The sequence below is a fragment of the Halarchaeum nitratireducens genome, assembly GCF_017874695.1.
Taxonomy (GTDB): domain Archaea; phylum Halobacteriota; class Halobacteria; order Halobacteriales; family Halobacteriaceae; genus Halarchaeum; species Halarchaeum nitratireducens.
Genome location: NZ_JAGIKY010000002.1, coordinates 53,036 through 163,117 on the forward strand (window position 1 = coordinate 53,036; position 110,082 = coordinate 163,117).

The 110,082-nt window shown below is 69.8% G+C and carries 118 protein-coding genes and 3 tRNA genes (1 of these 121 running past the window's edge); 61 read left to right on the forward strand and 60 right to left on the reverse strand.

Annotation, left to right across the window (positions count from 1 at the left end; genetic code table 11):
* The first annotated feature begins 101 nt into the window (after window positions 1-101).
* From J2754_RS02295 to J2754_RS02305, 3 genes are all read left to right on the forward strand, one after another.
* Window positions 102-845 carry a DNA polymerase sliding clamp gene (locus J2754_RS02295; RefSeq protein WP_211086573.1) on the forward strand — a complete coding sequence of 248 codons (744 nt, stop codon included), beginning with the start codon at window positions 102-104 and terminating at the stop codon, window positions 843-845.
* A 73-nt stretch (window positions 846-918) separates the two neighbouring features.
* The gene (locus tag J2754_RS02300) at window positions 919-1,173 is read left to right on the forward strand and encodes a hypothetical protein (RefSeq protein WP_211086574.1); all 255 of its coding nucleotides are present in this window, start codon (window positions 919-921) and stop codon (window positions 1,171-1,173) included.
* Window positions 1,174-1,214: 41 nt separating this feature from the next.
* Window positions 1,215-1,844 (forward strand): uracil-DNA glycosylase, encoded by a 630-nt coding sequence (locus J2754_RS02305; RefSeq protein WP_211086575.1) that lies wholly within the window; start codon window positions 1,215-1,217, stop codon window positions 1,842-1,844.
* A 10-nt stretch (window positions 1,845-1,854) separates the two neighbouring features.
* Here the strand turns inward: J2754_RS02305 and J2754_RS02310 are convergent, their stop codons facing one another.
* A complete protein-coding gene (locus tag J2754_RS02310) occupies window positions 1,855-2,436 on the reverse strand; it encodes a protein sorting system archaetidylserine decarboxylase (RefSeq protein ID WP_211086576.1) in 582 nt (193 codons plus the stop codon).
* A gap of 87 nt (window positions 2,437-2,523) precedes the next feature.
* On the opposite strand from J2754_RS02310, the gene priL reads away from it, so the two are divergent.
* Window positions 2,524-3,576: a DNA primase regulatory subunit PriL gene (gene priL, locus J2754_RS02315; protein ID WP_211086577.1), complete on the forward strand. Its 1,053-nt coding sequence runs from the start codon at window positions 2,524-2,526 to the stop codon at window positions 3,574-3,576.
* Window positions 3,577-3,617: 41 nt separating this feature from the next.
* On the opposite strand, the gene J2754_RS02320 is transcribed toward priL, so the two are convergent.
* Complete coding sequence (locus J2754_RS02320) at window positions 3,618-3,821, reverse strand: DUF7472 family protein (protein WP_211086578.1); 204 nt, start codon at window positions 3,819-3,821, stop codon at window positions 3,618-3,620.
* A 119-nt stretch (window positions 3,822-3,940) separates the two neighbouring features.
* Between J2754_RS02320 and J2754_RS02325 the strand changes: the two genes are divergently transcribed.
* A complete protein-coding gene (locus J2754_RS02325; RefSeq protein WP_211086579.1) occupies window positions 3,941-4,573 on the forward strand; it encodes an SWIM zinc finger family protein in 633 nt (210 codons plus the stop codon).
* Window positions 4,574-4,605: 32 nt separating this feature from the next.
* Here the strand turns inward: J2754_RS02325 and hjc are convergent, their stop codons facing one another.
* Window positions 4,606-5,091 (reverse strand): Holliday junction resolvase Hjc, encoded by a 486-nt coding sequence (gene hjc / locus J2754_RS02330; RefSeq protein WP_211086580.1) that lies wholly within the window; start codon window positions 5,089-5,091, stop codon window positions 4,606-4,608.
* An 88-nt stretch (window positions 5,092-5,179) separates the two neighbouring features.
* Between hjc and J2754_RS02335 the strand changes: the two genes are divergently transcribed.
* Together J2754_RS02335 and J2754_RS02340 are read left to right on the forward strand one after the other, a co-directional pair.
* On the forward strand, window positions 5,180-6,010 hold the full coding sequence (locus J2754_RS02335; protein ID WP_211086581.1) for a formate/nitrite transporter family protein: 831 nt from the start codon (window positions 5,180-5,182) through the stop codon (window positions 6,008-6,010).
* Window positions 6,011-6,078: 68 nt separating this feature from the next.
* Window positions 6,079-6,585, forward strand: a complete 507-nt coding sequence (locus tag J2754_RS02340; RefSeq protein WP_211086582.1) for a universal stress protein — start codon at window positions 6,079-6,081, stop codon at window positions 6,583-6,585.
* Window positions 6,586-6,712: 127 nt separating this feature from the next.
* On the opposite strand, the gene J2754_RS02345 is transcribed toward J2754_RS02340, so the two are convergent.
* Window positions 6,713-7,996, reverse strand: a complete 1,284-nt coding sequence (locus J2754_RS02345; protein WP_211086583.1) for an adenosylhomocysteinase — start codon at window positions 7,994-7,996, stop codon at window positions 6,713-6,715.
* 111 nt (window positions 7,997-8,107) lie between these two features.
* Complete coding sequence (locus J2754_RS02350) at window positions 8,108-9,397, reverse strand: amidohydrolase (protein ID WP_188877446.1); 1,290 nt, start codon at window positions 9,395-9,397, stop codon at window positions 8,108-8,110.
* Between the two features lie 114 nt (window positions 9,398-9,511).
* On the opposite strand from J2754_RS02350, the gene hisG reads away from it, so the two are divergent.
* Entirely contained in the window at window positions 9,512-10,360 is an 849-nt protein-coding gene (gene hisG, locus J2754_RS02355) for an ATP phosphoribosyltransferase (protein ID WP_188877447.1), read from the forward strand.
* 197 nt (window positions 10,361-10,557) lie between these two features.
* On the opposite strand, the gene J2754_RS16815 is transcribed toward hisG, so the two are convergent.
* Complete coding sequence (locus tag J2754_RS16815; RefSeq protein WP_483420137.1) at window positions 10,558-10,707, reverse strand: DUF8144 family membrane protein; 150 nt, start codon at window positions 10,705-10,707, stop codon at window positions 10,558-10,560.
* A 79-nt stretch (window positions 10,708-10,786) separates the two neighbouring features.
* On the opposite strand from J2754_RS16815, the gene J2754_RS02360 reads away from it, so the two are divergent.
* The gene (locus tag J2754_RS02360; protein ID WP_211086584.1) at window positions 10,787-11,218 is read left to right on the forward strand and encodes a hypothetical protein; all 432 of its coding nucleotides are present in this window, start codon (window positions 10,787-10,789) and stop codon (window positions 11,216-11,218) included.
* A 351-nt stretch (window positions 11,219-11,569) separates the two neighbouring features.
* Here J2754_RS02360 and J2754_RS02365 read toward each other — a convergent pair whose 3' ends face one another.
* A complete protein-coding gene (locus tag J2754_RS02365; protein WP_021779984.1) occupies window positions 11,570-12,130 on the reverse strand; it encodes a TATA-box-binding protein in 561 nt (186 codons plus the stop codon).
* A gap of 114 nt (window positions 12,131-12,244) precedes the next feature.
* On the opposite strand from J2754_RS02365, the gene J2754_RS02370 reads away from it, so the two are divergent.
* Window positions 12,245-13,213 (forward strand): THUMP domain-containing protein, encoded by a 969-nt coding sequence (locus J2754_RS02370; protein WP_211086585.1) that lies wholly within the window; start codon window positions 12,245-12,247, stop codon window positions 13,211-13,213.
* On the opposite strand, the gene J2754_RS02375 is transcribed toward J2754_RS02370, so the two are convergent.
* The 3 genes from J2754_RS02375 to J2754_RS02385 all read right to left on the reverse strand — a co-directional run bounded on the left by J2754_RS02375 (window position 13,210) and on the right by J2754_RS02385 (window position 15,639).
* The gene (locus J2754_RS02375) at window positions 13,210-13,668 is read right to left on the reverse strand and encodes a hypothetical protein (RefSeq protein WP_188877451.1); all 459 of its coding nucleotides are present in this window, start codon (window positions 13,666-13,668) and stop codon (window positions 13,210-13,212) included. The two genes, J2754_RS02370 and J2754_RS02375, sit on opposite strands and share 4 nt — an antisense overlap.
* Before the next feature lie 61 nt (window positions 13,669-13,729).
* Entirely contained in the window at window positions 13,730-14,740 is a 1,011-nt protein-coding gene (locus J2754_RS02380) for an AAA family ATPase (RefSeq protein WP_211086586.1), read from the reverse strand.
* A 50-nt stretch (window positions 14,741-14,790) separates the two neighbouring features.
* A complete protein-coding gene (locus J2754_RS02385; RefSeq protein ID WP_188877454.1) occupies window positions 14,791-15,639 on the reverse strand; it encodes a DUF4382 domain-containing protein in 849 nt (282 codons plus the stop codon).
* A 112-nt stretch (window positions 15,640-15,751) separates the two neighbouring features.
* Between J2754_RS02385 and rnz the strand changes: the two genes are divergently transcribed.
* The 4 genes from rnz to J2754_RS02405 all read left to right on the forward strand — a co-directional run bounded on the left by rnz (window position 15,752) and on the right by J2754_RS02405 (window position 21,830).
* Window positions 15,752-16,672 (forward strand): ribonuclease Z, encoded by a 921-nt coding sequence (gene rnz, locus J2754_RS02390; RefSeq protein WP_211086587.1) that lies wholly within the window; start codon window positions 15,752-15,754, stop codon window positions 16,670-16,672.
* Window positions 16,673-16,762: 90 nt separating this feature from the next.
* Complete coding sequence (locus tag J2754_RS02395; RefSeq protein ID WP_211086588.1) at window positions 16,763-18,343, forward strand: hypothetical protein; 1,581 nt, start codon at window positions 16,763-16,765, stop codon at window positions 18,341-18,343.
* Window positions 18,344-18,403: 60 nt separating this feature from the next.
* The gene (locus tag J2754_RS02400; RefSeq protein ID WP_211086589.1) at window positions 18,404-19,837 is read left to right on the forward strand and encodes an MmgE/PrpD family protein; all 1,434 of its coding nucleotides are present in this window, start codon (window positions 18,404-18,406) and stop codon (window positions 19,835-19,837) included.
* A 28-nt stretch (window positions 19,838-19,865) separates the two neighbouring features.
* Window positions 19,866-21,830, forward strand: coding sequence for a DUF460 domain-containing protein (locus tag J2754_RS02405; RefSeq protein ID WP_188877461.1), 1,965 nt, complete (start codon window positions 19,866-19,868; stop codon window positions 21,828-21,830).
* Between the two features lie 141 nt (window positions 21,831-21,971).
* Here the strand turns inward: J2754_RS02405 and J2754_RS02410 are convergent, their stop codons facing one another.
* A complete protein-coding gene (locus J2754_RS02410) occupies window positions 21,972-22,421 on the reverse strand; it encodes a DUF5518 domain-containing protein (protein WP_211086590.1) in 450 nt (149 codons plus the stop codon).
* A gap of 110 nt (window positions 22,422-22,531) precedes the next feature.
* On the opposite strand from J2754_RS02410, the gene J2754_RS02415 reads away from it, so the two are divergent.
* The 6 genes from J2754_RS02415 (at window position 22,532) to J2754_RS02440 (ending at window position 28,839) form a co-directional block, all read left to right on the forward strand.
* Window positions 22,532-23,512 carry a tyrosine--tRNA ligase gene (locus tag J2754_RS02415; RefSeq protein ID WP_211086591.1) on the forward strand — a complete coding sequence of 327 codons (981 nt, stop codon included), beginning with the start codon at window positions 22,532-22,534 and terminating at the stop codon, window positions 23,510-23,512.
* 91 nt (window positions 23,513-23,603) lie between these two features.
* Window positions 23,604-23,885, forward strand: coding sequence for a translation initiation factor eIF-1A (eif1A, locus tag J2754_RS02420; protein WP_188877465.1), 282 nt, complete (start codon window positions 23,604-23,606; stop codon window positions 23,883-23,885).
* Window position 23,886: 1 nt separating this feature from the next.
* Window positions 23,887-24,753, forward strand: coding sequence for a serine/threonine-protein kinase Rio1 (rio1, locus tag J2754_RS02425; RefSeq protein WP_211086592.1), 867 nt, complete (start codon window positions 23,887-23,889; stop codon window positions 24,751-24,753).
* A gap of 611 nt (window positions 24,754-25,364) precedes the next feature.
* The gene (locus J2754_RS02430; protein ID WP_188877468.1) at window positions 25,365-25,919 is read left to right on the forward strand and encodes a KH domain-containing protein; all 555 of its coding nucleotides are present in this window, start codon (window positions 25,365-25,367) and stop codon (window positions 25,917-25,919) included.
* Window positions 25,920-26,150: 231 nt separating this feature from the next.
* Window positions 26,151-27,830, forward strand: coding sequence for a thermosome subunit alpha (gene thsA, locus J2754_RS02435; RefSeq protein ID WP_211086715.1), 1,680 nt, complete (start codon window positions 26,151-26,153; stop codon window positions 27,828-27,830).
* Window positions 27,831-28,164: 334 nt separating this feature from the next.
* Window positions 28,165-28,839: a hypothetical protein gene (locus J2754_RS02440; protein WP_211086593.1), complete on the forward strand. Its 675-nt coding sequence runs from the start codon at window positions 28,165-28,167 to the stop codon at window positions 28,837-28,839.
* 1 nt (window position 28,840) lies between these two features.
* On the opposite strand, the gene J2754_RS02445 is transcribed toward J2754_RS02440, so the two are convergent.
* Window positions 28,841-29,041, reverse strand: a complete 201-nt coding sequence (locus J2754_RS02445) for a hypothetical protein (RefSeq protein WP_188877474.1) — start codon at window positions 29,039-29,041, stop codon at window positions 28,841-28,843.
* A gap of 94 nt (window positions 29,042-29,135) precedes the next feature.
* Between J2754_RS02445 and J2754_RS02450 the strand changes: the two genes are divergently transcribed.
* Window positions 29,136-30,122, forward strand: a complete 987-nt coding sequence (locus J2754_RS02450; RefSeq protein WP_211086594.1) for an ornithine cyclodeaminase family protein — start codon at window positions 29,136-29,138, stop codon at window positions 30,120-30,122.
* Here the strand turns inward: J2754_RS02450 and J2754_RS02455 are convergent, their stop codons facing one another.
* Together J2754_RS02455 and leuS are read right to left on the reverse strand one after the other, a co-directional pair.
* Window positions 30,123-30,353, reverse strand: coding sequence for a DUF7535 family protein (locus J2754_RS02455; RefSeq protein ID WP_188877476.1), 231 nt, complete (start codon window positions 30,351-30,353; stop codon window positions 30,123-30,125).
* Between the two features lie 60 nt (window positions 30,354-30,413).
* Window positions 30,414-33,260 (reverse strand): leucine--tRNA ligase, encoded by a 2,847-nt coding sequence (gene leuS / locus J2754_RS02460; RefSeq protein WP_211086595.1) that lies wholly within the window; start codon window positions 33,258-33,260, stop codon window positions 30,414-30,416.
* An 82-nt stretch (window positions 33,261-33,342) separates the two neighbouring features.
* On the opposite strand from leuS, the gene J2754_RS02465 reads away from it, so the two are divergent.
* Window positions 33,343-33,819 carry a hypothetical protein gene (locus tag J2754_RS02465; RefSeq protein WP_188877478.1) on the forward strand — a complete coding sequence of 159 codons (477 nt, stop codon included), beginning with the start codon at window positions 33,343-33,345 and terminating at the stop codon, window positions 33,817-33,819.
* Here J2754_RS02465 and J2754_RS02470 read toward each other — a convergent pair.
* On the reverse strand, window positions 33,802-34,251 hold the full coding sequence (locus tag J2754_RS02470) for a peroxiredoxin (RefSeq protein WP_188877480.1): 450 nt from the start codon (window positions 34,249-34,251) through the stop codon (window positions 33,802-33,804). The two genes, J2754_RS02465 and J2754_RS02470, sit on opposite strands and share 18 nt — an antisense overlap.
* 280 nt (window positions 34,252-34,531) lie before the next feature.
* The gene (pheA, locus tag J2754_RS02475) at window positions 34,532-35,341 is read right to left on the reverse strand and encodes a prephenate dehydratase (protein ID WP_188877481.1); all 810 of its coding nucleotides are present in this window, start codon (window positions 35,339-35,341) and stop codon (window positions 34,532-34,534) included.
* A gap of 103 nt (window positions 35,342-35,444) precedes the next feature.
* Here pheA and J2754_RS02480 point away from each other — a divergent pair, with 103 nt between their 5' ends.
* The 4 genes from J2754_RS02480 to J2754_RS02495 all read left to right on the forward strand — a co-directional run bounded on the left by J2754_RS02480 (window position 35,445) and on the right by J2754_RS02495 (window position 41,287).
* Window positions 35,445-37,802, forward strand: a complete 2,358-nt coding sequence (locus J2754_RS02480) for a DEAD/DEAH box helicase (protein ID WP_211086596.1) — start codon at window positions 35,445-35,447, stop codon at window positions 37,800-37,802.
* Between the two features lie 35 nt (window positions 37,803-37,837).
* Window positions 37,838-38,566 (forward strand): endonuclease NucS domain-containing protein, encoded by a 729-nt coding sequence (locus J2754_RS02485; RefSeq protein ID WP_211086597.1) that lies wholly within the window; start codon window positions 37,838-37,840, stop codon window positions 38,564-38,566.
* A 102-nt stretch (window positions 38,567-38,668) separates the two neighbouring features.
* Window positions 38,669-39,700: a tRNA-intron lyase gene (endA, locus tag J2754_RS02490; protein ID WP_188877486.1), complete on the forward strand. Its 1,032-nt coding sequence runs from the start codon at window positions 38,669-38,671 to the stop codon at window positions 39,698-39,700.
* Window positions 39,701-39,703: 3 nt separating this feature from the next.
* Complete coding sequence (locus J2754_RS02495; RefSeq protein WP_188877488.1) at window positions 39,704-41,287, forward strand: tryptophan--tRNA ligase; 1,584 nt, start codon at window positions 39,704-39,706, stop codon at window positions 41,285-41,287.
* Window position 41,288: 1 nt separating this feature from the next.
* Here the strand turns inward: J2754_RS02495 and J2754_RS02500 are convergent, their stop codons facing one another.
* Window positions 41,289-41,978, reverse strand: a complete 690-nt coding sequence (locus tag J2754_RS02500; RefSeq protein WP_188877490.1) for a plastocyanin/azurin family copper-binding protein — start codon at window positions 41,976-41,978, stop codon at window positions 41,289-41,291.
* Window positions 41,979-42,149: 171 nt separating this feature from the next.
* On the opposite strand from J2754_RS02500, the gene J2754_RS02505 reads away from it, so the two are divergent.
* From J2754_RS02505 to J2754_RS02520, 4 genes are read left to right on the forward strand one after another with little or no spacing between them, the layout of a single operon-like run.
* Entirely contained in the window at window positions 42,150-42,731 is a 582-nt protein-coding gene (locus tag J2754_RS02505; RefSeq protein WP_188877492.1) for a hypothetical protein, read from the forward strand.
* Between the two features lie 2 nt (window positions 42,732-42,733).
* On the forward strand, window positions 42,734-43,405 hold the full coding sequence (locus J2754_RS02510; protein ID WP_188877494.1) for a QcrA and Rieske domain-containing protein: 672 nt from the start codon (window positions 42,734-42,736) through the stop codon (window positions 43,403-43,405).
* 3 nt (window positions 43,406-43,408) lie between these two features.
* Window positions 43,409-44,806, forward strand: coding sequence for a cytochrome b (locus J2754_RS02515; RefSeq protein ID WP_188877495.1), 1,398 nt, complete (start codon window positions 43,409-43,411; stop codon window positions 44,804-44,806).
* 17 nt (window positions 44,807-44,823) lie between these two features.
* Window positions 44,824-45,015, forward strand: coding sequence for a DUF8120 family protein (locus J2754_RS02520; RefSeq protein WP_211086598.1), 192 nt, complete (start codon window positions 44,824-44,826; stop codon window positions 45,013-45,015).
* On the opposite strand, the gene J2754_RS02525 is transcribed toward J2754_RS02520, so the two are convergent.
* The 5 genes from J2754_RS02525 to J2754_RS02545 form a co-directional block, all read right to left on the reverse strand.
* Window positions 45,016-45,267 carry a glutaredoxin family protein gene (locus J2754_RS02525; protein WP_211086599.1) on the reverse strand — a complete coding sequence of 84 codons (252 nt, stop codon included), beginning with the start codon at window positions 45,265-45,267 and terminating at the stop codon, window positions 45,016-45,018.
* On the reverse strand, window positions 45,264-45,476 hold the full coding sequence (locus J2754_RS02530) for a DUF8123 family protein (protein ID WP_211086600.1): 213 nt from the start codon (window positions 45,474-45,476) through the stop codon (window positions 45,264-45,266). Before J2754_RS02530 ends, J2754_RS02525 begins: the two co-directional genes overlap by 4 nt.
* 185 nt (window positions 45,477-45,661) lie before the next feature.
* Window positions 45,662-45,735, reverse strand: a tRNA-Lys gene (locus tag J2754_RS02535).
* 45 nt (window positions 45,736-45,780) lie between these two features.
* Complete coding sequence (locus J2754_RS02540) at window positions 45,781-46,440, reverse strand: DUF7119 family protein (RefSeq protein WP_188877499.1); 660 nt, start codon at window positions 46,438-46,440, stop codon at window positions 45,781-45,783.
* A gap of 401 nt (window positions 46,441-46,841) precedes the next feature.
* On the reverse strand, window positions 46,842-48,113 hold the full coding sequence (locus J2754_RS02545) for an MBL fold metallo-hydrolase (protein WP_211086601.1): 1,272 nt from the start codon (window positions 48,111-48,113) through the stop codon (window positions 46,842-46,844).
* Between the two features lie 125 nt (window positions 48,114-48,238).
* Here J2754_RS02545 and J2754_RS02550 point away from each other — a divergent pair, with 125 nt between their 5' ends.
* From J2754_RS02550 to J2754_RS02565, 4 genes are all read left to right on the forward strand, one after another.
* On the forward strand, window positions 48,239-50,173 hold the full coding sequence (locus tag J2754_RS02550) for an acetate--CoA ligase (RefSeq protein ID WP_211086602.1): 1,935 nt from the start codon (window positions 48,239-48,241) through the stop codon (window positions 50,171-50,173).
* 115 nt (window positions 50,174-50,288) lie between these two features.
* Window positions 50,289-52,001 carry a bacterio-opsin activator domain-containing protein gene (locus J2754_RS02555; RefSeq protein WP_211086603.1) on the forward strand — a complete coding sequence of 571 codons (1,713 nt, stop codon included), beginning with the start codon at window positions 50,289-50,291 and terminating at the stop codon, window positions 51,999-52,001.
* A gap of 71 nt (window positions 52,002-52,072) precedes the next feature.
* Window positions 52,073-54,064, forward strand: coding sequence for an acetate--CoA ligase (gene acs / locus J2754_RS02560; RefSeq protein WP_211086604.1), 1,992 nt, complete (start codon window positions 52,073-52,075; stop codon window positions 54,062-54,064).
* Window positions 54,065-54,066: 2 nt separating this feature from the next.
* Window positions 54,067-54,642 (forward strand): acetate uptake transporter, encoded by a 576-nt coding sequence (locus J2754_RS02565; RefSeq protein ID WP_211086605.1) that lies wholly within the window; start codon window positions 54,067-54,069, stop codon window positions 54,640-54,642.
* Window positions 54,643-54,669: 27 nt separating this feature from the next.
* Here J2754_RS02565 and J2754_RS02570 read toward each other — a convergent pair whose 3' ends face one another.
* Together J2754_RS02570 and J2754_RS02575 are read right to left on the reverse strand one after the other, a co-directional pair.
* A complete protein-coding gene (locus J2754_RS02570) occupies window positions 54,670-54,948 on the reverse strand; it encodes a WNWW family protein (protein WP_245332866.1) in 279 nt (92 codons plus the stop codon).
* A 207-nt stretch (window positions 54,949-55,155) separates the two neighbouring features.
* Window positions 55,156-56,040: an NAD(P)-dependent oxidoreductase gene (locus tag J2754_RS02575; protein ID WP_211086606.1), complete on the reverse strand. Its 885-nt coding sequence runs from the start codon at window positions 56,038-56,040 to the stop codon at window positions 55,156-55,158.
* Window positions 56,041-56,131: 91 nt separating this feature from the next.
* On the opposite strand from J2754_RS02575, the gene J2754_RS02580 reads away from it, so the two are divergent.
* Window positions 56,132-56,500, forward strand: coding sequence for a universal stress protein (locus J2754_RS02580; protein ID WP_188877507.1), 369 nt, complete (start codon window positions 56,132-56,134; stop codon window positions 56,498-56,500).
* A complete protein-coding gene (locus tag J2754_RS02585; protein ID WP_211086607.1) occupies window positions 56,497-57,054 on the forward strand; it encodes a GNAT family N-acetyltransferase in 558 nt (185 codons plus the stop codon). Before J2754_RS02580 ends, J2754_RS02585 begins: the two co-directional genes overlap by 4 nt.
* On the opposite strand, the gene J2754_RS02590 is transcribed toward J2754_RS02585, so the two are convergent.
* Window positions 57,033-57,485 carry a universal stress protein gene (locus tag J2754_RS02590; protein WP_211086608.1) on the reverse strand — a complete coding sequence of 151 codons (453 nt, stop codon included), beginning with the start codon at window positions 57,483-57,485 and terminating at the stop codon, window positions 57,033-57,035. The two genes, J2754_RS02585 and J2754_RS02590, sit on opposite strands and share 22 nt — an antisense overlap.
* Before the next feature lie 76 nt (window positions 57,486-57,561).
* On the opposite strand from J2754_RS02590, the gene J2754_RS02595 reads away from it, so the two are divergent.
* Together J2754_RS02595 and J2754_RS02600 are read left to right on the forward strand one after the other, a co-directional pair.
* Window positions 57,562-58,008 carry a universal stress protein gene (locus J2754_RS02595; protein WP_188877511.1) on the forward strand — a complete coding sequence of 149 codons (447 nt, stop codon included), beginning with the start codon at window positions 57,562-57,564 and terminating at the stop codon, window positions 58,006-58,008.
* Window positions 58,009-58,045: 37 nt separating this feature from the next.
* On the forward strand, window positions 58,046-59,146 hold the full coding sequence (locus J2754_RS02600; RefSeq protein ID WP_211086609.1) for a DHH family phosphoesterase: 1,101 nt from the start codon (window positions 58,046-58,048) through the stop codon (window positions 59,144-59,146).
* Window positions 59,147-59,205: 59 nt separating this feature from the next.
* Here the strand turns inward: J2754_RS02600 and J2754_RS02605 are convergent, their stop codons facing one another.
* Window positions 59,206-59,637: a DUF5807 family protein gene (locus tag J2754_RS02605; RefSeq protein WP_188877514.1), complete on the reverse strand. Its 432-nt coding sequence runs from the start codon at window positions 59,635-59,637 to the stop codon at window positions 59,206-59,208.
* A 52-nt stretch (window positions 59,638-59,689) separates the two neighbouring features.
* Window positions 59,690-60,100, reverse strand: coding sequence for a 30S ribosomal protein S6e (locus J2754_RS02610; RefSeq protein ID WP_211086610.1), 411 nt, complete (start codon window positions 60,098-60,100; stop codon window positions 59,690-59,692).
* Window positions 60,101-60,200: 100 nt separating this feature from the next.
* On the opposite strand from J2754_RS02610, the gene J2754_RS02615 reads away from it, so the two are divergent.
* Window positions 60,201-60,833 (forward strand): DUF5806 family protein, encoded by a 633-nt coding sequence (locus tag J2754_RS02615; protein ID WP_211086611.1) that lies wholly within the window; start codon window positions 60,201-60,203, stop codon window positions 60,831-60,833.
* Window positions 60,834-60,836: 3 nt separating this feature from the next.
* On the opposite strand, the gene J2754_RS02620 is transcribed toward J2754_RS02615, so the two are convergent.
* Entirely contained in the window at window positions 60,837-61,655 is an 819-nt protein-coding gene (locus J2754_RS02620; RefSeq protein ID WP_211086612.1) for a YihY/virulence factor BrkB family protein, read from the reverse strand.
* A gap of 79 nt (window positions 61,656-61,734) precedes the next feature.
* Window positions 61,735-63,069, reverse strand: coding sequence for a dihydroorotase (locus tag J2754_RS02625; protein ID WP_211086613.1), 1,335 nt, complete (start codon window positions 63,067-63,069; stop codon window positions 61,735-61,737).
* Window positions 63,070-63,176: 107 nt separating this feature from the next.
* Here J2754_RS02625 and J2754_RS02630 point away from each other — a divergent pair, with 107 nt between their 5' ends.
* Complete coding sequence (locus J2754_RS02630) at window positions 63,177-63,641, forward strand: phosphate-starvation-inducible PsiE family protein (protein ID WP_188877520.1); 465 nt, start codon at window positions 63,177-63,179, stop codon at window positions 63,639-63,641.
* Here J2754_RS02630 and J2754_RS02635 read toward each other — a convergent pair.
* Together J2754_RS02635 and J2754_RS02640 are read right to left on the reverse strand one after the other, a co-directional pair.
* Window positions 63,638-64,210, reverse strand: a complete 573-nt coding sequence (locus J2754_RS02635; protein ID WP_211086614.1) for a cysteine hydrolase family protein — start codon at window positions 64,208-64,210, stop codon at window positions 63,638-63,640. The genes J2754_RS02630 and J2754_RS02635 overlap by 4 nt on opposite strands.
* Window positions 64,211-64,235: 25 nt before the next feature.
* On the reverse strand, window positions 64,236-65,261 hold the full coding sequence (locus J2754_RS02640; RefSeq protein WP_211086615.1) for a zinc-binding dehydrogenase: 1,026 nt from the start codon (window positions 65,259-65,261) through the stop codon (window positions 64,236-64,238).
* Window positions 65,262-65,366: 105 nt separating this feature from the next.
* Between J2754_RS02640 and J2754_RS16390 the strand changes: the two genes are divergently transcribed.
* Complete coding sequence (locus J2754_RS16390) at window positions 65,367-66,002, forward strand: hypothetical protein (protein ID WP_188877523.1); 636 nt, start codon at window positions 65,367-65,369, stop codon at window positions 66,000-66,002.
* A gap of 1 nt (window position 66,003) precedes the next feature.
* Here J2754_RS16390 and hisB read toward each other — a convergent pair whose 3' ends face one another.
* From hisB to J2754_RS02680, 7 genes are all read right to left on the reverse strand, one after another.
* Window positions 66,004-66,591: an imidazoleglycerol-phosphate dehydratase HisB gene (gene hisB / locus J2754_RS02650; RefSeq protein ID WP_188877524.1), complete on the reverse strand. Its 588-nt coding sequence runs from the start codon at window positions 66,589-66,591 to the stop codon at window positions 66,004-66,006.
* 42 nt (window positions 66,592-66,633) lie between these two features.
* Window positions 66,634-67,641 (reverse strand): A24 family peptidase, encoded by a 1,008-nt coding sequence (locus J2754_RS02655; RefSeq protein WP_211086616.1) that lies wholly within the window; start codon window positions 67,639-67,641, stop codon window positions 66,634-66,636.
* A gap of 307 nt (window positions 67,642-67,948) precedes the next feature.
* On the reverse strand, window positions 67,949-68,569 hold the full coding sequence (locus J2754_RS16395) for a glycosyltransferase family 2 protein (RefSeq protein WP_211086717.1): 621 nt from the start codon (window positions 68,567-68,569) through the stop codon (window positions 67,949-67,951).
* On the reverse strand, window positions 68,476-69,183 hold the full coding sequence (locus J2754_RS16400; protein ID WP_211086617.1) for a glycosyltransferase family 2 protein: 708 nt from the start codon (window positions 69,181-69,183) through the stop codon (window positions 68,476-68,478). The genes J2754_RS16395 and J2754_RS16400 overlap by 94 nt, the downstream gene beginning before the upstream one ends.
* A 621-nt stretch (window positions 69,184-69,804) precedes the next feature.
* Complete coding sequence (locus tag J2754_RS02670; RefSeq protein ID WP_211086618.1) at window positions 69,805-70,059, reverse strand: hypothetical protein; 255 nt, start codon at window positions 70,057-70,059, stop codon at window positions 69,805-69,807.
* Between the two features lie 176 nt (window positions 70,060-70,235).
* Entirely contained in the window at window positions 70,236-70,625 is a 390-nt protein-coding gene (gene fer / locus J2754_RS02675; protein ID WP_188877526.1) for a ferredoxin Fer, read from the reverse strand.
* An 80-nt stretch (window positions 70,626-70,705) separates the two neighbouring features.
* A complete protein-coding gene (locus J2754_RS02680; RefSeq protein ID WP_211086619.1) occupies window positions 70,706-71,884 on the reverse strand; it encodes an inorganic phosphate transporter in 1,179 nt (392 codons plus the stop codon).
* A gap of 147 nt (window positions 71,885-72,031) precedes the next feature.
* Here J2754_RS02680 and hisA point away from each other — a divergent pair, with 147 nt between their 5' ends.
* Genes hisA through J2754_RS02695 form a run of 3 tightly spaced genes read left to right on the forward strand, consistent with a single transcriptional unit; the run spans window position 72,032 to window position 74,343 of the window.
* A complete protein-coding gene (hisA, locus tag J2754_RS02685; RefSeq protein ID WP_188877528.1) occupies window positions 72,032-72,760 on the forward strand; it encodes a 1-(5-phosphoribosyl)-5-[(5-phosphoribosylamino)methylideneamino]imidazole-4-carboxamide isomerase in 729 nt (242 codons plus the stop codon).
* A 60-nt stretch (window positions 72,761-72,820) separates the two neighbouring features.
* Complete coding sequence (hisI, locus tag J2754_RS02690) at window positions 72,821-73,204, forward strand: phosphoribosyl-AMP cyclohydrolase (RefSeq protein WP_188877529.1); 384 nt, start codon at window positions 72,821-72,823, stop codon at window positions 73,202-73,204.
* Between the two features lie 2 nt (window positions 73,205-73,206).
* Entirely contained in the window at window positions 73,207-74,343 is a 1,137-nt protein-coding gene (locus J2754_RS02695; RefSeq protein ID WP_211086620.1) for a DUF7118 family protein, read from the forward strand.
* A 13-nt stretch (window positions 74,344-74,356) separates the two neighbouring features.
* Here J2754_RS02695 and glmM read toward each other — a convergent pair whose 3' ends face one another.
* Window positions 74,357-75,730 (reverse strand): phosphoglucosamine mutase, encoded by a 1,374-nt coding sequence (gene glmM, locus J2754_RS02700; protein WP_211086621.1) that lies wholly within the window; start codon window positions 75,728-75,730, stop codon window positions 74,357-74,359.
* Between the two features lie 36 nt (window positions 75,731-75,766).
* On the reverse strand, window positions 75,767-76,168 hold the full coding sequence (locus tag J2754_RS02705; protein WP_211086622.1) for a hypothetical protein: 402 nt from the start codon (window positions 76,166-76,168) through the stop codon (window positions 75,767-75,769).
* Between the two features lie 172 nt (window positions 76,169-76,340).
* Here J2754_RS02705 and J2754_RS02710 point away from each other — a divergent pair, with 172 nt between their 5' ends.
* Genes J2754_RS02710 through J2754_RS02725 form a run of 4 tightly spaced genes read left to right on the forward strand, consistent with a single transcriptional unit; the run spans window position 76,341 to window position 78,892 of the window.
* Window positions 76,341-77,165, forward strand: coding sequence for an HVO_0234 family beta-propeller protein (locus tag J2754_RS02710; RefSeq protein ID WP_211086623.1), 825 nt, complete (start codon window positions 76,341-76,343; stop codon window positions 77,163-77,165).
* Between the two features lie 45 nt (window positions 77,166-77,210).
* Complete coding sequence (locus J2754_RS02715) at window positions 77,211-78,059, forward strand: ribose-phosphate diphosphokinase (RefSeq protein ID WP_188877534.1); 849 nt, start codon at window positions 77,211-77,213, stop codon at window positions 78,057-78,059.
* A 39-nt stretch (window positions 78,060-78,098) separates the two neighbouring features.
* A complete protein-coding gene (locus tag J2754_RS02720) occupies window positions 78,099-78,284 on the forward strand; it encodes a hypothetical protein (RefSeq protein ID WP_188877536.1) in 186 nt (61 codons plus the stop codon).
* A 56-nt stretch (window positions 78,285-78,340) separates the two neighbouring features.
* Complete coding sequence (locus J2754_RS02725; protein WP_211086624.1) at window positions 78,341-78,892, forward strand: hypothetical protein; 552 nt, start codon at window positions 78,341-78,343, stop codon at window positions 78,890-78,892.
* Here the strand turns inward: J2754_RS02725 and ileS are convergent.
* Entirely contained in the window at window positions 78,889-82,065 is a 3,177-nt protein-coding gene (ileS, locus tag J2754_RS02730) for an isoleucine--tRNA ligase (RefSeq protein ID WP_211086625.1), read from the reverse strand. The genes J2754_RS02725 and ileS overlap by 4 nt on opposite strands.
* 103 nt (window positions 82,066-82,168) lie before the next feature.
* On the opposite strand from ileS, the gene J2754_RS02735 reads away from it, so the two are divergent.
* The 4 genes from J2754_RS02735 to J2754_RS02750 all read left to right on the forward strand — a co-directional run bounded on the left by J2754_RS02735 (window position 82,169) and on the right by J2754_RS02750 (window position 84,338).
* On the forward strand, window positions 82,169-82,396 hold the full coding sequence (locus J2754_RS02735; protein WP_188877539.1) for a DUF7860 family protein: 228 nt from the start codon (window positions 82,169-82,171) through the stop codon (window positions 82,394-82,396).
* A gap of 30 nt (window positions 82,397-82,426) precedes the next feature.
* Complete coding sequence (locus J2754_RS02740; RefSeq protein WP_188877540.1) at window positions 82,427-82,846, forward strand: HIT family protein; 420 nt, start codon at window positions 82,427-82,429, stop codon at window positions 82,844-82,846.
* Between the two features lie 77 nt (window positions 82,847-82,923).
* Window positions 82,924-83,763, forward strand: a complete 840-nt coding sequence (locus J2754_RS02745) for an aldo/keto reductase (protein WP_188877542.1) — start codon at window positions 82,924-82,926, stop codon at window positions 83,761-83,763.
* Between the two features lie 41 nt (window positions 83,764-83,804).
* Window positions 83,805-84,338 carry a hypothetical protein gene (locus J2754_RS02750; RefSeq protein WP_211086626.1) on the forward strand — a complete coding sequence of 178 codons (534 nt, stop codon included), beginning with the start codon at window positions 83,805-83,807 and terminating at the stop codon, window positions 84,336-84,338.
* A gap of 1 nt (window position 84,339) precedes the next feature.
* On the opposite strand, the gene J2754_RS02755 is transcribed toward J2754_RS02750, so the two are convergent.
* A complete protein-coding gene (locus J2754_RS02755; protein WP_188877546.1) occupies window positions 84,340-84,858 on the reverse strand; it encodes a DUF7858 family protein in 519 nt (172 codons plus the stop codon).
* 174 nt (window positions 84,859-85,032) lie between these two features.
* On the opposite strand from J2754_RS02755, the gene J2754_RS02760 reads away from it, so the two are divergent.
* Window positions 85,033-85,893: a transcription initiation factor IIB gene (locus J2754_RS02760; protein WP_211086627.1), complete on the forward strand. Its 861-nt coding sequence runs from the start codon at window positions 85,033-85,035 to the stop codon at window positions 85,891-85,893.
* 43 nt (window positions 85,894-85,936) lie between these two features.
* Here the strand turns inward: J2754_RS02760 and J2754_RS02765 are convergent, their stop codons facing one another.
* The 7 genes from J2754_RS02765 to J2754_RS02795 all read right to left on the reverse strand — a co-directional run bounded on the left by J2754_RS02765 (window position 85,937) and on the right by J2754_RS02795 (window position 93,344).
* Window positions 85,937-86,593 carry a MinD/ParA family ATP-binding protein gene (locus J2754_RS02765; protein ID WP_211086628.1) on the reverse strand — a complete coding sequence of 219 codons (657 nt, stop codon included), beginning with the start codon at window positions 86,591-86,593 and terminating at the stop codon, window positions 85,937-85,939.
* A complete protein-coding gene (locus J2754_RS02770; protein ID WP_211086629.1) occupies window positions 86,590-87,108 on the reverse strand; it encodes a DUF7857 domain-containing protein in 519 nt (172 codons plus the stop codon). Before J2754_RS02770 ends, J2754_RS02765 begins: the two co-directional genes overlap by 4 nt.
* Window positions 87,109-87,134: 26 nt before the next feature.
* Window positions 87,135-87,899, reverse strand: coding sequence for a DUF7856 family protein (locus J2754_RS02775; protein WP_211086630.1), 765 nt, complete (start codon window positions 87,897-87,899; stop codon window positions 87,135-87,137).
* Window positions 87,900-87,925: 26 nt separating this feature from the next.
* Window positions 87,926-88,270 (reverse strand): DUF7855 family protein, encoded by a 345-nt coding sequence (locus J2754_RS02780; RefSeq protein ID WP_211086631.1) that lies wholly within the window; start codon window positions 88,268-88,270, stop codon window positions 87,926-87,928.
* Window positions 88,271-88,315: 45 nt separating this feature from the next.
* Window positions 88,316-88,591 carry a DUF7854 family protein gene (locus tag J2754_RS02785; RefSeq protein ID WP_211086632.1) on the reverse strand — a complete coding sequence of 92 codons (276 nt, stop codon included), beginning with the start codon at window positions 88,589-88,591 and terminating at the stop codon, window positions 88,316-88,318.
* Window positions 88,591-92,271, reverse strand: a complete 3,681-nt coding sequence (locus tag J2754_RS02790) for an LAGLIDADG family homing endonuclease (RefSeq protein ID WP_211086633.1) — start codon at window positions 92,269-92,271, stop codon at window positions 88,591-88,593. The genes J2754_RS02785 and J2754_RS02790 overlap by 1 nt, the downstream gene beginning before the upstream one ends.
* Before the next feature lie 248 nt (window positions 92,272-92,519).
* On the reverse strand, window positions 92,520-93,344 hold the full coding sequence (locus tag J2754_RS02795) for a group I intron-associated PD-(D/E)XK endonuclease (RefSeq protein ID WP_188877557.1): 825 nt from the start codon (window positions 93,342-93,344) through the stop codon (window positions 92,520-92,522).
* Window positions 93,345-93,429: 85 nt separating this feature from the next.
* Here J2754_RS02795 and J2754_RS02800 point away from each other — a divergent pair, with 85 nt between their 5' ends.
* Complete coding sequence (locus tag J2754_RS02800; protein WP_188877558.1) at window positions 93,430-93,636, forward strand: hypothetical protein; 207 nt, start codon at window positions 93,430-93,432, stop codon at window positions 93,634-93,636.
* A gap of 62 nt (window positions 93,637-93,698) precedes the next feature.
* Here the strand turns inward: J2754_RS02800 and J2754_RS02805 are convergent.
* Window positions 93,699-93,771 (reverse strand) — tRNA-Pro (locus J2754_RS02805).
* A 203-nt stretch (window positions 93,772-93,974) separates the two neighbouring features.
* Entirely contained in the window at window positions 93,975-96,035 is a 2,061-nt protein-coding gene (locus J2754_RS02810) for a DEAD/DEAH box helicase (RefSeq protein ID WP_211086634.1), read from the reverse strand.
* A 134-nt stretch (window positions 96,036-96,169) separates the two neighbouring features.
* Between J2754_RS02810 and J2754_RS02815 the strand changes: the two genes are divergently transcribed.
* Window positions 96,170-97,348, forward strand: coding sequence for a M50 family metallopeptidase (locus J2754_RS02815; protein WP_188877561.1), 1,179 nt, complete (start codon window positions 96,170-96,172; stop codon window positions 97,346-97,348).
* Window positions 97,349-97,464: 116 nt separating this feature from the next.
* Here the strand turns inward: J2754_RS02815 and J2754_RS02820 are convergent.
* Window positions 97,465-97,537, reverse strand: a tRNA-His gene (locus J2754_RS02820).
* Between the two features lie 98 nt (window positions 97,538-97,635).
* On the opposite strand from J2754_RS02820, the gene J2754_RS02825 reads away from it, so the two are divergent.
* A complete protein-coding gene (locus J2754_RS02825) occupies window positions 97,636-98,094 on the forward strand; it encodes a DUF5814 domain-containing protein (protein WP_188877562.1) in 459 nt (152 codons plus the stop codon).
* 63 nt (window positions 98,095-98,157) lie between these two features.
* Window positions 98,158-99,000, forward strand: coding sequence for a polyprenyl synthetase family protein (locus J2754_RS02830; protein ID WP_188877563.1), 843 nt, complete (start codon window positions 98,158-98,160; stop codon window positions 98,998-99,000).
* Window positions 99,001-99,004: 4 nt separating this feature from the next.
* Here the strand turns inward: J2754_RS02830 and J2754_RS02835 are convergent, their stop codons facing one another.
* On the reverse strand, window positions 99,005-100,087 hold the full coding sequence (locus J2754_RS02835) for a DUF373 family protein (protein ID WP_188877564.1): 1,083 nt from the start codon (window positions 100,085-100,087) through the stop codon (window positions 99,005-99,007).
* A 125-nt stretch (window positions 100,088-100,212) separates the two neighbouring features.
* Here J2754_RS02835 and J2754_RS02840 point away from each other — a divergent pair, with 125 nt between their 5' ends.
* The gene (locus J2754_RS02840) at window positions 100,213-101,208 is read left to right on the forward strand and encodes a radical SAM protein (RefSeq protein ID WP_188877565.1); all 996 of its coding nucleotides are present in this window, start codon (window positions 100,213-100,215) and stop codon (window positions 101,206-101,208) included.
* Between the two features lie 142 nt (window positions 101,209-101,350).
* On the opposite strand, the gene J2754_RS02845 is transcribed toward J2754_RS02840, so the two are convergent.
* Window positions 101,351-103,630: a DUF2298 domain-containing protein gene (locus J2754_RS02845; RefSeq protein ID WP_211086635.1), complete on the reverse strand. Its 2,280-nt coding sequence runs from the start codon at window positions 103,628-103,630 to the stop codon at window positions 101,351-101,353.
* 102 nt (window positions 103,631-103,732) lie between these two features.
* On the opposite strand from J2754_RS02845, the gene J2754_RS02850 reads away from it, so the two are divergent.
* A complete protein-coding gene (locus tag J2754_RS02850; RefSeq protein ID WP_211086636.1) occupies window positions 103,733-104,161 on the forward strand; it encodes a GtrA family protein in 429 nt (142 codons plus the stop codon).
* Here the strand turns inward: J2754_RS02850 and J2754_RS02855 are convergent.
* From J2754_RS02855 to J2754_RS02865, 3 genes are read right to left on the reverse strand one after another with little or no spacing between them, the layout of a single operon-like run.
* Window positions 104,158-104,559 (reverse strand): DUF8146 domain-containing protein, encoded by a 402-nt coding sequence (locus J2754_RS02855; RefSeq protein WP_188877568.1) that lies wholly within the window; start codon window positions 104,557-104,559, stop codon window positions 104,158-104,160. The genes J2754_RS02850 and J2754_RS02855 overlap by 4 nt on opposite strands.
* Before the next feature lie 47 nt (window positions 104,560-104,606).
* A complete protein-coding gene (locus J2754_RS02860) occupies window positions 104,607-105,233 on the reverse strand; it encodes an RPA family protein (protein WP_188877569.1) in 627 nt (208 codons plus the stop codon).
* Window position 105,234: 1 nt separating this feature from the next.
* Entirely contained in the window at window positions 105,235-106,164 is a 930-nt protein-coding gene (locus J2754_RS02865; RefSeq protein WP_188877570.1) for a replication factor A, read from the reverse strand.
* A 166-nt stretch (window positions 106,165-106,330) separates the two neighbouring features.
* On the opposite strand from J2754_RS02865, the gene J2754_RS02870 reads away from it, so the two are divergent.
* Window positions 106,331-106,597, forward strand: a complete 267-nt coding sequence (locus J2754_RS02870; protein ID WP_188877571.1) for a DUF7091 family protein — start codon at window positions 106,331-106,333, stop codon at window positions 106,595-106,597.
* A gap of 1 nt (window position 106,598) precedes the next feature.
* On the opposite strand, the gene J2754_RS02875 is transcribed toward J2754_RS02870, so the two are convergent.
* Window positions 106,599-107,384, reverse strand: coding sequence for an SDR family oxidoreductase (locus tag J2754_RS02875; protein ID WP_188877572.1), 786 nt, complete (start codon window positions 107,382-107,384; stop codon window positions 106,599-106,601).
* Window positions 107,385-107,509: 125 nt separating this feature from the next.
* Between J2754_RS02875 and J2754_RS02880 the strand changes: the two genes are divergently transcribed.
* Entirely contained in the window at window positions 107,510-109,675 is a 2,166-nt protein-coding gene (locus tag J2754_RS02880) for a hypothetical protein (protein WP_211086637.1), read from the forward strand.
* 72 nt (window positions 109,676-109,747) lie between these two features.
* Here J2754_RS02880 and J2754_RS16405 read toward each other — a convergent pair whose 3' ends face one another.
* Both J2754_RS16405 and J2754_RS02885 read right to left on the reverse strand, forming a co-directional pair.
* Window positions 109,748-109,882: a DUF7503 family protein gene (locus J2754_RS16405; RefSeq protein ID WP_268238667.1), complete on the reverse strand. Its 135-nt coding sequence runs from the start codon at window positions 109,880-109,882 to the stop codon at window positions 109,748-109,750.
* 153 nt (window positions 109,883-110,035) lie between these two features.
* Window positions 110,036-110,082, reverse strand: partial view of a TRAM domain-containing protein gene (locus tag J2754_RS02885; protein WP_188877574.1) — the 3' portion only. 409 nt of this gene lie beyond the right edge of the window; only the last 47 of its 456 coding nucleotides appear in the window; its start codon lies off the right edge, out of view; the stop codon is at window positions 110,036-110,038.

Consider the following 110,082-nt stretch of genomic DNA (forward strand, 5'->3'; position numbering starts at 1 on the left):
CCCGCACGTGCCGGGCCCCGTCGCGTCCCGCGGTCCGCACTCTCACGCGTGCGCGCGCATCCGGGGGTTTATTGTACGGGCCAGTCCTACCGACGTCCAAGATGTTCAAGGCGATCGTGAGCGCCGACACGCTCCGGGACACGCTCGACTCCGTGAGCGTGCTGGTGGACGAGTGCAAGATCCACCTCAACGACGACGGCCTCGAGATCCGCGCCGTCGATCCCGCGAACGTCGGGATGGTGGACCTGACCCTCTCCGCGGACGCCTTCGAGTCCTACGAGGCCGACGGCGGACTCATCGGCGTCGACCTCTCGCGGCTGGAGGACATCGCCGGGATGGCCGACGCCGGCCAGCTCGTCCAGCTCGAACTGGACGAGGAGACCCGCAAGCTCCACATCCAGATCGAGGGCCTCGAATACACTCTCGCGCTCATCGACCCCGACAGTATCCGTCAGGAGCCCGACCTCCCCGACCTCGACCTCCCCGCGCAGGTCGTCGTCGAGGGCGCGGACATCGACCGCGCCGTCCGGGCCGCCGACATGGTCTCCGACCACATCGCGCTCGGCGTCGACGCCGAGACGGAACTCTTCTACGTCGACGCCGAGGGCGACACCGACGACGTCCACCTCGAACTCGAACGCGAGGACCTCATCGACCTGGAGGCCGGCGACGCGCGCTCGCTCTTCAGTCTCGACTACCTCAAGGACATGAACAAGGCGCTCCCCAAGGACGCCGAAGTCACCCTCGAACTCGGCGAGGAGTTCCCTGTCAAGCTCCACTTCGACTTCGCCGAAGGTTTGGGATCTGTTACTTTCATGCTTGCACCCCGTATTCAGTCGGACTAGACGCTCCGGCGCTTTTCGACGAGACATCGGACGCTCGCGTAAGACCCACGTGCTCGCGTCGCCACGCACACGTATGCACCGTGCGCACGCGCTCGCCGGCGCGCTGTTCGTCGTCGCCGCGGCCTGCCTCGCCAATCCGCTCTACGTCGCGGCGGTTCCGGAGGCGAACGTCCTCGGCCACACCGCGTTGACCGGCGACGCGGCGGCGTTCGCGCCCGACCTCCGCTATCTCGCCCGCCTCGCGCTGAGCGCCTGTGGCGTCCTCGCGCTCGTCTTCGCGCTCGCGTCGCTCTTCGCCGGCGCCCTCCCCGCCGCGGACGAGCGCTGAGGACCGCACGGCTCTTTCGCCGCCGGCGCGTCTACTCGCCCATGAGCGATCCCGCCTTCCCCGACCCCGACGACGCCCATCCGATCGAGCCGGGCTGTGCGCGCTGTCCCGCCCTCGTCGAGGCCCGCGAGTGTATCGCGTGGGGCAACGGTCCCCTCGACGCGGACGTCGTCGCGGTCGGTGAAGCGCCGGGCGCGGGTACCCCGGACGAGGACCGGTGGCGGGGCGGCAACTGGACCGGGATGGCGTACACGGCGCGTCACTCCGGGCGGATCGTCCGCGAGCTGTTCGCGGATTCGGGACACACGGACGTCTTCTACACGAACGCGGTGAAGTGCTTCCCCCCCGACGGCGAGGGGTCGAACAGGGAACCGCGAGAGGCGGAGCTGTCGAACTGCTTCACGCACCTCGAAGCCGAGTTGGAGGCCGTCGATCCGTCGGTCGTCGTCACCACGGGGAAACACGCGACGCGGGTCATGTTCGACGCCGCGGGGCGCGACCTCGACTCGTTCCTCGACACCGTCCTCGATCCCGTCGCCTGTCCGTCGCTCGGCGCGACGGTGCTCCCGGTGCTCCACCCCGCCTACCAGCACATGTGGCTCTCGCGCCTCGGCTACGACTACGACGAGTACGCGGCGGAACTCGGATCGCTCCTCGACGACCACTGTTGATCGACTCCCGCTACGCGATGACCGTCTCGCCCGCCGTCACGCGATCGCCGACGGCGACGGCGACATCCGTCGCGTCGTACTCGGGCGGGAGGAGGACGTCGACGCGCGAGCCGAAGGAGATGTGGCCGACCCGCTCGCCCCGCGCGACGGTGTCGCCGGGTTCGACGGCGGGGTGGACGCGGCGGGCGAACGCGCCCGCGATGAGGTCGAGTTCGTAGCTGTCGGTGGTGATCCGGACGCGCTCGTTGCGCTCGGACTCCTTCGAGAACGCGGGGCGGTGTGCGCCGGGCCGGTGGTCGACGGACGCCACGACGCCGTCGAGCGGCGCGCGGTTCACGTGGACGTCGGTGACGTTCATGAAGACGCCGACGCGGACGCGGCCGTCCTCGACCTGGAGGACGCTGACGCGACCGTCGGCGGGTGCGACGACGCCCGACTCGGGGACGTCCCGGTCCGGATCGCGGTGGAACCAGAGCACGAAGCAACCGAGGGCGGCGCAGGCGAGGCCGGCGGGTGCGAAGACGAACAGCAGGGGGACGGCGAGGGCGAGCGGCGGGACGGCGTATCGCCGCGTGCCGGGCGCGAGGCGCATACCGGTGGTGCGGCCCGCCGCGCCAACCCTCTTGCGGTCCCGCCGGACCGGGCGCTTTATCGGCGTCCGCCCCCACCCACGTTTCGTATGGAACGCCGCCACGCCCGATACCCCTTCCTCGGTGACGCCCGTCGCGCCGTTCAGGAGGCGGGCGTGGACCTCGTCGAGGTCGTCCGCGAGGAGGACGCCGTCGTCGAGCGCGCGACCGAGCGCGTCACTGCGGCGATCACCGACCGGGACGTCGGCGAGTCGGTCGCGTCCGACCGCGTCGAACTCCTCTCTTACCCGGTCGCGCGCGTCATCGTCTCGCTCGTCGATCAGAACGTCTGCACGCGCTACTACGCGGAGGCCGAGGCCTCGCGGGCCGCCGAGCGCTTCCGCGAGGACTTCGGGCGCGAGGACGGGCGCGCCGCGATCACGCGGACCGCGCTCCTCCGAGAGTTCGACGTCGGGGACGCCGTCACCCCGCGACGCGACGGCGGCTTCCTGATCGGCGTCGCCGCCTACCTCCGCTACGCGTCGTCGCTGCGCGGCGACGAGTGGCGCCTCGTCAACCGCGCGCTCGATCGGGGCGACGTCCCCGTGAGCGAACCCGAACTCGACGACCTCCTCCGGGAGGCCGTCGAGGAGCGCGTGAAGGAGGGGCTCCCCCTGAACATCCCGGACGCCATCGGCGACGCGCTCGACGGGGCGGTCGCGTCGGTCACTGAGACCCTCGCGGACCTCGATCTCACCACGGAGATCGACACCGTCGTCCCCGACCTCTTCCCGCCCTGCATGCAACACCTCCTCGACGCCGTCCAGCGCGGCGACCACCTCGCGCACCACTCCCGGTTCGCGCTGACGGCCTTCCTCGGGAACATCGGGCTCTCGACGGACGAGATCGTGGAGCTCTACGAGGTAAACCCCGGGTTCGGCGAGGAGATGACGCGCTATCAGACCGACCACATCAAGGGCGAGTCGAGCCCGACGGAGTACACCGCGCCGTCGTGCGCGACGATGCAGGCCTACGGCGACTGCGTGAATCCGGACGCGCTCTGCGAGCACATCAGTCACCCGCTCGGCTACTACGAGGCGAAGATCGACGACGCCGACGAGGAGGAGTTGGAGGATTGGCGCGACGAACGCGAGGCCGAGTGACGCGGGGGCTCGACTCGACTCGACTCGACTCGTGCGGATTCTCAGTCCTGCTTCGTCGAGAGGTAGTAGCCCGCGCCGGCCATCACGAGGATGAAGGCGACGATGGCGCCGACGACGGCGTACGCCCCGCTCTCGGTGAGACCCGCGGCGCTCACCTCGCCGCCGAGGATGACGACGGCGACGAAGACCGCGACGGCGACGAGCGTGACCCCCGCCTCGACGGCGGTTTCGCGTTCCATGTACATACCCCCTGTTCCCGGAGTGCGCGCAAAAGCGTGGCGGTCCGGGCCGGACCGAACCGCCGTTCTCGGTCGGCACACGGGCCGGTGATGGCCTTTTAGCGCTCGATCGCCTACGTTCTCGTATGGTGTCCACGAAACCCACCAGCACCACACACTCGCGGCTCGCGCCCCTCTCGCCGGGCGGTCCGACGGACAGCCGAGCGGCCCGCGCGCGCAGCGAACCGATGGCGGTCGTCGCGCTCGGCGGCGCCCGCTACGACGTCGTCGTCCGCGGCGGTACGGCCTACACGGTCGACCTCGACGTCGGGACGTGCGACTGCCCCGATCACACGTATCGCGGCCGACGCTGCAAACACCTCCGCCGCGTCGCCATCGACGTCACCGCGGGCCGCGTCCCCGCGCCCGGCGAGCGCGACGCCGCCTGTGCCGACTGCGGCGCGCCGTGCTTCGTCGCCGCCGCCGCTCCCGATCCGGTCTACTGCGAGGACTGCACGCTCGACCCGGGCGACCTCGTCCGCGATCGCGAGCGCGGCGACGTCCTCGCCGTCGTCGAGACGCTGTCGGCGCGGGCACGCGACGTCGCCGTCGGCGACCACACCGTCGCCACCCATCCGACGAACGACGGCTACGACCCCGACGACGTCGTCGTCGAGGCCTGCTATCCGCTCCGGGATCCGACGCCCCAGCGCCTCCGCGAGCGCGGCGTCCGCTCGTACGCCTTCCCGCGCGGGCGTCTCACGCGCCTCCCGCGATAAGCCACGTACTCCGAGAGCGAGCGCATCTCATCTCAGAGCATCTCGGTCGCCTCCTCGACGCTCAGCACGCCCCGCGCGACGGCTTGGAGGACGCCCTCGACGTCCGCGTCGTCGTCGCCCTCGCCCGCGGCCCGCAGGTCGGGGATCGTGTCGCCCTCGTCGAGGGCCGTCTCCTTTTTCACGCGGTAGTTCCCGCCGTCCGTGACGTGGAGGTCGCTCGGGTGGAAGAAGTACCAGTCCTCCCGGTCGAAGCGAACGCCGATCTTCGGCCGCGCGCCGAAGCTCTGCGAGAAGTAGACGAGGGCCTCGACCTCCTCCCCGGTGAGGTAGATGGGATCGCCCGCGGAGGACTTCGCCTCGACGGCGTAGAAGACGTCGCCGTCGCCCGCGAGGACGTCGGGGAGTTCGCGCGTCGTCGCGGCCCCCGAAGCGGGGGCGCGCATCACCGCGAAGCCGGCCTCGTCGAGGCGGTTGACGAGCTCGCGCTCGCGGCGATCGCCCTTCTCGTTTCGCACCATACCGCTACTCCCCGCCCCGCGGAGATAAACCGGGCGATGCGGCCGGGAAGCCCGACGCTTAATCGACCGGCGGCCGAACGTCCGACCAGTGAGCGACGGTCACGACGGCGACCCGACAGTCCCGGCGAGCGAGGACGCAGCATCCGCCGGCGCGTCCAGCACGGACATCCTCGCCCGACAGATCCGCTCCGGACTGAACGAACTGGAGCGGCCGGCGGACGGGCTCTTGCTCTCCGGGCTCTCGGCGGGCCTCGACATCGGCTTCGGCCCGCTGTTCATGGGCGTCGTCCTCACCTTGACCGCCGGCCTCTACGATCACGCCGTGCGGACGTTTCTGATCGCCAACGCTTACGCGATCGGGTTCGTCTTCGTCATCCTCGGGCGCTCCGAACTCTTCACCGAGCACACGACGCTCGCCGTCCTCCCCGTTCTCGACCGACGCGCGTCGCTCGGTGCGCTCGCGCGGCTCTGGAGTCTCGTCTACGTCGGGAACGTCGTCGGCGCGAGCGTATTCGCCGTCGCGATGGTGTGGCTCGCGCCCGCCTACGGCATCGTCGAGCGGTCCGCGCTCGTCGAACTCGCCGCCCCGCTCCTCGCGCACGGCCCGCCGGAGGTGTTCGTGGGCGCCATCCTCGCCGGCTGGCTGATGGGCCTGCTCTCGTGGCTCGTCGCGGGCGCGGACAGCACCCTCTCGCGCTTCGCCGTCGTCTGGCTCGTCACCGCCGCGATCGGGCTCGCGCACCTCCCGCACTCCATCGCCGGGACCGCTGAAGTGCTCGGCGGCGTCCTCGTCTCCGACGCGTACCCCCTCACCGCCTTCCTCCGGTTCCTCGTCGTCGCCACCGCGGGGAACGTCCTCGGCGGCACCGTCTTCGTCGCCCTCCTCAAGTACGGCCACGTCGTCCGCGGCGGGGAGTGACGTCCGGGAAGCCGGCACCTAGCGACACAGCGAGAACATATTTGCCGCCGCCGGTCGATGTCCCGCCCGTGACGTTCTTCGTTCCGTTCGACGGGTCGGTGCTCTCGCGGACCGCGCTCGTCCGGGCCGTCGAGTTCGCCGACGCCTTCGAGGAGCGCGTCGTCGCGGCGGCGGTCATCCCGGCGGGAAACCGCGACTACGCCCGAGAGCGGGGATGGCTACACCCGGACGAGTCGTTCGACCGCTCGCGTATCGTCGCCAGACTCCACCAACAGGTCGCATCGATCGCCCCCGCGGCCGACTTCGAGCACGTCATCGTCGATCGCTTCGCTCCCTCCGGCACGATCGCCGGCGAACTGCGCGACCTCGCCCGCGACGAGGACGCCTCGATCGTGTTCATCGGAAGCGAGAACGCGGGCGGCATCTCGTCCACGCTCGGGAGCGTCGGCGCCTCCGTCGCCGCCGAGGACGCCTACGACATCCACATCGTCCAGAACGGGGACCCCTCTGACATCTCGATGCTCACCGACGAGTCCCCCGCGCACCACGAGAAGTCGGACTTCTACCTCCCGTAGTCGGGCGCCGCTCTCTATCGGCATTCGCGTATTAGCGGCGCCCTCGCTGTCGCTCGTCGTCGCAGACGGCGCTCACGGCTGGCGCCGTTCGCGTATCGGCGACGCCCTCACTCCGCTCGGTTGTCGCCTACGTCCCGTGACGCCACGACCCCATGTACTCCTCCTGTTCGGTCGAGAGCACGTCGTGCTCGATGTTCTCCGCGTCCAGTTTCGTCTCCGCGACCTCCCGATCGAGCTCGTCGGGGACGCCGTGGAGGCCGGCGTCGTACTCCCCCCCATTCTCGGCGAGCTCGCGGACGCAGACCGCCTGCACGCCGAAGGACTGGTCCATGACCTCGACGGGGTGACCGAGCGCCACCGGCGACGCGAGGTTGACGAGACGCCCCTCCGCGAGGACGTTCACGCGCGACCCGTCCTCGAGTTCGTACTCGCGGACGCCCTCGCGGGCTTCGCGCTCGCTCACGGCGAGCTCGGAGAGCTCCTCCAGATTTATCTCGACGTCGAAGTGTCCGGCGTTCGCGAGGACGACGCCGTCCTGCATGCTCGCGAAGTGCTTCTCCGTGATGACGTCGCGGTTGCCCGTCGTCGTGACGAAGACGTCGCCCACCTTCGCGGCCTCGTCCATCGGCATGACCTCGTAGCCCTCCATGTGGGCCTCCAAGGCGCGCCGCGAGTCGACCTCCGTGACGACGACGTTCGCGTTCTGACCGGCGGCCTTCTTCGCCACGCCGCGCCCGCAGTAGCCGTAACCGGAGACGACGACGGTCTTGCCCGCCCACGAGAGGTTCGTCGTCATGGCGATGTTCGCCAGCGCGGACTCCCCCGTCCCGTGGACGTTGTCGAAGAGGTGTTTCATCGGCGTGTCGTTCACGTTGAACATCGGGTACTCCAGCGCGCCCTCCTGATCCATCGCGCGGAGGCGATGCACGCCGGTCGTCGTCTCCTCCGTGCCGCCGACGATGTCCTCGATGAGCTCGGGGTACTCCTGGTGGATGCGGAAGACGAGGTCGCCGCCGTCGTCGACCGTGATCGTCGGCTCGTGGTCGATGACGGCGTCCATCGCCTCGTAGTACGCCTCGTCGTCCACGCCGCGCTTCGCGTACGACGTGATGTTCTCGTGGGCGTCGAGCGCCGCGCTCACGTCGTCGTGCGTCGAGAGGGGGTTACAGCCCGTGACGGCCACGTCGGCACCCGCCTCGGCGAGCGTCTCGACGAGGACCGCGGTCTTCGCCTCGACGTGGAGCGCCATCCCGATCCGGTGGTCGGCGAGGGGTTCGCCCGCCGCGAACCGCTCGCGCAGCGCGGTGAGGATGGGCATGTGTTCGAGCGCCCAGTCCATCTTCCGTCGCCCCTCCTCGACGTTCGCGTCCACGTCGTCGAGGCGGTCGCTGATAGGTGCGGCCGTGTCCATACCCCGGCAACGACGGGCCGGGGGGAAAGCGCTTCGATACCGCGCGTGGGCGCGCGTCACGCCGGCGTCGTCCGTCGATCCGCGGGCGCTCGCCGCCCCCGCGAGCACCGTCTACTCAGCCCGGGCGACGAGGTCCCGCGCGTGCTCGGCGGCGCGCTCGCGCACCGCGTCCTCGTCCAGCGTCTGCACCTCGCCGTCGCGCACGAGCACCTCGCCGTCGCACACTGTGTGTCGGACGTCGCTCCCGCGCGTCGCGTACGCGAGGTTCGACACCGCGTCGTGCGTCGGCGTCAGGTGCGCCGCCTCGAAGTCCACCACCGCGAGATCGGCCTTCCGTCCGACCGCGATCCGTCCCGCGTCGAAACCGAGCGCGTCCGCGCCGCCCGCGGTCGCCATCTCCACGACCGCCTCCGCGGGCACCGCGCTCGCGTCCCCGGCGGCGTGCTTCCCGAGCATCGCCGCGTCGCGCATCTCGTCGAAGAGGTCGAGGTCGTTGTTCGACGCCGCGCCGTCCGTCCCGAGCGCGACCGTCACGCCCGCCTCGCGGTAGGCCGGAATCGGCGCCGCGCCTGACGCGAGCTTCATGTTCGACGCCGGGCAGTGTACCACGGCCGTTCCGCGCTCGGCGAGCAGTTCGATCTCCGTCGCGTCGCTGTGCACGCCGTGCGCGATGAAGTCGGCGCCACCGAGCATCCCCGCGTCGTCCGCGTATTCGAGCGGGCGCTCGCCGCGCTCCGCGACGATCGGGTCGACCTCGTCGCGCGTCTCGTTCGCGTGGAAGTGCAACGGCACCCCGATCTCGCGGGCCTCGGGAACGTACTCCCGGAGCAGGGCCTCGTCGACCGTCGTGAGGCTGTGCGGACTGTACATCGTCCGGATCCGGCCGTCCGCGTAGCCGTCGTACTCGCGGGCGAACGCGAGGCTCTCCTCGTGGTCGGCGCGCGCCGCGTCCTCGCCCTTCCCGACGCCGACGACGCCGTGTCCGAGTCGGGCGCGCAGTCCCGCGTCGGCCACCGCCTCGGCCACCTCGTCCATCGAGAAGTACATGTCCGCGAACGCCGTCGTCCCCGCCTTCACGAGCTCGACGAGCGCGAGCTCCGTCCCCGCGCGGACGTCCGCGTCCGTCAGCTCCGCCTCGACCGGCCAGACGTCCTCGCGGAGCCACGCGTCGAGGGGCTTGTCGTCCGCGTACCCCCGTAGCAGGGTCATCGCTGCGTGGCAGTGCGCGTTCACGAGCCCGGGCATCACCAGACAGCCCGCCGCGTCCAGCGTCTCGTCGCCCGCCTCGACGTCGCCCACGGCGACGATCTCGCCCGACTCGTCGTCCACCAGCACGTCGCCCTCGCGCACCGAGAGGTCCGGGTGGAGGACGCGACCGTCCGCGATACGGAGCGTGGTCATGTCCGATAGTTCGGATGGTCTCGCCTCAATCCGTCGGTTTCGCGGGTCACCGATCACCGACGCGCCCCCGACGCTCACCGCTAACGCTTAGGTCTCCCCCTGCCACGTACCCGCATGAAGATCGCCGTCCCGAACAAGGGTCGCCTCCACGATCCGACGCTCGACTTGCTCGAGCGCGCGGGCCTCGCCGTCGAGGCCGGCGCCGATCGCCAACTCTACGCGGACACCGTCGACCCCGACGTGAGCGTGCTGTTCGCGCGCGCCGCCGACATCCCCGAGTACGTCGCGGACGGCGCGGCCGACCTCGGCATCACCGGCTACGATCAGCACCGCGAGTCCCGGGTCGACGACGTCAGCGATCTCCTCGACCTCGAATACGGCTCCTGTCGACTCGTCCTCGCCGCGCCCGAGGACGGCGGTATCGACGCCCCGGCGGACCTCGACGGCCTGACCGTCGCCACCGAGTTCCCGAACGTCACCGCGGACTACTTCGACGGGAAGGACATCGACGTCGACGTCGTCGAGGTGACGGGCGCGACCGAGCTCACCCCGCACGTCGAGATGGCCGACGCCATCGTCGACATCACCTCGACGGGGACGACCCTCCGCGTGAACCACCTCGCGGTCGTCGACGAGGTGCTCGACTCCTCCGTGCGCCTCTTCGCCCGCGACGACGTCGCCGACGACGCGGACGTCGATCGCGTCGTCACCGCCCTCCGTTCCGTCCTCGACGCCGCCGGCAAGCGCTACGTGATGTTGAACGTCCCGCAGGACCGACTCGACGCCGTTGAGGACGTCCTGCCGGGGATGGGCGGCCCGACCGTCATGGACGTCGAAGGGGACGACAGCGTCGCCGTCCACGCCGTCGTCGACGAACGCGACGTCTTCGCCACCGTCGCCGAACTGAAGGCGGTCGGCGCGCGCGACATCCTCGTCACAGAAATCGAACGCCTCGTCGAATAGAACGACCCTTTGCAGCGCTCGGCGCGCGTCGCCCGCCGTCGCTTCAAAAGCTCGACCAAAACTTCTCGCTCCTTACAGTCGCTCGTCGGCCCGCGAGCCGCCGGCTCGCGGCGAACTGGCGACCTACCGGGTCCTGACGGACCACTCGGTCGCCGGACGCTAATCCCGTGGAACGTTCGGTACAGCCGATCTACTTATCAGATGAATATTAGATGGTAGAGTAAGAGGAAGGCAAATAGCGCGCCCACAAAGAAATCCACCAGTCCAAGAATGTCAGACTCCGACCGACCTATTCTCTCGACTACAGCGCCAACGAGAGCAGACGCAAGGATGAAACGTGCCCCAATTTGCCACTACTCCACAAAACTATGGCCTTCCTTTCAACCTCAGAAATATTATACCTGATGTAGGACACATAGAATCACTATGAACCGTAGAGACGTAATTAGATTTGTAGGAACAGGGGCCATCGTCGGGCTTACTGGATGCTCAATGGTAAGTGATACTGGCGATGACACAAGCAGTTCTACAACAGCTGTCACTCTTTCGAACGACCGGACATCTCCATATGACCTTGGAGTAGCCAATTGGACTATGGAGAAACTCGAGTTTGATATCCAGATCGATGACCAAGGCGAACGTATAATCAAACGCACTATATCCGTCGATTCTGAAAATACAGCTTATCTATCTAACGCTATCCCCCAAAACCCAACAGATATGTCTTGCCTGATAACAGCCAATTCATCATATGGAAGAACCTCGCAAAAGATATCAGTTAATTATTCATTTGAGGGAGCGACAATACGGGCGGGTGATGGTAGTGTCGAAGTTATAGAATATACAGGGGCAGAGTAATTCTACCTCAGAATATAATCCACCGCATATATTCACATCCCACTACGACTTCCAGAGATTGACCTGAGGGTCTGGTTAAAAATCGATCAGGCCTTTACATAATGTTATTTTGGGTTATTCTGTTTACCATACAGTCTGTCGATCTCCTTAACAACCGTTCCATGAAGAGACCGGACGACGAAAGCTGTATGGGCTAGCGTCCGGTGACCGAGCGGCTCGTCAGAGCCCGGTAGGTCGCCGTTTCACTCGCCCGTTGGGCGAGGCCGAGGAACCCCCGTAGGGGGTGACGACGGCTTTTAGCGTACCTTTTGCCAGCGAGGCGCGCTCCGCGCGCCTCGCTGGCAAAAGGTACTATTCGAGCAGGCCGAGCTCTTCGAGCCGGGAGACGATCTTGTCGACGGCCTTCTCGGCGTCCTCGGGCTCCTTCCCGCCGGTGATGACGAGTTTGCCGGAGCCGAAGAGGAGCGCGACGACCTCGGGGCCGTCGAGCCGGTAGACGAGGCCGGGGAACTGCTCGGGCTCGTACTCGATGTTCTCGAGTCCGAGGCCGATGGCGATGGCGTTGAGGTTGAGCTGGTGGCCCAGATCCGCGGAGGTGACGATGTTCTGGACGACGATCTCGGGTTCGTCCTCGACTTTGATGTCGAGCTCGCGGAGCTTGTCGAAGACGATGCGGAGGGACTCGTGGACGTCTTCGGTGCTCTTCGCGCCGGTACAGACGATCTTGCCGGAACGGAAGATGAGCGCGGCGCTCTTGGGGTTCTGCGTGCGATAGACGAGACCGGGGAACTGCTCGGGATCGTAGTCCGCCCCTTCGAGGTCCATCGCCACGGACTGGAGGTCGAGCTCCTGTCCGATACCCGTCGACGCGACCACGTTTTCAATGTTGATGGTTTCCTTCGGGTCGGTCATCCTTCGTCTTTAAGTCGTATTTAACCTTTATAAATGTTGGCGATACCGACACCGACTGCCTTATATCGCCGCTCCGTTCGACAGAACGAGGGTCGTGGGCGACGCAGTGAGCGCGTGTACTGCCTCGAACTCGCGGGCGAGGACGACGCCTTCGCCGCCGCGGAGGCGGCCGCCGGGGCCGCCGCGGACGTCGAACGGGTCGCGCCCGGTCTCGCTGTCGCGGCCGACGTCGACCCGGCGGGCGTGCGGACGCTCGCCTACACCCGGCACGCCGACGCGCTCCTCGCGCGGACCGACGCGACGATCGACGCCGCCGTCGCCGCCCTGACGGCGGCCGACACCGATCGCGTCGGGAGCGTCGCCGTCCGCGCCCGCGACGTCCGCAACACGACGGGCGTCGACACTCAGCGCGCCGAGCGCGCCCTCGGGAGCGCGCTCGTCGATCGCGGCTTCTCGGTCGACCTCGACGATCCCGACCACGAACTCCGCGCGTGTTTCAGCGACGGCGTCTGCTGTCTCGGCTGGCACGCCGTCGCCTCCGTGCGCGACTACGGGTCGCGCCGACCGACCGACCGACCGTTCTTCCAACCAGGGAGCATGGACCCGCTCCTCGCGCGGGCCTGCGTGAACCTCGCGGGTGCCGACGCGGACGCCCGCCTGCTCGACCCGATGTGCGGGACGGGGGGCGTGCTCATCGAGGCCGGCCTCGTCGGCGCGGCCGTCGTCGGCAACGACGCCCAGAAGAAGATGGTCCGGGGCACCGACGAGAACCTCGCGCACTACCTCGACGACTACGACGTTCTGCGGGGGGACGCGACCCGCCTCGCGCTCCGCGACGACGCGCTCGACTGCGCGGTCTTCGACGCGCCGTACGGCCGCCAGTCGAAGATCGAGACGCACGACCTCGCCGATCTCGTCGCCGGCGCGCTCGCCGAGGTGCGCCGCGTCGCCGCGGACCGCTGCGTCCTCGTCGCCGATCGGGACTGGCGCGCGGAGGCCCGCGACGCCGGCTGGTCGGTCGAGGCGCGCTTCGAGCGCCGCGTGCACCGCTCGCTCACGCGGACGGTCCTCGTGCTCGCCTAGTCGAGGACGAGCACGCCCCAGATGCGCCGGTAGGTGGCGACGGGGACGGCGACGAGCGCGCCCGCGACCGCGTACGCGAACGCGACGCCCGCGTCGGCCGGCGGCACGTCGAGCGCGGCGAGCTGCCAGCCGGCGTAGCCGAGCACGCCCGTGGCGAGCGCCCACCGGAAGAACGCCCCGTAGGTGACGGGGAGCCGATCGGTCTCGACGAGCGCGACGGCCGCGGCCCCGGTGCCGAGCACGAGCGCGACGGCGGCCCAGCCGGGGACGATCGGGAGGAGCGCGACGGCGAACGGGAGCGCGGCGATACAGCCCGCGGTGGCCCTTTCGAGGCGCGCGCCCGTCCGGCGGAGCGACCCGCGCACGCCGCCCCTCGCCTCCCCGCTCGCGGCTCCGGCGTCCTCCGCGGTCGCGTCCCCGCGCGCGTCTCCGCCGTCTCCCGCTTCGCCGGTCATCGTCCCCCGTCTCCTCCGCGCGCACCGCGGTCGCGCCGTCCGCCCGCGTCGTCGGCTCGCCTCACGCCTCGCGCCCCAGTTCCGTGAGCAGCCGCGAGAGGTGGACGCGGTCGTTCGTCCCCTCGTTCAGCTCGAACTCGATCTCGCCGGCGAGCGCGTGGAGCTCCGCGAGCTCGTCGCCGCTGTACTTCGAGCGCCCGACGCGCAACAGCTCGCGGAGGAGCTCCGCCCCCTCGTACCCCTCGTCGACGAGGAGGTCGTCGAGCGTCGAGCGCGCGTCGGTGAACTCGCCGTTCGCCGCGTCGTCGAGCATCTCCCGGAGGGTGTCGTCGAGGCCGACGTCCTGGAGCGCTTCGTAGGCTGCGTCCATCGTCACCTCGTCCGCTTCTTCGGCGGTCGTCTGCGCGGCGAGGATCGCCTTGCGGAGGTTGCCGTCCGCGTAGCCCGCGACGAACTCCAGGCCGTCCGCGTCGTGGTCGACGCCCTCCGCAGCGAGGATCGACTCCAACACCGCGACCGTCTCCGCGTCCGTCGGCGCGCGCACGGAGACGGGGAAACAGCGCGAACGGATCGGCGGGATGAGCTTCGTGGGCTGGCGCGTCGTGATCACGAACTGCGTCGCCTCGTGGTACTGCTCCATCACGCGTCGCAGGGCCTGCTGGAAGTCCTCGCGGATCGCCTCCGCGTTGTCCAGCAGGACGGTGTTGTAGTCGCCCGTGACGGGCGCGTAGCTCGCCGACTCCTTCAGGACGTGATTGATGAGGTCGGCCTTCGACGAGTTCCGTCGGCGCTTCGCGGAGATGAACCGCGCGAAGCGCGGATCCTCGCTCACCTCCTTTTTCGTCATCCCGAAGAAGTCCGCGACGTTCACCTCCACGAGGTCGTTCTCGGCGTCCGCGTGCGCCTCCCGGGCGAGCGCGCGCACCGCCGCTGTCTTCCCCGCGCCGGCCGGCCCGTGGACGACGAGGTTCTGCGGCTCGTCGAGGGCGTTGCGGAGCCGATCCCGGACCGACGATTGGGGGAGATCGGCGATCGCGGGCGCGTGCGTGTCCGTCCAGAGCGGCGCGTCCATCACCCCGTCCTACCGCTCGCCCGGCAAAGAAAGGGGCGGTTGCGTACCGCTCAGGCGTCCCCGGCGGTCGCCGCCGCGGTCGCCTCGACGGTGGCGTTCGCGCCCGCGCCGGCGGTCGTCGTCTCGTTCCCGCTCGTCACGCTCTCGCCCTCAGCGCTCACGTTCTCCGCCACCGTGAGGTTGACGCTCTCGCTCGCGTTCGCGCCGTCGTTCTGCGTGACGGCGAGGTCGACGTCCGCCGAGGCCGAGGCGTTCGCGCTCGTCCCGCCGTCGCCGACGACTCGCAGCGGCTGGTCCGCACCGGACTCACCCGCGTTCGGGCGGACGATGTAGCGACCGTTGCCCGTCCCGTGGACGGCGAGGTCGTAGACGAAGTCCACCGTCCTGTTCGCCTCGACGGTGAACGTCGTGGCGAGATGGAGCTTTCCGGACGGCAGTTTCACCGCCGCGCTCGACCCGTCGGTCAGCGTGCCGTTCACGTCGCTGACGTAGACGAAGACGTTGTCGTACGTTCCGCTCGGCACGCTCTGGTTCACGATGTGCGTCGCGTTCTCGCCGCGGAGCTCGGTGAGATCGACCGTCTCGTTCACGTCGACGGTCTGCCAGCCGCCCGCGGTCGCGTTCGCCCCGTCGCTCTCGTTTCCGGCCGCGCTCACACGATGGAGGCCGACTCGCGTCACCGTCGCGTTCAGGTGCGCGAAGTCATCGATCGCCGCCGGCCGGTCGCTCAGGTACGTGACGACGGTCCCGGAACCGCTCGTCCCGCCGTCGCTCGTCGTACTCGTCGCCCCGCCGTCGTCGCTCGTCGTACTCGTCGTCCCGCCGCCCGGTCCGCCGGCACACCCGGCGAGCACGACGAGCGCGACCAGACAGACCGCGAGCAGTCCCTGTCGGTTCATCCATCCCGCCACTGGGAGCGCCCCCCGGATAAACGGAGTGTCCGTTTTCGCACGCCGAGAGTGCCCCCCGGCGTTCCGAAGGCGGTTTACGCCCTCCGACCCGACTCCCACCATGACTCTCTCCGCCACCTTCCTCGGCACCAGCGGGGCCGTCCCGACCGTCGAGCGCAACACGAGCGCGCTCCACGTCCGACGGGAGGGCGAGGCCTTCCTCTTCGATGTCGGCGAGGGCACCCAGCGTCAGATGATGCGCTACGGCACCGGCTTCGACGTCGACGCCGTCTTCGTCTCGCACGTCCACGGCGACCACGTCTTCGGGCTCCCCGGGCTCGTCCAGACGCTCGACTTCAACGACCGCGACCGCCCGCTCGACGTCTACACGCCCCGCGGAACGGGCGCCGAACTGCGCGACCTCGTCACCGCCATCGGCGCGACCCCCTCGTTTCGACTCGACGTCCACGAGGTCTCGGCGGGCGAGACGGTCCTCGAACGCGACGCGTACGGCATCGAGACGTTCCGGACCGACCACCGGACGAACTCGGTGGGGTACGCGCTCGTCGAGGACGATCGGAAGGGCCGCTTCGACCGCGAGCGCGCGGAGGAGCTCGGCGTCCCCGTCGGCCCGAAGTTCTCCGAACTCCACGCCGGTAACGCGGTCGAACTCGACGATGGCACGGTCGTCCGACCCGAGCAGGTCGTCGGCGATCCGCGCCCCGGCCGAACCCTCGTCTACACCGGCGACACCCGACCGACCGACGCGACCGTCGCCGCCGCCGAGGACGCAGACCTCCTCGTCCACGACGCGACGTTCACCGACGCGGACGCCGAGCGCGCCCGTCAGACCGCCCACTCGACGGGCGGCGAAGCCGGCCGGATCGCCCGCGAGGCCGGCGCGAAACGCCTCGCGCTCACTCACATCTCCTCGCGCTACGGCGGCGCGGTCGGCGCGCTGAAAGCCGACGCCGCGGACGAACACGACGGCGAGACGATCCTCGCCCACGACGGCCTGACGATCGACGTCCCCTACCGCTAGCCCGGCCCGCGACGTCGGTCCCGGCGGGCCCGCCGAGACACGTCGATCCCGGCCAAACCGTCAAGGGCGCACCGCGTGGACGTGCGAGCGATGCCCGCACCCCGTGACGCCCTCCGCGACGGCCCCCGCGTCGCGCTGAATCGCCCGCGCGTCTTCGGCTTCGCCGCCGGCGCGCTCCTCTGTGAGGTCCTCCTCCGCCTCGCGCTCGCCACCGTTCACCCCCTGCTCGGCGTCCTCTGCCCGCCGGTCGTCGCCCTCCCGCTCCTCGGCGCGGCCGCGCCCGCCGTCAACGTCTGCGTCGCCGTCCCGGACGCGACGTCCGCGTTCGCTCTCCGCGCGCGACTCCGCGAACGCGGCCCGGCGCTTTTCGTACTCGCCGTCGCCGGCCACCTCGTCGCGCTCGCCTGCGGCGCGGCCGTCTTCCTCCTGCTCGACACCCTGGTCCGCTGGGCGATCTACGCGACCGGCGGCACCGTCCCGACGGTCGCCGTCCACCTCACGCCGCTCCTCGGCGTCGCCGCCGGCGCGTTCGTCGCGTGGGGCCTCCTCGCGCCCGCCGTCGCGCGCGCCGCGAGCGGCGACGACCTTTCCGACTTCCGCAGCGTCGCCCGCGCGCCGCTTCGCTTCCGCGACCGCCGGCGGATCGCAGTCGTCCTCGTGCTCCACCTCGCCTGCGCGCTCGTCGCTCTCGGTCTCTTCGGCGTCTGCGTCGCCCTCGCCCGCGATACCTACCCGACGCGGACCGCGGCGCTGGTCTCGCTCGGCGTCGCGTTCGTCTCGGCGATCGGCGCGCTCGTGCTCCTCGGCACGCTCGCCTATCCGGTGCACGTCGCGCTCGCCCGCCGCGGCCGCGGCGGATCGCGCTCCCCGACGCCCGTGCCCGCGAGGCGCGTCGCTCTCGTCGCGCTCCTCCTCACCGCTCTCGTCGCCGGGGCGAGCGCGATCCGCGTGACGGAGACGCGCCCGACGCCCGACGTGGGGCCCGCGTCGCTCCCCGCCGAGGCGACCGACGCGTACGCCGCCGCGCTCGACCGGACGGCCGCGCGCGACCACCGCGTCACCGTCCGACACGCACGCGAGGGGGGCGCTCTCGTCTCGACCACGACCGTCGATCGCACCGATCGCCGGATCCGCCTCACGGTCGATCAGGGCGCACGCCGTCCCGCCGTCGGCTACGCGGACAGCGGCGTCGTCTACGGCGTTGCCGGGTTCTCCCCCGGCCTGTTCGCCCTCGGTGAGCGCGACGTCCACGACTCGCGGGGCGCGTACGCACTCCCGGGCTACTGGTCCCTCCGCGACGAGCGCGTGATCACCGACGGCTTCCCGTACGGTCTCCCGGATCCGCGCACGGGCGCGTGGACGACCGTCGACGAGACCGCCGACACCCGGACGGTCGCCCTCACCGACGGCCGCGCGGTGTTCGACGCGCTACAGGACGCCGACGCCGACGACGCGACCGTGCGCTCGGGACGCGTGCGGATGCGCCTCGACACCGAGCGCGGCGTCGTCCTCGGCGGCTCCGCGCGGCTGAACGCGACGATCGGCGAGCACGACCTCGTCCGGAACCTCACGTACGACGCCGCGAGCGGCCCCGCCGTCGACGCCCGCCGGCCCGACGCCCTCGGGGCGCGCTCGCTCGGCGAGTGGACGTGGGACGTCTTCGCGTACTGAGCCGCGTCCCGGACGACGCGATCCGGACTGGTTTTCCCGTCCCCGGCCCCACACCCGCGTATGACGACCGCCGCCGACATCGCCGCCTTCGTCGCCGACGTGACGTACGACGACCTCTCCGCGGCCGTCGCCGACGCGACCGAGCGCCGCCTCTTCGACGCGCTCGCGGTCGCGCACGTCGCTTCCGACGTCGCCGGCGCGGCCGCTGACGTCGCCGCGGGAGAGGGCGGCGACGCCTGCGCCTGCTGGGCCGCCTCGACGCGCGCCGGCCCGGCGGCCGCGGCGCTCCACAACGCCGCCCGCGTTCGCGGCTCCGCGGCCGCGGACGCCTTCCTCGCGCCCGACGGCCCGAGCCACCCGAGCGAGGCCGTGCCCGCCGTCGTCGCCGCCGCCGAGGCCGCCGACGTGGACGGCGAGACGCTCGTCGCCGCGCTCGCCGCGACGTACGAGGTCCACGGCGAACTCGCGTGGCACGTCCCGGTCCGCGAACACGGGTGGAGGCCCGCGATCCACACGCTCGTCGCCGCGGCCGCCGGGGCGGCGCGCGCCCGCTCGCTCGACGCGGCGGCGACCCGGGACGCCGTCTCGCTCGCCGTCGCCAACGGGGCGTCCTTCGGCGCCGGTCCCGACGAAACCGACCACGACCTCGCGGGACCGCTCGCCGCTCGCGCCGGCGTCACCGCCGCGTCGCTCGCCGCCGCGGGCGTCGCCGGCCCCGCCGACCCCTTCGTCGGCCACCCGGTCCTCGGCGTCCTCGCCGACGGCGCGGGCGACGCGGACGGCGCAGCTGCCGACGACGGGGTCGACGAGGCACGCGAAGGCGCGGCCTGCGAGTTCGGCGAGGACACGGACTCCATCGAGGCGCACGCCGAGGAGGACGGCTTCGCGCTCGATCCGGCGTGCGAGCGCGTCCACGACGTCGCCGCCAGACGCGTGCGCGGGCCGTTCGCCGTGCAGGCCGCGGTCGCGGCCGCCGCCGACCTCGGCGCGCGCGTCGCGCTCGACCCCGACGCCGTCGAGCGCGTCACCGTCCGGACGTTCGACTCGCTCACGCTCCCCGCGCCCGCGAACGATCCGACGCCCGACACGGTCACGGACGCCGCGCGCTCGCTCCCGTACTCCGTCGCCGCGGCGCTCGTCAGCGGGCCGACCGACCTCGCCGACATCCTCGGCGACGAGGCCGTGCGCCGCCTCGCCGCGACCGTCGCCGTCGAGGAGGCCCCCGGGCTCACCGCGCAGTTCGAGGCCGGCCTGCTCCCCGCCGTCGTCGACGTCGAACGCGACGACGGAAGCGTCCACCACGCCGAGGTCGGCGCCTACCCAGGTCACCCCACGCAGCCGATGGACTGGGCGACCCTCGAAGCGAAGGCCGGCCGACTCCTCCCCCCCGAGCGGGTCGAGGCGCTCCGCGCCGCCTGCCAACACGCCGACGAGGCGACGCGCGTCGCGGACGTCCTCGCCGCCCTCGAAGCGAGTGCGGAGCGGGACTTATAGGCCGCGAGCGCCTATCCGCCCCCGTCGAATGAGCACTCGCACGCGCGCCCTCGACACGCTCGTCTACGGCGTGGACGTCCAGAGCGGCGACGTCCGCGGTGACGCGCCCTCGTACGCCCTCGTCACCTACGACGGCGAGTCGATAGAGCGCGACGTCGTGACGCGCCGTAAACTCCTCCGCCTCGTCGACGCGGAGGAGCCGGACATCGTCGCGACGGACAACATGTACGAACTCGCCGCGGACAAGGACGCGCTCGTCCGGTTCCTCGGCGGGCTCCCCGACGCGACGAAACTCGTACAGGTGACGGGCGACGAACGCCCCGAGCCCCTCTCGCGGGTGGCGAAACGCCACGGCGTTCCGTACGGGAAGCCCGCCATCGAGGAGGCCGAGGCCGTCGCTCGCCTCGCCGCCCGCAACGTCGGATCCGAGGTCTCCGCGTTCACGGACGAGACGACCGTCAAGATCTCCCGTGGGCGCTCGACCGGGAAGGGCGGCTGGAGTCAGGACCGATACACCCGCCGGATCCACGGGAACGTCAAACGCGAGGCGCGGAACGTGGCCTCGAAGCTCGACGACGCCGGCCTCGACTACGAGCGCGAGGTCACGGAGAAGTACGGCGGTTTCTCGAACGCCGTCTTCACCGTCGAGGGCCGCCCGCAGGACATTCCCGTGTCGAGCATGCGCTCGGGCGACGTCCGCATCGAAGTCGAGCGCGTCCGCCGCGACGGCATCGAGTTCCGCCCGCTGGCGAAGCGACGCGACCGGGTCTTCGTCGGCGTCGATCCCGGCACCACGACCGCCGTCGCGCTCGTCGACCTGGACGGGCACCTGCTCGACGTCCTCTCCACCCGGACCGCGGACACCGCGGACGTCATCGAGTGGATCATCGAGCGCGGCCGGCCCGTGCTCGTCGCCGCGGACGTCGACCCGATGCCCGCGACCGTCGATCAGATCCGCCGGAGCTTCGACGCCGCCGGCTGGCACCCCGAGAGCGACATCCCCGTCGACGAGAAACAACACCGGACCCGCGAGGAGGGGTACGACAACGACCACGAGCGCGACGCGATGGCCGCCGCGCTCTACGCCCACGACGACCACGCCGATCAGATCCGGCGCATCACGCGCAAGATCCCGCCGCGCGTCGATCGCGGCGAGGTCGTAAAGCGCGTGCTCGCGGACGAGTCCACGGTCGAGGCCGCTGTCGACGACCTCACGGCGGACGACGGCGACGACGGCGACGACCACGAGCACGAGGCGCGCGAACTCACCGAGGAGGAGCGCACGATCAAGCGCCTCCGCGAGCGCGTTGCCCGCCTCGACGACCACGTCACGGACCTTGAAGCCGACCTCGACGCGAAGGACGAGCGCATCGCGGAGCTGGAGACCGAACTTGAGGAGGCCCGCCGCGAGGAGCGCAAGGAGGCCCGCGAGCGCCGCGAGGTCACCCGGCTGGAGTGGGAGAACGACCGACTCGAAGACGAACTCGACGAGGAGCGCGAGCGCGCCGACGAGCTGGCGAAGAAGCTCGAACGCCTCAAGGAGCTCTGGAAGCTCGACCACTCGAACTTCGCGGACGTCAACGGCTCGGGATCGCTGACCGCCGTGAAGCCGGTCGCGCAGTTCACCCTCGACGAGATCGAGGCGGCGGACGAGGCGTACGGCATCGCGCGCGGCGACGTCGTCTACTTCCGCGACGCCAGCGGCGCGGGCCGGCGCACCGCCGAGGCGCTCGTCGAACGCGAGCCCCGCGTCGTCCTCCTCGACGGGGAGACGAGCGACGTCGCCGAGGAGGTGCTCTACGAGGCGGACGTCGCCTTCGGCGACGCGAGCGACGTCTCGATCCGCGAGATCGACGAACTCGCCATCGCCCGCGAGGACGCCGTCGCGGCCGTCGAGGCCGACTACGCCGACCGCGCCGAGCGGCGCGCCCAGGCGGAGACGGAGAGCATGGTCGACTCGATCATCAGCGAGCACCGGGCGGATCGGGAGTAACGCGGTTCCGGCAGAATCGCGAATACGCGAGTAGCGTCGGACCGTCGGCCCGACTGACTCGCCCTCGCCGCGCGGCGGCACTCGCCGCGAGCGACGCGAGACACGCGAACGGGGAGTGCGACGACTCGTACGCGGCGCGGGTCAGGCTCGACTGACCCCGCTCCCGCGTTCGACGATCCACGCGCCGGCCCGTCCGAGCGCGTGCCCGACGACGAGCAGCACGGTGAGGAGTATCACGACCGTGAGCAGCGCCGCGCCGAGCGCGACGACCGCCGCGAGCGGAGCACCGAGGCGCGTCACCAGCGGCGCGTAGCCCGCCCACTCGGCGAACGTTCGCCACGCGTTCACCGCGAGCACCGGCGCGCTCCCCGCGAGCGCGGCCACCTCGCCCGCGCGGCGACCGCTCGCCGCCCGCCGCGCCGACAGTCCGCCCGCGCCGAGACACGCGACGGCGAGCGGCGTCGCCGAGACCGGCTCCGGCGCGTAGATCCAGTTGAGCGCGATCGTCACGGGGAGCGATGCAAGGCCGAGGAGGAGTGCGACGCGATAGCGTTCGTCGGCCAGCGCGCGGAGCCGGGAGCGGAGGGACATATGTCGATCCACCGTTACGGCGGTCAAGAGCGTTGCGCCGCCCCCCCCGGTGACCGGCCCTCGCGCCCGACACCGCAACCGCTAACCCCCTCGTCCCGTTTTGTCGCGCCATGGACGCCTACGAGCGCATCACTCGGAACGCGGCGGAAGTCGTGACCGAGGAGGAGGTAGAGACCCTGGCCGAGGACCCCGACGGGAAGCGGGCGTACGTCGGCTACGAGCCCTCCGGCGTGCTCCACATCGGGCACCTCCTCACGGCGAACAAGCTCATCGACCTCCAGCAGTGCGGCTTCGAGGTCGTCGTCCTCCTCGCCGACGTCCACGCCTCCCTCAACGACAAGGGCACCTTCGAGGAGATCCGCGACACCGCAGAACAGATGAAAGAGCAGTTCCTCGCGTACGGCCTCGAGGAGGCGAACACCGAGTTCGTCCTCGGGTCGTCCTACCAGCTCGACGAGGATTACGAGCTCGACCTCCACTCGCTGCAGGTGGGGACGACGCTGAAGCGCGCCCAGCGCGCGATGGCGGAACTGCAGGGCGACGACACCGCGAAGGTGAGCCACGTCGTCTACCCGCTGATGCAAGCGCTCGACATCGAGTACCTCGACGTCGACCTCGCGGTCGGCGGGATGGACCAGCGCAAGGTCCACATGCTCGCCCGCGAGGAGCTCCCCGAACTCGGCTACGACGCGCCGACCTGCCTCCACACGCCCATCGTCGGCGACCTAGAGACGGGCGAGGGCAAGATGTCCTCCAGCACCGGCACCACCATCTCGATGGAGGACTCCACCGCGGAACTCGAAGAGAAGGTCAACGCGGCCTTCTGCCCGCCGACGGCCGACCCCGAGGGCGACCTCGTGAACCCAGTCCTCGAGATCTTCCGGTACCACGTCTTCCCGCGCTTCGACGAGGTCGTCGTCGAGCGCCCCGACGAGTACGGCGGGGATCTCGTCTACGGGAGCTACGACGCCCTCGAAGCCGACCTCGAATCGGGCGAACTCCACCCGGCGGACGCGAAGTCGGCGCTCGCCGCCTCCCTCGACGAACTCATCGCGCCGGGGCGCGAGCGCCTGCGCGAACTGCGCGGCTGAACGCTCCCCCGACGGTCCGCCGGCGACCGCTCCCCCAGACTCTCGGTCGCGTGAGTTGGGTTTAACCGTCTGCCGGGGCTACACGGGCCCAATGAACGAGGAATCCGAGCGGCTCGACCTCCGGATGCCCGAGGGGAACGAGGTGTTCGCCGAGGTGACGGAGATGCTCGGCGCGAACCGGATCGCGGTCCGGTGCGCCGACGGCACCGAGCGGACGGCCCGCATCCCCGGTCGGATGCAAAAGCGCGTCTGGATCCGCGAGGGCGACATCGTCCTCGTCGACCCCTGGGACTGGCAGGACGAGAAGGCCGACGTCGAGTGGCGCTACGACAAGCAGGCGGCCGATCAACTCCGAGAGGAGGGGCACGTCTAGCGTGGCCGGCGAGTTCGTCGAGGAGACGGCGGGGCCGGCGGGCGACGAGTGGGAGGACCTCGACGTCTCCGACGACGAGGTCGATCGGATCACGAGACGCCAGGACCGCGAGTTCGAGTCGTTCCTGAAGCGCCTGAAGGACGCCGATCAGTTCAAGGTCCAGGAGGGCGCGTTCGACGACGCGACGTTCGCCGCACTCTACAAGCTCGTACAGGACGGCCATCTCGCGGCCTTCGGCGGCCCGATCTCCACCGGGAAGGAGGCGAACGTGTACGAAGCGGCCGCGGCGGACGGCGACGACGTCGCCGTCAAGGTCTACCGGATCAACGCCTCGAACTTCCAGCACATGCGCGACTACCTCGAAGGCGATCCGCGCTTCGAGGGCATCCGGGGTGACAAGAAGGCGATCGTGCTCGCGTGGACGCGTAAGGAGTTCGCGAACCTCGCTCGCGCCCACGACGCCGGCGTCCGCGTCCCGAATCCCATCGTGGTCCAGCGCAACGTCCTCGTGATGGAGCTCATCGGTGAGGCCACAGATCCCGCACCGACGCTCCACGACGTCACCCTCGAGAACCCCGAGACCGCGTACGACGTCGTCCGCGAGTACATGCAGCGCCTCTTCGGCGCCGGGCTCGTCCACGGTGACCTCTCCGAGTACAACATCGTCGTCCACGACGGCGAACTCACGATCATCGACGTCGGACAGGCCGTCACCGTCCACCACGGGAACGCCGAGGAGTTCCTCCGGCGCGATTGCGAGAACGTCGCCGCGTTCTTCTCGCGCCAAGGCGTCGACGCCGACCCCGACGCCCTCTACGACCACGTCACGTCCGTCGACGCCGATCCGAGCGGCGACGCCGGCGACTAATCCTTTTCCCTCGTTATTCCTGCCGACAGGCCGATACGCGCCGTTTCAGCCTCCCGTAGGCGATGTCACCGATCACGATATAAATCTTATACCGCGATACGAAAACGGCGGAAACGGGTCGCTCACTCGGTGTGCCCGTCCGCGCCTCCGACGGGTGGATCGTCGCCTGTTGATCTCTCTGGGGTCGTCCGCCGGATCCGTCGGCCGCGTCCCCGAGCCGTTACGGGTCGTTCCCCGGTGGAACTAGTGCCAGCCTCGTTCGGCACGTGGCCGGCGGCGTGACCGCGGCCGCCTCGGCGTGCCGTCCCGATACGGTGCTGCTGGGCCGAACGCCGTGGTGCCGCCGGCGTCGCTCGGCCACGCGATCGACGCGCCACTCGGCCAACCGATCGAGCGATCGAACGCGATCCGGATACGCGTTCCCTCGCGCCGTACTTCTCGGCGCCAACGGGCCCGGTCCCGATTCCGAACTGGACGATCCGCGGTGTCGCACCGGGAACGAGATCATTTTGATATCACGTTATACGATTTAATCAGGCCCTGATCACCGCCCGGCGACGCGGCGCACGGCGTGTAAGTCTTAAACCGCTTCGTCCCGTAGCCGACTGCATATGACCCAACACGTCAAAATTCCGCAGGACCGCATCGGGGTCCTCATCGGGGAGGGCGGCGAGACCCTGCGCCGTATCGAGCGGTCGGCGGAGGTCAGCCTCGACGTGAACTCCGACGACGGCGCGGTCGCGGTCGAGAAGACCGGCGATCCGATCCGCGGCATGAAAGCACCCGACATCGTGCGGGCGATCGGTCGCGGTTTCGATCCCGACGCGGCGCTCACGCTCCTCGACGACGACATGCGCCTCTTCGAGACGATCGACATCGAGCGCGCGGCGCGTAACGACAACGACCTCCGACGAAAGAAAGGCCGGCTCATCGGCGAGAACGGCCGCACGCGTGAACTCATCGAAGAGCTCACCGGTGCGGACGTCGTCATCTACGGGTCGACGTTCGGGGTGATCGGCGGCCCGAACGAGGTGGACGTCGCTCGCTCGGCGGCAGAGATGCTCCTCGACGGCGCCCCCCACGGCTCGGTCTACTCCTTCCTCGAACGCAAACACGTCGAGGAGCTCAAGCACCAGGGAATGGAGTACCACGAGTTCTCGGGCTGAACGCCCAGCTCACGGCTCGGCACGACGGGTTCGGCGCGGACGACTTCGCCCTGTTCTCTCGTTCGTTGTCACGTCTCTCGGCGATCCGACGGCCGTGCCGGACGGTTGTTAAATACTCACGTTGTCATTGTCTCACACGGTATCTTCGAGCCGTCTGCGACCCGTTCAGACACGCTTCCCAAAGTTTTATATAGAACGGCAAACAATCAGCGAGTGATTATGGCGCAACAGATGGGCAATCAGCCGTTGATCGTACTCTCCGACGACTCGCAGCGAACGTCGGGAGAGGACGCGCAGTCGATGAACATCTCCGCCGGGAAGGCCGTTGCCGAGTCCGTTCGGACGACGCTCGGCCCGAAGGGGATGGACAAGATGCTCGTCGACTCCACCGGGTCCGTCGTCGTCACGAACGACGGCGTCACCATCCTCAAGGAGATGGACATCGAGCACCCGGCGGCCAACATGATCGTCGAGGTCGCCGAGACGCAGGAGAACGAGGTCGGTGACGGCACCACATCCGCCGTCATCGTCGCCGGCGAACTCCTCGACGAGGCCGAGGAGCTCCTCGATCAGGACATCCACGCCACGACGCTCGCGCAGGGGTACCGGGAGGCCGCCGAGGAGGCAAAGGAGATCCTCTCCGAGATCGCCATCGACATCGACGCCGACGACACCGACTACCTCGAACAGATCGCCGCCACGGCGATGACCGGCAAGGGCGCCGAGAACGCGAAGGACGCCCTCTCCGGCCTCGTCGTCCGCGCCGCGCAGGCCGTCGCCGACGACGGCATCGTCGACACCGACAACATCAAGGTCGAGAAGGTCACCGGCGGCTCCATCGACAACTCCGAGCTCGTCGAGGGCGTCATCGTCGACAAGGAGCGCGTCAACGAGAACATGCCCTACGCCGTCGAGGACGCGAAGATCGCCCTCGTCGACGGCGCGCTCGAAGTCCAGGAGACCGAGATCGACACCGAGGTCAACGTCACCGACCCCGACCAGCTCCAGGAGTTCCTCGACCAGGAAGAAGAGCAGCTCCGCGAGATGGTCGACGCCATCGCCGCGTCCGGTGCGAACGTCGTCTTCGTCGACGGCGGCATCGACGACATGGCTCAGCACTACCTCGCGCAGGAAGGCATCCTCGCCGTCCGCCGCGTGAAGGACTCCGACCTCAGCCGTCTCGCCCGCTCGACGGGCGCGACCCCGGTCTCCTCCGCGAAGGAGATCGAGGCCGAGGACCTCGGTGAAGCCGGCTCCGTCGCCCAGAAGGACATCGGCGGCGACGAGCGCATCTTCGTCGAGGACGTCGCGGACGCCAAGTCCGTCACGCTCATCCTCCGCGGCGGCACCGAACACGTCGTCGACGAGGTCGAGCGCGCCATCGAGGACTCGCTCGGCGTCGTTCGCGTCACCCTCGAAGACGGGCAGGTGCTCCCCGGCGGCGGCGCCCCGGAGACCGAGCTCGCCCTCGAACTCCGCGACTACGCCGACTCCGTCGGCGGGCGCGAGCAGCTCGCCGTCGAGGCGTTCGCCAACGCCCTCGAAGTCGGCCCGCGCACCCTCGCCGAGAACGCCGGCCTCGACCCGATCGACTCCCTCGTCGACCTCCGCGCGCAGCACGCGGACGGCGACACGAGCGCCGGCCTCGACGCCTACACGGGCGAGGTCATCGACATGGAGGAGGAGGGCGTCGTCGAGCCCCTCCGCGTGAAGACGCAGGCCATCGAGAGCGCGACAGAAGCGGCCGTCATGATCCTCCGCATCGACGACGTCATCGCTGCGGGCGACCTCGCCGGCGGGCAGGTCGACGCCGACGACGGCGGCGACGACGGCGGCGCGGGCGGTCCCGGCGGTGCGCCCGGCGGCATGGGCGGCATGGGCGGTATGGGCGGCATGGGCGGCGCCATGTGAAGTCAGGCTTCACCTGATTTCACGTAGGCAGCGAAGCTTCGCTTCGCCCGCCGATGTAAAACGAGGTTCCGACCGAACCTCGGGCAGTCGAACGGGACGCGATCCCGTGAGACAGGCCCGCCACACCACCCGAACCACGCCCCGCACCGCACGCTCGACTCCCGACGCTCCGCTTCTTTCGACGTTACCCGCGTAGCCACGGCTCTCGGTCGACGCGCTCGCGGTCGCGGCGGTCGCGTTCACGATCGGGCAGGCGCTCCGCCTCGTCGAGTGGGTCCGCACGCGCGAGTTCGAGACGACCGCGGCCACCGGTGGCCTCACGCGGCGCTATCTGGTGCTCCTCGTCGTCCTCGCGTTCGCGGTCCCGCCGGTCCTCGCCGCCGAGGCGAGCGGCGTCCCCGACCTCGTCCTCGGGGCGTGTCTCGTCGGTGCGCGCGTGACGTACGGCCTCGCGGAGGCGCGGCGTCCCGGGTTCGTTCGCTCACTCGTCTACGCGGACGAGACGGTCGGCGACGAGGACCCGCTCGAACCCCCCGACGCCGACCCGATAGCGACCCACCCGACGGACCGGTGGGGGACGACCGTGACGGTCGCCCTCCACGGCGCCCTCGTTTCCATCCTCGGGCCGACGGCGTTTCTCGTCCTCCTCGCCGGCCTCGTCGGGATGACTGTCGGCGGTGCGGGTTTCTCCCGTCCCGCTCTCGGTGCCGTCGCGGGCGCGCTCTGCATCGTCGCGTCCCGGAGCCTCGTCGCCGTCCTCATCGAGGCCCGCGTCGCGGAGGCACCGCTCGTCTATCGCGTCCACGCCGACGCGCTCGTCGCGCACAACGGGTTCACGGACGCCGCGCAGTGGGTCGCTCCCCGCGCGACGATCACCGACGCGACGGTCTCCCGAACTCGTCTCGTCCCCGGCGCCGACACCGTCCACGTCGAGTGTGCGGACGGCACCAGTCGGACGCTCCGCCACGTCTCGAACGCTGAGGCACTCGCCGCGCGCCTCGACTCGTGAGTTAGACCGGGTTCTCGGCCGCGAAGACGCCCTGCGTCATCCGGTAGGCGGTGAGGAAGAAGAGGACGACGGCGAGGCAGACGGTGATTCCCAGGAGGAAGAACACGGAGACTTTCGGGATCGGGAGCCACCCCCCGATGGTGCCGAGCGCGAGGACGAGCGACACCGTCGCTACCGACGACAGGACGCTGTGAGCTCTCATGCAGTCTATTTTGGCCGCGAACACCATAATCGATGCGGTGGCCCGGCCGTCCGCGCGTCGCGCGTTCTAAGTGTCCGCCGGCCGACCCCCCGGTATGGAGACGCTGCTCCTCGACACGGACGACGTGGACGCCAACGCCACGATGGCCGAACTCGTCCCGGCGGTCCGCGAGGCCTTCGCCGCCTACGAGCGCGGCGACGCGCAGATGCCCGCGAAGTCCTACATCGACCTCCCGCAGTACAACGGCGACTTCCGCTCGATGCCCGCGTACCTCGACGCGGGCGAGTGGGACGCCGCGGGGATCAAGTGGGTGAACGCCCACCCGGACAACCCCGATTCGTTCGACCTCCCGACCGTGATGGGGACGATGGTCTACTCCGACCCGCACAACGCCTACCCGCTCGCCATCATGGACGGCACGGTGCTCACGATGAAACGCACGGGCGCGGCGGCCGCCGTCGCCACCGACGCGCTCGCCGTTCCGGACGCCTCGTCCCTCGGCATCGTCGGCGCCGGCGTCCAATCCTACACCCAACTGGAGGCGATCAGCCAGGTACGCGACATCACGGAGGTCGTCGTGAGCGACCTCCGCGAGGAGCGAATCGAGCGCTTCATCGCCCGCTTCGGTGACGAGTTCGACGTCCGCGCGGGCTCGATCAGCGAGGCCGGTCACTGCGACGTGGTCTCGACCGTCACGCCCGTCTCGGAACCGATCGTCGACGCCGACGACCTCGGCGAGCACACGCACGTCAACGCGATGGGCGCGGACGCCGCCGGCAAGCACGAGCTCGCCGACGAGATCCTGCTCGCCGCGACGCTCGTCATCGACGACTACGCGCAGACGACCCACTCCGGCGAGATCAACGTCCCGTGGAGCGCCGGCGTTCTCGACGACGACGACCTCTACGCCGAACTCGGCGAGATCGTCGTTGGCGCGAAAGCGGGCCGCACCGACGCGGACGGCGTGACCGTCTTCGACTCCACCGGCCTCGCCATTCAGGACGTCGCGGCCGCACACGTCGTCTACGAGCACGCCCGCGAGAGGGGGAACGGAACGGCGTTCGACCTGCTCGGGGTCTGATCAGTTCCGCGGCCGCCGGAACGGATCGTAGAACGAGCGCACCATGGAGTTGAGGACGTGCGCGACGAGGAGGAAGGGGAGCAGCGGGATCACGAGCACGACGATGACGAGGAGGTACAGCAGGCCGAAGAAGTCCATCTCGGCCCGCCCCGTCAGCCCGCCCTCCTCGATGTGCGGCGAGAGCGTCCGCTTCAGTTTCTCGCGTAGCGTCCGCGGCGCTTCGGTGGTCATACGGGCGGCTTCGGCGGCCGGGGGATTAAGCCCCCCGGCTTCCGCTCGCCTCGCGCCCCGTCACTCCAGGCGGATCGCCGGGCGGAACGGCACCGCCTGCGACGCCTTCTCGTCCGTCGCGTCCGCCTCCGGGACGACGTCGACGCTCGCGTCGAACTCCCGGGCGAGGAACCCCGCGGCGTCCGCGTACAGTTCGGTCTCGTCGACGGCTTCGAGCGCCGCCAGTTCCTCGTCGTCGTACTCGCGCACGTCGGAAACGAGATCCTGCACGAGGTCGTTGACGGCGTCGCCCCGCTCGCGCAGCGACTCCTTTTGCATCACCGTCCCCATCACCGCGCCGACGTCCGGCCCGGTCTCCGCGACCGTCTCGAACACCGTCCCCTTCCACTCCGCGGGCGTGTACACGGTGATGGCGTCGGGGTCGGTCCCCGTGACGTCCACGATGTCGCGCACGTCGTCGACGAGCGACTCGATGAGGTCCTCCTCGACCTCGACGCGCGTGCTCTCCAAGTCGCGGTCGACGCTCGGCCACGCGGCGTCCTCGACCGGCACGCCGTCCAGGGCCTCGTGGAGCTCGTTGGCGAGGAACGGCACGACGGGCGCGAGCAGGCGAAGGCGCGTCCGCAGGACCTCCTGTCGCACCCACTTCGCGGCCGGCCGCTCGGTGTCCGTGCGCTTGCGGTACCAGCGCAGGTCCTCCTCGAAGCGGTAGAAGGCCTCCTGGGAGGCGCTGCGCGTCTCGAACTCGTCCATCGCCGCGGTCGTCCGTTCGATCGTCCGCTGGAGCTTCGAGAGGAGCCAGCGATCGATGCGCCGCAACTCGATGTCCTCGCGTTCGGGAGCCTCCAGCGAGACGACGTCCTCCGCGCGCTCGTAGAAGCGATCGAGGCCCTTTCGCGTCGAGGCGACCTCCTCGGCGCGCCAGTCGTAGTCCTGCCACGGCTGGGCGGAGTTCAGCAGGAAGAAGCGCACCGTGTCCGCGCCGTACTCCTCGATGGCCTCGGCGGGGAGGACGACGTGGCCCTTCGACGAGGACATCTTCTCGCCCTCCAAGAGGCCCATCCCCATGATGGCGACGCCCTCCGGCCAGCTCGCGCGCTCGAAGAGGTCCGCGTGGTGGAAGAGGAAGAACGTCAGGTGATTAGAGATGAGGTCGTTCCCCGAGACGCGATAGTCGACGGGGTACCAGTAGTCCCACTCCTCGCGGAGTTCGAGCGCCTTCTCGGGCGCCTCGCCCTCGACCGCCTCGGGGCCGTCGAAGAGCGCGTCGAAGAACTCCGTGGTGAGTTCCTCGGGGGGGACGTCCTCGATCCGGTGGGCGATCGTGTAGTACGCCATGTAGATCGTCGAGTCCGAGAGGGGTTCGATGACGAAGTCGTCGTCCCACGGCAGCTTCGTCCCCAGGCCGTAGTTCCGAATGCACGGCCACTCCTCCAGCCAGTCGATGGTGTGATCGAACTGGTCGCGCGAGGTCTCCGGGACGACGTCCATGTTCGACACCGCCTCGTGAGCGAGCGCCTTCCAGTCCTCGTCGTTGTACGTGAGGAACCACGTCTCTTGCTCGGCGACCTCGACTTTCCCGCCGCAGCGACAGACGACGGGCTCCGAGAAGTCGTACATCGCGTCGAACTGCCCCGAATCGCGGTAGCGCGCCGCGAGCTCGTCCCGGACGTCCTCGACGACCTTCCCCGCGTACTCCCCGTACATGTCCTTCAGCGTCCCGCTGTGGAACTCGCGGTTGTAGACCTCCTGGGTGGCCTTCTCCAGTTCGGGGTCGTCCGCGCTCGTGATGCCGTGTTCCTCGACGGCCGCCCGGGCGGGGAAGACGTCGTCGTACGCCTCGACGTCGATGATGGCCTTCGGTTCGATCTCCGCGACCTCGGCGGGGTCGATACCGTACTCGCGCAGCCGCTCGTCGTCCGCTTTCGCGGCCTGCAGGGCCATCCAGTCGTCCGGCGAGTGCGCCGGGACGGACATGACGACGCCCGTCGCGTTGTCCGGGTCGACGAAGTCGGCGGGCAGGATCAGGACGTCCTCGCCCGTCACGGGGTTCTCGACGCGCTCGCCGACGAGCGCCTCGCCGCGGAACTCGTCGACGATCTCGACGTCGCGCTGCTGGAGCGTGAGCTTCTGCGCGGCGTCGTGGCTGACGAGCCACGTCTCGCCGTCGACCTCGGCCTCGACGTACTTCCCGTCGGGCTTGATGTAGGCGTTCGTCACGCCGCGCACCGTCTCCGGGCGCAGCGTCGCCATCGGGACTTTGGTGTCGCCGAGCCCGAACTTCACGAGCGTGTACTCCTGTCGCTCGGCCTCTTCGCCCTCGAGCAGGTCGTGGGTCGTGACGGGGTTCTCCTCCTCCGTACAGTACTTCACGGGGTGGAAGCCCTTCTCCAGGCGGTCGTCCTCGCGGAGGGTCTCGTACTGCCACGTGACGAACTTCGAGTAGCGCTCGTCGTTCGTCGTGAACTCCCGGCGCCAGTCGATGCTGAGGCCGAGGGACTTCATGTTGCGCTTGTAGTGGTTCTCGATGAAGTAGCGCGCGAAGCCCATCGGCGTCTCCAACTCCTCCAGCTCGTCCTCGGGGACGTTGTACGTGTCGCGCAGGACGGAGAGCTGTTCCTCCTCGCCCTTCTGGAGGCGGTTGACGGCGCCGATGATCGGCGTGCCCGTGACGTGCCACGCGATCGGGAAGAGCACGTCGTCGCCCTGGAGGCGTCGATAGCGCGCGTAGACGTCCGGGACGGTGTACGTGCGGGCGTGGCCGATGTGCATCCCCCCGCTGGGGTAGGGGTACGGCACCGTGACGAACGTCGCGTCCTCGTCGTCGCCGGGGTCGGCCTCGTACCGGCCGCCGTCCTCCCAGCGCTCCTGCCATTTGCGCTCCAGTCGGCGCGGCTCGTAGGTCATGCCCCGTCGTTCACCGCCGCGGGCCAAAAGGCCTCCCATCGCGGGGGGAAGCCTTTCGGTGGCGCGCGCCCAGCTCCAGCTCGTGGCCGACTTCACCGACCGCGTCCACGCCCGCCTGCGCGACGGCCTCGCCGCGCGCCACCCCGCGCGCTCGTGGGAGACGGAGTGGTACGCGCGCCGAACGCCGGTCGACGTCGCGGGCGTCCCGGACAACGCGGCCGCGTCGCTCCTCCTCGTGGAGGTCGAGATGCGGCGTGCGGATCCCGTGAACAACCCCGTGAAGCTCGCGCGCTACGCCCACGAGGGCGACTTCGACCGCGACGTTCGCCTCGTTCACCTGTTCAGCGACTACTACGCGCTCGACTCGGGCGGCGTCTCCTCGAAGCGCGAGAACGCGGCGTTCGTCGGCGCCCTCGCGAGCGACCACCTCGACGGGTTCGCCTACGACGCCCTCACTCTCGACGTCGCGCCGCCGACGCACGGCGCGACCCCGGATGGTGCGTGGCTGACGGCCGTCGACGAGGCCGCGGCCGCTATCGGCTCACTCCTCGGGGAGTAGCCCGGAGCGTCGGACGTCCTCCAGCACTTCCTCCGCGTGTCCCTCGGGTGTCACGCCGCCGTACGCCGCCCGCACTTCGCCGTCCGCGAGGACGAACGTCACGCGCTCGGCCGCCCCGCGCGAGGTGTCGACGTCGAACGCCGCGGCGACGTCGCCGTCGGGGTCCGCGAGCAGGTCGAAATCGAGGCCGTACGCCTCGCGGAACTCCCGGTGCGAGTCCGCGTCGTCCGTCGAGACGCCGTACACCGAGACGCCCGCCTCGCGGTAGGCGTCCAACTCCTCGTTGAACCCCTTCGCTTCCACCGTACACCCCGGCGTGTCGTCGCGCGGGTAGAAGTAGAGTACCGTGGGTTCCGCGAAGTCGAGTTCGAGCGTCTCACCGTCCTGATTCGTCGCCGTGATCGGGGGCGCGTCGTCGCCTTCTTCGAGCATACTCGGGCTTCGCGGGCCCGCCACTTCGCCGTTGCGTCCCCGCCGAATCCATTTAAGTATCTCTCGGCACAAGTAGTAGATACGACGAGGCGTCGCCGACCGTTCTCGGCCGTGCGTACTGATCTCCCAGCGACGGCTCTCTCGACTACTCGACGGCGGTGTACCACCGTTGGTCGTTTTCCGGGACGCGGGGGACCGACGGCGGTCCTTCGGGAGAGGGACGATCGACGCCGCGGTCTCGCGTTCCGCTGACGCGCCGCCCGGTGAGACGCCGGTCCCGCTACACGACGTGTTCGACGTCGTAGCTCCCGAGTCGCCGCACCCAGCCGTTCTCGGCGATCTCCTCGACCTCTTCGAGCGCCGCCTGCGTCCGCTCCTCGAAGAGGCCGCCGTCGACGTCGAGGTGGAAGAGGTAGTCACCGAGGTGCTCGCCGCTCGGGCGCGACTCGACGCGCGTGAGGTTGACGCCCCGCTCCGCGAACGGTTCGAGAAGTTCGAGGAGGAGCCCGGGGTAGTTCGCGCCCGGGTAGACGACGAAGCTCGACTTCCCGCCCGCGTCGGTGCGCTCCTCGGGCGGGGCGAGCACGAAGAAGCGCGTCGCGTTCGAGCGTCGGTCTTGGATGTCCGCGGCGATCACCCGGAGGTCGCCCGTCGCGTTGTCCGGGTGACCGATTCCCGCGACGCTCGGGTCCTCCGCGGCGAGCTCGACGCCGCGGGCGGTGGACGCGACGGCCTCGATGGTCGCGTCCGGATAGTGCTCGTCGAGGTACTCGCGGCACTGCGCGAGCGCCTGCGGGTGACTCGCCACGGTGTCGAACGTCTCGGACTGCGCGAGGAGGCCGTGCTTGATCGGCGTGATGACCTCGCGGACGACCGCGACGTCGCGCTCCGCGAGGGCGTCCAGCGTCTCGGTGACGCTCCCCTCGATGCTGTTCTCGATGGGGACGACGCCGCGCGCGGCGTCGCCGTCGGCCACCGCGTTCACGATGTCGCGGATGGACTCGCGGAACTCGATCTCGTCGTCGGTGGCGACCGCGCCCGCGGCGCGGTGCGAGTACGTCCCCGCGGGGCCGAGCGTGACCGTGTGCATGTCACACGATAGGCCGCGTACGCGGGAAAAGGGCGTCGGCGCCACGCCGTGCGACGCGGGACGGAAACGCTTTCCCCGCCGCCCGCCCTTCGACTACCCGACAATGCAGGTCGCCGAGGCGGTCCCGGAGTTCGCGGACGCCTTCCCCTTCGAGGAGTTCAATCGGATGCAACGCGAGGCCGTCCCCGCCCTCACGGAACGCGACGGCAACGTCGTCGTCGCCGCTCCCACGGGCTCCGGCAAGACCGCGCTCGCCGAGCTGGCGATCTGTCGCGCGCTCGCCGCCGGCGGGACCGCGCTCTTCGTCGCGCCGCTGCGCGCGCTCACCAACGAGAAGGAAGAGGAGTGGGAGCGCTTCGAGGCCCTCGGCTACTCCGTCTACGTCGTCACGGGCGAACGCGACCTCGACCCGCGTCGCGCCGAGCGCGCCGACGTCCTCGTGATGACGCCGGAGAAGGCCGACTCCGCGACCCGCAAACACGACTCGCCGCGATACTCGTTCGTCACGGACGTCGATGTCGTCGTCATCGACGAGGTCCACCTCCTCGACAGCGACCACCGCGGGTCGGTGTTGGAGGTCGTCGTCTCGCGCTTCCGGCGGCTCTGTGACCCCCGGATCGTCGCGCTCTCCGCCACGATGCCGAACGTCGAGGACGTCGCCGCGTGGCTCGATGCACCTCCCGAGTGCACCTTCGAGTTCGGCGACGACTACCGACCGGTGGACCTCCACGCCGACGTCACGACGTACGTCCACGGCGACAACTCCTTCGCGGACAAGTACCGCCGGCTCTACAAGGCCTTAGACCGGGCCGAACCCCACCTCCGCGAGGACGGACAGGCCCTCGTCTTCGTCGCCTCCAGACAGGACACCGTTCGGGCCGCCGAGAAGGCCCGCGACGAGCTCGCGGAGCGCGACGTCCCGATGGGCGCGCGCGGCGATTACGACTTCCACACCGAGGCCGAGGAACTCGACAACGACACCCTCCGTAAGAGCGTGCTCGACGGCGTCGCGTTCCACCACGCCGGCCTCTCGAAGAACGACAAGGACCGCGTGGAGGCGTGGTTCCGTGAGGGGAAGATCGGCCTCCTCTTCTCGACGTCGACGCTCGCGTGGGGCGTCAACCTCCCCGCGCGCTGCGTCGTCATCCGCGACACGAAGTACCACGAACCCCTGGAAGGCGAAGTCGACATGAGCCCGCTCGACGTCCTCCAGATGCTCGGGCGCGCGGGCCGTCCGGGGTACGACGATGTCGGATACGGCTGGGTGGTCTGCGACAACGCGGAGGCGGACAAGTACCGGACGCTCCTCCGCGAGGGCAAGGAGATCGAGTCCGCGCTCGCCGACGACCTCCCGGAGCACCTGAACGCGGAGATCGCCATGGGGACGGTCGACGACCTCGACGACGTGATGGCGTGGCTGGAGACGACCTTCTACTACCGGCGCGCGCAGTCCGTCCCCGAGGCCTACGACTTCGCGAACGTCCGCGAGCGCGTGCGCGGCGTCCTCGACGACCTGATCGAGGAGGGGTTCGTCCGCGCGCACGACGACCTCGGCCTGACCGCCACCCAGCTGGGCATGCTCACCTCGACGTACTACCTCGACATGGACACCGCGGTCGGCTTTCGCGACCTCGCCGAGGGCGACGTCGACGAGGCGGCCGTCCTCCGCGCCGTCTCGCGCGCCTCTGAGTTCGAGAGCGTGAGCGCCCGCCGCGACGAGCGCGAGGCCGTCGCGTCCGTCCTCGGGGACCGCGGCGACGACCTCGAAGCGGGCCCGCGGAAGGTGCTCGGCGTCCTCTACGGTGCGATGCGGGGTTCGACGCCGCCCGAACTCCGCTCCGACGCGTGGGTCATCCGACAGAACGCCCTCCGCCTGCTCGCCGCCCTCGCGGAGTTCCTCGAACGCTTCGACGAACCGGACGGCGCGAACCTCGCCCACCGCCTCGAAGCCCGGATCGACACCGGCGTCCCCGCGGAGGCGGTCGAACTCACCGCCCTCGACGGCGTCGGGGCCGGGCGCGCCCACCGACTCGTCGACGAGGGGATCACGAGCGTCGCCGACGTGCGCGCCGCGGGCCGGGACGGCCTCGTGGAGGCGGGGCTGTCGGGCGGCGTCGCGGACGCCGTGATCGAGCAGGCCGCGGCGCTCCCCGACCTCTCCATCGACTGGGGCGACTTTCCCGACGCGGTCGCACGCGGCGAGAACGACATGCGGGAGGTGACGGTGCGAAACGACGGCGGGCCCGCGCGCGTCGTCTGTCGCGTCACCGCGACCCGAGACGGGGGGGCCGGCGAGACCGTCGAGATGACGTCCACGACGACGTACCTCGACGGCGCGACGACGCTCCCCGTCGGCGTCTTCGGCGCGGACGACGACGCGCTCGTCTACGCCGTCGAGGTCGTCTTCCCCGAGAGCGTCCTCGACACCGTCCGCGAGGAGCGCCTCGTCGACATCGCCTGAGGGTTCTTCTACGGTGACGGGGCCACGTCGCCCCGATGCAGGACGCGACCCGCGTGCTGGCCGGCGACTGTACCGTCTCATACGAGGACGCAGAACGCACCGAGAAACGCGGCGAGGTGATCGTGCTCGTCAAACCCGACAACACCGTCCTCGTCCACGACTCCGACGGGTATCAGCCCGCGTCGTGGCTGACGCGCGCCGACGTGGTCCGTTATGCGAGCGACGCGGACGGCGCCCGCATCGTCGCCGGCTCCGGGACCGAACGCCTCGACGTGCGGAGCCACGAGACGACGCTCGACACCTTCGCGCCCGTGACGCCCGCCGGTCCCGAGGTGGGGACGTGCCCGGACTGCGACGGTCCGCTCGTGCGTGCGCGCGGTGACGTCGTCTGTGTCGGCTGTCGAGCGCGCTACCCCGTGCCGCGGGACGCGACGGTGCTCGATGAGACGTGTGCGCGGTGCGGACTACCGCGGATCCGCGTCGAACGCGGCGCGGTCTTCGAGGTCTGTCTCGATCGCCACTGCGAGCCGATCGACGCGGCGGTGCGCGAGCGCTTCGACGGTGCGTGGAACTGCCCCGCCTGCGGTGGGGCCCTCCGCATCGAGCGGCGCAACGCCCTCCGCGCCCGCTGTGCGGCGTGCGAGAACGCGTACGCGGTCCCATCGGGCACCGTTGTCGGCGAGTGCGACTGTGGCGGGCCGCGCTTCGAGACGCCGAGCGGCGAGCGCTGTCTCGCCACGGCGTGTCCGGCGCGCGCGCCGTAGACCCCGCGTTTCGGGGTGCGTGACCCGAACGCGAACGACGGCCGGCGAGACGCGGGCGCCGCACCGTAGGCCCTTTGGTCGCCCACGTCGCACGGTGTCGGTATGAACGGTCACCTCCGGGGGGATCGGGTCGTCGTCGGCGACGACGCCCGTCAGCGGTTCCACGACGCCAGCGGCTACGGGGTGCCGCGAAGCGGGAACGAGATCGCCCTCTCGCGCGTCGAGGCGGCGCACCTCCTCTTCCGCGGCGAGCTCGACGCCGTCGAGGGAATGGGGTTCCGCGAGTTCCTCGCGGCCGGCGACAGCGGCTTCAGCACCCGCTTTCTCGTCTACACGGACCTCCGGGACCGGGGATTCTACCTCTCGCCCGCCCGCGAGGACTGGATCGACGAGCCGGGCGACGAGGACTTCGTCGTCTATCCGCGCGGGAAGGGGCCGCGCGACGACGAGATCGCGTACCGCGTCCGCGTCGTCGGCGAACGCACCGACGTCCCCGCGTCCGAACTCGGAGACACCGTGCTCGCCGTCGTCGACGAGGAGTCGGAGCTCACCTACCTCGAAACAGAACGCGTCACCCCCGAGGGCGCCACCGAGTACGACCTCGGCGAGCCGGCCGAGGGCGTCCTCCTTGACGACCGCGTCGTCGTCTGGGAGCCCCCGACGGCGCTCCACCGCTCGGCCTTCTACGGGCAGGAGCTCTCCAGTCGCGCCTCGGACGTCGGTGCCGTCCAGCTCTCGCTCGTCGAGGCCGCGTACCTCGCCGCCGAGGGCGATCTCGTCCTCCCCGAACGGGACGGCGACGTGAACGCGCTCGTCGAACGCGGTCGCGCGGTCGAACGCGGGCGCTTCGACAGACGGCTTCGGACGTATCGAGAGCTCCGGGATCGCGGCCTCGTCCCCAAGACCGGGTTCAAGTTCGGCGCGGACTTCCGCACGTACGCCGACGTCTCCGACGTCGAGGACCTCGGACACTCCGAGTGGCTCGTGCGCTGTCTCGAACCCGCCCACGTCTTCGACCCGCGCGACCTCGCGCTCGACGTCAGACTCGCCCACGGGGTGCGGAAGCGAATGGTTTTTGCGCTGGCACACAGAGACGACATCACCTGGCTCGCCGCGAGCCGACTCACGCCCTAATTTATGACTGCAGACCACACGGACACGGCCGCGACGGACGGCGGGACGGAGACCACGGACGGCGCCGACGAGCTCGCGCTCGATCCGTGGGGATCCTCGACCGTCTCCGACTACCGCAAACTCTTCGAGGAGTTCGGCATCGAGTCCTTCGAGGACGTCCTCGGCGACGTTCCGACCCCCCACTACCTGATGCGGCGGGCGATCATCTTCGGCCACCGCGACTACCGGCGCGTCCTTGACGCGATGCGCGCCGACGAACCGTTCGCCGCGCTCTCCGGGTTCATGCCGACGGGCGACCCCCACATCGGCCACAAGATGGTCTTCGACGAGATCATCTGGCACCAAGAGCAGGGCGGCGACGCGACCGCGCTCATCGCCGACCTCGAAGCGCACGCGGCGCGCGACCTCTCGTGGGCGGAGATCGACGAGCACACGCGGGATTACCTCCTCTCGCTTCTCGCGCTCGGCTTCGACCCCGACGAGGGGACGCTCTATCGGCAGTCGACGAACCGAGACGTCCAAGACCTCGCCTTCGAACTCGGGATCGAGGCCAACTTCTCCGAGTTCCAGTCCATTTACGGCTTCGACGGCGAGACCGACGTCTCGCACATGCAGTCCGTCGTCACGCAGATGGCGGACATCCTCTCGCCGCAATTAGACGAGCCGAAGCCGACCGTCGTGCCCGTCGGGCCGGATCAGGACCCGCACGTCCGATTCGCGCGCGACCTCGCCGCCCGAACGCGGTACTTCGGCGTCACGGAGGCGTACGCCTCCTTCGAGGTCGACGGCGACGCCGAACGCGCCCTGCTCGCGCGAGCCTACGACGCGCTCGCCGACCCCGACGCGCTCGCCGACCCCGACGCCGACGAGCCGGTGCGCTGCGTCGCCGCGGCCGACTGGCTCGCCGACGCCGATCTCGGCGACGACCGGGCCGCGGCCCGCGACGGCGCCGTCGAGAAACTCCGCGCTGCTGGCAAGGAGCCGCTCCGTCCGCGCGTGCGGTTCCTCGACCGGAACGCGACGGACGAGGCCTTCGAGGCCCTCATCGAGGCCGTCGAGGGCGAAAAGCGCGTCTTCGAGGGTCACGTCGACAGCTTCGAGATGGACCGCGGGGCCGCGGCGGATCTCGCCCGCGAAATCGAGGTCGATCACGGTGGCTACGGCTTCGTCCCGCCCTCCTCCATCTACCACCGCTTCATGACGGGGTTGACCGGCGGGAAGATGAGCTCCTCGATCCCGGCGAGCCACATCAGCCTCCTCGACGATCCCGCAGAGGGGTACGACAAGGTGAAGGCGGCGACTACCGGCGGCCGAACGAGCGCCGAGGAGCAGCGCGAACTCGGCGGCGAACCCGACGACTGCCCGGTGTACGAACTCTACGCCTACCTCCTCGCGTCCGACGACGACGAGTTCGCCGAACGCGTCTACGAGGAGTGCCGAGAGGGCGAGCGCCTCTGTGGCGACTGCAAGGAACAGGCGGCGACGCTCATGGAGGAGTTCCTCGCGGAGCACCAGGAGAAGCGCGCGGAAGTCGAGGAGCGACTCGACGCGGCGGACATCGAACTCGAATCGCCGCGACGGCGTTGATCTAGATCTCGGTGTCGTCGGGCGCGTCCTCGCTGTACCGCCCGGAGAAGCGGTCCGTCTGACTCAGCAGGTAGACGTTCCCGAGGCCGAACAGCGCGGCGCCGCCGAGGGCGAGCCCGGGCAGGGGACCGCCGCCGGTATCCGGGATGTACGGGTATTCGAGTGCGAGGTCCTCGACGATCGTCTCCGAGTCCGGGAGGACGCCGCTCCCGACCGCGTCCGGCGGTTCCTCGCCCGCCGCCGGACCGCCCGGTTCGCCGCAGACGATTCGCGCGACCATCCCGAGCGTCTTGTGCGGGATGCAGTAGTAGTCGTACGTCCCGGTCGCTTGGAACTGGTAAGTGAACGTCGCGTCCTGCTCTTGGAGCGTGCCGCTGTTCCACGGCTCGGCGTCCTCGGGGATGAGGTCGTTGCTCGCCTGCGGGTTCGACGAGGAGTACGACGTCGTCGAGTGGCTCCCGCTCGCGTTGACCCACTGGACGTAGTCGCCCGGCTCGACGTAGAGCCCGACCGGATCGAAGAGGTAATCCGATCCCTCCGTGTGCATCTCGACGACGTACGGATCGCTCTCCGTCCCCGATCCCGTCCGGGGATCGTCGCCCTCACTCTCCTGTGCGGCGGCGGAGCCGACGATACCGCTCGCGGCGAGCCCCGCGCCACCTGCCTTGGTGATGAACTGCCTCCGTTTCATAACAACGCCGTCCGTGGAGGAGTGTACTCAGCCCCGGATTGAGTGTGTTTCGATCGTCTACTCGCGCTCTCGCCAGCTCGTAACCGAAACAAGGATGTACGTAACCGGGTAACAGCCAAGTAGCGACGAGTACCGAGCGCCGCTGGCGCGTCGGGACTTCGAAACCAAACAATGAGACGCGAAACGGCCATCATACTGGTGCTCATCGGCATCGTGCTCATGCCGATGTGGGGCATCGCGATCGCGAGCGGAGGGAATAGCTTCGAGCAGATCCCCCTACAGTCAGGGGCGGACGTCTCACTCGCGCCGACGGGACAGTTCGTGACGATGCCCACGGAGATCTCGGTCTACGTGGCCGGCATCGTCTCGTGGATCGCACTCTTCGCGCTCGTCGGCGTTCTCTACGCGCAGGTGCGATACGCACACAACGTGGGGAGACGGACGGAGCCACTGTATCCCGACGAGGGCGACTCGCTCCCGTACATGCCGGACTTCCTCCACAACGCGCACAGGCGGATCATCGCGTATTATCCCGCGGACGCCAGTCTCAGAGCCGTCTGGCTCATGGGTCTGTTCACGTTCCTGAGCGCCGTCTTCGCCGTGCTGTTCGCCGGCGAGGTCATGGGGCTCTCTCGGAACCAGTTCCTCGGGTTCTACGGTGCGATCCTCGCGCTCTCCCTCTCTGAGACCGTCCTGATGTACTACACGCACTTCATGCCGACCATCGAGGTCGCGGAGGAACGCGATCACTGACCATGTCCACGAACGACGACACTGACGCCGACACCGACGCCCAGGCACAGTCCGAGGTCGACTACGAGGAGGACCGCCTCCAGTCGACCCGGCGGAACGCCGCCAAGTTCTTCGCGGCGCTCGGCGGCGCGGCCGCGATCGGGAGCTTCGCCGTCACCGGCCTCTACGGCCTTGACGAGTCCGCGCTCTCGGGCGGCCCCGACTACAACTACCAGACGCTCTACACGCAGGGCACGCGCATCGTCGACGGGGAGGGCAATCCCCTCTCCGTGGACGCGATCGAGGAGGGGAGCGGCGAGAGCATGACCGTCTTCCCCGAAAAGGAGGGCGGCGGCGCGCTCCAGGTCCCCGTCGCCACGACGCTCCTCGTCCGGTTCTCCGAGGACGACTACAGCGAGCCGACGATGCTCGACGGGACCGCACAGGGGTACTCGGCGTACTCCGCGGTCTGCACGCACGCCGGCTGTACGGTCTCCCAGCGGACCGGCCCGAACAACCGGGACTTCCTCTGTCCGTGCCACCAGAGCCAGTTCAATCCTCAACAGGGGGCCGAAGTCGTCAGCGGGCCCGCGCCCCGGCCGCTGCCCCAGCTCCCCGTCGGGATCGCCGAGGACGGAGACCAGCTGATAATCGCCACCGGCCCGTTCGAGGCCCACATTGGGGCCGGGGAGTAACCGATGAGCACGATCACCGACTCCGACGAGAGCGAGGAGGCCCAGCAGTACGACGGGAGCCGCGTCTACCGCTGGCTCGACGACCGCCTCGAACTCGGCGACGAGTTCCTCGGCAAGGCGTTCCCGGAGGACCGCTACGCGTCGTTCCTCCTCGGTGAGGTCACGCTGTTCAGCTTCGTCTTCCTCGTCCTCACCGGGACGTTCCTCGGCCTGCTCTACCGCCCGGGCGCCGCGGACACCACCTACCAGGGCATCGTGGCGAACTACGCCGGGACGGAGGTTCCGATGGCGTTCGCGTCCGTCCTGCGGATCACCTACGACGTCCCGATGGGGATGTTCATCCGGATGGTCCACCACTGGGGGGCGTACCTGTTCGTCGCCGCGATGGGGCTCCACATGCTCCGCGTCTTCTTCAGCGGTGCGTACCGGAACCCGCGCGAACTCAACTGGGTCGTCGGGTCGACGCTGTTGTTCCTCGGCCTCGTCGAGGGGTTCATGGGGTACGCGCTCCCCTTCGACGAGTACGGGTCGACGGCGACCGGGATCGGGTTCAACCTCGCGAGCTCCATTCCCGTCATCGGCGAGACGCTGACGAAGATCGTCTTCGGGGGGCTGTGGCCCGACAACGCCGGCACCATCCTCCCGCGGATGTTCTTCTACCACACGTTCCTCATCCCGCTGATCATCGGCGGCCTCATCGCCGTCCACATGTTCCTGCTCATCCGGCAGAAACACACCGACCAGCAGTCCGGGCGCGACGCCGAGGCCGATGTCGAGGTCTCCGATGAGTCCCTCGTCACCGGTGTTCCGCTCCTCCCGAACCAGGTCGCGGTGGTGCTCATCGTCTTCCTCTCGACGTTCGCCGTCCTCTCGCTGCTCGCGGGACTCTTCCCCGTCCAGCGCCTCCCCGTCTGGGGGCCCAACGACCCGTTCAGTACGCCGGGCGGGGTCGCACCGGACTGGTACTTCATGTGGGTGTTCGGCCTCCTGAAGATCATCCCCGACTTCGTGCCGCTCGCGGAGTTCGTCGGCGGCGTGCTCCTCCCGGGGGTCATCGCCGGCGTCCTCGTGCTCTGGCCGTTCGTCGACTACACGTCGGACGCGGTCCACTTCACGGCCGATCCGATCGAGCGGCCGGCTCAGACCGCCGTCGGCGTCGGAGCGATCGTCTTCGTCATCATGCTCTCCATCGCCGCGATGAACGGGACGGTCGCCGAGGTCACGGGCATACCGACCGGTGAGGTGACGGGCTACCTGCTCTACCTCAACATCATCGTTCCGCTCGTCTGGGGGGCCATCACCTACCTCGTGCTCAAGCGTGGCGTCGAACGCCGTGCCTCCGACGCCGTCCCGAGCGACGACGACTCGGACGTGGCGAACACCGCGGTCTCCGACGACTAACACTCACACACTCTTCGATGTCTTCGCTTTCGCCGCGGCGCTATCGTGCGATCGATCGCCTAACGAAGCTCCTCGGGCTCGTGCTGTTGACCGTCGCGCTCGTTCCCGGGACGCTTCACGGCCCGCTCAAAATCGCCTGCGGGCTTCTCGGACTCGCGCTCGGTGTCGCGACGGTGTTCGTCGAACCCGATACCGACGCCGAGGACTGATTACGCCGCGTCCGCGAGCGCGCTCCGCAGGCGCGCCTCGTCGACCCGGTGCTCGAACGTGACACTGCCCTCGACCTCGACGTACGGGACGCGCTCACCGTACTCGGCTTCGAGCTCGGGGTCGGCATCGACGTCGTGCGTCGTCACGGTCACCGAGACGTCGAGGTCGTCGACGACGTTCTCGATGGTTCGCTCGGCTTCGTCGCAGAGGTGACACTGCTCTCGTCTGTAGACGGTGATGGCGACGCTCATTGTCCGACCCGGTAGACGAGTGCGAGGAGCGCGGCACCGACGAAGAACGTGAGCACGCAACCGACGATCTGGACGATCATCACGCCCGCGCCGCCGGTGTACTGCCACGGTCTCCCGACGAGCGTCGCGATCGCGGCGAGCGCGAGATAGACGCCGAGGACGGTTCCGAGTGCGTCGAACGGATCGTAGCCGGCGAGAGTTCCTGCCATACCCGTACCTCTCTGCGTCGTCGCCCCTAACGCTACCGGATGCGTCCGCGCGACCGGTCGCACCGCTCGTCGATCGAGAGCGGGCCGAGCGCGATCTGAACACTGGCCGCCGCTCGTCGTCCTCGCGTCGTCGTGCGTTCGAATCTCGCCGCGGCCGGTTCACGCGTCGCTCCGCGAGCGGTGTACGGGCCGAGCGCGATTTGAACACGCGACCGTCTGGTTAAAAGCCAGACGCTCTGCCGGACTGAGCTATCGGCCCTCATCGGGTACGTGGTGGGGGCGGCGTTAAACGTTTACCATCCGCTCATTCGAGGTACTCTTCGAGGGCGTCGGTCACGACGGCCCCCGGAGTCACGTCCTCGACGGCCGCCCGTCGTCTGAGCTCCCGATAGGTGTCGAGCGGGAGCGAGACGGTGAGCTCGCCGGGCGTGACGCCGCGCTCGCGCAGCGCGTCCTCGATGGGCCGACCGTCGTTCACCTCGCTGGCGATCGCGCGCACCTCGCGGACGGTGAGGTCGTTGTCGATGGCGGCGAACGCGAGCTGATAGCGCGCTTCGCCCCCGACGCGCGCGATGTGCTTCGCCGCGGTCGGTGCGATATGGCCCGCGGCGACGTGCCGACGGACGGGACGCGGGAGGTCGTGGACGCGCGCCCACTTTCGGATGAACGAGACGGTGACGCCGTCGCCGGCGCGCTCGGCCGCGGCCTTATAAGACCCCTCGGCGCGGACGAGCGCCGCGCAGGCCGCCGCCCCGCGGAGCATGTAGAACCGATCGTCGCCGAGCTCGCCGCCCGCGAACGATGCGACGGTTTCGGCGGCGTCGGCGACGCTCTCGGGATCGGTCGGATCGAATTCGACGGCCTCCTGTGCGCGCTCCCCGGCGACGCGCTCGTCGCCGCGGATGACGGGTCGCCCCACCGGTGACTCGCGGTCTGTCGGCGGAATCTCTGACCCGTCACTCATATCTTTGCTAGAACGTCTCCGATATAAATCTCTACTCCTCGGCGCGCCGCTCGCTGAGGTGCTCCCAGATCTCGGTGCACCCCGCCCCCGGCTCGACGTCGTCGAGATGATCGTCCCCGTCGCGGCCGGCCTCGGTTTGTGTCTCTGCCATGTGCCCCTTCGTACGACCCCCATCGGTATAAGGACGCCCCAGAGCGCACTACCCGCCTTTGCTTCCGGGTAGTAGTGATTCCCGCCCCTTTCGACGACGCCGAGCGACCCGTCGAGATACGGGTACATCGTCGCCTCGAAAGCCCAGGACGCGGGGAGTCGGCGGACGCGACAGCTCGCGGTCGTGCCATCGGACCCAGTACCGGCAACAAGCTCTGCTTATCCGGTCCCGATTCCGACGCGGCGGTCGATCAGATCGTGTGTGTCTCGCCGGTGTCCGGCGCCGTCGCGTCGTAGCCGTCGGCGCGGAGGTCGGCGGCGAACCGACCGGTCGCGTCGCCGTGCACCGCGAAGACGCGCGCGTCGCGGTAGGCGTCGAGGAACGAGCGGAGACCGTCGCGGTCGGCGTGTGCGGAGAAGTCGAACGACGCCGTGCGCGCCGCGACCGGGAGGGTGCGGCCGTCGAACTCCGCTCGACCGCGTTCGAGCAGGTCGTAGCCCGGCGTTCCCGGGACCTGATGGCCGACGAACGCGACGAGGTTCGTCGGGTCGCCGCGAATCGCGGGGACGTACGTCATCGCCGGGCCACCGGTGAGCATCCCCGACGTCGTGATGACGACGGCGTTCTGCTCGGCGATGCGTTTCTTCTGACCGCGCCCGCCCGTGACGAAGCGGGCGTTTCCCATGGCCGCGCGGAACGCTTCGGGGTCGCGGAGGAACCCGTCGACGCCTCGCAGCCGTTTCGCCACGTCGACCCCCATCCCGTCGACGTAGCAGTCGATGTCGTGTGCCGCACAGACGAGCATCGCTTCCTGCGTGCGGCCGACCGCGAACGCAGGTACGACGACGGTCCCGCCTCGGTGAACCGTCTCCCTGAGCTCGCGCGCGAACCGCCGTTCCGTCTCGCGCCGCCGCCCCCGCCTCACGTCCGCGTACGTGCTCTCGCAGACGACGGCGTCGGCGTCGGGGCGCGCCGTCGAGCCCGAAAGCAGGCGTTGTCCCTCTGTGTGGAAGTCCCCGGTGTAGAGCAGGCGGGCGTCGTCGTCGCCGGACTGCGTTCTGCTTCCGTCGGGGCTCCGTCCCGATTCGTCGACGAGGACGTGTGCGCTCCCCGGGATGTGGCCGGCGTCGAAGAGCGTGACCGTGTGGCCCGCAGCCTCGAACGGTACGCCGTACGCGTGCGTCTGCGAGACTTCGCCGAGCGCGCCGATCTCCGCGCGGGTGAACGGCCGGTCGTAGCGATCGGCCTGTAGCTTCAGAGTGTCCCGGGCGAGGAGGTCGGCGAGCTCGCGCGTCGGCGGCGTCCAGTGAACCGACGGCCGGCGACCCCCCTTCAACAGGCTCGGCACCGCGCCGACGTGATCGAGGTGGGCGTGCGAGACGACGACGGCGTCCGGTTCGACGTCCGGCGGCGTTCTCGCCGGCGTCCCGCCTTCGAGTCCGTAGTCGATGAGGAGCGAGTCGTTCACCAGCAGGGCGCTGCGACCGATGCCGTTCGCCCCGCCGAGGAACCGTACGTCCATCGGTCCGACGCTACTCGCCCGCGGCGTTTGGGCCCGTCGGTCCCGCGACCGGACACCAGTCGAACCGTGTGACTCACCCTCGTGACTTTAGTCGTCGGGGGCCTCACGTCCGAGTACCACGCCATATGAACGAGGGTACGTCCTCTCCGGGCCGGCCGACCGCCGCGAACGCATCCCGGATCGATCCGCCGCCCGCGTTCGTCGAGCGGGCGAACGTCACCGATCGATCGATCCGGGAGGGCTTCGCGGATCGCTGGCCGGAGTGCTGGGATCGGGCCGCGGCCTTCCTCGACTGGTCGTCGTCGTACGATCGAGTACTGGACGCCGCGAACGGATACGACTGGTTCGCCGGCGGCGCGTTGAACGCGTCGTACAACTGCGTCGACAGGCACGTCGAGGCCGGCCGGAAGAGCCACGCGGCCCTCAAGTGGGAGGGTCGCCTCGGCGAGACGCGGACGTACACGTACCACGACCTCTACCGCGAGGTGAACGCGCTCGCCGCCGCCCTCCGCGAGCGGGGCGTCGAGGCCGGTGACGTCGTCACGACGTACATGCCGGTACTCCCGGAGCTCCCGGTGACGATGCTCGCATGCGCCCGTCTCGGCGCCGTCCACTCGGTCGTCTTCGCCGGCTACTCGGCCGACGCTCTCGCCATGCGACTCGCCGACACCGAGTCGGCGTGGCTGCTCACCTGCGACGGCTACTACCGGCGCGGGACCGCCCACGACCTGAAGCGGAAGGCGGACAACGCCTGTCTCCGCGCCCCGCAGTCGGTCGATCGCATCATCGTCGACCGGCTCGACGACGACCGATCCTACGGCGACAACTACGCCGAGTACGCGACCCTCCTCGACGAGTACGCCGGGGAGACGGTCGATCCGGTCCCCCGGGAGTCGAGCGATCCCCTCTTCGTCATCTACACCTCGGGGACCACCGGTCGTCCGAAGGCTGTCCGACACGCGACCGGCGGCTATCTCGCACAGGTCGCGTGGACGTCCCACGCCGTCCTCGACCTCGAACCCGGCGACACGCACCTCTGCTCGGCGGACGTCGGGTGGATCACGGGGCACTCGTACGTCGTCTACGGCCCGCTCGCGCTCGGGGCGACGACGGTGTTGTACGAGGGAACGCCGGACTACCCCGAGCGGGACCACCTCTGGGAGATCGTCGAGCGCAACGCCGTCGACGTCTTCTACACGGCGCCGACGGTCATCCGCGCGTTCATGAAGTGGGGCGCGGAGCACCCCCAGCGCCACGATCTCTCCTCGCTGCGGTTGCTCGGAACCGTCGGCGAACCGATCGACGAGACGACGTGGCGGTGGTACTACGACCACGTCGGGAACGGCTCCTGTGCGCTCGTCGATACGTGGTGGCAAACCGAGACCGGCGGGATCGTGGTCTCTACGCTGCCCGGCGTCGACGGGATGCGCCCGGGCACTGCCGGCCCGCCCCTCCCGGGTATCTCCGCCGACGTCGTCGACGCGTGCGGTGAGCCGGTCGACCCGGGTGAATCCGGTTCGCTCGTCCTCACCCGCCCCTGGCCCGGAATGGCGCTCGGCCTCGGCGACTCGACGGGCGAGGCGCCCACGGCGTGGCGCTATGAGACGGGCGACGCGGCGGCCGTCGACGCGGACGGCTACCTCCGGCTTCTTGGCCGCGAGGGGAACGCCCTCAACGTCGCCGGGCAGCGACTGGGAACGCGCGAGCTCGAGGCGGCGATCGTCGGCGTCGACGGCGTCGCCGAGGCGGCGGTCGTCGGCGTCGACGGGCCCCAGAGCGATACCGCCCTCTACGCGTACGTCACGCCGCAGCGCGACGCCGGGTCCGCGGGACCGCTGCGCGAGCGGGTGCGTGCGGCCGTCGCGGCCGCCATTGGTCGGTTCGCCACCCCGGACGTCGTCGTCTTCACGCCCGACCTCCCGAAGACCCGCTCCGGGAAGGTCCTCCGGCGCCACCTCCGACAGATCGCCAGCGGTGAGCGAGTCTCCGATACGGAACCGCTTCGCAACCCCGAGATCGTCGGCGAGCTCGAATCGATCGTCGACGGCGTTTCGGAGTGAGACGAAAGCGCGAAACTGAACTCCGAGATAGCGGCTCCTCTCTTCTCATATTCAGAGTATCGGTGACTCTCACTACCCAACGCTTATTTCGCGATAGTATCAAGAGCGAAACGGCATGGACGACCCGTCGGCCGGAGCGCCGCTCACGACGGCCGAATACGAGCGCCTCGTCGACGCCGCCGACTCGTACCGCACGGAACTCCTCGTCGCCCTCTGCGGGCGCGTCGGCCTGCGGCCCGGCGAGATCGCACGCCTCCGCCCCGGCGACCTCACCCGGACGTCGAGCGACCACGACTTCCTCGCGGTCCCGGGGGACGACGACACGCGCGACGCCTACGTTCCGCCGGCCGTCGCGGCCGACGTCCGCAAGTACGCCGGCGCGGCCGACATCGCCGACGACGAACCGCTCTTCGACGTGACGCCGCGCCGTCTCCAGATGCTGATCGCGGAGGTCGCGGAGCGGGCCGCCGACGGTGACGACGACCGCCTCGCCGACGTCTCCACGCGCGATCTCCGCGCGCACTTCGCCGCTCGCCTGCTCGGGGCCGGCGTCGACCCCCGCATCGTCCGCGAAGCGGGTGGATGGTCGAGCCTCGCCAGCTTGGAGCCGTACGCCGATCCGCCGACCCGCGCGGAGGTCGCCGCCGCGCTGAGCGACGAGGCGGCGGCCGGGAGCGACGCCTCACCGACGGAGCCGGACCGCGAACGACCCGATCGCTCGGGGTTCGCGGAGGCGGCGACGGCCCTCGGTGCGGCGCTCGAGGACGTGGCGACCAGACCGGCGGTCGAGGAGCGGGCGTGCGAGGCGCTCGCCGCGACGTGCGGGCCGGCGGTGATCTGCGACGAGCGTGGGGAGATCCGGGCGTCGACCGGCGTCGACGACCCGGACGCCCGCGCGGCGATCGCGGACGTGTTGGACGAGACGGCCCTCCTCGACGTCGAGGGCGGCGTTCGGTTCGTCGAGCGCGACCTCACCGCCGAGGCGTGGCGGGCCGACCGGACGCTGGCGTCCAGCGCCATCCGCGCCGGCGACCGCGTCCACGGGCTCCTCTGTGTCGTCGTCGGCCCGTCCACGTCGACCAGCGGCCTTCGACGCGCGCTCGTCGACGCTGGGCGGCGCGTCGGGTGGGCGGTGGCGGCGACCGAGCGCAAGGAGCGACTGCTCTCCGATACGGGCGTCGAACTGGTGTTCGAGGTGGACGCGGGGTCGTTCTTCGCGTCGGCGTCCCGGGCGCTCGACTGTCGACTGGAGCTCGACGGGCTCGTCCCGATGGCCGATCAGTCGCTCCTCTGCTTCGTCGCGGCGCGCGAGGTTTCGGTCGACGCCCTCCTCGACCGGGCCGCCGCGTCGAACGGGATCGCCGACGTTCGCCTCATCTGCGACGCGGGCGAGCGCGCACAGCTCGAGTTCGTCGTCCGCTCGGACGCGCCGATCGCGGAGATCGTGCGACGCGGTGGCGCCGTGGAGTCGGTGACGGCCGCCGACGGGGTCGCGCGCGTCGCCGCCGTCTTCCCGACACAGACCGACGTCCGCACGCTCGTCGAGGACGTCACCGCGGCGCACCCCGGTGTCTCGTTCCGGGCCAAACGCGAGGCCGTGCGACGCGAGTCGCCGGACGACGTCCACCGGACGGTGGAGCACGAGCTGACCGATAAACAGCGAGTGACGCTCCGCGCGGCGTACTTCGCGGGCTACTTCGAGTGGCCGCGCGGCAGCACCGCGGAAGAGCTCGCGGGCTCCATGGGCGTCTCGGCACCGACACTGCACAACCACCTTCGAAAGGCCCAACAGAAGGTCTTCACCGCGCTGTTCGACTCGTCCTCGTGACGGTGGCGCTCGGGTGCGCCAACTAATTAGAATGAACGTTTATTACAATAGCTTCGATTGCTACGTGTGGTATGGTAGAAAACGACAACCTCGAAACGCGATTGGCCGAACAGGACGTGTTCGAGCCGCCGGAGTCGTTCGTCGAGCAGGCTAACGTCACCGATCCGAACATCTACGAGGAGTTCGAGGAGAACTGGCCCGAGTGTTGGGAGGGCGCCGCCGATCTCCTCGACTGGTACGACGACTACGATCAGGTGCTCGACGACTCGAACCCGCCGTTCTACGAGTGGTTCACCGGCGGGACGCTGAACGCCTCCCACGAGTGCGTCGACCGGCACCTGTCCGAGCGCGGCGACGAAGTCGCCATCGAGTGGGTCGGCGAGCCGGCCGACGAGGCCGACCGCTCGATCACCTACGAGGAGCTCCACCGGGAGGTGAACGAGTTCGCGGCGGCGTTACGCGACCTCGGGGTCGGCGAGGACGACGTCGTCACGATGCACATGCCGATGATCCCCGCCCACCCGATCGCGCTCCTCGCCTGCGCGCGTATCGGCGCGCCCCACTCGGTCGTCTTCGCTGGCTTCTCGGCCGAGGCGCTCGCCGAGCGGATGAACGCCGCCGACTCCGAGTACCTCGTCACCGCGGACGGCTACTACCGGCGCGGCGACCCCCTCGATCACCTCTCGAAGTCACGCGAGGGCGTCGAGAAAGTCGATCACGACGTCGAGACGATCGTGGTCGACCGCCTCGGCTCGAACGGCGACGACTTCGGCCACGACCTCGACGAGGACGAACACGACTACGCCGACCTCGTGGCCGACCACGCCGGCGCGACGGTCGAGCCGGTCGCGCGCGACGCGGAGGACATGCTCTTCCTCATGTACACCTCCGGGACCACCGGCCAACCGAAGGGGGTGAAACACACGACGGCGGGCTATCTCGCGTGGACGGCGTGGACCTCGCAGGCCGTCCTCGACGTCAAACCCGAGGACACCTACTTCTGCTCGGCGGACATCGGGTGGATCACCGGTCACTCCTACATCGTCTACGGCCCTCTCGCCCTCGGGACGACGACGACGATGTACGAGGGCGCACCCGACTACCCCGCGGAGGACCGTTTCTGGGAGATCGTCGACGACCTCGACGTCACGCAGTTCTACACGGCGCCGACGGCCATCCGGTCGTTCATGAAGTGGGGCGCGGAACACCCGCAGCGCCACGACCTCTCCTCGCTGCGGTTGCTCGGGACGGTCGGCGAACCGATCAATCCGAAACCGTGGAAGTGGTACTACAAGCACATCGGGAACGAGGAGTGTCCCATCGTCGATACGTGGTGGCAGACGGAGACCGGGGGTCACATGGTGACGACGCTCCCCGGCGTCAACGACATGAAGCCCGGGAGCGCCGGTCCCGCGCTCCCCGGCGTCGACGCACGTATCGTCGACGGCAACGGCGAGGAAGTACCCGCGGGCGGTGCCGGCTATCTGACCGTCCAGAAGCCGTGGCCCGGGATGCTGCGCACGCTCTACAAGAACGACGAGCGCTTCATCGACGAGTATTGGGCCGAGTACTCCGACACCGACTCTGACGACCCCGAGGACTGGGTCTACTTCCCCGAAGACGGCGCGAAGATCGACGACGAGGACTACATCACCGTCGTCGGTCGCGTCGACGACGTCGTCAACGTCTCCGGGCATCGACTCGGGACCATGGAGATCGAGTCCGCGGTCGTCTCCGCCGAGGGCGTCGCCGAGGCCGCCATCGTCGGCGCGAACGACGACCTGAAGGGCGAAGTCATCCACGCCTACGTCATCCTCGAAGACGACGACGCCGATGAGGACGAACTGCGCGAGCGCATCGAGGCCGCCGTCGAGGATCAGATCGGTCCCATCGCGCGGCCGGCGAAGATCGTCTTCACGCCCGAGCTCCCGAAGACCCGCTCCGGGAAGATCATGCGCCGCCTCCTCGAAGAGATCTCCGACGGGGAGGAACTCGGCGACACCTCGACGCTTCGCAATCCCGACATCGTCCGCAATATCGAAGCCGAAGTCCGAGGTGAGTGATCATGCCCGCCAACACCGACACCGCGAACCCCGGACCGCTCGGCCTCGTCGCGTTCGGCCTGACGACCGTCCTCCTCAGTCTCGTCAACGGCGGGATCTTACCCAGCGCGGGTGAACCCGTCGTCCTCCCGCTCGCGCTCGCCTTCGGCGGCACGTGCCAGTTCTTCGCCGGCCTCCTCGAGTATCGGGAGGGGAACACGTTCGGGTACACGGCGTTCTGTAGCTACGGGGCGTTCTGGTGGTGGTTCGGCCTGCTCGTCCTCTTCGCGGGCAACGGTTGGCTCTCCGTCAACGCGACGGCCGTCGGCGCCGCGCTCCTCCTCTGGGGGCTCTTCACGGCCTACATGTGGGTCGCGACGTTCAAGCTCAACTGGGCGCTCTGGTCCGTGTTCCTCACGCTGACCATCACGTTCCTGCTGCTCGGTTTCGGCGACCTCGGCTTCGGGACGGCGACGATCGGCGGCTACGTCGGCGTCCTCACCGGCCTGCTCGCCATGTACGCCTCGTTCGCGGAGGTCGTCAACTGGGCGTGGGACCGCACCGTGGTCCCCATCGGCGGCGCGCCGCTCAGCGACTGAACGGCCGACGATTCCCGTTCTCCTCGTTTATCGCTCCCGCCAGCGGCGCACGGCGAACTCCCCGTACCCGCCGTAGGCGAGATCGAGGCTCCCGATCCACCAGTTCCACCGCGACGCCACGCGCCCCTCCGGCGCGTCGCGGAGATGTTCGACGACTTCCGCGGGCGCGAGTTCGTGGCCGGCGTCGCGCTCGTAGCGGCCGCTCGCCGCGAGATCGGCCGCGATTCGGGCGACGGCGTCGCGCTCGGCCTCGCTCCCGGGGAAGACCGCGAGCGCGTCCGCGAACGCGTCCACGGACCGAGTCACACGCGACACTCGACGCCCCGGTCCAAAGAGCGTGCCCCCGACCCGTACCTCCGAGTGCGATGCCGGGACCATCCCGGTGCGTGCCCTGACCCCCCGCTCGCGGCGGTCCAACGAGCCGGTCGCGCCACCGTGCGTCCGGTCGAGCGCGCCCGTCGGCGCGCGTCGCGCGACGCCCCCGCCGCGATTTCTCCGGTCGCCAGCCCGCTCCTACCGACGGATCTCGTCGCCGGTGACGTCCTCGATACCGCGCACGAACGCCGCGATGTCCTCCTCGCCGTGGCCGAGCGCGCGCGCCCGGCTCGCCGCCTCCTTCGTCGCCGCCGTCGCCGGCATCGGCACCTCCCGCTCGCTCGCGCTGTCGAGCGCGAGGCGCAGGTCCTTGAACTGCAGGTCGAGCGGGAACGCCGCCTCGAAGTCGCCCTCGGCGATGGCCTCGCCCTTCGCGTCGAAGAGCGGCGCCGCCACTCCCCCGGAGCCGATGGCTTCGAGCATCGCGTCCACGTCGAGGCCGTTCGCGTCCGCGAGCGCGAGCGACTCCGCGAACGACTGCATCATGTTCCCCAAGAGGAGGTTCACCGAGAGCTTCGCGTGCGTGCCGTCGCCGACGCCGCCACAGCGCACGACGGGGTCGCCCATCGCCTCCAGCACGCCTTCGACGGCGTCGACGTCCGCGTCCGCGCCGCCCGCGAGCATCGTGAGCGTCCCGTCTTCGGCGGGCCCGATCGTCCCCGAGACCGGGCAGTCGACGAAGCGCCCGCCCGCCTCGGCGACGAGCGTCGCGGCCGCCCCGGTGTCGTCCGGCGAGACCGTACTCGAATTCACGACGTAGTCGCCCGCGGAGAGTCCGGCGAGCAGACCGTCCGTGCCGTCGAGGACGTCCCGGAGAGCCTCGCCGTCCGTCACCATGACGACGGTGACGTCCGCGCGTTCGCCGACGCCGCGCGGCGTCCCCGCGACCGGGACGCCCGCGTCCGCGAATGGTTCCGTGGGCGCCTCACTCCGGTTGTAGACCACGAGGTCGAAGTCGTCAGCGACGTTCCACGCCATCGGTACGCCCATCGCGCCGAGTCCGATGAACCCGACTGTCGTCATGGGTGTCGATACGGACGCGCCGGACAAATAGGTCGGCGGCGAGAGAGACGCGCCGCAAAGGCTTTTGCTGGGCCGGGGTGACGTATCGTTCATGAAAGTGCTGTTGGGCATCGGCGGGAGCGACGACTCGCTCGACGCCCTCGACCGCACGGTCGAGCGGGCCGTCGAGGCGGGTGACGAGCTCACCGTCGCCGTCCTCGACAACCCGGAGAGCGACCGGTCCGCGGACGAGGTCATCGATCACGCGTCGTCGGTGCTGGAGGAGGCGGGCCTCGACGCCGACGTTCGACACCTCACGGGCGACCCGGGGAGCGAGCTCGTCGAACTCGCCGGCCGCGAGGGGTTCGAACAGGTCGTCCTCGGCGGCGGCGAGCGCAGTCCGATGGGGAAGATCCGACTCGGCCACATCGCCGAGTTCGTCCTGCTGAACGCGCCCGTCACCGTCTCCCTGGTCCGATGACGAACGACACCGACGCGCCCGGCCCGTTCCCGACGCCGCCCCACGCCTTCGAGGACGCCGACGGGCGCGAGATCACCGTCCGCTCGCTCGCGTCGACGGACGCCGACGGGATCGAGTCGCTCGTGGCGATGTACGACGACTTCGACCCGAGCATGCGCGCGCAGGGCATTCCGCCGACGGGCGAGGCCCGCGTGCGCTCGTGGCTCGACACGCTCGTCGGGGGCGACGCCTACAACGTCGTCGCGTGGCACGGCGACGACGCGGTCGGCCACGCGACGCTCGTCCCGGACGGCGACGACGCGTACGAGCTCGCCATCTTCGTCCACCAGGACTCGCAGGGCTGTGGCATCGGGACGCGTCTCATCCGCACGCTCCTCGGCTACGGCGCGGCGAACGACGTCGCTCACGTCTGGCTGACGGTCGAGCGGTGGAACCACGCGGCGATCGCGCTCTACGAGAAGGTGGGCTTCGAGACGATGAGCGCCGAGAGCTTCGAGATCGAGATGGAGATGGACCTCTCGACGGCCCGCGTTCAGACGGACAACACGGGCTGACTCGCGTAGAGTAACACGTACTCGGCGACCTTCTCCAATACCGTTCCCGGGGGGTCGACGCTCGAACGCGCCTCGCGGGGCATGACGACGAAGTCCGCATCGACGTCGTCCGCGCAGTCGAGGATCACACTCCCCGGGTGGTGGGTCTTGCGTCGCGTCGAGAAGCCGTGCATGACGGAGGTGCCGACCGGGACGTCGCTCGCGTCGGCGAGCGCGCGGACGTCGTCGAGGAACGACTCGTGTGCGTCCGCGATCCCGTCCTCGTCCACGTCGCCGTCCACGATGCTCCGCGCGACGTCGTCGCCGAGGACGAAGAGCGCGTGGACGTCGGCGTCGTAGCGCTCGGCGACTGCGACCGCGTACTCGGCGGCGGTCCCGGAGGCGTCGCTCCCGTCGACGGGGACGAGGACCGTCCCGACTTCGAGGCTCATGTCGGCGTCTCCGGCGGCCGCCACCAAAAGCCCACCGAGGAGTGGAGTTAAGTGCGGACGCGGCGACGTCCCCCACATGATCGATACCGTTGTCGTCGCCACCGACGGGTCGGAGAGCGTGGGGCGCGCGATCGACACCGCTCTCGACCTCGCCGAGCGCTTCGACGCCGACGTCCACGCGCTCTCCGTCGTCGACACGGGGGCGCTCGATACGACCCCGGACGACCTCCGCACGGAGATGGCGGACGCGCTCGCGGCGCGCGCCGAGGACGCCCTCGCGAACGTCGCCGAACGCGCCGACGGCCCGGTCACCACGGCGGTCCGCGAGGGACGTCCCGCGGACGAGATCCTCGCCTACGTCCGGGAGATCGACGCCGACGTCGTCGCCACGGGCACGCGCGGACGCCACGGCGAGAACCGCCTCCTCATCGGCTCGGTCGCCGAGCGCGTCGTCCGCGACTCCCCGATCCCCGTGTTGACCGTGCGGCGCCTCGAAACCGACGAGATCGACGGACGCGCGTAACCGCCGGGTTCTTCTCCCTCGCCGCGCTTCCCCACGTATGAAAGACCGGGTCATCGACGACGATACCCTCTCGCTCGAACGGAAGTCCCGCCTCCCGGGGCGGGGCTTCTTCGTCCCCGACGACGTCTCCGAGGCCGAGACGGAACGCGAGATGCGCGAGCGCCTCGACGGCGCGGACGTGGTCGTGGTGGCGGACCCCGACGCCGACGGCCTCGCCTGCGCCGCGCTCGTCCGCGAGGTCCACGGCGCGGCCGCCCTCGTCCCCGCCGGCCCGCACACCCTCGAGGACGGACTCGACCGCGTCTCCGACTACGCCCCCGCCGGCGCGACCGTCTACGTCTGTGACCTCTGTCCAGACGAGTACGCGTACGTCCGCGACGAACTCGAACGCCTCGTCGCGCACGCCGGCGCCGTCCACTGGTACGATCACCACCAGTGGACCGAGGACGCGGCCGAACGCGTCCGCGCGGCCGGCGTCGACCTCGTGATCGGCGACTCCGACGAGGAGTGCACCGCCGACGTCGCCGTGCGCTCCCTCGACGCCGACCTCCCGCGCCACCTCGTCGAGCTCGCCGCCGTCACCCGCGATCACGACCTCTGGCTGAAGGAGGACCCGCGCAGCGACGACCTCTCGGACTACTCGCATCGCGCCGACGACGAGGAGTACGTCGAGACCGTCCGCGAACACGGCCCCGACCTCCCCGCCGAGGTCCTCGACTTCCTCGAAGCCGAGCGCGTCGAGAAACGCGAGCTCATCGACAAGGCCCTCTCCCGCGCCGAACTCCGCACCGTCTCCGTGGCCGGCGAGGACGTGACCGTCGGCGTCACCTACGGTCGGTGCTCCCAGAACGAGGTCGCCGACGACCTCCGCGAGCAGGGCGCGGACGCCGCCGTCATCGTCAAGCCCGCGGGCTCCGCCTCCATCCGCGGGAGCGAGGACTTCGAGCGCTGTCACGAGGTCGCCCGGCAGGTCAACGGCGGCGGCCACCCGCAGGCCGCCGGCTGTAAGCCCGACATCTACGACGACATGCTCGACTACGCGAACCACTGGACGACCGGCGGGGCCGTCGCCACGCAGGTCATCCTCAACGCCTTCCGAACGCTCCCCGACGAGCCCGCCGAGAGCGCGGAGGAGTAGCGTAGCGCCCGCGTCGCTCTCGGGGCCCGCCGCTCAGACCCCCGTGATCCGACGACGCGTCACTCGCAGAGCCAGCGCTCCGAGTAGCTCGCCCCGCACTGGCAGTGCGCGTAGGCGTGGACGACGGGGCCCTCGGCGTAGAGGCCGCCGACCTCCTCGTTTCGCTCCTCGGTGAACGCGAAGACGAACGAGACGTCGTGGGTCTCGCCGTCGCCCGCCTCGGGGCACTCGCCGCCCGCGAGGTCGCGATCGACGTGGCCGTCCGCGCCCATCGCCTCCTGTGCGAACTCCATCGCCGCCATTCCCGTCGTCTTCTGGAAGACGGTGCGCCCCCTCTCCCCGTCGACGACGAGGACCACGCCGTCGTCGTACGCGACGGCGTCCTCGCGGTCTGCGAGCGACCCGACGTTCTCGACGACGTCCTCTGTGAGGTAGAGCGCGACGTCCTCGTGGCGCTCGCCCGCGAGGAACTCGGTGTACCTGTCGGTCATACCTCCCCTACCCGCTCGCGGAAGAAAAGCGCCGTGCGTTCGACTCGACGCGTTACTCGTCGGCTTCGTCCGCGTCCTCCTCCTCGCCGAGGAGGGAGGCGACGGACTCGTCGCCGGTCTCCGTGACCTTCGCGTTGATCTGGACGGTCGCGTCGGAGACCTCGCTCCCGCGGACGCTGATCCGGCGGCGCTCGCCGTCGCGCTCGGGGTTGTAACCGACGCTCTCGGTCTTGACGAGGACGCTCTCCACGCCGGGCCCGGAGACGTCGCCGCGCATCGGGCGCCCGGCCTCGTCGGAGCCGCCGGTGATCTCGAGCGTGCAGCCGGTCAGTCCAACGGCGTCACCGTCGACCTCGTCGCCGATATTCCGACCGATGAAGCGATTCGCGTCCTGTCCTTCGACCTCGATCGGGTACGCCGCCCCCTCCGCGGGGTCGGCGACCACGACGTTGAACGTAGCCATACGCGTATTCCCGGTTGCGCGACCTAAAAGCGCGTCGAAACCCCGGAGCGGCTGCGAGGCCCGGCGACACGCTTTTGGCCGCTTCTCGGGTAGGCCGGGTATGACCGAGCAGGGCGACGCCGACGGGATCGACGCGACGGCGGACGACGACGCCACGGACGCGGCGGCGACCGCGGGCGGTGCGGACGAGCCGACGCCCGGCGTCCCGGACGACGTCCGGAAGTACGATCGATTCAAGAAGGTCGACGGCGCACAGTACGAGCGCGTTAACGACTTCCTCCGCGAGCGGACCTACGTCACGGCCCGCGAGTGGGCGATCGCGCGCTTGTGCGCGGACTTCCGCACGGAGACGGGCGTCGAGATGACGAAGATCGGCGAGAACCTCCCCGAGCTCGTTCCGTTCATGACGGACACCTACACGCCCCAAGCGGTGAATCAGGCCCGCTCGGCGTTCGAGGACAAGGTGACGAAGGCGGGCGCGACGTTCCTCTACGGCGCGATGAGCGACTTCTTCACCGCGGACGAGCTCGACGACCTGATGTACGAGTCGACGGAGGTGGCGAAGTTCCTCCTCGAAGTCGAGGGGGTCGAACTCTCCGTCGAGGAGGAGCTCGACGCCGAGGATCGCATCTCCGAGGTGATGCGCGACGTCCGCGAGGCCAGCGACGAACTCCGCCACTCGGAGGCCACGTGTCCGAACTGCGGCCACGAGATGAGCGAGGCCGGCGACTGAGCGTCAGTCGTCGCCGACCGCGCTCCCCCCGTCGTCGACCAGTCGCCCCCCGGACACGGCGTTCACGACGGCGCCGACGAGCACCACGAGCGCGGCGACGTAGAGCCACGTGAGCAGTAGCATGACGCCGCCGAGGACGCCGTAGGCCTGACTGTCGCCGGCGTAGGCCACGTACGCACGGAAGAGCGCGCCGAACGCGAGCCACCCGGTCGCGGCGACGAACGCCCCGGGAAGGGCTTCGCGGGGCGTCACCGCCGCGCCGGGTAGCACGTAGTAGAGCGGCAGGAACGCCACCGTCAGTCCGACGAGCAAGAGGAGCGGCCCGAGAAGGTCGAGTACGACCTGATCGACGACGAGCGCGAGCGCCGCGCCGACGCCGACGAGGCCGACCGCGGCGACGGCGAGACAGCCGAGCGCGACGAGGCCGTCCCGAACCGCGCCGACGAGCCCGGCGTCGTCCTCGCCGTAGACGACCGCGAACGCCGTGTTCAGCCCGCGGAAGACCTTCAGCGCGCTCCACCCGAGCAGGACGACGCCGAGCACCGACGTGCCGAACGCGCCGGTGCGGTTCGTCAGCGCGCCGCGGAGGAGGTCGGCGGCGTTCGGCGAGAGGAACCCCTGCAGGGCGGCGACGACGGCGTCCGCGGTCGCCGGACCGCGGAGCGCCGCCGCGAGCGCGAAGACGAGCACGAGCAGCGGCACGAGCGAGACGAACGCCGCGTACGCGATCGCGCCCGCGACGAACGTGAGGTTCCGATCCCGGACGACCGCGATCGTCTCCAGCGCCGTCCGACGGGCGGCGTCGAGCGTCGAGTCGGGCATACCGATCAGTCGGTCGGCCGTCGGTTGAACGTTCGGGCCTGCGTCGGTTCCGTCGGCCCCGCCCGCGCCCCGTCGCGCGCTACGGCGACCGACGGCGAACGTTCGTCCCGCCCGGCTCCCCGAACGCCTCCTCGGGCGCGTCCCACACGCGCTCGCCGCGCCGCATCGTCCAGACGGGGAAGACGCCCTCGAAGCCCGCGAACGGCGTCCAGGTGCACTTCGAGTGGAGGGCGTCGGCGTCGATCTCGGTCACGTCGGTCGTGTCGTAGAGCGCGAGGTCGGCGTCGTACCCTGGCGCGATCCGCCCCTTCCCGGCGACGCCGAACAGCTCCGCGGGGTTCCGCGCGGTGACGTCGCGCACGCGCTCGACCGTGAGGTCCGTGCGCCGCGTCGCGGCGAGGAGGAGCGGCACCATCGTCTCGACGCCCGGCACGCCCGACGGCGCGTTCCAGATGTCCGCGTCCTTCTCCGCGCGAGTGTGGGGCGCGTGGTCGGTCGCCACGATGTCGAGCGTCCCGTCGACGAGGCGCTCGAACAGCTCCGCGCGGCGGTTCTCGCTCCGCAGGGGCGGGTTCATCCGCCCGAACGTCCCGAGTTCGTCGTAGTCGTCGCGCGAGAGGAGGAGGTGGTGGGGCGTCGCCTCGCAGGTGAGGCCCGCCTCCGCGGCGACGTCGACAGCCTCGGGCGTCGAGGTGTGCGCGAGGTGGACCTGCGCGTCCGCCTCCCCGGCGACCTCGGCGGTGCGTTCGGCGGCGACGATCTCGGCCTCCGCGCGCCGATAGGCGCTCCACGCGTCCGGGTCATCGCGCGCCGTCGCGTCCGCTCGCGGATCGTCGTCCTCCCCGCTCGCGTTCTCCGTGCTGCGCGGCAGCACGCTCTCGTCGAACAGCGTCGCGTCCTCCGCGTGGACGGTGACGGGGACGCCCGCCGTAGCGGCGCGCTCGACGGCGTCCGCGAAGAGGTCGGCGTCGATCCCCATCTCGCCCGTCGAGTCGGCGAGGAAGACCTCGCCGAGCGCGAACAGCGGGCGCTCGAAGAGCGAGTCGGGATTCCACGACTCCGTGACGCCGCCGTTGAGACCGTAGTCGACGAGCGAATCGTCGGCGAACGCCGCCTTCCCGTCGTAGGCCTCCCCCGTCGTCGTGGGCGGATCGGTGTTCGGTTGATCGACGACGGTCGTGACGCCGCCCGCCGCGGCCGACCGGGAGCCGGTCGCCCACGTCTCCTTGTGGCTCGCGCCGGGCTGGCGGAAGTGGACGTGGGCGTCGATCGCGCCGGGGAGGAGGAGGCGTTCGTCGGCGTCGATGGGCACCGTCCCGTCGAGGTCTACGCCGACCGCGTCGATCGTCTCGCCGTCGAGGCGGACGTCGCGGACCCGGCCGTCCGCGAGCGTCGCGTCGCGTATCACGCGCATACCCGGGCGTCGGCGCTCTCGCGCCTAAAGCTGACGACACGCCACGCCGCGCGCGACCCGCGAGCTCGGGCGTGCCGATTTATGCGTCCGGCCCCACGACTCGGATGATGAACACGCCGACCGTACCGGATGTGGATGGGTTCGTCGACGTCTCCGAGCGGCTGATGCGCTATCTCGAAGTCGTGGCCGCCTTCGTACTCGTCGGTCTCTTCGGCATCGGCGTCTTCGATTTCCTCCTCCAGATCGTCACGCTCGTTCGCACGGGCGCGATCACGGACACCGCGGCGATCATCGGGCTCATCGACGAGATCCTCCTCCTGTTCATCATCGTCGAGATCTTCCAGACGGTCGTCGCGTACGCCCAAGAGCAGAGCGTCATCCGCATCGTCATCGCGGCGGGACTCATCGCCGTCGCGCGGAAGGTCATCAGCTTCCACTCCGGTGACTACGGCACGCCGACCGAGTCGACGATCGCCGCCGCGGGGTACGCCCTGCTCTTGCTCGCGCTCGTCGCCGCCCTCTACGTCGTCGGGCGCGCGAACGTGACGACGCCGCCCGACCAGGACGTCTAAGCGTCGAAGCCCACGGCGTCGCGCGTCGTCGTCTCGCCGAACAGCCACGCGGCGTGCTCCGTCGCGTACTCCCGGTGGTCCGCTTCGATGTAGCCGAGCGCGTCCTCGACGACGACGGTGCGATAGTCGCGGAGGCCGGCGCTCGCGGCCGTGTGGAGGACGCAGACGTTGGCGAGCGTCCCGCAGAAGACGAGGTCTTCGATCCCGTGCGCGTCCAGATACCCCTCCAGTTCCGTCTCGTGGAAGGCGTCGTACGTGTGCTTCTCCACGACGTGATCGGGGTCGGGGAGGTCGTCGACGAGCTCGGCGTCCCACGTCCCCTCGACGACGTGCTCGCCCCAGCGCGCGAACTCGTCGTACGCGTGGTTCCCCTCGAACTGCCCCTCGGGGTGGACGTCGCGGGTGTAGACGACGCGCGCGCCGGCCTCGCGGGCGCGCGTCGCGAGCGAGACGCAGGGATCGATGGCGTCGCCGCTCGGGGGCGCGTAGAGGCTCCCGTCGGGGTCACAGAAGCCGTTCTGCATGTCGACGACGATCAGCGCGGTCTCCGCGGGATCGAACTCGGGCATACCGATGAGGGCGTCTGCGAGGCGCTTAGTCCTTCACCCGGACGGCGATCTTGCCGACGTGCTCGCCGGCTTCGAGGCGGCGGTGGGCGTCGCCGATCTCGTCGAGGGCGTAGTCGGTGTCGTCGAGGTGGGGAACGATATCGCCCTCGTCGACGAGCGTGGCGACGCGATCGAGGATCTCGCCGTGGCGGAGGCGGCCGGCGTGGTCGTCGTGAATGAGCGGGAGGAGCATGAACACCGTATCGACGCTGAGCCCCTTCGAGTGGACGGGGTCGAGGTCGGCCTCGCCGCGCGAGACGGTGGTGACGACGCGCCCTTTCACGCCCGCGGCGGCGAAGTCGTTCCCGAGGTTGTCCGCGCCCGCGCCGACCGTGTCGAAGACGACGTCGAACCCCTCGCCGTCGGTGTACTCGTCGGTGTAGTCCGCGACGTCGCGCCGATAGTCGAAGGCGTGGTCCGCGCCGAGCTCCTCCGCGAGCGCGCGCTTCTCGTCGGTCGAGGCCGTCGCGTGGACGACGCCGCCCTCCAGGCTCGCTATCTGGACGCCGACGTGTCCCACGCCACCCGTCCCGCCGTGGACGAGGACGGACTCGCCGGGCGAGACGTCTGCGCGCGTCACGAGGCCGTCCCACGCGGTGATCGTCACGAGCGGGAGCGCGGCGGCTTCGCGCATCGAGAGCGAGTCGGGCTTGTGCGCGAGCGTCGCGGCGTCCGCGGCCGCGTACTCGGCGAGCGCACCCGTCGTGCCCGCGAGGCCGCCCGGACAGCCGTACACCTCGTCGCCGACAGCTAACTCGTCGACGCCATCGCCGACCGCGACCACTTCCCCGGCGAGGTCACCGTGCAGGACGGCGGGGAAATCCGGGCAGAGGCCGCTCGCGAACCCGCTGCGGATCTTCGTGTCCACGGGGTTGACGCTCGTCGCCGCCACCTCGACTAGCACCTCGTTCGCGTCGACCTCGGGGACGTCGAGCGTGGCCGACTCGAAGACCTCCGGGTCGCCGTGCTCGCGGATCACCTGTGCGTCCATCGTCTCGGGGATGTCGGACATACGCGCTCCTCGGATCGCCGTTCGCAAAAACGTCAGCGTGCCGGCCGCGTTCGCGGCTATCCGCGGCACGCACCACCTAAGTCCCTCGCACCCGACGCGTCGCGTATGCGCGAACTCGACCGCTGTGACTTCTGCGAGGAACCCGCCGACGGCGTCTACGAGGTCGTCCCCGATACCGTTCCAAGCGGTGCGCGCCGCCTCGTCCTCTGTACGGCCTGCCGGGACACCCTCGCGGGCGTCGTCGACCCGCTGCTCGACGCCCTCGACGGCCACGACCACGCCGAGCACGACCACTCTCCGGCCGTCACCGTCGAACCCGCGGTCCCCGACGTCGAACTCGACGCGGACGAGACGGCCGACGACGCGGCCGACGGCGACGCCGACGCGGCCGACGGCAATCCCGGCCGCGACGTCACGACCGACGGCACCGTCGCTGCGACCGACAGTAATCCCGACGCGACCGACGGTGACGCTGACGCGGCAAACAGCGACGCTGACGCGGCCGATGGAGACGAAACCGAGGTAGACGGCGAAACGGATACCGGCCCGGATCGCCCGGAGGGGTACGCCCAACTCGTCCGTCTCCTGCGCAATCGCCCGGGCGCGATGACGCGCGCGGCCCTCGCGGACCTCGCCGACGGCGCCTACGACCTCTCGCGCGCCGAGGTGGACGCGGCCGTGGACGCCGCCGTCGAGAACGGGCATCTCGAGGAGACGCCCGAGGGCGTGCGGACGCCCTGACTCAGAGCTCGCCCTTCGTGCTCGGCGTGTCGCTGCGGCGCTCGTCGAGTCGCGTCGCGTCGTCGAGCGCGCGGGCGTTCGCCTTGAAGAGCGCCTCGACCTCGTGGTGGGCGTTCTCCCCGTCGATCGCGCAGTGGAGCGTGAGGCCGGCGTGCTCGGCGAAGGAGTGGAAGAAGTGGGCGGCCATCACGCTGGAGAAGTCGCCGATGCGCTCCTGGCTGAACTCCCCCTCGAACTCGTAGTAGGGGCGCCCGGAGACGTCGAGGACGACGCTTCCGACCGCCTCGTCGAGGGGGACCCTTCGGTCGGCGTAGCGGACGATGCCGCGCTTCTCCCCGAGCGCCTCGTTCACCGCCTCCCCGAGGACGATGGCGACGTCCTCGACCGTGTGGTGGTCGTCGATGTGGAGGTCGCCGTCGCAGCGCACCGTGAGGTCGAAGAGGCCGTGCTTGGCGAACGATTCGAGCATGTGATCGAAGAAGCCGATACCGGTCTCCGCCGTGCTCTCGCCGTCGCCGTCGAGGTCGACGGTGACGTCGATGTCGGTCTCGGCGGTCGAGCGGGACGCCGCGCCCGTACGCGTGCTCATACGCCGTCCTTCTCGCGCGTCGCTCAAGGCCGTTGCGTTCGCCTACACCAACCCGAGCGCGCCGAGGGCGGCGAAGAGGAGATCGCCGTAGGTGAACGCGACGATCAGGCCGAGACAGAGCGTGACGAAGAAGGGCGTCCCGGGGGTGATCCAGACGGCCTCGCGCTCGGTGACGACGTCGAGGCCCTCGCGGAGCGAGGCGGGCGACGTCCCGTACGCGGAGCCCTCGATGTCGTCGAGGAACGCCGCCGCGCCCCACGGGTCGCCGTCGCCCGCGACGACGTCACCCGCTCCGCGTCCGTCGCGCTCGCCGCCGTCGGTGCGCGCGCGCCCGTCGCTCGTCATCACCACCCCGTCGGTCGGGTCGTTCGGCTCCGCGGGGAGCGTCCCGGGATCGCGCAGGCCGGGATCGTCGCGGAGGTCGGCGAGCGTGACGCCGCGCCACCGACAGTACATCCGCAGGGCGTCGAGATCGAGGCCGCCGGTGAGGCGCGTGCCCTCGCGGTCCTCAAGGAGGCTGCCGTGCTCGACGGGCAGGCGCTCGACGGGGACGCGCTTGCCGACGGCCATCACGGTCGCGATGTCGCCGCGCGCCGCGTTCGAGACGAGCAGGTAGAGCGGGTACGCCATCCCGAGGACGAGGGCGTTCATGAGGACGGTGAGGGCGAAGACGCGGACCGTCGTCGGGACGTGCGGGAGGACGAACCCGTCGAAGTAGTACGTCGGGTAGGTCGGGAGGAGGACGCTGATGGCGACGAGCGCCTTCGCGTCCGCGCCGCCGAAGCCGACGGGGACGACGTAGAAGAACGCGCCGAGGCCGCCGACGAGCAGGACGCTGACGGCCGTCCGGAGCGCGAACGCCCGGAAGGTGAACGCGTCGGGCGCGTGGACGGCGTTCCACCCCTCGACCGCGAGGCAGAGCACGCCGAGGACGAGCAGCGGCGGCCAGAGCAGGTCGGGGACGCGACGCGTCTCGATGTCCCGGTACGCACCGTAGGCGAACGCGGGGACGGCGAGCAAGCGGAGCAGGTCGGGAACGGACGCGTACACGAACGGATCGGCGCGCGAGAGGGGCAAAGGAGTTTCGGCGACGGGCGATCGATCGCCGACCGTCGATGCCGACGCGCGGCTACGTGGCGGTGCGTCCCGAAAGAGAAACGTCGTCGTTCGACGCCGGCCGCGTTCGCTGACGCAGTCCGCTTTCCCGTCGCATTCGCGCGAGCTCGGGAGTCCTTCCCTACCGCGCCCCGACCTCGTCACGCGTTCGCTTGCATGGGGAGTCGTTGGTTGGCCCACTAATCGGCCCGTGACCGGATGCGCCCGGCTCGAAAACCGACCCGTCCGTTCTCGTCGACTATCACCGGTCGGTCTTCACGTAGACGTTCGGGCGCTCGAGGACGAACTCCTGAACGAACGCGACGAAGAAGAGGACGGACTGAACGGAGTAGTAGAACGGCAGAACGAACATCGCGAGATATTCCCGGCGATGGTGGGTGAGGCCGTCACGCCAGTCCTGGAGGAAGACGAGCGAAGCAGCCAGAATCGGAACGATCGTGAACGCCGTCCAGAAGACGCTATCGTTCGGGAAGTACGTCCGTGCGTGGAACGTCGAACTCCAATGGACCACGGTCAGAGGCCCCCCCAAGACGAAGAACGCGGGCGCGATCGCGTACGTGTACGTGTAAATCGCGTCGGCCTTCTTCCGGGACGAGACGTCCCGCTGGAACGGGAGCGTCGGCAGGTATCGACGTGCAACCTGCATCCATCCGCGCGACCACCGGAGCCGCTGGTGCCAGATTCCTCGGACGGACGTGGGGTGTTCCTCGTACGTGATGATCGAGGGGTCGACCCGGATCTCCTTTCCGAACTCGTGGATGCGGGAGGTCATATCGATGTCTTCGATGAGGATCTCCTCGTCGAATCCGCCGAACTCGTCGAAGACCTCCTGCCGGAAGAACGCCTGGCCGCCGCCGAAGATCGTGAACCCCCCCCCATCACGTCTCGCGCGAACAGCTCCGCCTTCTCCGTGACGTGTCGTTCGACCGTGGCGAGCAGGGCGACGAGAGACTCGTCCGGATTATCGCCGTAGCACCGACCTTTCACGCACCAGACATCGGGATCGTCGAACCACCGGACCGCCCGGTCGAGCGCGTCCGGCTCGAACCGGTGGTCCGCATCGATGCTCGCGATCACCGATCCCTCGGCGTATCGTAGCGCGTAGTTCGCTGCCGCCGCCTTTCCCCCGCCGGGTTCGTCGCGTTCCACGGCGCGAATCACGTCGTGTTCCGCCGCAGCGCGCTCCGCGATCTCGGGAGTCTCGTCCGTACACGACGCCTCGTAGCAGACGATCACCTCTAGTTTCTCCTTCGGGTAGTCCAGGTCGAGGCACGCGTCGAGCGTGTCCCCGAGAACGCTGGCCTCGTCGTAGGCCGGAATGATCACGCTCACGTCCGGCCGATCGTCGTCCGCGACCGGTGGGTCCGCGTGCTCGAACGACAGGAGCGGAGATATGGCGGTCCGGAGCACCAGCCCGCAGATCCCGACGAGGAGGATCGTGTTGAGGATTCGGGGGTAGCTCGCGTCGAAGAGCATCGGGAAGAAGACGACACAGACGAGAGCGACACCGAACCCGACGTATGGGAGAGCGGCTCGAAGCGAGACCGAACGCCCGTCGAGGGTGGTGGACTCCATATACCTATGTAGCGAGTTACTTTGAAGGCACTTAGAACGTGCCATCCCGAGATCGTGTCGAAGGGCCGTCAGATACACGAGCCACAGCCGAACGGCGCAGTATCTCGGTGCAGGATGCCGAGCCCTGTCACTCGGGCGTCACTGGATCGCCGACGGCTTCCCGCCGCCGCGGAGACAGGTGCCCCGACCGCGAGTGTCGGCCGTCCCGGAAGTCGACGAGCGACCAGCCATGAGACCGGACCGTCGAACACGGAGATCCGAACGGTCGACGGACCGCCGGTTCTCGTCCGGTTCGAGACTGTTCCCCGCGTTCGAGACGTGGGATGAGAACGCGATCGCTCGCGGCTCAGCCGCTGCACGGTGACTGGTGGGTCTGGTTCGACCCGGACGATATCGCGTGCGAGGGGAGGTGGGCCGACCCGAATGCCGACGCGAGCCCGTGGCGGACCGTCCCAGGTGCGTGCGACATCTACGACACCGCCGAGACCCCGTGTTCAGAGTGCCGCAGTACGGCACCAGCGCTCACCGTCGGAATCGGGCGGCGAACACGGCGCCGATCGACGCCACCACGATGCCGGTGACGATCGGACGACGCCCGGCGGTCGAGCAGGTGTTGAAAACGACCCGCTCGATCACCGGGCCGACGGCTCTGCAGAAACCGATCCCGGAGTCGACCAGAACGGCGAGGACCGCGACCGTCCCGAGGAGACTCGATCCGACGAGCGCGAAGAGAACCACGCCGGTCGCGCCGAGACCGACCACCCGCCTCCAGTGCATACGAACCGATTAGGGGCGGCTATCGCATAATCTTGGGGTGGCGACCCGCGGCGATATCGCTCTCTTTCGAGATTCCACGCGCACTCGAACGAGACTCCCCTACCGATCGCGCGTACGCTAGGAATGTGCCCCCGCGCTGAGGGCACGTTTGTGAGACGTGCGTTCTGCGCTGTCGTTTAGATGACGCGGTTCTGGAGGTAGTCGAGGTGCTTCGCGTTGTAGACGATCTTGACCTCGTCCGTGGCCGGCGACCCGATGCAGGTCAGGCGCACGTTCTTCTCCTCGACCTCCTCGTCGCTGAGGATCTGCTGCATGTCCATGTCGATCTCGCCCTCCTTGACGATGGACGCGCAGTTCGCACACGCACCGGCGCGGCAGGAGAACGGCCAGTCGTAGCCCTGCGCCTCGGCGGATTCGAGGATGTAACTGCCCTCCGGTACGTCAAGCTCACCGTAGTCCTCCTCGTCGAGACCGGCGTCCGCGGCCTTCTCGAAGAGGTCGTCGTCGTCCATGTCCCAGCCCTGGTCGCTGACGACTTCGTAGTTCAGGTATTCGACGGTTGGCATCACGGTGAGATTTTTCGCCCGTAATGAAAGGCCTTGCTGTTTTCACGCAGTCGCCGCCGGTTTCGCACACGGACGTCCGCTCAGCCGACGATCCCCGCGAGGCTGAACAGCGCGAACGACGCCGTCGCGGCGATCGACGGCGTGAGCACCCAGAGGATCACGACCCGCCCGACAGCGGCGGGGTCAAAGAGGTCCCCGGCGGCGAGTTCGTCGGGGTCCTCCTCGCCGATCCGAGGGACGTCACCCGGGGTGTCCGCCCGTTCGGCGGCGAGCGACCCCACCGCGATCGGCGCGCGCCCCTCGCCGCTGAACGCGTCGTTCGCGCGGACGGTCCGCGTCGCCCGCCCCCAGCCGAGCCCGACGATGCACATCGTCGCGGAGACAGCGAGGCTCGCCGGTATCCCGAGCACCGACAGGGCGGTGATGAGCGACGCGGAGACGACCTCGACGATCAGCGCGGCGAGCAGCGGGAGGTCCGTGAGGTCGTTTCCGACGGTGTCGAGCGTCCGGCGGGCGATCGTGAACGCGCCGACGGCGATCGCCGCGCCGGCGAGGAGGACGCCCGCGTTCGCGGAGAGGTAGCCGCCGCCGACGAGCGGCGCGACGGCGTTCGCGGCGTTCGACGCGCCCGCCGAGAACGCCATGTAACAGCCGATCGCGACGACGAGGAACGCCGCGAGGAACTGCCGCGGCGTCGCGCTCTCGTTCCTGCCGACCGGGTAGCCGACGGGGCCGACCTCGCGCCAGACGAGCAGTCCGTCCTCGGGCGCATCGAGCCGGAAGAAGGCGTCTAGATAGGGGTACGCGTAGCGGCCGACGACCGCGCAGAGCCAGAAGGCGAGGACGGGCGCGACGACCCACGCGGAGACGATCCGTCCCATCGTCGCCATCTGGAGGGTGCCGGTCGCGGCGCCGAGGCCGGCGATCGAGCCGACCGCGGTCATCGACGTCGACGCCGGGACGCCGTAGCGATTCGAGACGAGGAGCGCGGCGCCGACGAAGAAGAGGACCGCGACCGACGCCGGGAGGGTGAACTCGGAACTCGGGACGATCTCGCCGCCCATCGTGTCGATGACGTTCCGGCCGACCGTCCAGCCGCCGAGGAGCGCGAAGACGGCCATCAGCGCGGCCGCGCCGAGTTTCGTCACGACCTTCGAGCCGACCGCCGGCCCGAAGGCGACGCCCGTCGAGGACCCGCCGATGTTGTAGCCGACGAACGCCGCGACGAGCACGCCGACGGCGAGGAGAGCCGAGACCATCGCCTCGGGCTACGCCCGCACCCGGTTTGAACCCGGTGATCGCAGGCGGCGGGCGCCGACGAGTCGGCCGCCGGCACGGCCTCCGTCGGGCCCCGTCGCTCGCTCCCGAACGCGGACGCTTTTGCCCGTCGCCCTCGCACTCGGAGTATGTTCGAGACGTTCGAGGTCGTCCCCGCGGTCGACGTACAGGACGGCGAAGTCGTCCAGTTGGTACAGGGCGAACGCGGAACGGGCAAGCGCTACGGCGACCCCGTCGCGGCCGCCGAGGACTGGCTTGCGGCCGGCGCGGAGACGATCCACCTCGTCGACCTCGACGGCGCCTTCGAGGGCGCACGCGAGAACGAGGACGCGATCGGCGCCGTCGTCGAGGCCGTGGGCGACGACGCGGACGTCCAAGTCGGCGGCGGCATCCGGTCGTTCGCCGACGCGCGCGACCTCCTCGAAATCGGCGTCGATCGCGTCATCCTCGGGACGGCCGCCGTCGAGAACCCCGAGCTGGTCGGCGAGATCGCGGACGCCTACGACGACAGCACGCTCGTCAGCCTCGACGCCAAGGACGGCGAAGTCGTCGTCTCCGGCTGGACTGAGGGGACCGGCCTCGACCCCGCGGCGGCCGCCGCCGAGTTCGAAACCGTCGGCGCCTCGGGCGTCCTCTTCACGGACGTCGACGTCGAGGGCCAGCAGACCGGCGTCCGCACCGACGTCGTCTCCCGCGTCGTCGACGCCGTCGACATCCCGGTCGTCGCCTCCGGCGGCGTCGCCGCCCTCGACGACATCACGGCGCTTCGAGAGGCGGGCGCGGCCGCCGTCGTCGTCGGCACCGCGCTCTACGAGGGGAACTTCACGCTCGCAGAGGCTCGCGAACGCGTCGCGTAGCCCCCGACTCCCCGACGGGCGCGACAGAAGACCTATCCACGCCCGCCGGTATGCTCCGGTATGAGCGAGAGCGAGAGCGGCTTCGGCGTGGACCTCGACTTCGGGGACGACGGCCTCGTACCAGCCGTCGCGCAGGACGCCGAGACCGGCGACGTTCTGATGCTGGCGTACGCGAACCGCGACGCCCTCGAACGCACCGTCGAGACGGGGGTCGCGCACTACTATTCGCGCTCGCGCGAGGAACTCTGGGAGAAGGGCGCGACGAGCGGGCACACTCAATCGATCGAGGAGGTCCGCGTCGACTGCGACGGCGACGCGCTCCTCTACGTCGTCGAGCAGACCGGCGGGGCGTGCCACACCGGTCATCGTTCCTGCTTCTACCGCACCGTCGAGGGCGAGACCGTCGGCGAACGCGTCTTCGACCCCGACGACGTCTACGAGTGACGATGGCCGGCGCCACGAGCGACGACCCCGCCGACGTCTCGGGACTGCTCGCGCGCCTCCGCGACGCCCGCGAGCGCCGCACCGACGCCGAAGCCGCCGTCGACGAGTACGGCACCGACACCCTCGAACGCCTCCGCGAGCACCGCGCGGACGCGCTCGCCCTCCTCCGGCGGTACGAGGACTCGGCGACCGGCTCCGGCGACTTCCAGTCGTACATCGAGTTCGAGGGGAAGGTCGCCGAACTCGTCGAGCGCGTCGACGACGACCTCCCGCGCGCCGACGCCTTCGACGACTACGACGACGCGCTCGACAAGCGCCGCGTCACCGAGTCGGACTTCGAGCGCGCCCGCGACGCCCTCGACCCCGTCACCGACCTCACCGATCGCCTCGACGAACGCGAGGCCGCGCGCGACGCCTATCGCGCCGTCCGCTACGACGCCGAGGACCGACTCGACGCGCTCGACGACGAGATCGCCCGCCTCGAACGCGTCGCCCGGCTCGCCGACGCCGACCTCGACGCCCCGGTCGCCGACCTCCGCGACCCCGTCGAGGCCTACGACACGGCGGCGCGGACCGCCGTCGAGGACGCCCTCGCTCAGCGGTCCGCGCGCGACGTCCTCGGGTGGCTCGACGCGCTCACGGCGTTCCCGCTCGTCGACGCGCCGACCGTCCCGCCCGCCCTCCTCACGTACGTCCGCGAGCACGACGCCGGCGACGAACCCGTCCCGACGCTCCTCGACCACGGCGACGAGTCGCTCTCGAAGCTCGAACACTACGTCGACGACCCCGCGGCGCTCAAGCGCGTCGTTGGCGCGAACCGGTCCTTCCTCCAGCGTCTCGACGGCGGCTTCCTGACGCTCGGCTGGCCGCCCGACCCCGCGGACGTCCTGCGCTACCGAGCGAACGAGCTCGTCTCCGCGCTCGCGCGACTCGACGCCGATACGGCGATCGACCGTCTCCGGACCGTGACCGCGCTCGCCCGCACCGAGCGCTACGAGCGGCTCCGCGAGGCCGCGCTCGCCCGCGCGGAACTCGACGACGCCGAACGCGAGCGCGTCGCCAACGGGACGGTCGCCGCGGCGCTCGAAGACGCCCGCGACGCCCGCGAGCGCCTCGCCGCGGCGCTCGAAGACGCCTAATTGTCGCGGCTCGCTACTCGATCGCCGCCCGGAGCGCCGCCGCGAGGTCGTCGGCGAGCTCGCCGGCGCGCGCCTCGGTACGCGCCTCCGCGTAGACGCGCACGACCGGCTCCGTCCCCGACGGGCGCGCGAGCACCCACGCGTCGCCGTAGTCGAGGCGGTGTCCGTCGATGGTCGTGAGTCCGGCGCCGTCGTCGGCGGTCGCCGCGTCGGCGTACGCCTCCGCGGCCGCGAGCAGCGCCTCCCGTTCCGCCTCGCCGTCGTACTCGACGTTCACGCGGACGTTCGCGTAGTCGTCGTAGGGCGCGACGACGTCGCTCGCCGCTGCTCCGTCCGCGAGCAGTTCGAGGAAGCGCGCGCCGATGTACGCCCCGTCGCGGCTGATCCGGTACCCCGGGAAGATCACGCCGCCGTTCCCCTCGCCCGCGATCGGTACGCGCTCGCCCTCGGCTTCGAGCTGGCCGATCCGCGTCATGATGCGCGTCGAGCCGATCGGCGTCAGGTCGAGCTCCGCGTTCGCGGCCTCACAGACGTCGACGAGACGCTGGCTGACGTTCACCGCGGAGACGACGGTGTCGCCCGCTTCCACCTCGGCGGCGGCGAGCGCCGCGAACGACGCGCTCCCGTCGATCGGCTCGCCGCGCTCGTCGTAGAAGACCGCACGATCGCCGTCCCCGTCGTGGGCGATGCCGACGTCCGCGTCGCTCGCGCGCACGAGCCGTCCGAGCGCGTCGAGGTTCTCCGGGACGGGCTCGGGATCGCGCCCCGGGAAGTGGCCGTCCGGCTGGGCGTTCACCGTGACGACGCGACAGCCGAGCTCGCGGTAGACGTCGGGGCTCGTCAGCGCGCCCGCGCCGTGGCCGGGATCGAGCGCGACCGTCAGCTCCGCGTCCGCGATCCGCTCGCGCTCGACGGATTCGAGTACCAGCTCGACGTACCGCCGATTCGCGCCGTCGACCGCCCGGTCCGTACCGGTGCGGTCCCACGCGACGGCCTCGAACGCCTCGCCGAGGAGCGCCTCTTCGATCCGTTCGAGGGCCTCCACGGGGAGTTCGACGCCGTCCGGACCGACGAGCTTCAGCCCGTTGTACGCGGCCGGGTTGTGCGACGCCGTCACCATTACCGCCGGGACGCCCTCGTCGGCCGCGTACGCTTGCACCCCGGGCGTCGGGACGACGCCGAGGCGATCGACGTCCGCGCCGACGGCCGCGAGCCCCGACGCCACCGCGTTCTCCAACATCCGTCCCGTCAACCGGGTGTCGCGCCCGACGGCGAAGCGCGACTCCTCGCGGACGGTCCCAACCGCCCTCGCGACCCGGAGCGCGAACGCCGGCGTCAGCTCCTCGTTGGCGACGCCGCGCGTCCCGCTCGACCCGAACACCTGCATACCTCACCTGACGGCGGCCGTCCCAAAGCCGTTTCCCTAGTGGTCGTGGCCCTTCCTGTTGCCCGGCTTGCGGTCGATCAGGCTCACAAAGAACGCGTCGCCGTCGTAGAAGTAGACGCCCCGGAAGCCTCCCTTACAGTAGTCGGCCATGTCCGCGCCGAGTTCGTTGCCGGTCTCCGCGTCGAGATACACCGGATCGGACCACGACCCGCGCTCGCCGTCCGCCGCCCGCGAGAGCGCGGTCTCCAAGTTCGGGTGCGCGGTGACGAACGACTCCTCCAAGGTGCACGTGTAGTCGCTCGCCTCCGGATCCGCCGGCATCGCGCGGAGCTTCCACTCGCCGGACGGCCCGAGAACCCCGAGACCGAGGCCGTTACAGCCAGCGAGCGCGCCCGCGAGACCGGTCGCCGCCGCCGCGAGGTACCGACGTCGTCGCATACTCGCCACTCGGAGCGGCGACGTGAAGTACCGTGCGGTCCGCACAGGACGACGGCGCGCGTCTCACGGGTCGTTCCTCCCCGCTCGCGTTCGCGGTCCCGCGGTTCCTCGCGTCGCTCGGAACCGCGCTCCGTGCGCAACCCTTTCCGCCCCCGCACTCACTTCTTCACGCATGAGCGACCACGACATCAGCATCGACGAGAAACGCGTCTACGCCGAGCAGACCGGCACCGAGACCCTGCTCGTCGGTACCGATCGCGGCCTCGCCGCCGTCGCGATCTCCGGCGACCAGATCGGCGAGTTCGCCCTCCTCACCACCACTGAAGTGCGCGACGTCGCCGTCTCGGACGGGACAGCGGCCGTCGCCGACCGCGAAGACGTCCGGACCACCGACGCCGGCCGGAACGCCGTCGGCGGCGATCCCACGTTCACCGAGACCGGCTTCGGCGACGCCGTCGCCGTGGGCTACGACGACGACACGCTCCTCGCTACCGGGCCCGAGGGCCGCGTCGCCGCCCGCGACGGCGACGTGTGGGACGACTGCGGGATCGCCCCCGAGGCCCGGCGCGCCGACGGCTCGCTCCTCGCCACCGTCGACGGCGTCTATCGAGTCACCGACGACGACGTGGTACACGCCGGATTGGACGACGTGAACGACGTCTCCGGCGCCGGTCCGTGGGCCGCCACCGACGACGGCGCCTATCGGCTCGGTAACGGCTGGCTCGCCGAGCGCGACGGCCGCGCGACGGCCGTCGCCGCCCGCGCCGATCACGCCGCCGCGATCGTCGACGACACCCTGTACGAGCACGACGGCGACGGCTGGCGCGAACGCGCGTGTCCCCTCACCGATCTCGCGGACGTCGACTACGGCGCGGGCGCGCTCTACGCCGTCGACTCCACGGGGACGGTCGCCGTCGACGCCGGCCACGGCTGGCGCACCCGGACGATCGGACTCCCCGGCGTGGCCGCCGTCGCCGCCGTCGCGGACGAGCGCTGACCCCGGACGGAAACGCCTAACCCCGCGCTACTACACCGTACAGCCATGATCGTCAGTGGCTCCGCCTCGCAGGGCCTCGCCGCCGCGCTCGCCGCCGAGCTCGGCGAGGAGCTCGCGCGCGTCGAGTACGAGTCGTTCCCGGACGGCGAGCGGATCGTCCGCGTCCCGCCCGTCGAGGGCCGCGCCGTCGTCGTCGCCTCCACCGTCGACGACGGCTCGTTCGTCGAACTCCTCCAGTTGCAGGACGCCGTCCGCGAGGCCGGCGCCGACCGCGTCGTCACCGTCGTCCCCTACATGGGCTACGCGAGACAGGACGAGGCGTTCGAACCCGGTGAACCGGTCTCCGCCCGCGCGATGGCGCGCGCGATCTCGACGGGCACCGACGCCGTTTACACCGTGAACGTCCACGAACCCGCCGTCGGAGAGTTCTTCGACGTGCCGACGACGAACGTCGACGCCACCCCGCACCTCGCCGACCCGCTCCCCGAGGACCTCCACGATCCGGTCTTCCTCGCGCCCGACGCCTCCGCGTTGCCGCTCGCCGAATCGGTCCGGGACGCCTACGGGCCGGGGGACGCCGACTTCTTCGAGAAGGTGCGCCACTCGGGGACGGACGTCGAGATCACGCCGAGCGAGACCGACGTGTCCGGCCGCGACGTCGTCGTCGTCGACGACATCGTCGCCACCGGCTCCACGATGAGCGAGGCGATCGGCCTGCTCGACGATCCGCGTCGCGTGTTCGTCGCGTGCGTTCACCCGCTGCTCGCCGCGAACGCGCGCACGAAACTCTCGAAGGCCGGCGTCGACGCCGTCGTCGCCACCGACACTATCGAGCGCGCCGTCAGCGAGGCCTCGGCCGCGCCCGCAGTCGCGACGGCGCTCGGCCGGGAGTAGCGCCACAGGCTTTTCGACTCGGCGTGCGGACACGTCGGCATGGACGACGCGACCGCCTTCGAGTTCAAACTCCTCGTCGCCGGCACCGCCCTCATGGTGACGGGCGCGGTACTCCTCGGTACCGCGCCGACGCTCGTGCCGCTCGCCTACTTCGGCCTCGTCGCCGGCCTCCTCATGCTCCTCGGCGGCCTCACCGACCAGTCCGCGCGCGTTCGCGGGGACTGAGGGGGTGCCGCGTCCGAACCGTTATCCGTACCGGATCGATAGCTGACGACGCCCTCATGTCCGACTCGCGAACGCTCGCCACTGTCGCCGTCGTCGCGCTCGTCGTTGGCGTCGGCATCGGCCTTACTCTCCCATCGCTATCCGCTCCGAACGCCGCGCCCGATGACGCCGCCGAGCCGTCGCCGCCGACGGGGCTCGTGCTCGGTTCGAGCGGCGCGCACTGCTTGGCCAACGGTTCACACGACGGCTGGCTCTACAGCGTCGCGGACGGCGACCACTACAATTACGCGTTCAACGTGACGGTCCGCCACAAGCAGGGCGCATCGGTCGCCGCGAGCGTGACCGGTGGGGCTGCCGGTGACTACACCGTCGCCGTTGAGACGACCGGTTCGGAGCGAAAACAGCCGGTCACGGACAGGGATTGTGCGGTCGGAACGACGCTCACCGGTGCGGGCACGCTCCCGACGAACTACAGTTCCGTCGACATCGAGGTGGACGGTCGCGTCGTCACGACCGTCGAGAACGAGGGCACTATGCCGACGCTCCACCGTATCGACGGCGCGGTGCGCGCCGACGGGGCGAACGCGTCGGATCGGGGCGCCAGTTAGACCTCCTGCACGCCGAGGCGCATCCGTACTCCTTCGACGTCGTCGTACTCCTCGATGGCCGTGTTCGCGTCGTCGGGGTCGACCTCCGCGAACTCGCGGGCGCGGACCTCCTCGGCGATGAGATCCTCGCGCTCGCTGACGAGCGTCGCGACGCGGTCGTCGAAGACGAGGACGTCGAGGCGGACCTCCGCCTCCATGTCGAGGTCGAGGTCCTTGCGGAGCTCTTGGGCGCGGCGCACGACCTCGCGGGCGTACCCCTCGGCCTCCAAGTCGTCGTCGAGTTCGGTGTCGACGTAGACCGTGCCGCCCTCGAAGCCCGCGGCGGCGACGTCGTCCGGCGTCTCCTCGCGGAACTCGACCATCTCGGGGGTGAGTTGCACCTCTCGATCGAGGGCGTCGCGGACGGCGTCCTCCAGCAGGTCGAGGTCGTCGTCGGCGACGCGCGCGGCGTTCAGCGCCTCCATGACCTCGCCGGCGTCCCCGCCGAACGCGGGTCCGAGGACGCTCATGTCCGCCTCCGCGGAGTACTCGACGTCGCCGAACGTCTCGTCGGGATCGAGCACCTCGATGCGGCGGGCGTTCAGGCGGTCCGCGAGGAGGCCACGGTAGTCGTCGACCTGCCCGGCGACCCGCTCGCTGTCGGGGGAGACGACGACGCGCGCGACCGGCCAGCGGAGCTTCCGGCCGGCCTGTTGACGCGCGTGATTGCCGGCCTCCTCGATGGAGCGCGCGGTGTCGATCGCGTCCTCCAGGGCGGGCTGTCGGAAGCGCTCCTCGACCGCGGGCCAGTCGCACATGTGGACGGTCGGGTGGTCCGACTCCCCGGTGAGGTAGCCGTACATCTCCTCGGTGACGAACGGCGCGTACGGCGCGAGGAGCGCGACGACCTCCCGGAGGACCTTGTGGAGCGTCGCGTAGGCGGCGGTCTTGTTCTCACCCGCCTGCTCGGTCCAGACGCGCTCGCGGATGAGCTGGATGTAGTAGCGCGAGAGGTCCTCGACGACGAACTCGCGCAGCGCCTGCAGGGCGCGGTGCTGCTCGCGGTTCTCCCAGTACTCCTCGGTGTCGTGTTTGAGCTTCTGGAGCGTCGAGAGGAGCCAGTCGTCCTCGACGGCGAGGTCGAGCTCGTCGACCGTCTGCGCCGTCGGGTCGAAGCCGTCCGCGCGCATGTAGGGCAGCGGGAAGCGAAAGACGTTCCAGAGGACGTTCAGGTCCCGCTGCATGTTCTGCATCTCGTCCCACGAGAAGCGCATGTCCTCGCCCTGCGGGTCCTGCCCGAGGAGGAACATCCGCATCGCGTCCGCGCCGTGCCTCTCGATGGCCTCGTGGGGCTGGACGACGTTCCCGACCGACTTGCTCATCTTCCGGCCGTCCTCGTCGTTGGCGAAACCGTGCATCAACACCTCGTCGTAGGGGACGTCGCCCATCGCCGCGGTGCCCATGCCCAGCTGACTCCAGAACCACCCGCGGGTCTGATCGTGGGCCTCCATGATGAGGTCCGCCGGCCAGAGCTCCTCGAAGTCGCCCTCCTCTTCGGGGTAGTCGAGCGTCCCCCACGAGGCGACCGAACTGTCGAGCCAGACGTCGAAGACGTCGGGGACGCGCTCGTACGTCACGCCCTCTTCCGTGATCGTGACGTCGTCGACGGCGGGCTTGTGGATGTCCATCCCGGCGTCGAGGTCTTGATCGGCGCGCTCGACGAGCTCGTCGCGCGTCCCGATGACGATCCGGTCGTCGGGCCGTTCGCCCTTCGTCCCCTCAGCGACCCAGATGGGGACGGGGATGCCCCAGTAGCGCTGGCGCGAGACGTTCCAGTCCGGCGCGCTCTCGATGAAGTCGCGGAAGCGGTTGTCCCGCGCCCACTGCGGGTGCCACTCCGAGTCCTCCATGTTCTCGAGCAGCTCGTCTTTCACGTCGGTGATCGTGATGAACCACTGGTCGGTGGCAAGCTGGAGGATCGGGGTGTCACAGCGCCAACAGTGGCCGTAGGAGTGGGTGACGGTGCCGGAGGCGAGGAGCAACCCCTTGCCCGCGAGGTCCTGCGTGATGGCCTCGTCGGCGTCCTTCACGAACTCGCCCGCGTACGTGCCCGCTTCGTCGGTGTAGACGCCGTCGCCGCCGACGGGGCAGAAGACCGGGAGACCGAGCTCCTCGCCGCGCTCGAAGTCCACGTCACCGTGGCCGGGCGCGGAGTGGACGAGCCCCGTGTCCTCGGCTTCGACGTAGTCCGCGTGGTAGACCTCGCCGACGCCCCGTTCGTCCGGCCGGTCCGGTACCTCCTCGGCGAGCGGGTGGTCGTACTCCCAGCCGAGCATGTGCGCGCCGGGGAAGGAGTCGACGACCTCGTAGTCGTCGTAGCGCCCCTCCTTCAGGACCTCCTCGACGCAGGCCTCCGCGAGGTAGAGCGTCTCCGTCTCGCCGTCCTTCGTCGCCGCCACCTGCTGGTAGGTGATGTCCTCGCCGACCGCGACGAACTCGTTCGCCGGAATCGTCCACGGCGTCGTCGTGTAGATGACGAGACTCCCCTCGCGCTCCGCGAGTGGGAACTTCACGTGGACGGTCGGGTCCTCGACGTCCTCGTACTCCACCTCGTTGTTGGCGATCGCGGTCTCGCAGCGCGGACACTGGCTGATCGAGCGTTTGCCCTGCTCGACGAGGCCGCGATCGGCGGCGCGGTTGAACGCCCACCAGGCCGCCTCCATGTACGTCGGATCGACCGTCTTGTAGGGGTTCTCCCAGTCCATCCAGACGCCGAAGGATTGGAAGTCGGATTGGAGGCCCTCGAGCTGTTCGTTTGCGAACTGCTTGCACTCCTCGATGAAGGCCTCGACGCCGAACGCCTCGATGTCCTGTTTCGAGTCGAAGTCGAGGCGCTCCTCGACCTTCGTCTCGATGGGGAGGCCGTGCATGTCGTAGCCCGGCCGGTCGGTCACGTCGTAGCCGTTCATCCGGTAGTAGCGGATGTAGGCGTCCTTCAGGGACTTGTTCCACGTCGTCCCCATGTGGGCCGCACCGCTCGTGTAGGGGGGGCCGTCGACGAAGAAGAAGTCCTCACCGTCCTCGCGGTGGGCCTTCGTCCGCTCGTAGGCGTCCACCTCGTCCCAGTAGTCGAACACCCGGTCCCGAACCGCCTCGGGATCGTACTGCTCCGGGGGCTCGGCGAATCGGTCCATGCCCCATGCCTCACTCTCCTCGGTGAAAGGAGAATCGGTCCCGCGCCCGCGGGCGCGCCGACGCGAGCGAAACGCTTTCGACGCGCTCTCGCCTTCGGGGCGTATGGGACGCTACGGGAACGTCGACTACCCGACGCTGACGAAACGCACGACGCTCTGCTCTCTCGCCCTCGTCGTCGGGGGGTTCCTCCTCGCCGACGCCGGGACGGCGCTCTTCGGGACGCTCCCCGGCTGGGCGATGACCGTCGCCGTCGACGCCGAAGGGCTGGGTGCGCTCGGCATCATCCTCTGCCCGCTCGTCTTCGGCGTCGTCCTCCCGCTCACCGAATAACTAAGGCCGCCGCGCGCGCACCACACGCACGTGAGTGACGACTGCATCTTCTGCTCGATCGTCGCGGGCGACATCCCCGGCCGCATCGTCGCCGAGACCGACGACGCCGTCGCGTTCCTCGACGCCAACCCGCTCGCGCCCGGCCACACCCTCGTCGTACCGGCGAGCCACCGCCAGCGCCTCGCCGACCTCGACGCCGCCGAGTCGAGCGCCGTCTTCGACCTCGTTCACGCCCTCGCTCCCGACGTGGAGGCCGCCGTCGACGCCGACGCGCTGACCGTCGGAATCAACGACGGCGAGGCCGCCGGCCAGGAGGTCCCGCACGTCCACGCCCACGTCGTCCCGCGCTTCGAGGGCGACGGCGGCGGCCCCATCCACGCCGTCGCGGGCGAACGCCCCCACCTCGACGACGACGAACTCGACGAGATCGCCGCGCGGATCGCGGACTGAGCCGTCGCCCGTCGCGGGCACGCGTCCGAATCGCCGCCGGCGGAACGACTAACATCGACCCGGACGCCCCTCACCGTATGGACGCACCAACGGTGACGCTAGCGAGCGGCGACGAACTCCCGGCGGTCGGCGTCGGAACGTGGGACATCGGCGGCGAGACGGTGAAAGACGCCGCCCGCGCGGGCCTCGACGCCGGCTACGCGCACGTCGACACCGCCGAGGGGTATCACAACGAGGCCGCCATCGGCGAGGTCCTCGCCGACTACGACCGCGAGGAGTACTGGCTCACCTCGAAGGTCCTCCCCAAACACCTCAGCTACGACGCACTCATCGAGTCCTGCGAGGCCTCCCTCGATCGCCTCGGCGTCGACTCCCTCGATCTCTACCTCGTCCACTGGCCGAACCCCGCGGTGTCCATCCGCGAGACGATGGACGCGATGGCCACCCTGAAACGGCGCGGTCTCGTGGAGAACGTCGGCGTCTCGAACTTCAGCGCCTATCAACTCTCCTGCGCACAGCACGTCAGCGACGTTCCCATCGTCGTCAACCAGATCGAGTACCACCCGTGGTTCCAGCGCGACGACCTCCTCCAGTACTGCCGCGAGACGGACACCGTCGTCGAGGCCGCCGCGCCGCTCGCGCGCACCGAGGTCTTCGCGGACGAAGTCGTCCGGGAACTCGCCGCGTCGTACGACAAATCGCCCGCCCAGATCGTTCTCAAGTGGGCCGTGGAGAACGGCGTCGCCGTCCTCCCGAAATCCTCCTCGCCCGAGCACGTCCGCGCGAACCGCGAGCTCTTCGACTGGGACCTCGACGAGTCCGACCGCGCGCGCCTCGACGCGCGCGACCGGAACCACCCGGTGTACGACACGCCCGCCCGCGACTGGTCCGGTGACGTCTACGGCATCAACAGCTAGACGCCACCGCACTTTCGTTCGGGCCGCCCGCCCGTGGACGTATGTCGAATCCCGAATCGAACACCCTCGCCGTCGTCGGGACGGCCGGCGGCGTCGGCGCGACTCGCCTCTCCGTCGAGGCCGCCGCGCTTCTCGCCGCGGCCGGCCGCGACGCGCTCGTGCTCGATGCGAACTACGCGACGCAGGGGCTCTCGACGTACGTCGACGACCGCCTCGATCCCGACGTGACGGCGCTCGTCACCGACCCCGAACTCGGCGTCGACGACGCCGCCTCCCCGCTCGACGCGCCCGGGACGCCCCCGCGCGCGAGCGCGGTCGCCTCACGGACGTCGGCGTCGACACGGAGGCGACCGTCGTTGCCAACTCCAGCGACGAGGACGCGCTCGCCGATGCAGACGTCGCCGTCGCCGACGCCGACCTCGGTCCCGAGAGCGCGCCCCCGCCGTCACGCCAGCCGACTCGGACGACTACACGCGCGCGGTCGCGTCGCTCGTCGAACGGGCGTTCGCCCTCGACGACCTCGTCCCCGAGGACGCCCGGGCTTCCTCGCGGGCCTTCGTCGTCGGCTCGACTGAGCTATCGGAGGTCGTCGGGCGTCCCGCACGCGCCGGCGAGCGCGTCCCGGCTCCGTCGATCGAGCGTCCGCGAGTCGGGTTCGCGCGCCGCCGCGACGACCGCCGCGGCCTCTTCGAGCGGCGGGTGCGTCGCGCAGTACGCCCCGAGAGCGAACTCGGCGTCGCTCGCCCCGGAGAGCGCCACCGCTTCGCTCCGCGTCAGCTCGCCGTCCAGCCAATCCGCGACGATCTCGCGCGCGAGCGGCGAGACGGGGTTCACGCCGCCGACGCCGAGGACGTGTAACACCTTCGCACCGGTCGTCGGCGCGACCCCCGCGGTGGCCGCCGCGGCCCCCACGCTCGTCCCCGCCCCGTAGGCGTCGAGGAGCGCCGCCGCGACCGCTACGCGGCACGGGAGGTCGTCCGCGTACGGCGTCAACCGTTCCGCGAGCGGTGCCTCCGTCGCGTCGACGGTCGCCACCCCGCGCTCGCGCTGCGGCGTCGTGACCGTCAACCCGGCCGCGATGTCCGAGAGCCCCATCACTCTCCTATCCGTCGGCTCACCTACATGAAGGTGCCGTTCGGTGCGGCGCCCGCGGGCGAACCCGCACGGTTCCGAACGTACCGGTGACCGGTACGTTCCCGCCGCGCTCGACTCTCTCGCGGTCACGATCCGCCCCTCGCTTAAGTACCGGTTCGGCACCAAGTCGTGTGTATGAGCCAATCGACGGCGACGACCTGCCCCGAGTGTGCCGGTAGCCTCGAACGCGACAGCCATGAGATGGTCTGCACCGACTGCGGGCTCGTCGTCGACACCGACCGCCTCGATCGCGGTCCCGAGTGGCGCTCGTTCGCGGACGACGACCGAAACCGCGAGCGCGTCGGCGCGCCCCTCACCCACTCGCGCCACGACCGCGGCCTCAGCACCGAGATCGGGTACTCCTCGCGGCTCACCGGCCGTAAGCGCCGTCAGTTCGCGCGCCTCCGCCGTCAACACAGCCGCGCGAACGTCGCAAGCAAGGCGGAACGCAACCAGATCTACGCGTTCACCGAGATCCGTCGGCTCGTGAGCTCGCTCTCGCTCACGTACAGCGTCCGCGATCAGGCCTGCGCGCTCTTCGACAGCGCACAGACCGAGGGGCTCCTCCGCGGACGCTCACTCGAAGGGTTCGCCGCGGCCGCCGTCTACGCCGTCTGCCGGACGAACGGCGTCGCGCGAACCGTCGACGAGACCGTCGCGGTCGCCCGCGCCGACGAGAACGAACTCCGCGCCGCGTACGCCGCGATGAACCGCGACCTCGGCCTCCGGACCGGTCCGATCGACGCCCGCGAGTACATCCCGCGTTTCGCCACTGAGCTCGACGTGCCCCGCGCCGTCGAGCGCCGCGCGACCACGCTCGCCGCCGGCGCCGCCGAGACCGGATCGACCGGCGGCCGCAAACCCAGCGGCGTCGCCGCCGCCTGCCTCTACGCCGCCGCCCGCGAGGCGGATCACCCGCTCACCCAACGCCGAGCCGCCGACGCCGCCGGCGTCACGCCCGCGACGCTCCGAAACGCCTACTACGCCCTCGACTGACCCTCCGAACTCGGCTCTTCTCGCGTCCGCGTCGCCCGCTCCCCTACAGCCCGCACGCCCGCACCGCGTCCGCGAGCGCCTCGAATCCCGCACTCGCCGGCGCGTCCGGGAACAGCGCACCCGCCGGATAGCCGCTTCGGCGCGCCCGCCGTACCGTTTCGTCTTTCGGGATCGCCACGCCGGGCGCCCCGAGCGTCCGCTCCACCGCGTCCGGCACGCCGTCGGCGCGGTTGTACGCGATCGCCGCCAACCCCGCGTCGAACGACCGGGCGAGCTCGCGCACCCGGATCGCGTCGGCGAACGCCGGTCGCGCCGGTGCGGTGACGACGACGCAGGCGTCCGCGACCGCGAGCGGCACGCCCACGTCTGCGCGCATCCCGGCCGCGCAGTCCACGACGACGTCGCCGTATCGGCGCGCCACCGCGCCCAGCGCCCCGCCGAGTCGGCCCACGTCGCACGCCCGCGCCCCGGCGAGCGTGCGTCCGCACGGGAGGATCGACACCGCGCCGCCCTCGCGGACGGCCTCGACCGGCGACGCGCGCCCCGCGAGCACGTCATGGAGATCCGGCCCGCGCGCCGTCGGGAGGTCCGCCATCGAGAGGTCGGCGTCGACCACGACCGCGTCCAGTCGCAGACCGAGTTCGAGCGCGACCGTCGACGTCCCGACGCCGCCCTTGCCGCCGACGACGGCGAGTATCACGGGCCCCCCGCGAGCGATCGCAGGCGGTCGTCCACGGCCTCCAGCGCGCGCCGATCCGCCTCGCTCGCCGTCCCCTCGCTCACTCGACTCGCCACGTCGCCGAGCCACGACGCCACCGCCGGTGGGACCGGCTCCGCCTCCGACGCCCCGTGTGGTCCGCTCTCTGCGGACGGGCGGGGATCGCCGAGGTTGCGTAGCGCGTCGGCGACCGTCGCCGCTCTCCTCCCGCCCGTCCCGGCACGATCCGTCCACGCGACGCGACACGGCCGGTCAGCGGGAGCGCCCCCGCACGCGTATCCGAGCGCGAGCGTCCCCCCGCCCGGAACAACGCCCTCGAAGCCGTCCGCGTCCCACCCCTCAACGGCGACGCCGTCCCGCGCCGGGGAACGGACGACGCCGTCCAGTTCGTCCGTGACTCGGACTCGTCGGTCCGCGTCATCGTCGTTCCGCACGACCGCCGTGACGAGCGTCACGCCGCCGTGCTCCCTCGCGTCGCTGTCGATGCCGATGGACACGTGCCATCGTGGTCCCGCGTTCGGGCTTAAACGCGTGCCGCGACGAGCACCACGGGTGCGTCGAGACACGCCGCCGCCCGCGTTGCGCGCTCGAACGGCCCGCCCGCGAGTACCAGCGGCGCCCGCACCCGCGACACCCGCGCGAGGGCGAGGGCGTCGCGCCACGATCCCCCGGGAACGGCGCGCCGCGCTCGCTCGTACGACGACCGGATCTCCGCCACCAGCGCCGCATCGCGCTCCCGCTTCAGCCGCCGCTCCTCGTCCGCGAGCCGGAGCCGCCGCTCCCGCTCGTCGCGGACGATGCGCGCCTCCCGACGGAGCCGCTCGTACGTCTCCGTGGCCGCGATCACCTCCGTCTCCGCGTCGGTGAGCGCCGCGATAGCCGTCCCGTGTGCGTCCATCACGTCGGCGTCCACCGTCCCCGCATTTCTGAGCGCCGCGACCTGTCCGCCGAGGCGCTCGACGCGTTCCCGGCGCGCCACGACGTCCGCGCCGAGCGTCGCGAGTCGCTCGCGCGCTGCGCGGAGCCCCCGGACCTCCGCGATCGGGTCGGCCAGCGCCCCCCGGAGCGTGCGGAGCCTCGCCGTCACCGGAGCGTCGTGTCCGCGCGAGCGCGCCGCTGCGGCCAGCATCGCCGGCCCGACCGTCCGCGGTCGGTCGAGTAACCCGACGGTGTCGTGCACCGCCGTCGGCGTCGGACAGTCGAGCCATCCGTCGGGATCGCGGATCGCGCGTACCACGTCGGCCGCGGACACGTCGGCGTCACGGAAGTCCAGGGCGTCGGATCGCATCGTTCGCCCGTCGACGCGCGCCCGCATCAGTCCGCGAGCGGCGTCTCGCGCATCGCGTCCGGCTCCGGGAGACCGCGTCCCGCCGCGAACTTCGCGTATGGCGTGCTCGGCGACTCGCGCGCCTCGTACGCCGTCGCGGCGTCGCGGACGTGCTCGGGGACGTCGCGGTACTCGTTCAGCGGTTCCGTCCGCGCCACTTCCACCCCCGTCCCGAAGCGCTCTCGGAGGCGACACGCGACGAACGCGCCGTACTCCGTCTCGCACAAGAGGACCGCACGGCCGAAGCGACGGACCACGGTCTCCGCGTGCGTCGAACAACTGTTCCGCAGGGCCTGTCTCGCGGCCCGCGAGTACGCGACGATCAGTAACACCTCGGTAGAAGAGCGACCGGCGGATAAAACGTCGCCGGTCGGACACTACGCGAGCCGCGACACGGAGACCCGCCCGATCGAGTCGCCGACGAGCGCCGCGACCCGCTCGCGCGCTTCGCGCTCGCTCGCCGCGAGCACGACGAGGCCCTCGGCGCCCGGGTCGCCCGACGCCCGCCACGCCACGAGGTCGCCGTCGTAGTCCGTCGCGTACGTCCGCAGGATCGAACTCACTCGCTCCTCCGCGCTCGCGAGATCCGTCTCGCCGCGCTCCAGGTCCCCGAGGGTCTCCTCGACGTTCCGGAGCGCGCTGATGCGGTCCATCAGGTCGTCCGCAAGTGGCCGGTCGAGGGCTCGTAGACCTCTCCCTGTTTCTTCAGCTTCTCGATCTCGTGTTCGGCCTTCGAGCGCTCCATCCCGACCTCCTCGGCGCGCGCCATGACCTCCTCGGTCGGCGCGCCTTCCTCGAAGTCGTCCTCGATGTCCTCGATGAGCGCCCGAAGGCTCTTGATGCGGTCGCGCTGGCTCTTCGACGTCCCCGTCTCGACGACGTCCGCGTCGAACTCCCCGGTCTCGGGGTCGACCCCGATGGCCTCTAGACACGAGCGCACGATGGCGATGACCCGCTCCGCGTCCTTCTCCTCGACCGTATCCGAGAGCCGAACGCGCGCCGAGGCCTCCGCGAGGCGCACGAGCGCTTCGAGCTTGCGAGCCGTCACCGGCACCGGCGCGTCCTCGTCCGCGCCCTCCGCGCGCAGGTCGACGTAGAACTGCTCGATCGCCGCGCGCGCTTCGTCGCTCATCGCCGGGTAGACGTTCCGGCGGGCGTACGCGATGTACTTCCGCAGGAGCTCAGCGTCGATCTCCGGGGCGACCTCGTCCGTCTGTGCCGCGACCTCGTCCTCCGTGTAGTTCGCCGAGGCGAGATGTTCGCGCTGCGTGTGGAGCTCGCCCGCGTAGTTCGTCTGCAGGATGTGCTCCGCGAGCCGCGCGTCCTCCTCCGGGTCCGGCTGGTCGGCCACCGTGAAGATCAGGTCGAAGCGCGAGATGAGCGCCGGCTCCAGGTCGATCTGCTCGCCGATCGGCTCGTACTGGTCGAAGCGCCCGTATTTTGGGTTCGCCGCGCCGAGCAGCGAACACCGCGACTTCAGCGTGGCGTTTATCCCCGCCTTGCTGATACTGATCGATTGCTGCTCCAGTGCCTCGTGCATGGCCGAGCGGTCGTCGGGAGCCATCTTGTCGAGCTCGTCGACCGCCGCGATCCCCCGATCCGCGAGGACGAGCGCGCCCGCCTCCAGCGTCCACTGCTGACCGTCACCGAAGTCGTCGCGCACGGCGGCCGCGGTGAGGCCCGCGCTCGACGACCCCTTCCCGGAGGTGTAGACGGAGCGCGGCGCTATGTTCTGTACATATGACAGGAGCTGGGAGTTGTGAGAGACGACGCCATTCGAGATGTACGTGTGCGTCCCTTCGACTTCGAGGTCGTACACCCACTCCTCGGCGGGTTCGACGCGCTCAATGTAGTCGATCCGGTCCCACGAGACATCGTTCTCGGCGAGCGATCGGAGGCGTTCGACATCGTCTGCTACACCGAGCGAGTCCTCCACTCGTTCGACGAGCCCGCTCTGCGCCGCAGACACTTTCCCGCCGTCCGGGACGCCGTCGTTTCGCTCGTAGTAGCTCACGGCGGTCTGTTCGACGCCCATCCCGTCAGCGAGCGCAGCCTGCGAGACGTTCAACTCCCGCCTGATCGCCGTGACGTCGCTCCACTCTCCGGCTTCGAGTCGCCGCTTCGTCTCGCGGAGCCACGCAAGACGGGCCTCGAATGCGTCGACGACCGATTGGAGGTTCCCCCTGCTCGGATTCCGGTCACCGCGCTCGTAGTGCTGGTACGTCGTGCGCGTGAGCCCGCAGTCGGCCTGTGAGAGTCGGAGCGCCTTCCGGATCCGCCGGAGTTCGTCGCCCACTTCGGGGACGATGTCGACGTTCGTGTTCGACGATCGGTCATCGAACGCATGCGAGGCCGTTGTCTTCCGGTCAGTGACGAATCCGATGGCGTCGACGTAGCGACGGAAGCTGTCCCCGCCGATCCGCAGCCGATAGCTCCCGTCGTGTCGTTCCTCGACGCTGCCGGTGACGTCGAACGCGAGCAGGAGTGTTCGGACGCCTTCGAGGAGGTCACAGCTCATCGAGGCGACCGTGATCTCCCGCTGTGTCGTCGAGACGTGACCCTCCGCGTCGACGTACGCGCGGAGGAACGCGCGTTTCGTCTCTAGCGTCGCACTCTTAATCGCGTCGGGGACGCGTTGCCCGGCCGAGCGTTCGAGGGTAGCGGGTTCGAGGTTCTTGAGGAAGCTCGCGAACTCGCCCGAATTACAGCGCACTGTCCTCGCGGACTTCCCCTCCCGAGGTTCGTCGACGCTGTAGTTGAGGCCGAGCGCGTCGAACGCGCCCGTGACATCGTCTACGATCTCGGCGTCGTTGTTCGTCACACGGACGTCCGCCGTGTGATCGTCACGGAGGACGACGTGCCCCTCGGCGACGACGTAGGCGACGAGTCGCGCGAGCGACGGCGTCCACTCGTTCGGGAGGTCGAGGTGGACCGCGTTCGGCGCTCTCGACATACGGTACTCGACGTTGAGCGCGTCGTCCCCATCCGTGTCGAGCGTCCGCGGTGTCGCGACAAACTCGCCTTCGGTGAGGTCGTCGGCCCGCTTGGCTTCGATGCGCCCGTTCGACTGTACGAAAAGCGGGTGTGACGGCGTCACGTCGAGTTCGCGCCCGCTCGACGTGCGGACGCGACACATCTCCTCGGGAGCCTCGCGCTTCCACACCCTCGTCGCCCGCCGTTCGACGAGCGATCCGTCGGCCTCCATCGACGGCAGCGGGATGTCGACATCGTCCCAGACGCCGTCATCGACCGGGTTCGGGTCGTCGAGGTTCTCCTCGACGAGATCCCGTATCGGCCGCTCCGTCCCGTCGGCGAGCGTGACGCCGGTGTCGCCGTCGAGACATTTCCCCGTACCCGGGTCCCCGATCAGGAGCATGTGGAGGTCGCCCCGGATCCGCGAGCCGTCCGGGAGGTGTTTGGTGACGCCGCTGAAGAGTTGGAGGAGCATCGCCAGCTTCGCCTGCCGGTGGCCGTAGATGGAGGGCGCGACCGAATCGACCATGTCTTCGTAGATGTCGGGACGCTGGGAGATCTCGACGATGGCCTCCTTGTCCTCGTTCGTGATCTCCATGTCCTCGAACTGCTCGTCCTCGATCTCGACGTAGTTGCCCTCCATGTAGACGTCGAAGACCGGGCTCTCGTTCGACCCCTCGCTCTGATCGAGGCGCAGCGATCCCGTCGCGGTGACGTGATCGCCCGGCGTCACCCGCCCCGTCAGGTCGTCCTCGACGTGGACGTCGATGTTCTCCGGCGTCTCACCGCCCGCGAGCCCCTCGGGGTTCTCCTGGATCCGGAGCTTCTGCGCGTCGATGAACTCCGACTTTTCCGGGTCGAGTTTGAACGGGCCTTGGCGCTCGCAGGACTCGCACTGGTAGGGCTCTTGGAAACCGGAGTCCGATTGGGGGATCTGCGTCTCGTAGTTACAGCGCTGGCAGACGAACACCGCCTGCTCGATCTTCGGGCGGACCTCCGTCGCCTTCCGGACGATGCCCTGCACGGCGACGAAGGTGTTGAGGTGCTCGGAGCGCAGCGCACGGATCTCCGTCGCCTCGGCGAGCCCGCGCACGCGGACGTGCGCCTGTCCGAGAGAGACGTCGATCGGGAGGTCGTAGCGTCGCAGCGCCTCCTCGGCGGCCTCCTGATACCGATCGGGGTAGCGGAGGTAGTCGTCCGCGAGGTCCGCGTCGAACTGATAGAGGTCCCCCCAGTCGATGCGCAGGCTCTTCCGATCGCGCGGGTAGTTCCGTGCGAGGTCGCCGACCTCGTCCGAGTAGTACCGTCGGAAGAACGCCTCGAAGCGGTCGACGAGTTCCTGATCCGTAGCCTGAGCCATTCGCTCACGTAGGTAGCGCGTGACGCCCTAAGAAGGTTCGCAAAGGACAGTGAAACTGGACGTCCATCTTTTTCCGACTCGGGTCAGCGAAGCTGACCACTCGTCGCAAAAACACGGTCCGCGAGCCAGCGGCGAACGCGGGATCAGCGAGACCTTCGGTCTCGCAGAGGTGAAAAACCCCCGCGCGCCTCCGGCGTGCGGTCCAGTACAGAAATTACGGCGCAATCGACCACCGCCGGCGATATCGGCTATGCTGTTCTCTCTGGGCGACCATCGAGTCGTGCCGGTGGCCAGCATCGGCCGAAGGCGTGCTCCTCGGCGCGATTCGTCCGTCGGTCGTCGTTCCGGGTTGGTTCGACGCGCAGGCTGATCGACTCGTCGTACGCGTCCCGCTCGATCATGTACGTCTCGTCCGTGTCCCGACACCTCACGAGCACCAGATCTATCGTCTCCGGACCGGGTGCCCGCGTCTTCCCCGTATCGAAGCATACGCGCTCGCCGCTGACGCTTCCCGGCCGCAGACTCGTCCGGTAGAGCGTGTCCGCGTCGTCGCGGAGGACGACGTCGTACGGTGCGTTCGTCCCTCGGGCGTCCATGACGTCCACGCCGCGCTCTCGGAGGTCCGCGATCAGCGCGTCGCGCCACCCGCTCGGCGTCGGTTCAGGTGGCCACCGCTCGTCGAAGTCGTAGTCGGCCGCCCAGTTGATCGTCCGGTGGTCCTGCTTCGCGTCCGCGATGCGGAGACTCATCTGGGACCCGACCTCCGACTCGGGAACGAGGTAGAGTCCGTCGACGTCGTCGCAGTGGACGGCGAAGTAGTCGACGTCGCCGTCGTAGACTTCGTACGTATGTCCGCTCGCGTTCGTGTGCTGGGACTTCCCGTTGAAGAGAACCTTCCCGTCGCGGAATCCTCCCGTCTTCACCTGGAGTTTCCACACGTCTCCGCTCTCGTCTTCGGCGAGCAGGTCGTAACGCTCGTTGTCTCCGAACGGCGTCGAGACGGATATCTCGCGGCGCTTCAACTCCGCGATGACTATGGCTTCGGTGAGGTCGCCTTTTCGGTGTGGTTCCATATTATACCGTCCCGCGGTATCAGTATTACACTTTCGCATATTCGAAACCACGGTCGTTCAAGACCGCGATCACCCTTCGGGGAGTATGGCGAAATCCCGTGCACTGATCACCGACACGGAACGTGAGCGTCTTACCGGCGAAGCCGACGTCGAGGACCAGAAACGATACGTGGCCGTCTCACGCGTCCGTCGCCGGATCCAGAACGAACTCCCCGAGGACGTCGCGCTCCTCGCCAAACACCGTCCTGATCTGCTCGAAGAACTCCGCGACGTGGTCTGTGACGACGAATAACGAGAGTGGGACCACCACGAGACGGCCGTCTCGCTGGCTCCCATTTTCACGCCGTCGAAAAGTGGGACCGCCGTGATTTGAACACGGGTGACAGCGTCCCAAACGCTGAAGGATACCAAGCTACCCCACGGTCCCGCGCCTTAGAGTAACTGAGCGGCGGCGGTAAGTGTTACGTTGTGAGCCTACTCCTCCTCGCCCAGTAGTTCGATCTCGGCGGTCATCCGCGACCTTTTACTCCCTCGGGTGCGCTCCGCGCACCGCTCCGTCGCAAAAGCTCGGCCAAAAACTCCCGCGAGCGCCCCGCGCTCGCGGTGAGTGCGCTCCGCCGCCCCTGACGCTTAGTCCTCCTCGCCTAGTAGTTCGATCTCGGCGGCGATCCGGTAGGGGTCGAGCCCCTTGCGGACGCCGTCGAGCATCTTGAACGCCTCGTCGGGGTCGAGGAAGTGAGTCGTGACGGTCCGCCCGAGGTCCGTCGGTTCGAGGCCGTCGATGAAGCCGTATTCGAGGAGCTTCCCGACCGCGTGTTTCGTGGGGACGTCGCCGACCATGCGTTCGCTGAGGCGCTTGGCGGCGCTCCCCCCGACGACGATGTTCGCTAGCACCTCTTCGATCGCCGCGTTCTGGTCGTACGCGGTGACGACGTCCTCCATCTCGCCCTTGAGGAGTTTGAACGCGACCTCGTCCTCGCTCATTTCCATGGAGTTGTGATAGACGGCGTCGGGTTCGACGAGCATGTACACCTTCCCGCGGTCGTGGTAGTCGGGTCGGCCGGCGCGCCCGAGCATCTGCTCGAACTCTTGCACGGTTAGCCACTCGATTCCCATGGCGAGCGTGTCGAAGACGACCTGACTCGCGGGGAAGTCGACGCCGGCGGCGAGCGCGGCGGTCGTCACGACGGCGGCGAGGTCCTGATCGCCGAACTGGCGCTCGACCTGCTTGCGTTTGCCGTAGTCGAGGCCGGCGTGGTAGGCGGCGGCGGGGTAGTCGAGTTTTCGCGCGACCTCGTGGCACCGCCGCCGCGAGTTCGTGAAGACGATCGTCTGCCCCCGATACCCCTTCGAGGACTCCTTGTCGTACTCGCGGCGGACGAGTTTGTTCGTGATGCGCGGTTTCTCCTGGCCGTCCGCGAAGGTGACGTGGCGCTCGATGGGGACGGGGCGCTCCTCGAACTCGACGAGGTTCGCGCGGAGCTTCTTCGCGAGCCCGCCGGGGTTGCCGACGGTCGCGGAGAGGTAGATCCACTGCGCGCCCGCGTACGACTCGCGTGCCTGTGCGCGCCGCTCGCAGTAGTGCTTGAGCCGGGTGATGAGGCCGTCGAGGCGGTGTCCCCGCCCCTCCTCTTGGAGGGTGTGGACCTCGTCGATGACGACGGTGCCGACGTCACCGAGGTCGCGGCCGGTGCGGAGGGCGTGGTCGATGCCCTCGTAGGTCCCGACGATGACGTCGGCGTTCGGGTCGAACGCCTGGCCGTCGTCGCGGATGCGCGAGGACCCCACTCTGATCGAGACGTCGACGAGGTCGCCGTACTCGTCCTCGAAGTCCTCGTGTTTCTGGTTGGCGAGCGCGACGAGCGGGACTAAGAAGAGGAGCTTCCCGTTGCCGCTGAGCGCGCGATGGAGCCCCGCGATCTCGCCGATGAGGGTCTTCCCGGTCGCCGTCGCGGACACCACCAACTGGTCCTCGCCGTCGGTGAGTCCGTTCTGGACGCTGAGACTCTGGACGGGGAGCAGGGTCTCGAAGCGGTCTTCGAGGAGGCCCTGCACGCCCGGGTGGAGGTCGAGGTCCGAGACCGGATACGGGTCGACGTCGTCCGTGTTCGCCGAGACCTCGTCGAACTTCGTGAGGTCCGGGTCCAGTTGGCCTTCGAGTAGACCGACGATCCGATCGAGGTCGCCGACGTCGAGGAGGAGCTCTTCGAGGCGGTCCTCAGCGGCGCCCGTCAGGTCGCCCTTGAACGCGAGTTCGCGTTCGAGCTCGCGGACCGCACAGTCCTGACAGATACGCTCGCCGTCGGCCTCGACCGACCTCTCGTCCGTGATCGGGGAGTAGCGGCCGTTGCCCGCGCAGTACCGGCAGGTGCGGACGACCTTCGCCTTCTCGGCGAGCTGATAGCCATCGAGGAGGTCGCGGATCTCGCGTCGGCCCCCGCGGGAGGTCTGTTCGGAGACGCGGATGCGGTCGGCCAGCCGAGCGATCTCGACGAACTCGTCGGGCGATCGGGGATCCTCCCCGTTCGCCGTCTTCACTCGGAACTTCCCGGGCCGCGGGCCGGCGTCCGTCTCCTTCGTTTGGAGGCGCGCGTGGAACAACCGCTCGCCGTCGCGGCGCGCGACGACCGCGTAGTCGTCGCCGACCTCGTGGAGGAAGAGCGTATCCACCCGCTGGACCTGCTTCGACACGCCCGAGCGTACGGTCGCGGGCTATTTGAGGGGTTCGCTCCCGTGGCGCGTCCCCGTCAGACCCCGACCGGGCGGCCCTGCGTACCCCGGAACGGCCACAGACGTTTATGCCGTCCACGCCCGAAGCCGGACCCATGCGGAGTTACACGGTCGGCAGCGTGTTCGGCATTCCGATCAAGCTCGACGTCACGTTCCTCCTCGTCCTCCCCGCGTTCGCCGCCCTCATCGGCTGGCAGACCGAGCAGTGGGTGAGCACCCTCAACTCCGTGTGGGCGCTCGGCCTCCCGGTCGGTACGCTCTCGCAGGGCGCGACCCCGTGGCTCCTCGGCGTCGCCGCCGCCGTCGGCCTCTTCGCCTGCGTCCTCATCCACGAACTCGGCCACAGCGTCGTCTCGATGCACTACGGCTACCCCATCGAGTCGATCACCCTCTGGCTGCTGGGCGGCGTCGCCAACCTCGAAGAGCAGCCCGAGGACTGGAAGCAGGAGCTCTTCATCGCGCTCGCCGGCCCGGTCGTTAGCGTCGCCCTCGGCGCCGTCTCGTACGTCGCGCTCGTCGCCGTCCGCGGGACGCCGCCGCTCGCCTTCGTCGTCGGCTACCTCGCCCTGGCGAACGTCGTCCTCGCCGTCTTCAACCTCCTGCCCGGGTTCCCGATGGACGGCGGGCGCGTCCTGCGCGCCCTCCTCGCGCGTAGACGCCCCTTCGCCCGCGCCACGCAGCTCGCCGCCGAAGTCGGGAAGGCCGTCGCCGTCGTCCTCGGGATCCTCGGACTCTTCGGCAACCTCCTCCTCGTCGCCATCGCCTTCTTCATCTACATCGGCGCCTCATCGGAGAGCCAGCGCACCGTCATGAACGCCGCGTTCGAGGGCGTCACCGTCCGCGACGTGATGACCGACGCCGCGGACGTCAAGAGCGTCCATCCCGACGACACCGTGGCCGAACTCACCGAGCGGATGTTCGAGGAGCGCCACACCGGCTACCCCGTCATGCAGGACGGCCGCGTCGTCGGCGTCGTCACCCTCGGCGACGCCCGCGAGGTCGATCCCGTCGAGCGCGACGCCTTCACGGTCGGCGACGTGATGACGCGCGACGTCGAGACGACCACCCCCGACGCCGAAGCGATGGACGCCTTAGAGCGCATCCAGAACAGCGGCATCGGCCGGCTGATCGTCGTCGACGACGACGGCGCCCTGCTCGGCCTCGTCAGCCGCACCGACCTCGTCACCGCGTTCAACATCATTCAGAGCGCCGGCCGCGGGGCCCAGACGCCGGCCCCGACGGTGAACGGCGACGATCCCGGCCGGACGCCCTGAGCGGCCCGGGCGCTCGGTGGCGAGCGCTCAGGAGATTGACGTCGCGATACGAGAGTCGAATCGGGGCTGACGTCGAGCACACGCGGCGCTCGACGGCTCGTCACGCGAAGAAGGAGGTCCAGGTGCGAGAATTGAACCCGCGTCTCAGCCTCCACAAGGCTGAAGGATAGTCCACTACCCCAACCCGGACACTGCACCCGTCCGTAGCGCCCTGCCGTTAATAGGCGTTACGAAACCGCCGACGGAACGCGACACGCTTTTCGTCGCCGCGCCCCTGAGTGCGGACAGTGGCCGTCACGGACAAGATCTACGTCAAGAACCACCGCCAGCTCGTCAGCCAACTGGACGCGAACTTCCCGAAGGGCGCGTTCAGCGGTGCGACACTCGACGTGCTCTTCGGCGGCGGCAACCTCGACGGGCTGAACGAGGCGACGGCCGATCGCGTCATCGAGTTCTCGAAGGACTTCCTCGATTGCGACTGTCAGGCCAACCCCTACTGCGGGCACCCCGAGCGGAAGTTCATCGCGTACCTCCTCGACCTGCGCGCGCAGGGCCTCGATCCCGAGGCGATGGTCGACGTGATGACGGACGACTACATGGTGTACGCCTACCCCGGCGACATCTACGGCTTCTTGGACGACGCCGTCCGCACGCTGGAGGCGACCGAGGACCTCGCCAACGTCGACGACCGGCCCGAGGAGGCACGTCACGCGGCGAACGCGCGCGCGGAGATCGAGGGCCGCTGACGGCGCGTTGCCACCGGGGCGAAAGACGGATGCTTTTGGCGCTGCGGCCCCGAAGCCGTGTCAATGGAGGACGTCGAGGCGCACCGTCGCGCGGTCGAGGACCGCCTGCGCGAGGTGCTGGAGGCAGTCGAGCCACCGGAGCTCCGCGAGGAGGTCGAAGCGGTGGCGCTCGCCGGCGGGAAACGCGTCCGGCCGGCGCTCGCCATGTTGTGTTGTGAGGCGGCGGGCGGCGAGGCCGCGGACGCGCTCGACTACGCCGTCGGCGTCGAACTCGTTCACAACGCCTCGCTCGTCGTGGACGACATCATCGACCGCTCGGAGCTCCGTCGGGGTGAGCCCTCGGCGTGGGCGGCGTACGGCCACGGGCCGGCGATCGTCGCGTCCGACGGTCTGCTCGGCGAGGCGTTCGCCCTCTTCAGCGACGACCCCAGTGCGCTGGAGACGGCGGCGGACTCGCTCGTCGAACTCGGGCAGGGCGAGGCGACCGAACTCGTGGATCGCCCGGAGACCGAAGCGGAGTACATGGAGCTCGCACGCCGGAAGACGGGGGCGCTCTTCCGCGCCGCCGCGGAGCTCGGCGCGATCGCGGCGGACGCCGACGACGACACGATCGACGCGCTCGGCGAGTACGCGGAGCGCGTCGGCGTCGCGTTCCAACTCCGCGACGACGTCCTCGACGTGACCGCGGAGACCGGCGACCTCGGGAAGCCAGCCGGCACGGACGAGGAGCTGAACCGCCCGTCGGTGTTGCGCGTGACCGAGCGCTCCGTCGAGGACGTGAACGCGCTCGCGGACGCGGAGTCGGAGGCGGCCCTCGCGGCGCTCGACGACGCGGCGATCGAGGACGGGAGCGCCCGCGCCTACTTGGAACGCCTCGCGACGTTCGTCGTCGAGCGCGAACGCTGATCGCTCACTTCGCCGTCCGCACCCCTCGATCCTCGATGACGGCGAACGCGAGCGTGCTGAGCACGCTCATGAGCGTCCCGACGGTGAGGACCGCGGCGAGCGTCGGGAGCGACACCGTCCGGAGGAAGAACCCGCTGAGCGCGTAGAGGACCGCGGCGATGGCGAGCACGTAGAACGGTGCGTTCAGGTACTGCCACTTGAACCCGTCGTGGAGGTATTCGTCCGTGATCTGGCCGACGCTCGACGTGAGGCCCGCGGCCGCGAACCACGTCGCCGCGCCGTTGACGAGCGCGGCGATGACGGAGGTCACCGGGAGCGGGCCGCCGGTCGCGGCCCGATAGTCGTTGAGCCGATCGACGCCTTCGACGCCGCCGATGACGAGGAGCGCGGCGGCGACGACGTACGTGATCAGGGTGACGCGACCCGTGTAGAGGCTATCGCGGGCGCGCTCGACGAGCTCGTCGACCGCGTCGGCGAGGCCGAGCCCTCGGAAGAGCGCGTAGAGCCCGAGCGCGCCGGACGACAGCCCGAGCACGGCTCCCGGGAGCCCGAGGAACGAGGCGAGCACCGCCAGCGGATAGATGAGGAGGAGGACGCCCAGCGGGACGAGGATCGTCCCGCGGGTCTCCGGATCGTTCAGCACCTGCTTGATCGTGTAGTACATCGATTCGAGGTCCTGCGCCTGCCGGACGACGACGCGGCGGACGCCGTCGATCCGGGCGCGCGAGCGGATCACCGGGAGGACGGATTCGTCCTGTGCGCCGTCGGTGACGATGACGGTCCGGACCTCCTCGCTCGTCTGGAGGCCAGCGAGCACCTCGTCGACCTCCGTGCCGACCGCGCGGTTCGCCTGCACGTCGCTCCCCTCGACGCCCGTGACGGCCGCGACTTCGACGCGCTCGTCGGTCGAGAGGTCGTCGTAGAGGTGGACGCCCTCGAAGAGGACGTTCACGTCGCTGTCCTCGGGATCGACGGTGGCGAGCGCGACCGCGGCGTCCTCGACGGCGTCGCGGCCGACGACCGGCGTCGACGTCTCCGTCTTCCGACCGAGATCGTCGTCCAGGTCGACGCAGAGGACCAACAGCATTCACGCGACCGTACGCCGTCGACCGTTAAGGAGGTTCGGGAGACGTCGCCCGTGCGCCGAGCGCACACCCCGCGGGGCGACCCGTGCGGTTTTTGAGTCCTCAGGGGGTACATCAGTGATACGCAATGATTTCGAAGGGCTGTGAGCAGTGCGCGCAAGGGGGCAAGATGGTCCTCTTCGTCTACGGGTATTGCGACCAGCGCGACTGTTTCTACTGCCCGCTGGGCGAGAACCGGAAGAACGTCACGCAGGTCTACGCGAACGAGCGGCCGGTCGAGAGCGACGAGGACGTCATCGCCGAGGCGAAGAAGATGGACGCCCTCGGCACCTCGATCACCGGCGGCGAACCCCAGGAGGCCCTGGAGCGGACGTGTCGCTATCTCCGCCTCCTCAAAGACGAGTTCGGTGAGGACCACCACACCCACCTCTACACGGGCATCACGGGCGGGCGCGAGAACATGCGTCGCCTCAGCGAGGCGGGCCTCGACGAGATCCGCTTCCACCCGCCCTACGAGCAGTGGGGCGACCTCCACGGGACCGAGTGGGAGGAGATCCTCTACGTCGCCCGCGAGGAGGGACTCACCCCCGCGTTCGAGATTCCCGGCATCCGCGCCGAACCGGAGTTCCTCGACTTCCTCGACGAGGGCGCCGCGGACTTCTGCAACGTCAACGAGTTCGAGATGAGCGACGGCAACTACGAGCGGATGCAGGAGGCCGGCTACGAACTGCAGGACGGCCACATGTCCGCCGTCGAGGGCTCGAAGGACGCGATCCTCGAGGAGATGGCGAGCCACGAGCAGGTCTACTTCTGTACGAGCGTCTTCAAGGACGCCGCCCAACACCGCTCGCGTCTGAAGCGCATGGCGAAGAACGTCCGCCGGGAGTTCGACGAGGTGACTGAGGACGGCACGCTCGTCTACGGGAAGACGTGGACCTCGCCGGAGGAACTCGACGCCCTCGGCGTCCCCGAGGAGTTCTACACCGTCAAGTCCGAGCACGTCGAGGTCGCGTGGTGGCTCCTCGAGGAGATGGTCGAGGAGGGCGACATCACCGAGGGCGAAATCGTCGAGCAGTACCCGACGTACGACGGCCAAGTCGTCGAGCGAACGCCCCTCGCGTAGGCGCTTTTCGCGCCGTGCGGCCCCTCTTCTCCGTGCAGGTCGCTTCGACGAGCGGGCACCACCGGTGTTCCGCGTCGGGGACCGGTACGCACGTCGGTCGCTGAGCGAACGCCACTTCATCACGGCGCGCGGCGCACGCCGTTCAGCCGCGCGGGCAGTCCGTCCGGACCGCCTCGCAGGCGGCGTCGGGGTCGACCTCGTATATCGTGACGGCGTCGTTCTCGAAGGTCACCTCGACGCCGGGGCGGTCGAACGATCGGACGTCGTAGCGCTCGCGCTCGTTCGGGCCGACGTAGACGTAGGTCACGTCGTACTCGTCGAGGAGGAGGGCGGCGCTCTCCCAGTCTGCGGCGTATATCGCGTCGACGTCGCGCGTGCGCGTCTCCCACGCGTCGGGGCCGCGATAGCCCTGCTCGTGGTGCCAGCCGACGACGCTCGGGAGGCCGGTGAGGCTGCTGGCTTCGCTGCGGAACTGGTACATCGGCGTCCCCGGTGCTTCGACGAGGTGCGAGGCGCCCTCGCGCGCGTCGAGCCAGTCGATGGCGGCGGCTTCTCCGGGATGGCGCTCCTCGACGTACTCGGTGGCGTCGAGCGTCGGGTCGGCGCCGTGGGCGGCGACGTGGCCGACGCGGTCGCTGACGGCGAGCGCGGGGAAGGCGAGGCCGGCGCCGAGGACGAGCGCGACCGCGGCGACGCGTGCGACGCGTCCGGGTGAGACGTCGATTTCACGGGGGCGAGCGAGCGCGCGGAGGCGCGGGCGGACGTCGGGGAGCACGCCCGCGAGCGCGGCGCCGGTGCCGACGCCCCAGAGCACCCACGCCTGCATCGAGACCTTGTAGACGGTGTTCCAGCGGGGCGCGTTCGGGTCGTGCGGCCAGACCTTCGCGTAGGCGAACTCGACGGCGAGGAGGAGGCCGGCGCCGGCGACGAGGAGCAGGAGGTCGAAGCCGGCGTCGCGGCGCCGGCGGAGGTACCAGCCGGCGGCGATACACGCGAGGAGGAGGGCGGCGGTGCCGAGCGACGCGAGCGTGGCGAGCGCGATGCCGGCGACGAGGAGGCCGGCGGCGAGGGCGAGCGTCCGCCGTGCGACGGTCGCGTCGCGCGCGACGCGGAGGCCGAACGCGGCGAGCGGGACGCCGGACGCGAGCAGGAAGGGGACGACGGGCGTGCGCGGCGGGAGGACGCCGACGCCGCCGTTGACGGGCGTGTGGAAGAGGAGGAACGGGCTCGCGAGCGCGGCGCCGCCGAGCGCGACGGCGAGCGCGCCCGCGACGGCGACGACGAGACGGCTGACCTCGTCGCGGAGCGCGTCGTCGGAGCGCAGGCGCGCGCCGTGGCGCCCGAGCAGTCTCCCCGGATGCCGGTCGGCGAACGCGAGCGCGAGGCCGGTGAGGCCGACGGCGCTCGGGTAGCTCCACGTGGAGACGAGCGCGAGGAGGCCGGCGACGCAGCCCAGCCCGCAGAGGAGCGCGAGCGCGCGCCGCGTTTCGTCGGTCCGCGAGAGCGCGAACGCGAGCGCGGCGGCGACGAGGAGGAAGGGCGTGGCGAGCATGTGCGCGTGGAGGTCGGCGTTCGTGTACTCCCACGCGGGCGTGACGTGGAGGGTGCCGGGGGCGACGTAGCGCCCGAGCCACGGCGTCCACTCGCCGAGGCTGTGGTAGTGCGCGTAGGCGTCCGCCGCCGCCATGTGGACGCCGGCGAAGGCGACGTCGAACGCGGGGAGCGCGACGTCCTCGGGGAGCAGGCCGACGACGACGCGGACGGGGGTCGCGAGGTGGCCGGCGACGGCGACGAGGCACGCGCCGAACGCGCCGCCCGCCACGGGGCTGTCGCCGTTCGCGTCCGCGACGGCGGCGGCGACGGCGTACGCCCCGCTCGCGAGCGTCGCGTAGAACGACGCGAGCCCGAGGTTGTAGGCGTAGCGGACGGGAACGCCCGACAGCTCGGTGATGCTCGCGACGGCGAGGAGGCCGCCGTAGTAGTAGCGCACGGGGCGGCCGGCGAACCAGACGTCCTGTGGCGGGAGGGCGCTCGCTCGCGACAGCGATTTCAGGAGCCCGTAGTCGAGGAACTTCTCGCCGCCCGCGGGATAGACGCCCGGGAACACCGACCGGTAGGCGAGGAGGCCGCAGAACGCGAGGGCGAACGCGAGGACCGGTCCGAGGGGTATCGGCGGGAGGCCGTCGCGGCGCGCGACGAGGAGGCCGAGGCCGAGCGTGACGAGCGCCGCGACGGCGGCGGTCGCGCGCCCCCACGCGAGGTGGCCGAGCCAGTACGCGGGGAGCGTGACGGCGGCGAGTCCGATGGCCGGCGCGAGGCCGGCGGCGTGATCGTCGGGGAGGACGCGGGCGGCGAGGGGGAGGCCGGCCGCCGCGACGACGAGGAGGGCGGCGAGCCAGCCGAGGGCGTGGAGGGCGCTCACGCCCTATCGGTGTCGTTCTGTCCGGTATGTGTGTTGTGCTCTGTATCGGGACCGAATACAAAGCGTGAAGTATCCCGTAGCTGTCACGGTGTAGACGTCCGCATGGCCTCCATCAGACGTGTCGCCGCCGCCCTCTTCCAGCCCGCGCGCGCCGGTCAGTTCCTCGCCGTCGGCGCGCTCGGCGCGCTCCTCGATAACGCTGCGCTCGTCGTCCTCCACGACGTCCTCGCGTTCGCGCTGCTCTCCGCGAAACTCGTCGCCGCGGAAACCAGCATCATCCTGATGTTCGCCGTGAACGAGCGCTGGACGTTCGACTCGTGGGGCGCGCGTGGCGTCCGCGCGCTCGCGAGGCGACTCCTCACGTCTAACGCCGTCCGCGCCGTCGGCCTCGCCACCGGCATCGCCGTCCTCTTCGCGCTCACCCGCGCCGGCGTCTGGTACCTCGCCGCGAACGTCGTCGGCCTCGGCGTCGGCTTCGTCGTGAACTACTGCTTCGAGAACGTGCTCACGTGGCGCGTCCTCGCCAGTTAGTTGAGGCGGAAGGACTCCTCGCCGTCGCTCTCCAGGTCGTCGAGGTGGATGACGTCCTCGACGTCCTCCGCGTCGTCGAGTTCGTCGCGGAGGGCGTTGATGTACGCCTTGTGCTCCTCCAACTGCTCGCGGAGGTGCTCGGCCTCGAGCTCGAGGCGCTCGTGCTCGCGGACGAAGCTCTTCGGCACCTCGACCGTCGGCGGGAACTCCCCGTCGACGTCCTCGCCGACGTCGTCCGTCGGGACGACTTCGACGCGCCCGTCGTTGGCGACGAGCGCGTCGACGTAGTCCCGGAACACCGCGGACAACGAGAGATCGCGCTCCTCGGCGATGTCGCGGAGCGCGTCGAAGGTGTCCTCGTTCACGCGGAACGAGACGGTCTTGTTCTTGTTGCCCATACCCCTAGGTAGCCCCGAACGGGCCTTAGTTCTTCGTCAGACGATCCTCAGACGGACTCGGCGACGCCCTCGTCGCGCGCGTCCGCGCTCCCGTCGTCGCCGTCGGCCTCGTCGAGCGATTCGAGGGCGTCGATGGCGGCCTGCGTGTAGCGCCGGAGCGGGAGGTCGTACTCCTCCTCGGCGCGCCGAGCGTACTCGTTGCCCTCCTCGTCGAAGGCCTCGATGCGCTCTACGGTACGCGCGGCCGTTTCGACGACCCAGCGGTCGCGCGTCGCGGTATCGACTTCGGTGATGGACTCGGGGCGGACGGAGACGTTGACCGTGCCGTCTTCGGTCTCGTAGGCGCGGGGCTTCCCGACGATGGCGACGTACGCGGGCGTGTCGAGTTCGCGCAGAGCGTTCGCGGCGTCCGGCTGGTACTGGCCGGCGTAGACGAAGAACGTCCCGGTGGGATCGACGACGCGACCGCGCCAGTACTCGGAGTCCTCGCCGACGTCCTCCGTCTCGGTGAGCGTGCCGACGAGGAAGACGCGGTTCGCCTTCGCACCCGTGGGGAGGAGGCTGTAGAGCGGCGCGCGCTCGTCGTCGGATTCCTTGAACGTGAACGTGGCGTCGTTGAACTCGTCGGCGAAGACGCGGCGGGCGACTTCGCGCGTGGGGGCGGATTCGGACATCTTACATCGACCTCGCTTTGATCAGCACCGATTCACCGTCGACCGGGTCGTTCAGCTCATCGATGTCGTTGGCGAGGACGTAGCGCCCGAGCGTCGGGCCGCTCACGCGGTAGTACTTCCCGAGCAGCGTCTCGCGCATCTCGTCGGCGACGACGGTCGTGTCGAGCGCGTCCATCGCCTGTTGTTTCGCCTCTTCGAGCGTGACGCCGGTGAGCTCCGTGGTCGCCTCCTCGTTCAGGATGATCTCGTGGACCTCCGTCCCGTCGTCGAGGACGCCCTTGATGCGGAGGTCGAACTCGCCCTCGACCTCGCCGTGTTCCGAACAGCGGCCGTTCTGGAGGACGCGCGTGCAGTCCTCCTCGGGGCAGCGCTTGATGAGGCCGCTCCCGGACTGGATGTCCACGAGCGCGCCCTCGACGGTCGTCTCGTCGTCGCCGACCTCGATGTCCTCGTCCACTTCGGTGATCGTCGTGGTGCGGTTGAGCTTCACCGAGTAGCGGCCCTGATACTCGTCCGTGACGACGTTCCCGAGGTGGTAGACCTTGCCCTCGTCGAGCTCGTCGAGATCCGAGGCAGCCCACTTCGTGAACTTGATCGTGCCGGACTCGTCGCCGAGCAGGCCGACCTGCGCGACGCTGTCGCTCCGGGGGTCCCAGAGGTCGACGACCTTCGCGGTGATGTCGACCCACTCGTCGGGCGCGTCGACGTCCGCGGCCTGTACGGTCGGGTTGCCGCCGCGACCGAGCTCGTCGCGTTCGATCCCAGCCTCGTCGAGGTAGTGACTCTCGACGGAACGCCGTGCCTCGTCGAGCGGGATCTTGTACTCGTCGACGTAGCGTTCGAGGCGCTCCTTGATCTCTTTGACATCGACGTCGAGGTGCTCCGAGAACTGATCGTGTAGCTGCTCTGCGGTCTGCTGTATGTCGCTCATAGTCGGGTTTCCGTCTCCGCGTGTGTTTCGGTGGGAGACGCCCCGAGATACGCCCTACCGCCGTATAAACCCTCGCGTACCGTGGTGAAAGTGCTCGTCTCCGATCGCGTTCCTCACCTTGTATCTCGGCCACAGGCCTATACTCTTCCACGCGCTACGACGGTCCATGAGCGAGGACGACGAGGGGTTCGTCGGTCGACTCGCGCGGACTGCCGGTCGCCGGTACGCGGAGACCGTCGCTGCCTACCGTGACGGGCGACGCGAGCCGCCGCGCGACGACGCCGGGCGCGTCCGCATCGTCTGTCGGCGCCACGCGGAGAAGCGCGCCGTCACGCTCGACGAGGAGGGACGCCCGGCGTGCTTCGACGCCGACCACCCGGCCTGTGAGGGATGTGTCGAAGACCTCCGCGACGGTCAGATCGAAACGTGGTAGCTCACTCTAACAGCACGCCGCCGTCGACCGGCAGCGAGACGCCGTTGACGTAGCTCGCGCGATCGCTCGTGAGGAACGCGATCACGTCGCCGAGCTCGCGGGGGTCGCCGACCCGTTCTTGGGGGATCCCCGACCCCCACGCTTCGATCCCCTCTTCGTAGTCCGCGTAGTCGCCGCGCTCGACGCCCTCTTCGACGAGCGAGCCGATCCGCGGCGTCTCGAACGTCCCGGGGAGGACGGCGTTCGCGCGCACGTCCGGCGCGAGCTCCACCGCGAGCGTCTCGACGAGCCCGATGACGCCGCGTCGAACGGCGTTCGAGAGGACGAGTCCCTCGATCGGCCGCTCGACCGTGGTGGACGTGATCGCCGTCACGGTGCCGGCGTCGCTCGCGGCGAGGTGCGGATGCGCGGCGTTCACGGCGCGGACGACGCTCATCACGAGCAGGTCGTAGGCGTCGTACCAGTCGCTCTCGCCGGTGTCGAGGAACGGTCTGGACGGCGGTCCACCGGCCGAACAGACGAGGTGATCGAGGCCGTCGAAGGACCCGACGGTCGCGTCGACGAGCGCCTCGATGTCGTCGGGGTCCGTGATGTCGGCGCTGACGCCCTCGACGTCGCCGACCGCCTCCTCGCGGACGTCCGCGATTGCCGATTCGAGTCGATCCTCGTCGCGCCCGCAGAGTACGACGTTCGCACCGTCCGCCGCCAGCGCGGTCGCGGACGCCTTGCCGAGGCCGCTCGTGCTCGCGGTCACGAGCGCCGTCTCGCCGTCGTGATCGAATCCCATGTCCGTCCGATCGGCGTCCCGACACAAAAACGGTTCTCACGAGTCTCGACGGCCCGTTTCTCCGAAACGTTTGACTCCGTGTGGGCCGTCACCGATCCCGTGAGCGTTACGTCAGGGGGCTATTCGTGGGCGCGCTCGGGAGCGACCGCCCCGACTCGCCCCGACCGGCGAACGCGGGGGCGAGCGTGACCGTCGGCTTCGAGGCGACCGACCGCGGACTCCGGATCGACGATCGCATCGAGTCCGTGACGTACGAGATCGGTCTCGACGCCGACTCGATCGAGCCCGCGGAGACGGAGCCGTTCCGCGTCCCGTTGACCCGCGCCGTCGACGTCACGACGAGCGAGCTCGTCTTCCCGACCCTCCCCGAGGTCTTCGCGTATCGCGGCGACGAGGTCGCGTTCGACGTGACGCCCGGCGGGCGCGCCGAGGCGGACGCCAGGACGTACGAGCTCGACGTCTCCGCCGTCCGCCTCAAACTGTACGTCCGCGTCGTGGACTCCCCGGTCACCGTCGACGCCCGCGGCGACGAGACGGTCGTCGACTTCGGCGCGCCGACGCCCGTCCGCATCGGCGTCCGCTCGCTCCACGAGCACCCCGCGGGGACGGTGACGATCGACGACACGCCCCGCTCTCTGATGCGCGCCGTCTCGACGTTCGGCTCCGCGCTGAAGACGACGAGCCCCGAGCGGTCCTTCCCGACGATGCGGGGTCACCCACCCACGATCGAACGCGGCGAGCGCTTCGAGGCCTCCGACCACCTCGAACCGCCCGAGACCGACGTCCGGATCGAAGTCCCGGCGCGCTACGACGCCGTCTACGCCGTCTCGTCGCTCGCCTACTATCTCGGCGCGACGGTCGTCCCGGGCTCGACGCCGCGACTCGTCGCGGGCGATCGGGCGTTCGACTTCCCGTACGACGACCTCTCGCGCTCCGCGAACGCCGTCCTGCGCCACTGCTTCGTGCTCGACTGCGTCGTCCGGACCGAGGGGATTTACCCCATCGACCTCGCGGAGCGCGCGACCGTCCTCGATCGGGTCGACCTCGATCCCGCCACGCTATACGACCGCCCGCTCGCGGACCGGACCGCCGCGTACCTCGACGTCCCCCTCGACGTCACCGAGGACGTCTTCGCGTGGCACCTCACGGTCGACGTCGAACCGTCGGTCGAGCGCGCCCCGCTTCTCTCCTACCTCGTCAACGACCTCCCGTTCGTCCGCTCGCCAGTCCCCGACGCCGCCGCGGCCGACACGCCCGACCCGACGGCCGTCTCCGAGTTCTTCCGCTCCGCCGACACCGACGCGTTCGTCCGTTCGACGCGCGCCGATGACGTGGGGGGCGACGAGACGGCCGATCGACCGGCGGACGCGGGCGGTCGCGTCGTTTCGCCCGTCGACGCCGAGACCGTCGGGCACGCGTGGGTCGGCGACGACTACCCCCGCGGCGCCTCGAAACCCACGATCGAGTCGTACCGTCGCCAGCTCGACCGGCGAGTCGAGGAGGACACCGTCATCGACGTCACCGTCGTCTGCAACGATCCCGAGATGCGCGAGGAAGCCGCCGACCTCTACGGCTTCCGGGACATGATCGACTTCGACATCGAGACGTGCTTCGACCTCTCCGTCGCCGAGACGCGGGTGGCCCTCGAAACGGACACCGACTTCCTCCACTTCATCGGCCACATCACCGAGGACGGGATCCGCTGCCGCGACGGCGTCCTCGACGCCCGCGGCCTCGACGCCGTCGGCGCCGACGCGTTCATCCTCAACGGGTGTCGCTCGTACGCCCAGGGGATGGCGCTCGTCGAGGCCGGCGCGCTCGGCGGCGTCGTCACCCTCGCGGATGTCTACGACCACGTGGCGACGACGGTCGGTCGGTCCGTCGCCCGCCTCCTCGACGCCGGGTTCGACCTCTACGGTGCGCTCCACGTCGCCACCGAGAGCGTCGCCGCCGACTCACACTACACCATCGTCGGAAACGGCGGCGTCACGCTCTGTCAGTACCCGTTCGGGTGTCCGAAGGTAGCGGTCGTCAACACCGATGAGATTGGGTCTGAGACGCTTACTATCTCGATTCGTGACTATATTACTCGGGATCTTGGACCTGGTGTATTTACCACACCATTCCTCCCGGACTCCTCCGCTCGTCACCTTTCTAGTCCTGCCGACCACTACTTCGAAATTCCTCATGAACAGTTCGACGAGATCCTCTCTTCTGGCCGATCCCCTATGTTGGTCGATGGTAAACTTCGGTGGAGTGATGAGATTGACGTATCAGCTCTTCGTGATTGACCAAGTTAGTCTTCGTCGGGGGATACGACGACAGTACGTGATATGTAAAGGTCTCTGTACAGTCTTAGAGTTTCACGGTCCGATGACGTTCGTTCCCCACATCGCCGCCGAGTTACCGGCCTGGGAGAGCAGGAGCACGAGGGTGAACAGCGCGCCGATCTTTCGCGGGTTGTCCGCCAGGTACGCCGTGATGTCTTTCTCAGACATACACGATTCGAGGACCGCCCCGTGCGAGAATTTATCTCATAGGTTATGGAATAAAATCAAAGCAATTTTCTAGAGATACTCGATGGCGTCGGCGCGGCGGCTGCTCGATCGATGCGGACAGAAAAAGGCGGGCCGTGCCCACTCGCGTCGGCGTTACTGTCCCCAGAAGTTCTCGCGGCTCCCCAGCCGTTCGCGGGCGG

Coding starts and splice junctions, on each gene's coding strand:
- J2754_RS02520 (WP_211086598.1), top strand. CDS start 44,824: ATGTCTTCGCTTTCGCCGCGGCGCTATCGTGCGATCGATCGCCTAACG.
- J2754_RS02540 (WP_188877499.1), bottom strand. CDS start 46,440: ATGAGTGACGGGTCAGAGATTCCGCCGACAGACCGCGAGTCACCGGTG.
- J2754_RS02430 (WP_188877468.1), top strand. CDS start 25,365: ATGACCCAACACGTCAAAATTCCGCAGGACCGCATCGGGGTCCTCATC.
- J2754_RS02325 (WP_211086579.1), top strand. CDS start 3,941: ATGGTGTCCACGAAACCCACCAGCACCACACACTCGCGGCTCGCGCCC.
- J2754_RS02610 (WP_211086610.1), bottom strand. CDS start 60,100: ATGGCTACGTTCAACGTCGTGGTCGCCGACCCCGCGGAGGGGGCGGCG.
- J2754_RS16400 (WP_211086617.1), bottom strand. CDS start 69,183: ATGCTCTTCGACGCGAGCTACCCCCGAATCCTCAACACGATCCTCCTC.
- J2754_RS02505 (WP_188877492.1), top strand. CDS start 42,150: ATGAGACGCGAAACGGCCATCATACTGGTGCTCATCGGCATCGTGCTC.
- J2754_RS02575 (WP_211086606.1), bottom strand. CDS start 56,040: ATGACGACAGTCGGGTTCATCGGACTCGGCGCGATGGGCGTACCGATG.
- J2754_RS02750 (WP_211086626.1), top strand. CDS start 83,805: ATGTCGAATCCCGAATCGAACACCCTCGCCGTCGTCGGGACGGCCGGC.
- J2754_RS02745 (WP_188877542.1), top strand. CDS start 82,924: ATGGACGCACCAACGGTGACGCTAGCGAGCGGCGACGAACTCCCGGCG.
- J2754_RS02615 (WP_211086611.1), top strand. CDS start 60,201: ATGACCGAGCAGGGCGACGCCGACGGGATCGACGCGACGGCGGACGAC.
- J2754_RS02600 (WP_211086609.1), top strand. CDS start 58,046: ATGAAAGACCGGGTCATCGACGACGATACCCTCTCGCTCGAACGGAAG.
- J2754_RS02525 (WP_211086599.1), bottom strand. CDS start 45,267: ATGAGCGTCGCCATCACCGTCTACAGACGAGAGCAGTGTCACCTCTGC.
- J2754_RS02385 (WP_188877454.1), bottom strand. CDS start 15,639: ATGAACCGACAGGGACTGCTCGCGGTCTGTCTGGTCGCGCTCGTCGTG.
- J2754_RS02295 (WP_211086573.1), top strand. CDS start 102: ATGTTCAAGGCGATCGTGAGCGCCGACACGCTCCGGGACACGCTCGAC.
- J2754_RS02850 (WP_211086636.1), top strand. CDS start 103,733: ATGGCCTCCATCAGACGTGTCGCCGCCGCCCTCTTCCAGCCCGCGCGC.
- J2754_RS02680 (WP_211086619.1), bottom strand. CDS start 71,884: ATGGTCTCGGCTCTCCTCGCCGTCGGCGTGCTCGTCGCGGCGTTCGTC.
- J2754_RS02345 (WP_211086583.1), bottom strand. CDS start 7,996: ATGGACACGGCCGCACCTATCAGCGACCGCCTCGACGACGTGGACGCG.
- J2754_RS02840 (WP_188877565.1), top strand. CDS start 100,213: ATGATTTCGAAGGGCTGTGAGCAGTGCGCGCAAGGGGGCAAGATGGTC.
- J2754_RS02720 (WP_188877536.1), top strand. CDS start 78,099: ATGGACGACGCGACCGCCTTCGAGTTCAAACTCCTCGTCGCCGGCACC.
- J2754_RS02395 (WP_211086588.1), top strand. CDS start 16,763: ATGCCCGCACCCCGTGACGCCCTCCGCGACGGCCCCCGCGTCGCGCTG.
- J2754_RS02455 (WP_188877476.1), bottom strand. CDS start 30,353: ATGACCACCGAAGCGCCGCGGACGCTACGCGAGAAACTGAAGCGGACG.
- fer (WP_188877526.1), bottom strand. CDS start 70,625: ATGCCAACCGTCGAATACCTGAACTACGAAGTCGTCAGCGACCAGGGC.
- J2754_RS16390 (WP_188877523.1), top strand. CDS start 65,367: ATGCGCGAACTCGACCGCTGTGACTTCTGCGAGGAACCCGCCGACGGC.
- J2754_RS02705 (WP_211086622.1), bottom strand. CDS start 76,168: ATGCGACGACGTCGGTACCTCGCGGCGGCGGCGACCGGTCTCGCGGGC.
- J2754_RS02585 (WP_211086607.1), top strand. CDS start 56,497: ATGACGAACGACACCGACGCGCCCGGCCCGTTCCCGACGCCGCCCCAC.
- J2754_RS02870 (WP_188877571.1), top strand. CDS start 106,331: ATGAGCGAGGACGACGAGGGGTTCGTCGGTCGACTCGCGCGGACTGCC.
- J2754_RS02470 (WP_188877480.1), bottom strand. CDS start 34,251: ATGCTCGAAGAAGGCGACGACGCGCCCCCGATCACGGCGACGAATCAG.
- priL (WP_211086577.1), top strand. CDS start 2,524: ATGGAACGCCGCCACGCCCGATACCCCTTCCTCGGTGACGCCCGTCGC.
- J2754_RS02695 (WP_211086620.1), top strand. CDS start 73,207: ATGGCCGGCGCCACGAGCGACGACCCCGCCGACGTCTCGGGACTGCTC.
- J2754_RS02300 (WP_211086574.1), top strand. CDS start 919: ATGCACCGTGCGCACGCGCTCGCCGGCGCGCTGTTCGTCGTCGCCGCG.
- J2754_RS02365 (WP_021779984.1), bottom strand. CDS start 12,130: ATGACCGACCCGAAGGAAACCATCAACATTGAAAACGTGGTCGCGTCG.
- J2754_RS16405 (WP_268238667.1), bottom strand. CDS start 109,882: ATGTCTGAGAAAGACATCACGGCGTACCTGGCGGACAACCCGCGAAAG.
- J2754_RS02565 (WP_211086605.1), top strand. CDS start 54,067: ATGCCCGCCAACACCGACACCGCGAACCCCGGACCGCTCGGCCTCGTC.
- J2754_RS02405 (WP_188877461.1), top strand. CDS start 19,866: ATGAGCACTCGCACGCGCGCCCTCGACACGCTCGTCTACGGCGTGGAC.
- hisI (WP_188877529.1), top strand. CDS start 72,821: ATGAGCGAGAGCGAGAGCGGCTTCGGCGTGGACCTCGACTTCGGGGAC.
- J2754_RS02360 (WP_211086584.1), top strand. CDS start 10,787: ATGAACCGTAGAGACGTAATTAGATTTGTAGGAACAGGGGCCATCGTC.
- endA (WP_188877486.1), top strand. CDS start 38,669: ATGAACGGTCACCTCCGGGGGGATCGGGTCGTCGTCGGCGACGACGCC.
- pheA (WP_188877481.1), bottom strand. CDS start 35,341: ATGCACACGGTCACGCTCGGCCCCGCGGGGACGTACTCGCACCGCGCC.
- J2754_RS02725 (WP_211086624.1), top strand. CDS start 78,341: ATGTCCGACTCGCGAACGCTCGCCACTGTCGCCGTCGTCGCGCTCGTC.
- J2754_RS02620 (WP_211086612.1), bottom strand. CDS start 61,655: ATGCCCGACTCGACGCTCGACGCCGCCCGTCGGACGGCGCTGGAGACG.
- J2754_RS02590 (WP_211086608.1), bottom strand. CDS start 57,485: ATGAGCCTCGAAGTCGGGACGGTCCTCGTCCCCGTCGACGGGAGCGAC.
- J2754_RS02555 (WP_211086603.1), top strand. CDS start 50,289: ATGGACGACCCGTCGGCCGGAGCGCCGCTCACGACGGCCGAATACGAG.
- J2754_RS02450 (WP_211086594.1), top strand. CDS start 29,136: ATGGAGACGCTGCTCCTCGACACGGACGACGTGGACGCCAACGCCACG.
- J2754_RS02415 (WP_211086591.1), top strand. CDS start 22,532: ATGGACGCCTACGAGCGCATCACTCGGAACGCGGCGGAAGTCGTGACC.
- J2754_RS02795 (WP_188877557.1), bottom strand. CDS start 93,344: ATGGAACCACACCGAAAAGGCGACCTCACCGAAGCCATAGTCATCGCG.
- J2754_RS02790 (WP_211086633.1), bottom strand. CDS start 92,271: ATGGCTCAGGCTACGGATCAGGAACTCGTCGACCGCTTCGAGGCGTTC.
- hisG (WP_188877447.1), top strand. CDS start 9,512: ATGAAGATCGCCGTCCCGAACAAGGGTCGCCTCCACGATCCGACGCTC.
- J2754_RS02480 (WP_211086596.1), top strand. CDS start 35,445: ATGCAGGTCGCCGAGGCGGTCCCGGAGTTCGCGGACGCCTTCCCCTTC.
- J2754_RS02545 (WP_211086601.1), bottom strand. CDS start 48,113: ATGGACGTACGGTTCCTCGGCGGGGCGAACGGCATCGGTCGCAGCGCC.
- J2754_RS02310 (WP_211086576.1), bottom strand. CDS start 2,436: ATGCGCCTCGCGCCCGGCACGCGGCGATACGCCGTCCCGCCGCTCGCC.
- eif1A (WP_188877465.1), top strand. CDS start 23,604: ATGAACGAGGAATCCGAGCGGCTCGACCTCCGGATGCCCGAGGGGAAC.
- J2754_RS02735 (WP_188877539.1), top strand. CDS start 82,169: ATGGGACGCTACGGGAACGTCGACTACCCGACGCTGACGAAACGCACG.
- J2754_RS02830 (WP_188877563.1), top strand. CDS start 98,158: ATGGAGGACGTCGAGGCGCACCGTCGCGCGGTCGAGGACCGCCTGCGC.
- rnz (WP_211086587.1), top strand. CDS start 15,752: ATGACTCTCTCCGCCACCTTCCTCGGCACCAGCGGGGCCGTCCCGACC.
- hisB (WP_188877524.1), bottom strand. CDS start 66,591: ATGAGCACGCGTACGGGCGCGGCGTCCCGCTCGACCGCCGAGACCGAC.
- J2754_RS02375 (WP_188877451.1), bottom strand. CDS start 13,668: ATGACCGGCGAAGCGGGAGACGGCGGAGACGCGCGCGGGGACGCGACC.
- J2754_RS02815 (WP_188877561.1), top strand. CDS start 96,170: ATGCGGAGTTACACGGTCGGCAGCGTGTTCGGCATTCCGATCAAGCTC.
- J2754_RS02670 (WP_211086618.1), bottom strand. CDS start 70,059: ATGCACTGGAGGCGGGTGGTCGGTCTCGGCGCGACCGGCGTGGTTCTC.
- J2754_RS02785 (WP_211086632.1), bottom strand. CDS start 88,591: ATGGACCGCATCAGCGCGCTCCGGAACGTCGAGGAGACCCTCGGGGAC.
- J2754_RS02350 (WP_188877446.1), bottom strand. CDS start 9,397: ATGACCACGCTCCGTATCGCGGACGGTCGCGTCCTCCACCCGGACCTC.
- J2754_RS02715 (WP_188877534.1), top strand. CDS start 77,211: ATGATCGTCAGTGGCTCCGCCTCGCAGGGCCTCGCCGCCGCGCTCGCC.
- J2754_RS02755 (WP_188877546.1), bottom strand. CDS start 84,858: ATGGGGCTCTCGGACATCGCGGCCGGGTTGACGGTCACGACGCCGCAG.
- glmM (WP_211086621.1), bottom strand. CDS start 75,730: ATGCAGGTGTTCGGGTCGAGCGGGACGCGCGGCGTCGCCAACGAGGAG.
- J2754_RS02860 (WP_188877569.1), bottom strand. CDS start 105,233: ATGTCCGAATCCGCCCCCACGCGCGAAGTCGCCCGCCGCGTCTTCGCC.
- J2754_RS02320 (WP_211086578.1), bottom strand. CDS start 3,821: ATGTACATGGAACGCGAAACCGCCGTCGAGGCGGGGGTCACGCTCGTC.
- J2754_RS02515 (WP_188877495.1), top strand. CDS start 43,409: ATGAGCACGATCACCGACTCCGACGAGAGCGAGGAGGCCCAGCAGTAC.
- J2754_RS02875 (WP_188877572.1), bottom strand. CDS start 107,384: ATGGGATTCGATCACGACGGCGAGACGGCGCTCGTGACCGCGAGCACG.
- thsA (WP_211086715.1), top strand. CDS start 26,151: ATGGGCAATCAGCCGTTGATCGTACTCTCCGACGACTCGCAGCGAACG.
- J2754_RS02835 (WP_188877564.1), bottom strand. CDS start 100,087: ATGCTGTTGGTCCTCTGCGTCGACCTGGACGACGATCTCGGTCGGAAG.
- J2754_RS02640 (WP_211086615.1), bottom strand. CDS start 65,261: ATGTCCGACATCCCCGAGACGATGGACGCACAGGTGATCCGCGAGCAC.
- J2754_RS02865 (WP_188877570.1), bottom strand. CDS start 106,164: ATGAGCGACATACAGCAGACCGCAGAGCAGCTACACGATCAGTTCTCG.
- acs (WP_211086604.1), top strand. CDS start 52,073: ATGGTAGAAAACGACAACCTCGAAACGCGATTGGCCGAACAGGACGTG.
- J2754_RS02445 (WP_188877474.1), bottom strand. CDS start 29,041: ATGAGAGCTCACAGCGTCCTGTCGTCGGTAGCGACGGTGTCGCTCGTC.
- J2754_RS02625 (WP_211086613.1), bottom strand. CDS start 63,069: ATGCGCGTGATACGCGACGCGACGCTCGCGGACGGCCGGGTCCGCGAC.
- J2754_RS02605 (WP_188877514.1), bottom strand. CDS start 59,637: ATGACCGACAGGTACACCGAGTTCCTCGCGGGCGAGCGCCACGAGGAC.
- J2754_RS02380 (WP_211086586.1), bottom strand. CDS start 14,740: ATGGACGCGCCGCTCTGGACGGACACGCACGCGCCCGCGATCGCCGAT.
- J2754_RS02495 (WP_188877488.1), top strand. CDS start 39,704: ATGACTGCAGACCACACGGACACGGCCGCGACGGACGGCGGGACGGAG.
- J2754_RS02305 (WP_211086575.1), top strand. CDS start 1,215: ATGAGCGATCCCGCCTTCCCCGACCCCGACGACGCCCATCCGATCGAG.
- J2754_RS02510 (WP_188877494.1), top strand. CDS start 42,734: ATGTCCACGAACGACGACACTGACGCCGACACCGACGCCCAGGCACAG.
- J2754_RS02710 (WP_211086623.1), top strand. CDS start 76,341: ATGAGCGACCACGACATCAGCATCGACGAGAAACGCGTCTACGCCGAG.
- J2754_RS02500 (WP_188877490.1), bottom strand. CDS start 41,978: ATGAAACGGAGGCAGTTCATCACCAAGGCAGGTGGCGCGGGGCTCGCC.
- J2754_RS02485 (WP_211086597.1), top strand. CDS start 37,838: ATGCAGGACGCGACCCGCGTGCTGGCCGGCGACTGTACCGTCTCATAC.
- ileS (WP_211086625.1), bottom strand. CDS start 82,065: ATGGACCGATTCGCCGAGCCCCCGGAGCAGTACGATCCCGAGGCGGTT.
- J2754_RS02800 (WP_188877558.1), top strand. CDS start 93,430: ATGGCGAAATCCCGTGCACTGATCACCGACACGGAACGTGAGCGTCTT.
- J2754_RS02550 (WP_211086602.1), top strand. CDS start 48,239: ATGAACGAGGGTACGTCCTCTCCGGGCCGGCCGACCGCCGCGAACGCA.
- J2754_RS02400 (WP_211086589.1), top strand. CDS start 18,404: ATGACGACCGCCGCCGACATCGCCGCCTTCGTCGCCGACGTGACGTAC.
- J2754_RS02580 (WP_188877507.1), top strand. CDS start 56,132: ATGAAAGTGCTGTTGGGCATCGGCGGGAGCGACGACTCGCTCGACGCC.
- leuS (WP_211086595.1), bottom strand. CDS start 33,260: ATGACCTACGAGCCGCGCCGACTGGAGCGCAAATGGCAGGAGCGCTGG.
- J2754_RS02635 (WP_211086614.1), bottom strand. CDS start 64,210: ATGCCCGAGTTCGATCCCGCGGAGACCGCGCTGATCGTCGTCGACATG.
- J2754_RS02775 (WP_211086630.1), bottom strand. CDS start 87,899: ATGCGATCCGACGCCCTGGACTTCCGTGACGCCGACGTGTCCGCGGCC.
- hisA (WP_188877528.1), top strand. CDS start 72,032: ATGTTCGAGACGTTCGAGGTCGTCCCCGCGGTCGACGTACAGGACGGC.
- J2754_RS02410 (WP_211086590.1), bottom strand. CDS start 22,421: ATGTCCCTCCGCTCCCGGCTCCGCGCGCTGGCCGACGAACGCTATCGC.
- J2754_RS02595 (WP_188877511.1), top strand. CDS start 57,562: ATGATCGATACCGTTGTCGTCGCCACCGACGGGTCGGAGAGCGTGGGG.
- J2754_RS02630 (WP_188877520.1), top strand. CDS start 63,177: ATGAACACGCCGACCGTACCGGATGTGGATGGGTTCGTCGACGTCTCC.
- J2754_RS02855 (WP_188877568.1), bottom strand. CDS start 104,559: ATGGGCAACAAGAACAAGACCGTCTCGTTCCGCGTGAACGAGGACACC.
- J2754_RS02530 (WP_211086600.1), bottom strand. CDS start 45,476: ATGGCAGGAACTCTCGCCGGCTACGATCCGTTCGACGCACTCGGAACC.
- hjc (WP_211086580.1), bottom strand. CDS start 5,091: ATGGTGCGAAACGAGAAGGGCGATCGCCGCGAGCGCGAGCTCGTCAAC.
- J2754_RS02760 (WP_211086627.1), top strand. CDS start 85,033: ATGAGCCAATCGACGGCGACGACCTGCCCCGAGTGTGCCGGTAGCCTC.